Origin of the sequence: Enterobacter genomosp. S, from assembly GCF_001631805.1 — a bacterium.
GTDB lineage: Bacteria > Pseudomonadota > Gammaproteobacteria > Enterobacterales > Enterobacteriaceae > Enterobacter > Enterobacter quasihormaechei.
On the sequence record NZ_LVVA01000021.1, the window covers coordinates 110,225 to 225,567 of the forward strand.

Here is a 115,343-nt window from a genome sequence, read left to right on the forward strand (position 1 = left end):
CAGGCTTAGCTTCTCCTGAAGCTGCTGCTGCTCGCTGCTGAAGCGTTGCCCCAGATTGTTGTAGCACAATCCTACCGCCACCATCGCGTTACCCGCAATCATCCCGGAAATGGGGATCACCTGCATCGGCGTAAACTCTATCGAGCCGGAAAGCACCAGCACCGCCAGCGTTAACGCGGTCCCGGTGGTAATGGCGATAAACGACGAGATGAATGCTTTATCGATGTATTTACTGCGCTTTTGTGCATTCCACGCCGCGTTGAAGCAGATAAACAGCACCATCAGCAGCGTCAGTACCGCATGGTTGACGTTAAAGATGTATTTCAGCACGTAGCCGACGATGATGAGCTGGATCACCGCACGGGCGATACTCCACAGAATATCTTTCTCCAGCCCCAGCTTTTCCCGGTAGCTGACCACAATCGCCACCAGCACCAGTACCATCGACAGCGCCAGCGATTCGTTCGTTATATTATGTTCACCCACGGTTAGCCTCCTGCATTTTCCCGCCATGCGGCCTGAGCGTGATGACATCATCCGCATGGCTAATTTCGTTTGAATCGTGCGTCACCCACAGCACGGCAATATCCTGTTCACGGGCGTAGCGATGAATAATCTCATTCACGTTGCGCTTGTTGGCGTCATCCAGCGCGCTGGTGATCTCGTCCAGCAGCAGCACCTTCGGCAGGAATTGCAGGTTACGGATCAGCGATACGCGCTGCTTTTCCCCGCCTGACAGGTCGGCAATCGATTTGGTCAGCGTCTCCGGCGAAAGCCCAAACCGGGCCAAATCGTCGGCAAACGTTTCAGGTTCAGGCGTTTGGTTGCGGATTTGCCACGGGAACACCAGATTGTCGTACACCGTATCGCCAAACAGGGACGGCGTCTGTACGCAGTAGGACACCTGCTGGCGGTAGCGTTCCGGTGAAAGCGTGGCGGTATCCTTCCCTTCAAACAGGATCGTTCCCTCCGTTGGGCTCAGTAACGAGGCCACGATTTTCAGAAGCGTGCTTTTACCGCAGCCGGAGGGGCCGGTTATGAGCTTAAATTCGCCCGGTGAAAGGCAAAAATCGACGTGCTGAAGGATCGTGTTGTCACCCACGCGAAAGCCAACATCCCTGATATCCAGAAGATTTTTTTTATTATTCATTCCGATTCCATTTAACGCTTTTAAAAGAACAGCCTGTAGCATAATCCTTTCAGGTTCACAGTGCGAATAGCCTTAAGCTATGGCTAGTGTTAAACTTTTTGCTTGCTCATTGTCACCTCTATCACTACAGGTAGTAAGCCGCATGACACATATTTTTTATGAGTTTTCCTCCCTGAAGCCAGGCGTGCCTGATGTCGAAACATTAATGGAAGTCATCAATTCGTCGGAACTCACGCGTTTTGTTATGGGTGCGGAGGTTGTCGATTTTGTTAAGAAGGCACTCATCGTTAACACCACGATTGGCAGCTTTAAGAACTGCTATTTTGCTTTCGATGACGGGGCTTACTTTCTCGAATTTGACAGCAAGGGTAAATCCAGACGCTTTACCGAGGTGCCGGACTGGTTCGTTTCGCCTGCGGAATTTGCCCGCTCGCAATGGCTGATCAACCATGACCTGGCCGATGTGAAGGCGACGGCGTTTATTGACGTGCTGATGTCCTACCCGCTAAAAGAACGCCGGGCGCACTGCAATCTGCTGTTTGGTCTGGATCTGCATAAGGTCAATGTGGTTCCGGCGCCCGCCGCGCCTGTGGGAAAAATGGGCAATAAGAACGGAAAAACCACCAAGCCTCGCGTCACGGATCTCGGCTCTTTTGAGCTTTTTACCGCCTTCTTTGCGCGCATGAAAACCGCCGTCAACGCTAATGCATTCCCAACGCTACAGGTGCTGACCGGCCAGGAGAATCTTGCCAAAGCGCCGCACAGCCTAAAGCAAGGGATCAGAACCTGGTTTAAAGCGATCACCGGCGATCTGCCGCCGAACAACAAACGTGTCGGAGCGGGCAATGCAGTGCTGTTCTGCGCCCCGATCCGCGAACAGATCCAGCAGATAGAGGCTATTGGCCTGGAAAAATACTATCAGGGCTTATCGAAAGCCATCGCTGACGCCGGGGATGGGTTTATCACCGACTTCAGCTACACCTGGTCAGAAGACTAAGCGTCTGCGCCCTGCTCTCCTGGCGGGGCATTTTAATTTTACCAGTCCGGTTCCCACCTCTTTACAGGGGCGAAATCCCGCCCGTTAACCGATATACTAACGTTCAACAATTACGCAATTTTTCCCGCTACGGCATGCAAAACAGGAGGTTTTTATGCTCATCGTTGTCCCTGTCCTTATTTTCGTTGCGCTGGTTATTGTGGGCGCAGGCATCAAAATTGTCCCGCAGGGTTACCAGTGGACCGTCGAACGCTTCGGTCGCTACACCAATACCCTTCAGCCTGGTTTAAGCCTGATCGTCCCTTTCATGGACAGAATTGGGCGCAAGATCAACATGATGGAGCAGGTCCTGGATATCCCTTCCCAGGAAGTCATCTCGAAGGATAACGCCAACGTCACCATTGATGCGGTGTGCTTTATCCAGGTGATAGACGCGCCGAAAGCGGCCTATGAGGTGAGTAACCTGGAGCTGGCGATCGTCAACCTGACGATGACCAACATCCGTACCGTGCTGGGCTCGATGGAGCTGGACGAGATGCTCTCCCAGCGTGACAGCATCAATACCCGCCTGCTGCACATTGTAGATGAAGCTACCAATCCGTGGGGGATCAAGGTGACCCGCATTGAGATCCGCGACGTGCGCCCGCCGGCAGAGCTGATCGCTTCCATGAACGCGCAGATGAAGGCCGAGCGAACCAAGCGTGCCTACATCCTTGAAGCCGAAGGGGTGCGCCAGGCCGAGATCCTGAAAGCGGAAGGGGAAAAACAGTCGCAGATCCTGAAAGCCGAGGGCGACCGTCAGTCTGCCTTCCTCCAGGCGGAAGCGCGTGAACGTTCGGCAGAGGCGGAAGCCCGCGCGACGCAAATGGTATCCGAGGCGATTGCCGCCGGGGATATCCAGGCCGTGAACTACTTCGTCGCGCAAAAATATACCGATGCGCTGAAGGAGATCGGCTCTGCGAACAACAGCAAAGTGGTGATGATGCCGCTGGATGCCAGCAGCCTGATGGGATCTATCGCCGGGATTGCCGAATTGATCAAAGACGGCGGAAACGAGCGTAAAAAATGATTGAACTCATCGTTGCACATCCACATGCGTTCTGGCTAAGCCTCGGCGGCCTGCTGCTGGCCGCCGAGATGCTGGGCGGCAACGGTTATCTGCTGTGGAGCGGCATTGCCGCGGTGATTACCGGGCTGGTCGTCTGGCTACTGCCTGTCGGCTGGGAGTGGCAGGGCGCGCTGTTTGCCGTACTGACGCTGGTGGCCGCCTGGCTGTGGTGGCGCTGGCTGAACAAACGCGTTCAGGAGCAGAAGCCAGTCGACGCGCATCTCAACCAGCGAGGGCAGCAGATCGTGGGTAGACGTTTCACGCTTGATAACGCGCTGATCAACGGACGCGGCCATATGCGCGTGGGGGACAGTTCGTGGCCGGTCGTGGCCGATGATGACCTCAGCGCCGGAACGCGGGTTGAGGTCATTGCGGTGGAAGGTATTACCCTGCGGGTTAAAGCCTGTTAGGCGTGGGTTTTGCGGTGGCAGCAGCCGGAAAGATTGTCGATAATCGGGCAGTCGGCGCTGTCATCTCCCGGGCAGGATTCCGCCAGCTGTAACAGCTGCTCACGCATTGCCTGTAATTCGATAATATGGTGTTCGATCTCCGCCACTTTTTCCAGCGTACGTTTTTTCACGTCGGCACTGTGGCGCTTCGGATCGTTAAACAGGTTTACCAGCTCCCCGCACTCTTCCAGGTTGAATCCAACCTGTCTGGCCTGGCGCAGTAACGTCAGCTCATCAAGATGCAGTTGCGTATAGCTGCGGTAGCCGTTCTCACTGCGCAACGGTGGCGTCACCAGCCCTTTCTCTTCATAAAAGCGAATCGCTTTGCTGGTTAAGCCGGTTTTTTTCGCAACATCGCTGATATTCACATTTCCCCCTTGACCTTCCCCTTGATGGAAGGTTTAACCTTCATAACAGTTAGCGAAAAGCAGAGTGAAGGTCAACAATTGACCAGAACATTATACGGGAGTTTTGTTATGTCTCACACTATTGACCTGACGCTTGACGGCCTCTCCTGCGGCCACTGCGTCAAACGCGTTAAAGAAAGTCTGGAGCAGCGCCCTGACGTGGAAAGCGCTGAGGTGACTATCGATCATGCCGCCGTGACCGGCAGCGCCAGCGCCGACGCGCTGATTGATACCATTAAACAGGCCGGTTACGGGGCGGAGTTAAGCCACCCAAAGGCTAAACCGCTGGCAGAGTCATCATCCCCGTCGGAAGCACTGACAGCGGCCACTCCTGAGCTTCCGGTAGCGGATGACATTGATGACAGCCAACAGCTGCTGATCAACGGCATGAGCTGCGCCAGCTGCGTTTCACGGGTACAGAATGCCTTGCAGGCGGTCCCGGGCGTAGAGCAGGCACGGGTAAACCTGGCGGAGCGTACTGCGCTGGTGATGGGCAGCGCCTCCGCCGCAGATTTAGTACAGGCCGTTGAGAAAGCGGGCTACGGGGCGGAGGCCATCGAAGATGATGCCGAGCGCCGCGAGCGCCAGCAGGAAACGGCTATCGCCACCATGAAGCGCTTCCGCTGGCAGGCGATCGTCGCCCTGCTGGTTGGTATTCCGGTGATGGTGTGGGGCATGATGGGTGACAATATGATGGTCACCGCCGATAACCGCACCCTGTGGCTGGTGATTGGTGTCATTACCCTTGCGGTCATGGTGTTTGCAGGCGGACATTTCTACACCAGCGCCTGGAAGAGCCTGAAAAACCGCACGGCGACGATGGACACGCTGGTCGCGCTCGGGACGGGAGCCGCGTGGCTCTATTCAATGAGCGTTAACGTCTGGCCGCAGTGGTTCCCCATGGAAGCTCGCCACCTCTACTATGAAGCGAGCGCGATGATTATTGGTCTGATTAACTTAGGCCACATGCTCGAAGCCCGCGCTCGCCAGCGCTCGTCGAAAGCGCTGGAAAGATTACTCGATTTAACCCCGCCGACGGCCCGCGTGGTGACGGACGACGGGGAGAAAAGCGTTCCGCTCTCGGAGGTGCAGCCGGGTATGACGCTGCGCCTGACCACCGGCGACCGCGTGCCCGTCGACGGTGAAATTACTCAGGGCGACGCCTGGCTTGATGAAGCCATGCTGACCGGTGAGCCGATCCCCCAGCAGAAATCCCAGGGCGATGCGGTGCATGCGGGTACGGTGGTGCAGGACGGAAGCGTGCTGTTCCGCGCCAGCGCCGTTGGCAGCCATACCACCCTGTCGCGCATCATCCGCATGGTCCGCCAGGCCCAGAGCAGCAAGCCGGAAATCGGCCAGCTTGCCGATAAAATTTCCGCTATTTTTGTCCCCGTGGTGGTCGGCATTGCCCTGTTCAGCGCGGCAATCTGGTATTTCTTCGGCCCGGCACCGCAGATTGTCTACACCCTGGTGATTGCCACCACGGTGCTGATCATCGCCTGCCCTTGTGCGCTTGGCCTGGCCACGCCGATGTCGATTATCTCCGGCGTCGGTCGCGCCGCCGAGTTTGGCGTGCTGGTCCGTGACGCCGACGCGCTACAGCGGGCAAGCACGCTGGACACCCTTGTCTTCGATAAAACCGGTACGCTCACCGAGGGCAAACCCCAGGTGGTGGCTGTCAAAACCGCGGGCTGTACGGAAGCGGATGCCGTGCGCCTTGCCGCAGCGCTGGAACAAGGTTCCAGCCACCCGCTGGCGCGCGCCATCCTTGAGAAAGCCGGCGATGCCCGCCTGCCGCAGGTAAGCAACTTCCGCACCCTGCGCGGTTTAGGGGTCAGCGGGGAAGCCGAAGGGCATACGCTGCTGCTGGGTAACCAGGCACTGTTGAATGAAAACGGCGTTGATACGTCCGCGCTGGAAGCTGAGCTTAACGCGCAGGCTTCTCAGGGGGCGACACCGGTTCTGCTGGCAATGGATGGACAGGCGGCGGCGCTGCTGGCCGTGCGCGATCCGTTACGCCAGGACAGCGTGGAGGCCCTACAGCGCCTGCACCGCGCGGGCTACCGCCTGGTGATGTTAACCGGTGATAATCCGACGACCGCTAACGCCATCGCCAGAGAAGCCGGGATTGATGAGGTGATAGCCGGCGTACTGCCGGATGGCAAAGCGGACGCCATCCAGAAACTGCAACGTGAAGGACGTCAGGTGGCGATGGTCGGCGACGGTATCAACGACGCCCCGGCGCTGGCGCAGGCTGACGTAGGCATTGCGATGGGCGGCGGGAGCGATGTTGCCATTGAGACTGCGGCGATCACCCTGATGCGGCACAGCCTGATGGGCGTGGCGGACGCGCTGGCGATTTCGAAAGCCACGTTGCGCAACATGAAGCAGAACCTGCTGGGGGCATTCATCTACAACTCACTCGGCATTCCGGTTGCCGCCGGGATTTTATGGCCGCTGACCGGCACTCTGCTGAACCCGGTGGTCGCGGGTGCGGCGATGGCGCTCTCGTCCATTACCGTGGTGAGCAACGCCAACCGCCTGCTGCGGTTTAAACCGAAGGATTGAACCTTGTTCTCGTACGCGCTAGCATGACCCTTTCCGATCATGGAGCGCGTATGAGTCTGTTTAGCCGTATAAAAGCATCGTTTCGCGCCCTCTTTCCCCGCCGTTATGCCTGGCCCGGCATGGATATTTCGCTTCCGGGCGGACGGCATCTGCACCTGGTGGGAAGCATCCATATGGGCACACAGGATATGTCACCCCTGCCCGCCGGCCTGATTAAACTGCTGAAGCGCGCCGACGCGCTGATCGTCGAGGCCGACATCTCCGGCCACGAGTCGCCGTTTGCCGGGCTGGAAAGCGACCTCCCGCTGGCGGAACGTCTGGACGATGCTCAGCTCGCGGAGCTGACGCGCATTGCCAACGAGACGGGCGTATCGCTATCCATGATTGATACCCTGCCGCTGTGGCAAATCGCGATGGTGTTACAGGCCACGCAGGCGCAGCGCCTGGGCCTGCGCGGCGATTACGGCATTGATTATCAGCTGCTGAATATGGCACGGGCGCGCACTATGCCCGTCATCGAACTGGAAGGGACGGACAGCCAGATAGCGCTCCTGCGTCAGCTTCCGGACGACGGACGTATGCTGCTGGAAGATACCCTGACCCACTGGCACACCAATGCGCGGCTTCTGCAAACCATGATTGGCTGGTGGCTGGACGCGCCGCCGGCAGACGGCAAGCTGGCGTTACCGTCGACGTTCAGTGAATCGTTGTATGATGTGCTGATGAACGCGCGTAACAAGGCGTGGCGGGAGACGCTGTATGCCCTGCCTGCTGGTCGTTATGTCGTCGCGGTTGGCGCGTTGCATTTGTACGGCGAAGGGAATTTGCCGTCGCTGCTGAAGTAAAAAAATGGCCAATATCGCTATTGGCCCGTCAAAGAGGAATTTCATCGTTTTTATTATACCGAAGTGACCTTCGGTTGAGCCGATTGTCGCTCAAAGTGACCATCACTGCCAATACTATTGCGCAAGATGGTGCTATTTTTCGACAAACGTCAGGCGTATGCTGCTGGTATGAATCGTCTGTCGTAAGAAGGATAGCCATGACTCCCGCCGTTAAATTACTCGAAAAAAACAAAATTTCTTTCCGGATCCACACCTACGATCACGATCCGAACGAAACCAACTTTGGTGATGAAGTGGTGCGCAAGCTGGGGCTGAACGCGGACCAGGTCTACAAAACGCTGCTGGTCGCGGTGAATGGCGATATGAAGCACCTCGCCGTGGCGGTGACGCCCGTCGCCGGTCAGCTCGATTTGAAAAAAGTGGCCAAAGCGCTGGGGGCGAAAAAGGTCGATATGGCCGACCCGATGGTTGCGCAACGCACGACCGGGTATCTTGTCGGCGGCATCAGCCCGCTCGGCCAGAAAAAGCGTCTGCCGACGCTGATTGACGCGCCTTCGCAGGAATTTGAGACGATCTACATTTCTGGCGGCAAGCGCGGGCTGGATATTGAACTGGCCGCAGGCGATCTGGCGAAAATGCTGGACGCGACGTTTGCGGATATTGCGCGCCGGGATTGAATAAAAAGCCGGGTAAGGCGTAGCCGCCACCCGGCAACAAAACCACTACTGCCAGCTCACCTCACCTTTCGGCTCATACGCATTCACGTCAATCGGTGAATTTTGCTGAATAAACTGCTTCAGCACCTCCGCATCAATAAAGCCGGTATTCACATAGCCCGGTTTGTTATCAATGTGCGGATAGCCGTCGCCGCCGGTGGCATTGAAGCTTAACGTTGCCAGGCGGTAGGTTTTCGCCGGATCAACAGGTGCGCCTTTGATCTTGAGATCGTTGAGCTTGCCGTCCTTCGCCACGAAGCTGACGTTAGCAAACTGCGGATACGCCCCCGAGTCCGGCTTCATCTGCGCCACGGCCGTCAGGTAGTCAATCACCTCTTTCCCGCTCATGTCCGCATACACCACCACGTTGCCAAACGGCTGTACCTTCAGCACGTCTTTATAGGTGATGTTTCCGCCTTCGATGGAATCACGAATACCGCCGCCGCTCATCACGCCAAAATCCGCATTCGTGCGCGCCATCTGCGCGGCCAGCACCAGACGCCCCATGTTGGTCTGTACGAAGCGGACTTTGCTGCGGTCCCCTTCCAGACGACCGTTAAGCGTGCCAATCTTCACGTCCAGCTGCGCTTTCCCTTTGCTCTGGAACGGCGTCAGCAGAGAGAGCATCTGTTGGTTTTCAGCAATCTCTGGCGTGTAGAGTACGCGCTCACTTTTGCCGTCCGGGTAGGTGACTTTCTTCTTCAGGTTGACCGGGATGAGCTGATAGTGCACCAGCTTCATCTCGCCGTTACGGAATTCAAAATCCGCGCGGCCAACGTATTTCCCCCACTCGTGGGCCTGCACGATCCAGATCCCGTTCTGACGGTCCGGCGCGCACGGCGTGCCCGGCACATAATCCACCTGCTTTTTGTTCTCCGACGCCATGCAGACCGGATCCTGCGAATGGCCGCCCACAATCATCGCCAGCGAGCCCGCTGGAAGGCTGCGCGCCATCTCCACGTCGCCCGGCGCGTTGGAGCCGTGCTTGCCGTTATCGTAATGCCCCATGTGGGTGGTCGCGATAATCACATCCGGCTTTTCATTTTGCTGCAACTCCTGGATCACCAGCTTCGCTTCGTCCGCCGGTTTACGGAACTCAATGTCGGTAAAATATTCAGGGTTGCCAATTTTGGCCGTATCGTCAGTGGTTAAGCCAATGACCGCAATCTTCAGATCCTGACGCTTAAACAGCGCCCACGGTTTAAACAGGCGCTCGCCGGTGCTTTTCTGATAAATATTGGCGGAAAGGAACGGGAATTTGGACCACTTCTCCTGCTGGCGCAGCACACTCAGCGGATTATCAAACTCGTGGTTTCCGACCGCCATCGCGTCGTAGCCGATTAAATTCATAGCGCGGAAATCAGGCTCGGCATCCTGTAAATCCGATTCCGGTACGCCGGTATTAATGTCCCCGCCCGACAGCAGCAGCACGCTGCCGCCCTGGGCCGCGACCTCTTTGCGAATGCCGTCCACCAGCGTTTTTTGCGCCGCCAGGCCATATTCACCGTATTCGCTGCGCCAGAAATGGCCGTGATGATCGTTAGTATGGAGAATGGTAATTTTATAGGTTTTATCTTTTTCATACGCCTGCGCGGGCAGGCTTGTCAGCCCCCATGCGGCGATGAGCGCCAGCGCGACGCCACGCTTTATTAACTTCATCTTCTCTCTCCCTGACCCATAGACAAACGCAAAAATTACAGTGACTCACAAGAATAGACAAATAAGTTTTCAGAATTGCGACTTTCTTCAAATGTCACGGACGAGTATGTTAGTCGGATAATAATTACTCCCTGCATCTCTAATAACAAATTGACGTGGTATTTATGGCAATCAGTGAATCAACCCAGCCTGTTCAGGGCGCTCCGGCGTCGCCGCCGAAATCGCGCACTTCCTTTAAAGTATTAGGCGCAATCAGTCTTTCTCACCTGCTCAACGACATGATCCAGTCGCTGATTCTGGCGATCTATCCGCTGTTGCAATCCGAGTTCTCATTAACCTTCGTGCAGATCGGGATGATTACCCTGACCTTCCAGCTGGCCTCTTCACTGCTACAGCCAGTGGTGGGCTACTGGACGGACAAATACCCGATGCCATGGTCGCTGCCCATTGGTATGTGCTTCACCCTGAGCGGGCTGGTGCTGCTGGCCATGGCGGGCAGCTTTGAGGCGGTACTGGTTGCCGCGGCGCTGGTGGGTACCGGATCATCGGTATTCCATCCTGAATCGTCCCGCGTGGCACGTATGGCCTCCGGCGGACGTCACGGGCTGGCGCAGTCTTTGTTCCAGGTGGGGGGCAACTTTGGTAGCTCCCTCGGTCCTCTGCTGGCGGCGGTAATCATTGCGCCCTATGGTAAAGGCAACGTGGCGTGGTTTGTGCTGGCCGCGCTGCTGGCGATTGTCGTGCTGGCGCAAATCAGCCGCTGGTATGCCGCGCAGCATCGCGTGAATAAGGGTAAGCCTGTGGCGAAGGTTATCAACCCGCTTCCGCGCAACAAGGTGATCCTGGCCGTCAGCGTGCTGCTGGTGCTGATTTTCTCGAAATATTTCTATATGGCGAGCATCAGCAGCTATTACACCTTCTATCTGATGCAAAAATTCGGATTATCGGTACAAAATGCCCAGTTTCACCTCTTCGCCTTCCTGTTTGCGGTGGCGGCAGGCACGGTGATTGGCGGGCCTGTTGGCGATAAAATTGGGCGTAAATATGTGATTTGGGGCTCTATCCTCGGCGTCGCACCGTTTACCCTTCTTTTACCGTACGCAAGTCTGGAGTGGACCGGGATTTTGACGGTGATTATTGGTTTTATTCTCGCATCGGCATTCTCAGCCATCCTGGTCTATGCGCAGGAGCTGCTGCCGGGACGTATCGGTATGGTTTCCGGCCTCTTTTTCGGTTTTGCCTTTGGCATGGGTGGCCTTGGCGCAGCCGTGTTAGGGATGGTTGCAGACCACACCAGCATCTTCCTGGTTTATAAAATCTGCGCTTTCCTGCCACTTCTGGGGATGTTGACCATATTCCTGCCTGACAACCGCCATAAAGCATAATTTCACGGCTGCCAAAGTTAAACTTTGGCAGCCGGATAACCTGATGCCATAAGGCTTTCCTCTGACTCCTCACCGCAAACTTAGTAAAACCTGCCCTTTTTCACGCTTATTGCCTTTTTATTCCTGTTTCAACAATTATTCATAAACATAAGGGTAAAAATTGTCATAAACTATTAATCGGCTTTTTGGTATTTGCACCAAAAATGGATCACCCATCGCGAAAGGAGACGGAATGCACCACGCCACACCGCTTATCACCACCATTGTTGGTGGACTTGTGCTCGCTTTTATCCTCGGCATGATTGCCAACAAACTGCGTATTTCGCCCCTGGTAGGCTATTTGTTAGCGGGCGTGCTGGCAGGACCGTTTACGCCTGGTTTTGTCGCAGATACCAAACTTGCACCGGAGCTGGCGGAACTGGGCGTTATCCTGCTGATGTTTGGCGTCGGTCTGCATTTTTCGCTGAAGGACCTGATGGCGGTAAAGTCTATCGCCATACCGGGAGCGATCGCCCAGATAGGGGTGGCGACGCTGCTGGGCATGGCGCTTTCGGCGGTGCTGGGCTGGTCAATCATGACCGGCATCGTATTTGGGCTGTGTCTTTCAACCGCCAGTACCGTGGTGCTGCTGCGCGCGCTTGAAGAGAGGCAGCTGATAGACAGCCAGCGCGGGCAAATCGCGATCGGCTGGCTGATTGTAGAAGATCTGGTGATGGTGTTGACGCTGGTGCTACTGCCCGCCGTCGCCGGGATGATGGAAAAAGAGAATATCGGCTTCGCCTCGCTGGCGCTGGATATGGGCATTACCATCGGTAAGGTGGTAGCGTTTATCGCCATCATGATGCTGGTGGGCCGCCGTCTGGTGCCGTGGATCATGTCCCGCAGCGCCGCTACCGGCTCGCGTGAACTGTTTACGCTTTCGGTCCTTGCGCTGGCGCTGGGCATTGCCTTTGGCGCCGTCGAGCTGTTCGACGTCTCCTTTGCGTTGGGCGCGTTCTTCGCCGGGATGGTGCTGAATGAGTCCGAGCTGAGCCACCGTGCCGCGCACGATACCCTGCCGCTGCGCGATGCGTTCGCGGTGCTGTTCTTTGTCTCCGTCGGGATGCTTTTCGACCCGATGGTCCTGATTCATCAGCCGCTGGCCGTGCTGGGCACGCTGGCAATCATCCTCTTCGGTAAGTCGCTGGCGGCCTTCTTCCTGGTTCGGATGTTCGGTCACTCGCCGCGCACGGCGCTGACCATCGCCGCCAGCCTGGCGCAGATTGGTGAGTTTGCCTTTATTCTGGCCGGTCTGGGCATGGCCCTGAACCTGCTGCCGCAGGCGGGGCAAAATCTGGTTCTGGCGGGGGCGATCCTCTCCATCATGCTGAATCCGGTATTGTTTGCCCTGCTGGAAAAATACCTAGAGAAGACCGAAACCCTCGAAGAGCAGACGCTGGAAGAGGCGACGGAAGATGAGAAGCAGATCCCGGTAGATATCTGCAACCACGCGCTGCTGGTCGGCTTTGGCCGCGTCGGCAGCCTGCTCGGTGAGAAGCTGATGGCGCAGGGCATTCCGCTGGTGGTGATTGAGACGTCACGCACGCGCGTGGATGAGCTTCGCGAGCGCGGCATTCGTGCGGTGCTGGGCAACGCGGCTAATGAAGAGATTATGGAGCTTGCGCATCTGGACTGCGCCCGCTGGCTGCTGCTGACGATCCCGAACGGGTATGAGGCCGGTGAGATCGTGGCGTCCGCGCGCGAGAAGTGCCCGGGTATTGAGATCATTGCCCGAGCGCATTATGACGACGAGGTGGACTACATCACCGAGCGCGGCGCGAATCAGGTGGTGATGGGCGAGCGTGAGATTGCAAACACCATGCTGACGCTGCTGACGAAGCCGCCGGTTGAAGAGGCGGTGACGGGGTAGGTTTGGTGCGGCCTGATGCCCTCACCCTGGCCCTCTCCCACAGGGAGAGGGAACAAACACTAAAAACGGCAACCCCAGATTGCCGTTTTGCTTTTACCTGTCCCAATACGCCTCTTCGAGGCTGTCTTCCCGTTCCGGCAGACCGCGCGTTAAGCGCGGCGAATGCTGGTTCAGCACCTGATAGCTTACGCGGTTCGCGTACTTACACACCTGAGCCAGCGAGGAGTAGGTCAACCAGGTGAACCTGTGTTTGCTAGAGTTCGGCACGTTGGTTTTGTGATAGGCGTTAGCGGTGATGTCGTGCAGCAGCGCGGCCAGCGCACCGTCGCCCGCGCCGTTGGTGTTCATGATCTTCTCGGGACCGCCCATATACGGTGCGATGTGGGAGAAGATACGCAGCGGGTTTACGCAGTCCTTATGACGCATGGCGCGGCTGAATTCGTACTGGTTAAATTCGGCAATCGCCCCCGGCAGCAGCGGGTGCTGGGTTTTGCGTTTGCTCTCTTCTTCCGTGAACCCCGCCATATACAGCCCAACCGGACCGGCGGTGCAGAGCACCAGATCCACCCAGTCCAGCGCTTTATCGGACGCCAGCAGCGGATCGCTCTCACCGGTCAGCGCTTCGGCCTCTTCTTCGTTCATCGCCAGAATGGATACGTGCTCCTTCAGGAAGGCCTGCCACCACTCCGGGTTATCGGCAATCACGAATTTGGTGCCCAGCGTCAGGACCACCGGCACGTTGTATTTCTTCGCGTACTCAATTGCCTTCATGGTCGCTTCAGGCATCGGCTCGCCCGGCTTGCAGCGCACCAGGTAGGAGGTCAGCACCAGCGCAGACGCGCCCGCGATCACCTCTTCCGGGATACTTTCGGCGCGCAGCTTGTTCATATGGCCTGGGCTGATGGCGAAGGTCCGTTCGCCGGAATCGCTAATCAGCGTAAAACAGCGGCCAATCGGCCCGTCAACGCCCTGCAAATAGTTCAGATCGGTGCGGCTGGAGGTATTGCACAGGTAGCGGTAGGCATAGCCACCGATTTCGATATTGCTGCACATCACGCCAAGCAGGACCGAGCGGTCATCTGCCAGCACGGAGTAGTTGTGCATGGTGTTACCGATGGTGCCGCCGGCAAACTGGTGGGTGATGAGATTGTCGCGTTTCAGCTCCTGATACAGCGCTTCAGCAACGTCATCCTCAATCACCAGCGAGTGCCCGGCGCTCAGACCATAACGTGCGACAAACGCGTCATCCACTTTGGCTTCAATGTCCACCAGCGTCTGATCGATACCCACTACCCAGGCTGCGCTGGTTTCGCTTTCCGGCTGGATTTGCTGTAGCAGCGGATCGCGGGCATCGACGGGGAAATAGTGTTTGGACTTACGTTTACCGGGAAATTTCATGGTCTGAACTGTGCAAAGAATACGGGCCGGGAATGGTAGCACAAACCCGGCCCGTAACGCGATCAGCGGCGAGTGGTGACCAGCGACACCATCATGTCGATGTGTTCAGGGGAGTCGTTAAGCGCCGGAATGTATTCGTATTTCGTTCCGCCCGCCTCCATGAAGAACTCTTTGTTCTGGACGGCAATCTCTTCCAGCGTTTCCAGACAGTCCGCCGAGAAGCCCGGCGACATCACCTGAATATGCTTCACGCCCTTCTCGCCCAGCATTTTAAGCGTTTCATCGGTATACGGCGTGAGCCACGGCTCGCGGCCAAAGCGCGACTGGAAGGTCATCATCACCTTCTCCGGCGGCAGGCCGAGCGCGGAGACCAGCTCGCGGGTCGTATCGCGGCAGCGCTGGGGATAATCATCCCCTTCGTTGGCGAAACGCTGCGGAATACCGTGATAGGAGAGCAGCAGCAGATCCGGCTCGCCATGTTTTTCAAACGATGCGCGCACGCTGCTGGCGAGCGCCTGAATATACAGCTCGTTATCGGCGTAGTCGCGGATAAAGGTAATACCGGGAATACGGCGGCGGGTCGCCAGAATGCGCGCCAGTTCGTCCCAGACGGCAGCCACCGTGGAGCACGAATACTGCGGATAAAGGGCGAGCACCACGATGTGCTCAACGCCCTGCGCCAGCAGAGAATCGACGGCGCTGGCCAGCGAAGGTTTACCGTAGCTCATGCCGAGCGCAACGGGCATGTCCGGCAGACGGGCGGCCAGCGCTTTTTCCTGACGACGGCTGTAAACCATCAGCGGCGAGCCCTCTTCCATCCACACGGACTGATAGAGCTTTGCCACACGCGGAGAACGAATCGGCAGAATAACGCCACGCAGCAGTGGCCACCACAGCAGTCTTGGGGTATCCACGACGCGCGTGTCGCTTAAAAATTGTCGCAGGTAGCGTTTTACCGCCGCTGGAGTAGGTGCTTCTGGGGTGCCCAGATTGGCAAGCAGGATGCCGGTTTTCGCCTGACTCATTCACGCCTCTTAACCATTTGATAGGTTGTCAATTGTAGCGGAAATGCGTTTAAACGAAACCCATTGCTGTAATAGGTAAGATGAGAATTTTTCTCACCCGGAGTTCCGGGTGAGAAAGGTGCGGTTAGCCGAGGATTTTTTCCAGCTCTGCACGTACGTCAGCCACGGCTTTGGTGCCGTCAACTTTTGCGTATTTGGTGTTACCCGCCTGCGCTTCTTTGGTGTAGTAGCCAATCAGCGGCGCGGTCATCTGATGGTATTCCACCAGACGCTTACGCACGGTCTCTTCCTGATCGTCTTTACGGGTGGTCAGCTCTTCGCCGGTCACGTCGTCTTTGCCTTCAACCTTAGGCGGGTTGAATTTGATGTGGTAAACGCGGCCAGAGGCAGCGTGTACGCGACGGCCAACGATACGGTCAACGATCAGCTCGTCCGGCACGTCGAACTCCAGCACGTAGTCCACGTTGATGCCCGCTTCTTTCATGGCGTCAGCCTGAGGAATGGTGCGTGGGAAGCCGTCCAGCAGGAAACCGTTGCGGCAGTCTTCCTGAGCAATACGCTCTTTAACCAGCGCGATAACCAGCTCGTCGGTCACCAGCTTGCCTGCATCCATGATGTCTTTAGCTTGTTTGCCCAGCTCGGAGCCAGATTTAACAGCGGCACGCAGCATGTCACCGGTAGAGATTTGCGGAATACCGTATTTCTCCATGATGAACTGAGCCTGAGTTCCCTTACCCGCGCCCGGAGCGCCAAGCAGAATAATACGCATTGCGAAAATCCCCTCAAATGTCGATTCAATTTTTCAAAAGCGCTAAACAATACCACCAGAACGGGTATCGCTCAAGGAAGGCGGGGAGGCTGAAACGGTTAATGAGGGGAGATAATTTGGGAGAGTGCGGTCTGGTGCCCTCACCCCGGCCCTCTCCCACGGGGAGAGGGAGAAGACCAGGGGAGACGTGGTCAGTTACGCCAGCAGCAGCGCATTCACACGTTTAATGAACAGGTTAGGATCTTCCAGGGTGCCGCGCTCGGCCAGCAGGGACTGATCCAGCAGCAGCTCAACCCACTCGGCGAAGCGGGCTTCGTCCTGAGTATCCGCCGCGCGTTTCACCAGCGGGTGATCCGGATTAAGCTCAAAGATATATTTCACTTCCGGCACGGCCTGGCCCGCCGCAGCGAACAGTTTCGCCATCTGGGTGCTCATTTCGTCCGCATCGGTGGTGACAATCGCCGGAGTATCGGTCAGACGGTGCGTGAAGCGCACCTCTTTCACGCGGTCGCCCAGCAGGGTTTTCACGCGCTCAACGAACGGCTCCAGCGCCTTCTCGGCTTCTTTCGCGCTTTCGTCCACTTCATCCGCCAGCTTGTCGATGGACTCGTCAGCTTTGGCAACGGACTGGAACGCCTTACCATCGAACTCGGTCAGGTAGTTCATCATCCACTCGTCGATGCGGTCAGACAGCAGCAGCACTTCAATGCCTTTCTTACGCAGCAGCTCCAGGTGCGGGCTGCTCTTCGCTGCCGCATAGCTGTCGGCGGTGATGTAGTAGATCTTCTCCTGCCCTTCCTTCATGCGGGAGACGTACTCTTCCAGCGACACGGCCTGTGCGGAAGAGTCGGTGTGCGTAGAGGCGAAGCGCAGCAGCTTAGCGATAGCTTCCACGTTCGCGGTGTCTTCCGCCGGACCTTCTTTCAGCACCAGGCCGAACTGTTTCCAGAAGGTCTGGTATTTTTCCGCGTCGTCTTTCGCCAGTTTTTCCAGCATCTGCAACGCACGTTTGGTCAGGGCGTTACGCAGATTACGGGTGACGGTGCTGTCCTGGAGGATTTCACGGGAGACGTTCAGCGGCAGATCGTTGGAGTCTATCAGGCCACGAACAAAGCGCAGATAGTTCGGCATGAACTGCTCGGCGTCGTCCATGATGAAGACGCGCTGCACATACAGCTTCAGGCCGTGCTTGTGATCGCGGTTCCACATGTCCCACGGTGCCTGCGCCGGAATGTACAGCAGGCTGGTGTACTCCTGCTTCCCTTCAACGCGGTTGTGGCTCCAGGTCAGCGGGTCGGTAAAGTCGTGAGCGATGTGCTTATAAAACTCGTTGTACTCGTCGTCTTTGATTTCAGCCTTGTTACGCGTCCACAGCGCCTGCGCCTTGTTGATTTTCTCCCAGGAAACCACGGTTTCACCGTCTTTCTCTTCCTGTTTTTCAATCTCTACCGGCAGCGCGATGTGGTCGGAATATTTGCTGATGATGGAGCGTACGCGCCAGTCGTTCAGGAAATCATCTTCGCCTTCGCGCAGGTGGAGGGTGATTTCGGTGCCGCGATCCGCTTTGGTGATGTCATCAACGGTGTATTCGCCTTCCCCTTTGGATTCCCACAGCACGCCGTTCTCGGCGCTGTCGCCCGCCGCGCGGGTGCGCACGGTGACTTTGTCCGCCACGATGAACGCCGAGTAGAAGCCCACGCCGAACTGACCGATCAGCTGGCTGTCTTTCGCCTGGTCAGAGCCCATGGACTCCAGGAACGCTTTGGTGCCGGATTTAGCGATGGTGCCGAGATGGTCGATCACCTCGTCGCGGTTCATCCCGATGCCGTTATCGGCAATCGTCAGGGTGCGGTTCTCTTTATTGAAAGAGACGCGCACGCGCAGCTCGCCGTCGCCTTCATACAGATCCGGGTTGGACAGCGCGCGGAAGCGCAGCTTGTCCGCCGCATCGGAGGCGTTGGAAATCAGCTCACGCAGGAAAATTTCTTTGTTGGAATACAGGGAATGGATCATCAGGTGCAGAAGCTGTTTCACTTCTGACTGGAAACCACGGGTTTCTTGTCCTTTCATCTAAGTCGACCTCAACAATGCCATTTAATGGGGTTGTAAAACGTTGAGTGAGAGATGGGGATAAGGGGGGAATTTTTCAAGCGGAGGCCGCGCGCGCAGCCTCCGTTTGGTCAGAAAATAATCTTGTGACGACCGGCCAGAGAGTGCGACAGCGTGGTGCCGTCGACCATCTCCAGCTCGCCGCCGACCGGCACGCCGTGGGCGATGCGGCTGGCGTCAACGCCGTACTGCGCGCACAGCTCGGCGATATAGTTGGCCGTGGCTTCCCCTTCCACCGTGGGGTTGGTGGCGAGGATCACCTCTTTGATCGTCTCGGACTCAAGACGCTGTTCAAGGCGATCGAGACCGATATCGTCCGGGCCAATGCCGTCCAGCGGGGAGAGGTGCCCCATCAGCACGAAATAGCGGCCGGAGAACTGCCCGGTTTGTTCGATGGCGTAGATGTCCGCCGGACTCTCCACCACGCAAATCTGGCCGTTTTCCTGGCGACGCGGGTTCGTGCAGATGTTACACACGTCCTGCTCGGTAAAGGTCCGGCAATCCGCACAGTGACCAATTTCTGACATGGCGCGGGTCAAAGCCTGCGCCAGGCGCATCCCGCCGCTGCGGTCGCGCTGCAATAGCGTAAACGCCATGCGCTGCGCCGACTTCGGGCCAACGCCCGGCAGGCAGCGCAGTGCTTCCATTAACTGCGTGAGCAGCGGACTGGTTTGCATCAGAACGGCATCTTAAAGCCCGGCGGCAGCTGCATACCGCTGGAAACAGAGGCCATTTTCTCTTTCTGGGTTTCGTCGATACGGCGAGCGGCATCGTTAAACGCGGCTGCAACCAGATCTTCCAGCATCTCTTTGTCGTCTTCGAGCAGGCTCGGGTCGATTTCAACGCGACGGCAGTTATGCGCACCGTTGATGGTCACCTTGACCAGACCGGCACCGGATTCACCCGTGACTTCCAGCTGAGCGATCTCTTCCTGCATCTTCTGCATTTTTTCCTGCATCTGCTGAGCCTGCTTCATCAGGCCACCCAGACCGCCTTTTCCACCAAACATAGGCTTCTCTCTTCTTTCACGTTAAGGATTACAACCGTAAGTCAGACTCACGATCAAAGGGGGCGAATACTCTCTTCATCCAGATCGGCGTCGAAGAACCGGCGCAGGGTCTGGATGTTGTTATCCGCAATAATTGCCTCGCGCGCCTGCGCGAGCTTCTCTTCATAAATCGCCTGTCGCCACTCGAGCGGCGTTTTCACCGCCGGATTATCATCTTCAATGATAGTCAATTCAACCGGCATGCCCTGTAAAGCGGTGAGCGCCTCGGCCAGCGCCTTTTGCGCGCCGGGGGAGTTGAGGTGCCGCTGGCCGGGACGCAGGTGCAGACGCACCTGATTGCCTTCCTGCTCTTTCCAGGCGTTCAGCGCGACCTGCTCCACCAGCTTCGGCAGTTGCAGTTTGCTGACCTCAGCGGCCCAGGCGTCGCGCGCGATGGACTCTTCGGCGAGCTTGGCGGAAAGCTCCGGCGTTTTTTCATGCTCCAGCGCCTTTTTCAGCGCTTTCGGCGTGGCGACCACTTCCTTGACCGTCTCAACAACGGTGGTCGCCTTCCAGCGGTAAGCCTCTTCTTTAGCCGGGGCTTTCTGCTCGAGCGCGGACGGTGCCGGGCGCGACTGTACGCGCTCCGTTACCGAGGCCAGTCGTTCAAGCGCGGCGTTGTTCACCGGCCGCGCTCTTCCTGGCGCTGCCGGTTCACTCTTTTTTGGTTTGGTTGCTCCCTGCGCACGCTGCAACTGGCTTCGTGCGGCAAGCACCGAACTGGTCGCATCCGACAGCGGTACATTCTGCTGTGGTGGCGGCGATGCCGGCTGCGGTGGCACCTGCTGCGGTGACATTACCGCGGTCGGCGCAACCGGCGCAAAGGACTGTCGGGGCGTTTCCGGCTCCGGCAAGGGCATACGCGGATGGAAGGCCAGCGCGCGCAGCAGCGTCATCTCAACGCCCATCCGGCGATCCGGCGCAAACGGCAGCTCTTTGCGACCAATCAGCAGGGTTTGATAATAAAGCTGCACGTCAGCCGGCGGCACGGTGCGCGCAAGTTCACGCATCCGCTGCTCAATGGTCGCCATGTCCGCGCCAATGGCCGACGGGGACAGTTGCAGCATCGCCACGCGGTGCAGCAGGCTGAGCATCTCGACCAGCAGCGCTTCCCACTCAATGCCACGGGCGGCGGCGTCGTTGACAAGCGTCATCACCCGCTCACCGTTGGCGGCGATCATCGCTTCGATAAGCGACAGCGCCTGATCGTCATCCAGCGTGCCGAGCATGGTGCTGACCGCGTCGGTGGAGAGCTTACCGTCACCGCTGGCAATCGCCTGGTCGGTCAGGCTTAGCGCATCGCGCAGGCTGCCGTCCGCCGCACGGGCCAGCAGTTGCAGCGCACGCGGTTCATGAACAATGTTCTCTTCATCGAGAATATGCTCAAGCTGAGCGCGGATCTGCTCAACGTCCAGCGCCTTCAGATGGAATTGCAGGCAGCGCGACAGGATCGTGACCGGCAGCTTTTGCGGATCGGTGGTCGCCAGCAGGAATTTAACGTGCGCAGGCGGCTCTTCCAGCGTTTTCAGCAGGGCGTTGAAGCTGTGGCGCGACAGCATGTGCACTTCATCGATCAGATAGACCTTGAAGCGGCCGCGCGCCGGGGCGTACTGCACGTTGTCGAGCAGATCGCGGGTGTCTTCCACCTTGGTGCGCGAGGCGGCGTCGATCTCGATCAGATCGACAAAACGCCCCTGCTCGATCTCGCGGCAGTTGTCACACACGCCGCACGGGGTGGCGGTGATCCCGGTTTCGCAGTTCAGACCTTTTGCCAGCAGACGGGCAATAGAGGTTTTACCGACGCCGCGGGTGCCGGAAAAAAGATAGGCGTGATGGATGCGACCTAGCGACAAGCCGTTCGCCAGGGCCGTCAGCACATGTTCCTGACCGACAACGTCAGCAAAGGTTTGTGGTCGCCATTTACGGGCTAACACCTGATAACTCATGGGCAGGCTCTGCAACGCTGGAAGGTGAATTAATGGAGGGGAATGCTATCACAACCTCACCCATTGAGCGAGGTTGTGAGATACGGGATTAATGACCCGGGAAAGGCACCAGGCTGTAGCTGGTAATACCCTGTTTTTCCAGGCGCTGCTCGCCGCCGAGATCGAACAGATTGATGATGAATGCCGCGTCGGTCACTTCACCACCCAGACGACGGATCAGCTTGACGGTCGCTTCAATGGTGCCGCCGGTAGCCAGCAGATCGTCCACCACCAGCACTTTGTCGCCAGGCTTGATGGCATCCACGTGAATTTCCAGCTGATCGGTGCCGTATTCCAGCTCATAGCTCTCGGCGATCGTTTCACGCGGCAGTTTGCGCGGCTTACGCACCGGCACAAAACCCACGCCCATCGCCAGCGCAACCGGTGCGCCAAACAGGAAGCCACGGGCTTCGGTACCTACTACTTTGGTGATCCCGGCGTTTTTATAACGCTCGACCAGCAGTTCAATGCTGAGCGCGTACGCTTTCGGGTCTTCCAGCAAGCTGGTGACATCACGGAAAAGAATGCCAGGCTTTGGATAGTCCTGGATACTTTTGATGCTATTTTTCAGATATTCAAGCTGCTGTGCAGTTGCGGTCATCGGTTTGTGCCTAAATGAAACAGTGTTACTCACGGCGCGCGACGAGTCGGTCAAAGTAACAGTTGTTTAACCTTTGACCAGGCGCACCTGTGCTCGAAAACGGTCGAATTTACTGGCTGCGCGCCATAATTGCAACCGCCATGATGAGGCTTCAGTGCTTTTGTTGCTTTTCATCAACCACGGGGATCCGCCACATGAAGATCAGCAGGCAGGCCAGGATCGCCAGCAGCAGAATACGCACCCACATCATTTTCACCAGCCATAACGAAACGGCGAAGGTGATCAGGATAAAGGCAATGGCGCGCGGCTTGGCCCCAGGCGGCATGGCCCGGTGTTTTTGCCAGTAGCGCAGGTAGCCGCCAAACCACGAGCGGTACAGGAGCCAGTGGTGAAAACGCGGCGACGAGCGGGCGAAGCACCAGGCGGCCAACAGGATGAACGGCGTGGTCGGCAGCAAGGGCAAAACTACACCTAGCGTACCCAGCACTACCGCGAGCCAGCCAATGATGATTAAAATAGTACGCTGCATAATGCGAATCGTTATCAAACTGAACGGCTACTTTACCACTGGAGAGCGCATTGAAAACAGCACTGCTTCTTGAGAAGCTGCAAAATCAGCTGATCGCTCTGCGGGTGCAGGCCACGCCGCTGATGGGACACGCCACGCTGAAACCGCGCTTTGACCGGCAGCTTTTCCGCACCCGCAGCACTCTCATTCAGGATTACCTTGCTGAGATGCAGACCAACCTCGATGAGCTTCGCCACGCGGTTGAGCATGAACAGCAGGAACAGGTGGCGTGGCTTGCAGCGCATCTTACCGAGCAGATCACCGCCCTGCACCGCGAACTCGCCGCCTGGCCGCTACGGGCGTGGGACAGCGCCTCGCCTGGGCTGGGAAAATGGCAGCGCAAGCGGCTGGAGACCCAGGAGTTTGAGCGGCGTCTGTTTGAGATGAAGCGCGAGCGCGAAGCCCGCCTGAACAACAGCGAAACGCTGGAAGAGCAGCAGCTCTTAATGCGTGAAATCAGCGCGCTGGAAGGCCGTATCGTCCGCTGCCGTCAGGCGCTGGACGACATTGAGCGCGTCATTGAACGCCTGACCCGTTAACAGGAGCCACACTGATGTCACTGGAAAATGCCCCCGACGAGGTCAAGCTGGCCGTCGATTTAATTATGCTGCTGGAGAATCATGAGATCCCGGCGGAGACGGTGCTGAAGGCGCTGGAGATTGTGCGGCGAGATTTTGAGGGAAAGGTGAAGGCCGGTTGCCCTCACCCTGGCCCTCTCCCTTGAGGGAGAGGGAAAATAGTTTAGGCGGGAGTCGGATCGTCACCCTTAATCTCGCGCTTCACTTCCGTATGTTCGTCACCTTTCTCGTTGCGCAGGTGCACCTCAAGCTGGTTGAAGGCGATATTGATGTTGTTTTCACGGCACAGGCGGTCGATGGTGCGGTTCAGCTCGTCGACGGTGTAGCTGCGATCGCGCAGTTCACGCACGTATAACCGCAGCTCATGATCCAGCGTGCTCGGCCCAAACGTGGTGAAAAATACGTCAGGGGCAGGATCGTGCATCACTTTCGGGTGCGAGTTAGCCGCTTTCAGCAACACCTCTTTGACCTTATCCAGATCTGAGCCGTAGGCCACCCCGAGGCGGATCACTACGCGGGTGGTGGTGTCGGAGAGCGACCAGTTGATCAGTCGCTCGGTCACGAAGGCTTTGTTCGGGATGATCACCTCTTTACGATCGAAGTCAGTGATGGTGGTCGCACGGATACGGATCTTGCTGACGGTCCCGGAGAAGGTGCCGATGGTGACGGTATCGCCGATACGCACCGGACGTTCGAACAGGATAATCAGGCCGGAGACAAAGTTACCGAAGATCTCCTGCAAGCCGAAGCCCAGACCCACCGACAGCGCCGCCGCCAGCCACTGAAGCTTATCCCACGAGACGCCCAGCGAGCCGAATACCGTCATCGCCCCGACAATAATAATGACGTAGTTCAGGATGGTGGTAATGGCATACGACGCCCCCTGACGGAGGTTCAGCCTTGAGAGCACCAGCACTTCCAGCAGGCCAGGCAGGTTGCGAATCAACGCCCAGGCAACCACTGACGACACCAGCGCAAAGAGCAGGCTGCCCATGGTGACGCTTTTCATTACCGCAGCGCCCGCTTCGGTGCCGTTGTATTGCCAGAGGGTGATACTGTCGAGGTAGGCGAAGACAGTAATGAGATCAGACCAGATGGCCCAGAACATCACCGCAAACAGGGCGATCATCACCAGCATGGTAATACGCATCGTTTGCTGGTTGACCTGCTCCAGGGCAATGGTCGGCTCTTCCTGCGGCTCAGCCCCTTCAGCCCCCTCTTTAACCTGATGCTGTCGACGGGCAACAGCACGACGATAAGCGATGCGGCGCGCCGCCACGCTCAAACCACGCAGCACGGTCTGGAACAGCAGGTTCCACACAATCACCAGGTAGACCGTTTCAATCCAGCGGCCTGACAGACGAAGCGTGGTATAGAAGTAACCCGTCGCCGTCAGGACCATCAGCGCCAGCGGAATGAACGCCAGCACCGTTACGGTAACCAGACGAAGATTGTGGGACTCTTTATCACGCCAGCTATCGCGGCACATCGGCCACATCAGGACGGCAATCAGCAGCAGGTTCAACATAATCACCAGCTGTCCGAGCACGTCATCCATCAGATGCAGCGGAGAAAGCTCGGCCACAACGGACCAGAAGTGCAGTGGCAGCAGCGCGAGGCTGATGCGCACAATCTGGCGACGCCAGTGGCTGGTAAGTTTCTCCGGCATGTTGAAGTGGCGGACGGCGACGCCATCTTTTTCGAGCACTTTCCAGCACAGGCCAAACACCAGCCAGAACAGCGCCAGCTTTTTACTGAACGCCCACAGAAGGTCGCTGATATTGAGCTGCATGGTCAGCAGGATCAGGCCGACGGCGAGGATCAGCAGGCAAACCGGCAGCGCGCGGATCAAATCGATCAGGATCGCTTTCGGCGTGTGCAGCTGGCTGTCGTTACGCAGTTGCCCCACTTCCGAGGCCAGCTTCGCCTGGTACTGTTTCAGCCATTTCAAACGCCAGCGGATCACGCCGGCGACGAGCAGCAAAGGCAGGCCCGCCAGGAAGGCAATCATCACCGCAGGCCAGGCTTTCTCCCAGTTCACGGTAATTTTCATGCTTTTAATCTGGGATTTCAGCGTTTCAGGGAAAGATTTAAACCAGTCCCAGTCCATGGGTTTGTTGCTGTTCACCCAGAAAATCTGCTGGGTCAGGATCTCCTGTAGGCTTTTAGATACGCTCATCAGCTGCTGCTGGTTGATTTGCAGGTTAATCGCCATCATCAGCTGGTTGCCCAGCTGCTTATTAAGCTGATCGAGCAGTTCGCGGCGCATATCCACCACCTGCAACAGCGCGTCGTGAACTTCACCGTTCACTTCACTTGAATGGCCCTCTTCCACTTTGGCAACAAACGTGTCGCTCTGGAAGAGGGCATCGCGCTGCTGGTTAACGTCAAACTGTTCAAGACGTAAATCCGCAATGCGGTTTGTCATGTCTTCCAGCTCGTCGGCGGACGGCAGCGTCTGCTGCTGCTGGTAGAGAATGCGCGACAGCAGCAGGCTGCCCTTCAGGACGGCAATCTGCTCTTTGATATTACGCTCGGCCTGCAAAGCACGATCCAGCCAGTTTTTGACTTTGATATTCTGCTGTACCAGCGCGCTGCCGCTTTCAGTTGCCTGAATCAGGCGTTCGCTCAGCTGATGGTTAATCTCCAGCTCCTGCTTCACCAGCGGATTGGCCTGGATGCGCGCCGTTTCGTCTGGCGAAACCGCTTCCTGCGCCGTTTTTTCGGTCAGCGTCAGGCGCTTGCTGTTCACCGCTTCCTGCAACAGCTGAAGCTGATGCTCGAGCCGGTTGATGTTCGCGTTCACGTAGTCACGCTGTTTTTGCAGCGCATCCTGCAACACCGTGTTGCCTTCCAGACTCTTACGCTGCTGTTCAATCTCCGCGTTCAGCAGCGTCTGCTGAATGTTCAGCAGCGTTTGCTGGCTCGGACGAAGCGCCCCTTCCCCCACGGTGATGCCATTCAGACGGTTGCGTATCTGCTGGAGCTGTTGCGATGCGGAATACATGGCGTTCTGCACGCGCTCAGGCTGGGTTTGCAGTGAAACCAGCTGGCTGTTGTAGGTCGAGAGATCGGACTGCGCCGTTTGCAGATCGTCCAGCAGCTGCGCCACGCGTGACTCAAGCTGGCGCAACGACAGGGTGGCGAGCGTTTTCCGGGTTTCATCATCGTTATCAACGTCGCTGAGCGCGTTCAGCGCCTCCGTTGCTTTACGCATGTTCTCCGGTGCCTGAGCAACCTTCTGCCGTAGCTGGGCCGTTTCGGCTTTGATACGATCGATCTTATCCAGCGTTTCCAGGGTTTCCGTCAGGTCCTGCTGAACGAGCTTTTCCTGAGCGGAGAGATCTTTCTGTTTATTCAGGGTGTCGAGTTGGGACTGAACCTCGGCACGCGTCGGAACGTCACTGCCGTTGTCTGCACGGGCCCAGGAATGCGGTACGGCTGCAAAGAAAAACAGCAGGATCAAAAAAACGGCCAGAACAGAATGTGTCGAGCGATAGGTGTGCAGCATAGTCGTGAATGTGATCTGAGAAATGACCGAAAATAGTCGGGCGTGAAGAATATCACGCTAGCCTGAAGCAGAATAGCGGGAAGGTTATCCTCTAAGACATTTCCTGGACAGGTTCAGGCAGTCAGCGGCGGTTCCTCGCTGCGGAGAGTCGGACAAAGCTGGCACATCTCAAGGAAGATCGCGACGTAACTGCGCGCCTCTGCTTTCAAATCAAACGACTGCGGGGCAAAAAGCCAGTTTTCCATCAGGCCGGAAATATAGCTGCGCATCAGGATCGCCGCCCGGCGCGTTAACAGCGTGGCGGGAAGCATGTCGGCCTGCATACATTCTTTAAGAACCTGCTCGATGCGATCGTAGCTTTCCAGACACAGGTCGCGCTGTGCCTGCTGAACCACCGCCATTTCGCCAACGAATTCACATTTATGAAAAATGATTTCCATCATCAGACGTCGGCGTTCTTCCACAACGGTCGCTTCAAGGATATATACTAATATTTCTCTTAACACTGAGAGTGGATCGTGAGGGAATTTTGCCCGATACTCAGTCTCAAGATCGCTAATGCTGGACTCTGAAAGCTCCCAGATTTCACCAAACAGATCTGACTTGTCTTTAAAATGCCAGTAAATCGCTCCCCGCGTGACGCCCGCGGCCTGAGCAATCTGCGCCAGCGAGGTTGCCGAAACACCCTGCTGTGAGAACAAACGCATTGCCACATCCAGAATGTGTTGTCGGGTTTCCAGCGCTTGTTGTTTGGTTTTTCGTGCCATACGTTGATGAATTTACAGGAGTCAGATTTACATACATTTATGAATGTATGTACCATAGCATGACGATAATATAAACGCAGCAATGGGTTTTTAGACTCAGGACCCTTGATCAATTTGAAATCGGACACTCGAGGTTTACATATGAACAAAAACAGAGGGTTAACGCCTCTGGCGGTCGTTCTGATGCTCTCAGGCAGCTTAGCGCTTACAGGATGTGACGACAAAGAGGCTCAACAAGGAGCTCAGCAGGTGCCAGAAGTTGGCGTGGTGACGCTCAAATCCGAACCTCTCCAGATGACAACAGAACTACCGGGCCGCACCAGCGCCTACCGCATTGCGGAAGTGCGTCCGCAGGTGAGCGGTATCATCCTGAAACGTAACTTCACCGAAGGCGGTGATGTCAAAGCAGGTGAGTCTCTGTATCAGATTGATCCAGCAACCTACCAGGCGTCTTATGAGAGCGCTAAAGGCGATTTGGCGAAAGCAGAAGCGGCAGCCAAAATTTCGCAGCTGACGTTGAATCGTTACAAGAAACTGCTCGGCACGCAGTACATCAGCCAACAGGATTATGATTCTGCCCTGGCCGATGCGCAGCAAGCCAACGCGGCCGTTGTGGCGGCGAAAGCGGCGGTAGAAACCGCGCGTATCAACCTGGCCTACACCAAAGTGACCTCCCCTATCAGCGGTCGCATTGGTAAATCTGCCGTCACCGAAGGTGCGCTGGTGCAGAACGGTCAGACCAACGCGCTGGCCACCGTGCAGCAGCTTGACCCGATCTACGTTGACGTTACCCAGTCCAGCAACGATTTCCTGCGTCTCAAACAGGAGCTGGCCAGCGGTCAACTGAAACAGGAAAACGGTAAAGCCAAGGTTGAACTGGTTACCAACGACGGTATCGAGTTCTCGCAGACCGGAACACTGGAATTTTCTGATGTGACCGTCGATCAGACCACCGGCTCAATCACCATCCGGGCCATTTTCCCGAATCCGGATAAAACGCTGCTGCCGGGTATGTTCGTGCGCGCGCGTCTGGAAGAAGGGACGAACCCAACCGCCATTCTGGTTCCTCAGCAGGGTGTGACCCGTACGCCACGCGGCGATGCGAGCGCGCTGGTTGTGGGTGCCGATAACAAAGTCGAAACGCGCAATATCACCGCCACGCAGGCGATTGGCGACAAGTGGCTGGTAACGAAAGGTCTGAAAGATGGCGATCGCGTGATTGTAACCGGTTTGCAAAAAGTTCGTCCTGGCGCGCAGGTCAAAGCTCAGGAAGTGAAATCTGACGACAAACAACAAGCGTCCGCCGCTGGCCAGTCAGAACAAACCAAGTCTTAACTTAAACAGGAGCCGTTAAGACATGCCTAATTTCTTTATCGATCGCCCCATATTTGCGTGGGTGATCGCCATTATCATCATGCTGGCCGGGGGACTTGCGATCCTGAAGCTGCCTGTTGCGCAATATCCAACGATTGCGCCACCGGCAGTAACGATCTCCGCAACCTACCCGGGCGCTGATGCGAAAACGGTGCAGGATACCGTTACGCAGGTTATCGAACAGAACATGAACGGTATCGATAACCTGATGTACATGTCCTCAAACAGTGACTCAACCGGTACGGTTCAGATCACCCTGACCTTTGAATCCGGTACGGATGCGGACATTGCACAGGTTCAGGTGCAGAACAAATTGCAGCTGGCGATGCCCCTGCTCCCGCAGGAAGTGCAACAGCAGGGCGTGAGCGTCGAGAAATCGTCCAGTAGCTTCCTGATGGTTGTCGGCGTGATCAACACCAACGGCACCATGACGCAGGAGGATATTTCCGACTACGTGGGCGCCAACATGAAGGATGCCATCAGCCGTACGTCCGGTGTGGGTGACGTTCAGCTGTTCGGTTCCCAGTACGCGATGCGTATCTGGATGGATCCGAATAAGCTGAACAACTTCCAGCTGACGCCGGTTGACGTGATCAACGCCATCAAAGCGCAGAACGCCCAGGTTGCCGCCGGTCAGTTAGGCGGTACGCCACCGGTGAAAGGCCAGCAGCTTAACGCGTCTATCATCGCGCAAACGCGTCTGACCTCTGCGGATGAGTTCAGCAAAATTCTGCTGAAGGTGAATCAGGACGGCTCGCAGGTTCGCCTGCGTGACGTGGCGAAAGTGGAGCTGGGCGGCGAGAACTACGACGTTATCGCGAAGTTCAACGGCAAGCCGGCATCTGGTCTGGGTATCAAACTGGCGACCGGCGCGAACGCCCTGGACACCGCGACGGCTATCCGTGCAGAGCTGAAGAAGATGGAACCGTTCTTCCCGTCAGGTCTGAAAATCGTTTATCCGTATGACACGACGCCGTTCGTAAAAATTTCGATTCACGAAGTGGTAAAAACCCTGGTTGAGGCGATCATCCTCGTCTTCCTGGTCATGTACCTGTTTCTGCAAAACTTCCGCGCGACGCTGATCCCAACCATCGCCGTACCGGTTGTATTGCTCGGGACCTTCGCGGTTCTGGCGATATTTGGCTACTCGATAAACACCCTGACGATGTTCGGGATGGTGCTCGCCATCGGCCTGCTGGTGGATGACGCCATCGTGGTGGTCGAAAACGTCGAGCGTGTGATGGCGGAAGAAGGCCTGCCGCCGAAGGAAGCAACCCGTAAATCGATGGGTCAGATTCAGGGCGCGCTGGTCGGTATCGCGATGGTACTGTCTGCGGTATTTATCCCGATGGCCTTCTTCGGTGGCTCAACGGGTGCGATTTACCGTCAGTTCTCCATTACCATCGTGTCGGCTATGGCACTGTCGGTGCTGGTTGCGCTGATCCTGACGCCAGCCCTGTGTGCGACGATGCTGAAGCCGATTCAGAAAGGCGGTCACGGCGAGCACAAAGGGTTCTTCGGCTGGTTTAACCGCATGTTTGATAAGAGCACGCACCACTACACCGACAGCGTGGGAAACATCCTGCGCAGCACCGGTCGTTACCTGCTGCTCTACATCATCATCGTGGTGGGTATGGCCTTCCTGTTCGTTCGTCTGCCAAGCTCGTTCCTGCCAGATGAAGACCAGGGCGTGTTCCTGAGTATGGCTCAGCTTCCGGCCGGTGCGACGCAAGAGCGTACGCAGAAAGTGCTGGATGAGATGACCGACTATTTCCTGACCAAAGAGAAAGACAACGTCGAATCCGTATTTGCGGTTAACGGCTTTGGCTTCGCGGGTCGTGGTCAGAACACCGGTATTGCCTTCGTTTCTCTGAAAGACTGGTCTGAACGTCCGGGCGACGAGAACAAAGTTGAAGCGATTACCGGCCGTGCAATGGCTACCTTCTCGCAGATTAAAGACGCGATGGTCTTCGCCTTTAACCTGCCAGCGATCGTGGAACTGGGTACGGCGACCGGCTTCGACTTCCAGCTGATTGATCAGGGCGGTCTGGGACACGAAAAACTGACTCAGGCGCGTAACCAGCTGTTTGGCGAGGTGGCAAAACACCCTGACCTGCTGGTGGGCGTGCGTCCTAACGGTCTGGAAGATACGCCGCAGTACAAGATCGATATCGACCAGGAAAAAGCGCAGGCGCTGGGTGTGTCCATCAGCGACATCAACACCACGCTGGGTGCAGCCTGGGGCGGTAGCTACGTCAACGACTTCATCGACCGCGGTCGCGTGAAGAAAGTGTACGTCATGTCCGAAGCGCAGTACCGCATGCTGCCGAACGATATCAACAACTGGTACGTTCGCGGTAGCGATGGCCAGATGGTGCCGTTCTCATCCTTCTCAACCTCGCACTGGGAATACGGTTCGCCGCGTCTGGAGCGTTATAACGGTCTGCCGTCGATGGAAATCCTCGGTCAGGCAGCGCCAGGTCGAAGCACCGGTGAAGCCATGAACCTGATGGAAGAGCTGGCCAGCAAACTGCCTGCGGGTATTGGCTACGACTGGACCGGTATGTCCTATCAGGAACGTCTGTCCGGTAACCAGGCCCCTGCCCTGTACGCCATTTCACTGATTGTGGTGTTCCTGTGTCTGGCGGCACTGTACGAGAGCTGGTCGATTCCGTTCTCCGTTATGCTGGTGGTTCCGCTGGGGGTTATCGGTGCGCTGCTTGCCGCAACGTTCCGTGGGCTGACCAACGACGTATACTTCCAGGTGGGCCTGCTGACAACCATTGGCTTGTCGGCGAAGAACGCGATACTTATCGTCGAATTCGCCAAAGATCTGATGGAGAAAGAAGGTAAAGGCCTGATTGAAGCTACGCTGGAAGCGGTTCGTATGCGTCTGCGTCCAATCCTGATGACGTCCCTGGCGTTTATCCTGGGCGTTATGCCGCTGGTTATCAGTTCAGGTGCAGGCTCCGGCGCGCAGAACGCGGTAGGTACAGGCGTTATGGGCGGTATGGTCACCGCGACGGTGCTTGCGATCTTCTTCGTGCCGGTGTTCTTTGTGGTGGTTCGTCGCCGCTTCAGCCGTAAGAATGAAGATGTTGAGCACAATCATTCGGTAGAACATCACTGATACCGGTTTCACATGATAAAAAGGCCGCATTTGCGGCCTTTTTCATTTTCAGAAAAGATCATAAAATAGACCTATTGACGTTCTATTTATTTTCTTCTTTTTTATAAGGCCTGGCATAATAGGCCGAAAACCTACACGACGAACTCAGCATTCTTTTATTATCATTTCGCGGCGTAAATTATTCGGACTATTCCTAACTTAAAGAAAATATCTGAGATATCTGGTTCCGGACTTCACATCAAACTTTGCGCTAACTCAATGAATTTTAAGGAACCGATTAAAAAACTGCGTTTTTTACTGATTAAAGCGTTCCCTGCCAAAGGAACATTTGCGTAAAGGCTCGCACAGTAACGTTTTAATTGTAATTTTTCGTAATAGCGCGATGAAATCTTGATCAGAGTGGCTTATAGTTAGAGTTATCAGGAACACAGCTCCCGTGTAGCTAAGCAAGTTGTACCCATCCCGACATGATGTTCGGTGAGTAAAAAATCACTCAGAAGGGGATGCGCTATGGACGAGTACTCGCCAAAAAGGCATGATATCGCGCAGTTGAAATTTCTCTGCGAATCCTTGTACCATGACTGCCTCGCCAATCTTGAAGAAAGTAACCATGGCTGGGTGAACGATCCAACGTCTGCTATCAATTTACAGCTAAACGAGCTGATTGAGCATATCGCTACCTTCGCACTTAATTATAAAATTAAGTACAATGAAGATAATAAGTTGATAGAGCAAATTGATGAATACCTGGACGACACCTTTATGTTGTTCAGCAGCTACGGCATTAACGCACAGGATTTGCAGAAATGGCGTAAATCAGGAAACCGTCTATTTCGCTGCTTCACGAATGTCAGCAGAGCTAATCCGGTTAGTCTTTCCTGTTAAAATTATTACAATTACTAAGGTGAATTTATGTCTGATAAACCATTAACTAAAGTCGATTATTTGATGCGCCTGCGACGCTGCCAGTCAATTGACACACTCGAGCGGGTTATTGAGAAAAATAAATACGAGCTGTCCGATAATGAACTGGCGGTATTTTATTCAGCTGCCGACCATCGTCTTGCTGAACTGACCATGAATAAACTGTATGACAAGATCCCCACTTCGGTATGGAAATTTGTTCGTTAATCGTTGCAGAGAGACTGTAAAGGCACTACGCCCGTTATTAAGCTGAATTTACCTTCGAACTACGCTTCAAGTGCAAACGCCAGGTTCCCGTGTAAAACGTATCTATGCTCAAGAATGTTGTGACTACCGTCACAGCCATTTTTAGGGAACGTTCCCTTTCTGGCTAATCCTCTTTACGCTACGTAAAACGATTCCAGTGAGGTTCCCATGAGTGAAGAAAAACAGAAGATGATTGCAGGTGAATATTACCGCCCTGGCGACGACACGTTAAGGGCTGATCGTTTACGCGCGCGTCATCTTATTCACCGGTATAACCATACCGCCCCCGATGAGAAAGCCGAACGACGCGCCTTGTTAGCTGATCTGCTGGGTCAAAGCGAAGGCGCCTATATAGAGCCGAGCTTCCGCTGCGACTACGGCTATAACATCTACCTGGGCAACAATTTTTACGCAAACTTCGACTGCGTTATGCTGGACGTCTGCCCTATCCGTATTGGCGATAACTGTATGCTCGCGCCGGGCGTGCACATCTATACGGCCACGCATCCTCTGGACGCGACCGCGCGTAACAGCGGGCTTGAGTACGGCAAACCGGTCACCATAGGCCATAACGTCTGGATTGGCGGACGGGCGGTCATCAACCCCGGCGTGACCATTGGCGATAATGCGGTTATCGCGTCCGGTGCGGTTGTGACCAAAGACGTGCCGGCCAATGCGGTCGTGGGCGGAAATCCCGCGAAAATCATAAAAATGCTCTAAGGCCCCCTGAGTAACTGTTATGCTTTTTCCCGGCATAACTGTTACTTTCCACGCCTGACCCCCTCTCATAAAATAGGCAGATCACCTGTATTTTCAATATGTATAAAGGCAAAAAATGACAGAGATACAGCGCCTGCTTACCGCCACCATCGACGATCTCAATGCCCGCGAAAAGCGCGACAATCGCCCGCGCTTTAGCATCAGCTTTATCCGTAAACACCCCGGACTGTTCGTTGCGATGTACGCCGCCTGGCTGGCGACGCTTATCGTCATGCTGCGGTCCGAAACGCTGGTCGATTCCGTCTGGCTGCTGGTTGTGCTGTTCGTGGTGTTTAACGCGTTCTTCTTTTTCGACGTTAACCCGCGCTACCGGTATGAAGATATCGACGTGCTAGATTTCCGCGTGTGCTACAACGGCGAGTGGTACAACACGCGCTACGTGCCGCCCGAGCTTATTGACAGCATCATGCGCTCACCTTCAGTCGAGGTCGGGCTTAAAGAGAAGCTGCAAAAAATGGTGGCGAGGAAGGGAGAGCTTTCGTTTTATGACGTTTTCACGCTCTCTCGCCCTGCTAACGGCTAGCAGGGCTGTTGCCGGAGAAGAGGCGCTAAGCATCCGCTTAGCGCCTTTTTTTACGTCCCTGTACGGCCTTAAAGCGCGGATTGGATTTGCAAATAACGTACAGACGCCCTTTGCGCCTGACGATCTGGCAATCCGGATGCCGTTGCTTTGCGCTACGCAGTGAGTTAAGTACCTGCATGGTTAGCCTCGCTTCGCATCAAGAAAGCCGCCAAAACGCTTGCGGAAGCGCGCCGCGCTGCCGTCCGTGGAGAAGGTCTTCTGCTTCCCGGTATAAAACGGATGCGATTTTGATGAGACATCAAGGGTGACGTAAGGATACGTTTCGCCGTCGAGCTCGATTTCCCGGTCCGTCTTAATCGTTGAGCCAACGCGGAAGTATTCATTAGCCGTGGTGTCGTGGAACACAACGGTGCGATAGGCTGGATGGATATTCGGTTTCATATCTGACTCTCATGTATTGTTATAACATAACAAAATACTAGCTGAGCCTTGCTGCAAAAACAACCCCCAGGACGATTCAGCGCACTTTTGTCTTTTATCCAAAGGTGGATTCAGATACCTGCCTGCGACTTTCGCATGCTATAACTATATCATTTAGCACTAAAATCTTTCTCCTCTGGCGCGCAAACTCACTGCCCTTCATGGGTAAATGGGAAGGAAAAACGGCATGCGAACCCGACATCTGGTGAGCCTGGTCACGGGCGTACTGATCATTTCTGTGCTGGTCCCCGTTTGCCTCAGTATTTGGCTGGCGCATCGTCAGGCAGAGGAAAAGTTTGTGGAGGCGCTGGACGGCTATGCCTCGCGCGTCCTGATCCGTACCGACAGAGTCGTCGTGCAGGCTAAACAGGCGCTCACGCACCTACAGTCGTTCAACGCCCCGCCCTGCACTCCCATGCATTTACGTGAAATGCGCCGGGTCGCGTTCTCCTGGCGCTACGTTCAGGAAGTAATGTATATCGATAACCTGAAGCCGCTCTGCTCTTCCCTGGAACAATCGAGTAATACGGAGGCTCTGCCGCCTCCGGTGCGCATCACCGGGGACGGTTACAGCACGTGGCTCACCTCGCAAAACGACCTCGGCATTCACCGCTATATGGTGGTGATCGGAAAAGGGCATTATCTGGTGATGGTCGATCCGGCATCGCTTGTGGATGTCGTTCCGTTCGGCGAAATCTCGATGGATGCCGCCCTGGTGGGCAACACGACACAACGCATATTTGCCAGAAGTCATGTCCTCGATCCGCATATCCTCTCGATTGTTAAGGATCGGCAGGAGATGACAAGCATTCAGTACAACGGCTCGATGTACATTCTGAAGCCCGTGCCCGAGCTGGGGTTTACCGTCATTGCCTGGGCCTCACTGAAGCCGCTGGCGGAAGCCTGGCATCAGCAGCTGCTCATCTGGCTGCCGGCTGGCGTGCTGATTAGCCTGGCGGCGGCCCTGATTGTTCTGCGGATCCTCCGCCGGCTACAGTCTCCGCGTAACCGCCTGATGGACGCGATAAACAACCGGGAGATCCAGGTTCATTATCAGCCCATCGTGGCGCTGTGCAGCGGCAAACTGGCAGGAGCCGAAGCGCTGATGCGCTGGCCGCAGCCGGATGGCAGCAACCTGTCGCCAGACATATTTGTCCCTCTGGCTGAGCAAACGGGGCTGATTTCCCAGTTAACGCTGCTGGCGATCGAAAAGATCTTCGACGAGCTGGGCGACTGGCTGCATCATCATCCGGAGCTGCACATTTCTGTTAACCTGGCCCCAGCCGATTTAACGTCAGTGGAGCTGCCGCGCCTGCTGAGCCAGCTGCTGAACAAATGGAAAGTCCACCCGCAGCAGATTGCGCTGGAGTTAACCGAGCGCGGCTTCGCCGATCCCGCCGTCAGCGCCCCGGCCATCGCGGCGTTTCGCCGTGCCGGACACGCCGTCTACATTGACGATTTTGGTACAGGCTACTCCAGCCTGAGCTATCTCCAGGATCTCGATGTCGATACCCTGAAGATCGATAAATCTTTCGTGCACGCGCTGGAGTATAAAAACGTCACCCCGCACATTATCGAAATGGCAAAATCGCTCGAGCTGGCGATGGTGGCAGAAGGCATCGAAACGGAAGGACAGATTGCCTGGCTGCATCGCCACGGCGTGCAGTACGGACAGGGCTGGTACTACAGCAAGGCGCTGCCTGAAGCGGAATTCATTCTCTGGGCCGAGCGTAATCTCAACAGCGGCTCCGCCTGAGCGGAGCCGGTGCTTTTATTCAGCCGTTCTGCTGCCAGCATAAGGTGTAGCGCAGCTGCCGGTTTTGCAGAAGGAAGCCCGGTGCCACGCTCGGGCTCCAGGAATCATCTCCCCCCACGCCCATGTGGAAGGCGTCCAGGTTCAGCCAGCAGCCCGGCTCTTCCCGAAGCAGATGCTGATGCGTTGTCTCATGCAGTTGCTGCTGGCTGTAGCGGCTCACGGAAAAATGGAACCGCCCCTGCAATCGATGCGCGCCAAACGCCAGCTCGCGGGTGTCGCAGCGCAGGCCGTTCTCCGTCGGGAAGATATACGGCGTGTGCATGGCTTCGAGCGGCAGCGTCCAGCGCCCCTGCTGCGCCGCCAGCTTTCTGTCCGGATAATTTTCCAGCGGCCCCAGCCCTAGCCAGCGCACGGTTTCCGGGATATCCACCAGCATAACGCTCAGGCCCACGCGAGCAGGCTCGGGAATATCAGACGCTACCGTCACCTGCACATCACCGTGCAGCGCGCCGCAATCGTCAATCCGCCAGATCTTACGGCTGACAAACAGCGCTTTCCCCCGGAATTCCCAGACGTGCTGCGTGGTCACCACCACCTCACGGGCGTGCTGTTCTGCTTCACACTGGAGAAGGCGCGGCGACATCTCATACATCCCCGCCGCCTTCCAGCGCTCCACCCACGCGTTCGGATCGATGCGGGTCGCCTCGCTGACGCCGATATCATTGTCCAGCGGCGCGCGGGTAAAGTTATCCGATAGCGGAGAACGGAGCGTTTCAGCCCCCGCGTTCCACCACTGGGTCAGGTTTCCGGTAAGGCGGCTAAACTGCCAGCGCTGCTGCTGATGGACAATCTCCAGCGCCTCGCCGCACGCGGTTAGCTGCGGGGCCGTACCTTCCACATTCGCAGGCGCAACGTACAGCGGAGCCGGGAGCGGCCACTGATCCCAGGCACAACGGTGACCGGACGGCGACCACGGCGTCTCCTGTGGCTGAACAATTTCCACATTGAGCCAGACCTCGCCCGGCTCAGCGGCAAGTTCAGGCAGCGGGATCTCGATGCGTTGCGCCTCCTGGGGCGCGACAGATAGCGTCATGCCGCCACAAGCCAATACCGCACCGTCACGCGCCACCGACCATTGCAGACGCTCGTTGTCGGTATGACGGAACAGATAATCGCTCTGTACCTCGACGACCAGCGGAGAGGTGCTCACCAGAGTAAAGGTAAAGAACTGCTGGGCACGCTGCGCCTCGAAAAGGGCGGGATGCGGGGTGCGATCGGGGAACACCAGCCCGTTGAGGCAGAACTGACGATCGTTGGGCTTATCGCCAAAATCGCCGCCGTAGGCCCAGAATGCCGCGCCATTTTCCTCTTTTTTGGTTAATGCCTGATCGACCCAGTCCCAGACAAAGCCCCCCTGCAACCGGGGATGGCTGCGGAATGCCTGCCAGTAGCTGGCAAAACCGCCAAAGCTGTTGCCCATTGCGTGGGCATACTCGCACAGGATCAGCGGACGGGTTTCGTCCGGCATGCCGATCCACTTTTTAATCGACCACTTTGGCACCGCCGGGAATGGCTGATCCTGATCGACGCGGGCATACATCGGGCAAATAATATCGGTTGCCGCCGTACTGGCGCCGCCGCCTTCGTACTGCACCGGACGCGTGGGATCGGTGGTTTTCAGCCAGCGGTACAGCGCATCGTGGTTCGCTCCATGACCAGATTCGTTCCCCAAAGACCAGATGATGACTGACGGATGATTCCGGTCCCGCTGCACCATACGCGTTACGCGCTCGCTCATGGCGGGGAGCCAGCGCGGATCGTCCGCCAGGCGGCTCATCGGCACCATGCCATGAGTCTCGATATTCGCCTCATCAACCACGTACAGGCCATAGCGATCGCAAAGCGTGTACCACAGAGGATGGTTCGGATAATGCGAGCAGCGCACGGCGTTGAAGTTATGCTGCTTCATCAGTTCAATGTCGCGGCGCATGGTCGCCTCATCCATCACCTGCCCCTTCTCAGGATGATGTTCGTGACGGTTCACGCCGCGGATCAACAGCGGCTTGCCGTTGAGCTTCAGTAGACCATTGCTGATTTCGACGCGCCTGAAGCCGACATCGCAGGCTTCGGTCTCCAGCACACTGCCCTGCGCATCACGAAGCGACATCGTCAGACGATAGAGTTCTGGTGTTTCGGCGCTCCACAGCGCGGGATCGTTCACGGGCATCGCAACCGTGAGCCGCTCGGCCCAGCTGCCCCGTTCATCGACGATGGCCGTTCCTGGCTGCTGCGTGGTTTGCGCGCAGGCTTCGCCGTTACGCCACAGGGTAAACGCCACCTCGCATTCGGCGTAGCGTGGGCCTTCCAGCGCCACGTCAACCCGGAGTATCGCCCGATCGCATTCGGCATTCAGATCGGTCACGACCTGATAATCAGCAATCCGCGTTTCCGGCTTATGCAGCAGCGAAACGTCACGGAAAATGCCGCTCATCCGCCACATATCCTGATCTTCCAGGTAGCTTCCGTCGCACCAGCGTAACACCATCACCGCCAGGCGGTTCTGCCCCGGTTGCAGCACCGCGCTAAGGTCAAACTCCGCGGGCAGACGACTGTCCTGCGAATAGCCCATCCACTGGCCGTTACACCACAGATGAAAAGCTGAATTGACCCCGTCGAAAATAATGCGGGTCTGGCCGCTGCGCGGCCAGGCGTCATCCACTTCAAATGTAAGCGAGTAACAGCCGGTAGGGTTTTCAGCCGGAACATACGGCGGGTTGACATTTATCGGATAGGTGACGTTGGTATAAATGGGGGTATCAAATCCCTCCATCTGCCAGTTCGACGGCACGGGCATCTCAACGGCGTCAGCAAGATCGTTCGTTACCCAGGCCTCGGGAACCTGCTCTGGCGCGGCGAAAAAGCTGAATTGCCAGACGCCGTTAAGCGAGCGCTTGCTCAGCGAAGGCTTATCCTCCCGGGCGAGAATTTCATCGCGCCAGCTATGAAAAGGCGCGTGTGCGGTCAGACGGTTCCATTGCGTCACGCCGGGGTTTTCCCAGTCACGACGAGCCAGAAGTGCGCTGAGGGTCAGCGGTAATGTAGAAGACATATCAACCTCTTTGCGAAGCGCTCACAATTTTAGTCAACATGCCCTGGTAAACGGTGGCGGTAAAGGCTTTGATCGCCACCAGGCGAGCCCGATCACAAAAGCGCTAGCTGCGCGCCAGTTTCTCCGCCAGCAGCGCCAGCGTTCTTAGCTGCTGCGCCAGATCTTCACGATCGGCCTGCTGCGTCGCGTGCGGCGCGGTGGAGTGACGAACGATCAGCGTAACGGGAAGCTGTTTTTGCCAGCGTTCGTCGTGAGGAGTAGGCGCCAGGAGCCACTCCACGCTGCGTTCACCGGCCTCGCGGAACGCCTGCCGAATGGTGGTCAGCGGAGGTGAAAACCATGCGCTGTCTGCCGTATCATCAAATCCGACTACCGAGATCTGACCCGGTACCGTAATCCCTTTTTCCGCACAGGCGCGTATAACGCCGAGCGCCATCTGATCGTTCGCGACGAGGATCGCGTCGGGCAGCGCCGGGCCCGATAAAAGCTGATGCCCTTTCTCGTAGCCGGAGGCCGCGCTCCAGTCGCCCTGCGCCACTGCAAACGCTTCGACGTCGGACTGAGCGAGCGCGGTTTTCCATCCCACCAGACGCGCCCGGGCAGAGACGGAACTTTCCGGACCGGCGAGCAGGGCAATTCGCCGGTGCCCCAGCGAAAGCAGATGCTCCGCCCCCAGGCCTGCGCCCTGTTCGGCATTGAACACGAGGCTGTTCACCCTGGCTGAGGGGGAAACGTCGAGAAAAAGAACCGGGATCGGCGAAGCCATTTCCTGAAGCATTTCTGCCTGTGCATCTTCCAGCGGAACGTTCACCAGTAGCGCCTCCACGCGCTGCGCCAGTAGCTCCTGCAAAGCAGCCTGACACTGCGCGGGCTGTTCCACCATAGAGATGAGCACGCTTGCCCCCTGCTCCACTGCCCGGGATTTTACGGCTGAGACGATTTGCGACGGCGCATGCAGCGCCAGATCGGTCGTTATCAACCCGAGCGTGCGGGTTCGTTTCCCGGCCAACTGCTGCGCGCCACGGTTAGGCACATAGTTTAGCGCCGCCATGGCCTGGCGGACCTTTTCCCGCGTGCGGGCAGAAACGTGTTCCGCGTCGTTAATCACCCGGGAAACGGTCTGGTAAGAAACGCCCGCCTCGCGGGCAACGTCATAAAGAGTGATCGCTTTCATACATTCTGGCGTCGCAAAAAGTGTAGCCACTATTCTGACACAGTTACGCCATTATAGCCTGTGAGCGCTTCGCAAAATTAAACAATCCGCTCCGGCTGCGGCGCTTTCTGAACGCGCGGCCTGAGGCGAAACCACGGTAAACAGAGCTGGATCAGCGGGCCGATGGTTAATGCATACAGCACGGTTCCAACGCCAAACGCTCCCCCGAGGAGGTAGCCGATGATTAATACGCTCATCTCGATCGCGGTACGCACACTGCGAATCGACCAGCCCAGCCGGGCGTGTATACCGGTCATCAGGCCGTCGCGCGGGCCAGCACCAAAACCCGCCCCGATATACATCCCGGTGGCAAGGGCGTTAACCACAATACCCGAAAGCAGCAGGATAATGCGCACGGGCAGCGAGGTGAGTTCCGGGATCAGCACCATTGACGCATCAGCCGCCAGGCCGATACAAATCACGTTACTGACCGTACCCAGCCCCGGAAGCTGACGCAGCGGGATCCACAGCAGCAGCACCGCTGCTCCGGTTAAAATAATTACCGTGCCGATGCTCATCCCGGTCTGGATGGCGACGCCAAGGTGAAAGACATTCCAGGGGTCAACCCCCAGATCCGAACGAATAAACATCGCGGTTGAAAGTCCGTACAGGCCTAAACCGACATAAAGTTGTACCAGACGACGTACCATTTTCTCTTCTCCGAAGAACCCGGTTCCATCTTCGGTGAAAATGGCTCTATGATTAATGTCCAGTTTTCAAATAGTGGACTGCTCATGTCATCACGTCGTTTTGGTAGCCAGTCTCTGGTTCGCCTGTTAGGGCACTGGCAGCAAGCCTCTTCCCGCACCCCGCTGTGGCGCCAGCTGGCTGACGCGCTACGCCTGTTGATTCTGGATGGCAGGCTGGCGCTAAACACTCGCCTGCCCGGTGAGCGGGAGCTGGCCGCCGCACTGGACGTCAGCCGCACCACTATCAGCAGTGCGCTGGCACACCTGCGGGAAGAGGGGTATCTGGAGAGCCGTCAGGGCAGCGGTTCGCGCGCGATCCTGCCCGACAGCCGCGCGGTGCCCACCCTTTCCACTGCCAGCGCGGCGCTTGATCTCTCTACCGCCGCGCTCAACGCGGGGCCCGAGATCCACCAGGCCTACGCCCACGCGCTGACGGCCCTCACGCCGAACCTGGCGCTAACCGGGTACGATCAGCTCGGGCTCCCGGCGCTGCGTGAAGCCATTGCCGCCCGCTACACCGCACGGGGTTTGCCGACCCGGGCAGACGAAGTGATGGTGGTGAACGGCGCCGTCAGCGGCTTCGCCCTGATCTTAAGAATGATGACCGGCCCCGGAGATCGCGTGGTGGTGGATCATCCTACCTACCCGCTGGCGATCGCCGCCATTCAGGGGGCGCTCTGCCGGCCCGTGGGCGTCTCGCTGCCTGAAACGGGCTGGGATACCGACGGTTTTGCCGCAACGCTTGCCCAGACCGCCCCGCGTCTGGCCTATCTGATGCCGGATTTTCATAATCCGACGGGGCGCTGTATGGATGCCGCAACGCGCCAGACCATTACCCACATTGCCGCGCAAACCCGCACCACGCTGATCGTGGATGAAACCATGGTCGATCTCTGGTTCGATGCTCCCCCGCCGCCGCCCCTGGCCGCCTTTAACCCGGAGGCCGCCGTCATAACGCTGGGTTCCGCAGGCAAAAGCTTCTGGGGTGGGCTGCGTCTCGGCTGGATCCGCGCCTCGTCCCGCACTATCGCCACGCTCGCGCAGACGCGTGACACGCTGGATCTGGGCTCACCGGTACTGGAACAGCTGGCCACGCTGTGGCTTATCGAAAACAGTGAAACCTTTTTGCCCGCTCGCCGGAAAATGCTGGCAGAACGGCGCGACCGCTGCGGCCAGATGCTGCGGGAGCATTTTCCCGAATGGCGGTTCCAGGAAGCGGAGGGAGGGCTTTCATACTGGATAGAGTTACCCGGCATGCTGGCGACGCAGCTGGCGGCACGCGCCGAGACGACGGGCATCATAATGGGCACCGGCACGCGCTTTGGGCTTTCAGGTGCGTTTGACCGCTACCTGCGCATGCCCTTCTCCCTCAAACCGTCAGAACTCGAAGAGGCATTATTGCGGATTAAACCACTGTGGCTTGCTTTAAACAGAAGTACATTGCCAGTAAAACGGAGCCTGGTGTAAATTTTTCGCCATAAACAATAAAAACTGCTGACTGTAACGCATGCAGTCAGCAGTTTTCATGAAGAACAACTTAATGTTGAGGAGGAATCGGGAAGCCTTTCAGTGAAATAATGAAATTATCCCCTTCCTTCTTTATTTTTGCACCGGTATCACACCAGTCAGATGCAATTCGAAAGAACTCGTCACTTCCTACATTCCAGCCAAGACGAACATGTTTCACGTAGCCGGAACGTAACAGATTACAGGCCTCGTTGTAGTCGCTGGCCGTCGATAGTTGTTGTTTCATTTTCTCTTCTTCAGAAGTTTACGTAGTGCTTTGATTTCTTTAGGAGTAAATGGAGTTACGCTCTCTTCTTCCGTATGCTGATTATCAATATCCTCTTCCGATACTCCCGCCTCTTCTACCGCTTCAAATGCCAGCAGCAGCAGTTTCTCTGTGGTCACGCTTAAATTCTCATTATTATCTTCCGCATAGTGGCGAAGTCTTTCTTTAAGCGCTTCATCAATTTTAACGTTTAAAACCGCAGTAACCATGATTGTCACATCCTTTCGGAACACGTGTTTAATTTAATACACGAAGATAAGTTTGTTATCCAGATATATATTTTTTGCTTATGACAACAAAAAGACGCCCAATAATAAAATGACAGTCTATTATTACAGGTTTATGACAATATTATTTCAGGTTGATGAAGGATATATTGCAAGACAGAATAACGGGCCTGGTAAAGCAGTCGTTGAACAGTTAGGGGACAGTTGGCGACAAGCCGTGGTACAGGACAGGCTAGCGGTCAGCAAAGCAATCACCGACAGACCAAAGACTTCCAGATCGCTTCTCTGTTTGTAGTAACATTGCCGGCATGTAAAGCATTCTGACTCTTGAAAGACTTCCGGACGACACAGGAGCCGTATGCAATTTGAACTTTTTTGTTACCCAGTGGAAATATGATGCGCTTGTTGGAATTGGCCGATCAGCATAGAAAAGAAGCGAATAAGCTATTAAATCCAAAGACAAAATCTGCATTTGGTCAGTTTATGACACCAGCTCCGATTTGTCTGTTCATGGCAAGCCTGTTTGACAACATAAAAGGTGACATAACGCTACTTGACCCAGGCTGTGGAGTGGGGTCGCTCTCCGCGGCTTTCATAGAACGGGCGTTGATGGATGAAGTCGAAAAGATTGAGCTTGACGCCATCGACATCGAAGATGTGATGCTGACGTATCTTAGAAAGACGCTGAGAGCCTGTGAAGAGGATGCAGATGGGAAATTATCCCATAAAATCAGAAAGGTAGATTACATACTCGAGACAAGTCTTGCGACCAAAAGTATATCGACCCGTGAAGAGCCGGGGGTTTATAGCCATGTGATTATGAATCCACCCTATAAAAAAATTCTCTCTTCGAGCACACACCGGGCCTCTTTGCGCAAGGCTGGCATAGAAACGGTCAACTTATACTCTGGATTTGTTGCGTTAGCGTTGAAACAGCTGAAGAAGGGAGGAGAGTTAGTGGCAATTATTCCACGATCTTTCTGTAATGGTCCGTACTACCAGCCTTTCCGTGAGCAATTACTGTCGGAAACGTCCATTAAGCACATCCACATTTTCGACTCCCGTAATGCGGCATTTTCTGAAGATGACGTGCTTCAGGAAAATATCATCATTCACTGTGTAAAAGGTGTTCCGCAGGAGCAGGTTATCATTACATCCAGCCCAACGTCTGATTTTCATCTGGATGAAGAATCCGGGCAAATCACTGCCACCGATATGACGCAACGCAAGGTGTCGATAGACAAAATAGTTAACCCAGCGGACAAGCAAAAGTTCATTCATATCGCCGCCAGCCCCAGAGAACAGGACATAATCGAGAGATTATCCCCTTTTACAACAACTCTGGACGAGCTTGATGTTCAGGTTAGTACAGGACCGGTAGTTGACTTTCGTCTTAGGGAAGATCTCAGAGAAAGCATGGATTCTGAATCAGTGCCGCTTCTTTTTCCTCAGCATTTGAATGGAAAAGTTAATTGGCCCCTTGATGGCAAAAAACCTAATGCAATCAGGATTTCCGAATCATCACGCCCCTGGCTATGGAAAAACCATGGTAATTTCCTGATTGTAAAAAGATTTAGCAGCAAAGAAGAAAAACGTCGCATTGTAGCAACCTTATATGACTCCTCTTTACCGGGCGAGCTGATCGGTTTCGACAATAAGACCAATGTTTTCCATGTGCAGAAGACGGGTATGGATGCGGATCTTGCCCGCGGGCTTTATATCTATCTGAACTGCACTTTGCTGGACAAGTATTACCGTCAGTTTGGCGGGCATACTCAGGTAAATGCCTCTGATTTAAGAGCAATTCATTATCCATCACGGGAAGTTCTGCGAAAGATGGGTGGTGAGTTCGGTGATGAAGTGCTCAGTCAGAATCAGATAGACGAAATCATTAACAGGGAGTTGAACCTCATGACCAAAGGAAAAATAGCTGACCCACTGAAAGCGCAGGAAAAGATCGAGCAGGCGCTTGATGTGTTACGTCAACTGGGAATGCCTCGTGCGCAAATAAACGAACGTTCAGCTTTAACTTTGCTTGCATTACTCGATCTTCATCCCGAAGGCGATTGGGAGAAAATTGAACGCCCGATGATGGGTGTGACACCGATCATGGATTGGTGTAGAGACGTTTACGGCAAAGAGTATGCCCCCAACACGCGCGAAACCTTCCGGCGACAAACGCTGCATCAGTTTTGTGATGGCGGAATAGCAATATACAACCCGGATAAGCCCGATCGCCCTGTCAACTCCCCTAAGGCTTGCTATCAGATAGCGCCTGAACTGCATACAGTGTTACTAAACTATGGTTCAGCCAAATGGGAAAAAGCGCTTGAGGAACACAGGGGCAACGTACCGACCCTGGTTGAGCAGTATGCTATGGCGCGAAAAATGGAAATGGTGCCATTAAAACTGAATGACGGTACAGAATTAGAATTAAGCCCCGGCGCACATAGCCAGCTCATCAAGGATATCATCGTTGAGTTTGGTCCTCGTTTCGCTCCTGAAGCAGAAGTTATTTACATCGGAGATACGGGTGCGAAGGAAGATCATTTTAGAAAAGAGCGGCTTGCAGAGCTGGGGGTAGTCGTTGATCGAAAAGGTAAACTGCCCGATGTTGTTCTTTATTGGCAAAAACGCAACTGGTTACTGTTAATTGAATCGGTCACGTCCCATGGGCCCGTCGATGGAAAGCGTCACGGTGAGTTAGCAAAATTATTTGCGAATGCTGAACCTGGGCTGGTATACGTCACAGCCTTCCCAGACCGGAAGGTGATGGCGAAATATCTGATGGAATTATCCTGGGAAACAGAGGTTTGGGTAGCTGACGCGCCAACGCATATGATCCACCTGAACGGCGACCGATTCCTTGGCCCCCATGCTTAAGGCAAAAGCGTCATCTATGATGAGTGGAGCCGGATATAATCGGCTCTGCATCAGAGCGATTGTTGGCAAAGAAATGCGCTATTAAGCCATAGCGTTAGCACAAATGGGTGGGGGCCCTGCCAGCTACATCCCGGCACCCACGTCGTCTGCCCTGGCTGCTTCCTTCCGGACCTGACCTGGTGAACAGAGTAGCGTTGCGGGAGAACCAACAGAGCCCCCATTGAGAGCGTTGATAACCAACGCGCTGGCGCATTATCCCTGTGGAACACCTCAATTGCAAGCCACTGGCAACCGGATGCTGGATTATTGCGCAAACTGACCCGGCAATCTGCTTTATCTTCGTTTACCATACCCCTTCGTTGATTTTCCGCAGGAGAAATAATGGACGAACATGACACTTTCCCACAACGAGTGTGGCAAATTGTGGCCTCAATTCCGGAAGGTTATGTCACTACCTACGGTGAAGTTGCCCGACTCGCAGGTTCTCCACGCGCGGCGCGTCAGGTTGGCGGCGTGCTTAGAAGGCTACCGGAGGGAAGCACGTTACCGTGGCATCGGGTCGTCAACCGCCATGGCGCGATCTCTCTCACCGGGCCAGACTTGCAGCGCCAGCGTCAGGCATTACTCTCAGAAGGGGTTCAGGTGTCCGGGTCAGGACAGATTGACATGCAGAAGTATCGCTGGGACTACTGACGCCCTCTTCAGGAGGCCTGAAGAGGGCGAAAGAAAATTACAGCTGAGTCGGCGTCGGCGCGGTTGGCAGAGCCGGCTGGTTGGTCTGTGGCGCAACGGGTACAGCCGTTTGCTGGACAGGAACCAGGGTCAGGTCGATTTTGGTGCCGCCTTTATTAACCGCTTCCTGCACGGTATCGGTGATAAAGACCAGCTTATCGTTGATCGTTACCGCCGCGCTCAGGAGGATACGGGCGTTAGGCTGCACGTCAGACGGGTTATACGGCAGCACGAAGCTGAACGGCGCCTGTTTACCTTCTGTACGAACCGCACGCTGGGCCAGCACTTTAGACGGTGCATCCGCCAGAGAGGCATCGGACAGCGTAACCGTGAGTACCGCATCCGGCGGCAGCGCAACTTTCTGCTTGATCCAGATAGTACCGGATACGTTAGGCTGTCGAATGGCTTGCTGTGAAAGGGTGTTAATCCCGTTTGGGGTGGCCGTTGGCACCGGGACATCGGCACTCTTATCCGCACAGGCAGACAGCGCCACCGCCATTGCAACACCGCTTAACATAGGCACGAGTTTCATTGAAGTCTCCTTATCATCAATGCACCGGCGGGATCGATCCCATCCGATGTCGTTTTATTCACATATCGTAAACAAGTGTGGCACAAATCACGGATTAATGCCTAATTTTGGCCTGGTATTAAGATAATTCTACCCATCGGACCACTCTCTTTTCTGCGTTATACTCTGCGTATCTTTCGCCACGGCGTTTATTGAGGACCATTATGAGTCAGGCACTGAACAATCTGCTGACATTGCTGAACCTGGAAAAAATAGAAGAAGGGCTGTTTCGCGGACAGAGCGAAGATTTAGGCTTACGCCAGGTTTTTGGCGGCCAGGTCGTGGGGCAAGCGCTGTATGCCGCAAAGGAGACCGTCCCGGCAGACCGTCTGGTGCACTCGTTCCACAGCTACTTTTTACGCCCTGGCGACAGCGCTAAACCGATTGTGTACGACGTGGAAGTTCTGCGTGACGGCCAAAGCTTCAGCGCCCGCCGCGTGGCGGCCATCCAGCACGGTAAACCCATCTTCTACATGACCGCCTCGTTCCAGGCGCCAGAGCCGGGGTATGAGCATCAAAAAACGATGCCCCCTGCACCGTCGCCGGACGATCTGAAATCGGAAACCGACATCGCTCGCGCACTCGCGCATCTGTTGCCGCCGCAGGTAAAAGAGAAGTTTCTGTGCGATAAGCCACTGGAGATCCGCCCGGTAGAATTTCATAACCCCATGAAGGGTCACGCTTCCGAGCCCACACGTCAGGTGTGGATCCGCGCCAACGGCAGCGTTCCGGCAGATTTGCGCGTGCATCAGTATCTGCTGGGGTATGCGTCGGATTTCAACTTCCTGCCGGTTGCGCTACAACCGCACGGCGTGGGATTCCTGGAAAAAGGGATGCAGGTTGCCACGATTGACCATTCTATGTGGTTCCACCGTCCGTTCGATATGAACCAATGGCTCCTTTACAGCGTGGAGAGTACCTCTGCGTCCAGCGCGCGCGGCTTTGTACGCGGGGAGTTTTATACCCAGGATGGCGTGCTGGTGGCATCGACGGTCCAGGAAGGGGTCATGCGTAACAGAGGATGATGTAAAAAGCCCGGTGGCGCTACGCATACCGGGCCTGTGGATCCTGTCTTTGCAGGCCGGGTAGACGAAGCCGCCACCCGGCAAAGCACGCAAATCATGCGTTATAAGCATTCTCGCCGTGGCTGTTGACGTCCAGACCTTCGCGCTCCTGCTCTTCCGGCACGCGCAGCCCGACGGTCATATCGGCCAGCTTGTAGCCGATAAAGGCCACCACGCCCGACCAGACAACGGTAATGGCAATGCTTTCCAGCTGGACCAGCACCTGGTGCATCATGGTCACGCCTTCCGCATAACCCACGCCGCCGAGAGACTGCGCCGCGAAGATACCCGTCATCACGCAGCCGATGATGCCGCACACGCCGTGCACGCCGAACACATCGCACGGATCGTCAACGCGCAGAACACGTTTCAATGCGGTAACGCCCCACAGCCCCGCCAGACCGGCGACGATGCCGATCAGCAGCGCGCCGCCGACGCCCACGTAACCGCACGCTGGCGTGATGCCCACCAGGCCGGCAATCGCCCCGGAACAGGCACCCAGCAGCGATGGCTTGCCGCGAACGGCCCACTCGCCAAATACCCACGAGAGGATAGCGCCGGCGGTTGCCACTACGGTATTCACGAAGGCCAGCGCGGCGATTTCGTTAGCGGCGCTGGCTGAACCGGCGTTGAAGCCGAACCAGCCAAAGTAGAGGATGGCTGTGCCGGTAAAGACCATCGGCAGGTTGTGCGGTTTGAACGCTTCTTTCCCGAAGCCCACGCGTTTGCCAATCAGGTATGCGCCGACCAGGCCTGCTACCGCGGCGTTGATGTGTACAACGGTACCGCCCGCAAAGTCCAGCGCGCCATGGGAAGCCAGCAGGCCGCCGCCCCAGACCATATGCGCAATCGGGATATAAGAGAGCGTCAGCCAGACCACCACAAAAATCAGTACCGCAGAGAAGCGGATACGCTCGGCCAGCGCGCCCACAATCAGGCCCACGGTGATGCAGGCGAACGAGCCCTGGAACGCGACGTGAATATACTGATAGAAGCTGCCCATCACCGCGGTCAGCTCGATATTTTTCAGCATCGCCCAGTTAACGTTGCCGAAGAAGGCGTTACCTTCGCCGAAGGCCAGCGAGTAACCGTAAACCACCCACAGCACGCACACCAGCGCGAACGTGACGGCAACCTGCGTCAGCATGGAGAGCACGTTCTTGCCGCGGATCAGGCCGCCGTAAAACAGCGCGATGCCCGGGATCGTCATGAACAGCACCAGCGCGGTGCAAATCATCATAAACGCATTATCGGCTTTGTCTGCCACGGCAGGTGCAGCCATTGCCAGGCCCGGCAGCAGCGCCAGCGACCCCAGAGCTGTTTTCATTGTTGTTCTCTTCATTTTCTCGATCCCTATCACTGTGTGCCAGGAGTTACTTACAACGCCGCTTCGTCAGATTCGCCGGTACGGATGCGAATGACGCGCTGTAGTTCAGCAACGAAAATTTTGCCGTCGCCAATTTTGCCGGTGTACGCCGCTTTGCTGACCACATCAATCACCTCATCAAGCTGATCGTCGGCAATCGCCACGTCAATCTTCACTTTTGGCAGGAAGTTAACGCTGTATTCCGCCCCGCGATAAAGCTCGGCATGACCTTTCTGACGCCCAAAGCCTTTGACTTCGGTGACGGTCAGCCCCTGAATACCCATGGAAGACAGCGCTTCACGCACGTCTTCGAGTTTGAATGGTTTGATTACCACCGTAACCAGCTTCATAAATCCCCTCCAGTCAGAATTCGGTAATGGCCGCAGCTAACACGAAAAGGACATTGCAAAGGGTGTGCCAGAAGTGAAATGTGAGAAGGAAAGCGGCGCGGCGCGCATGCTCAGAGAACGGGTGAAAAAAAACGCACCATGACGGTGCAGGGTGCGTTTCCGTTTTGCACCAACAGGTATATCTGTTAGCACATCGCCTTGGAATGGTGCATCAGGCGCTAAGTGACTCATCCACGCGTACGCTGGCGGCCAGCTCGTCGCCTGCCAGCTGCAACTGATACATCTGCCAGTAGCGCCCTTTTGCCTCAAGCAACTCCCTGTGCGTTCCCCGTTCAACGGCCTGGCCACGGTGCAGCACCAGAATGGTATCGGCATCGACGATGGTTGAGAGGCGGTGGGCGATCACCACAAGCGTGGTGCGATCCCGCACGGCAGCCAGCGCCTGCTGGATCGCCTGTTCGGTACCGGAATCGATGCTGGCGGTCGCTTCATCCAGAATCAGCACCTGCGGCGTCTCAATCAGCACGCGCGCCAGCGCCAGCAGTTGCTTTTGCCCGACGGAGAGGTTGTTGCCCTGCTCGCCCAGGCGGGTATAGATCCCCTCGCTTAACCCGCGCGCCAGATCCGCCAGCTGTACAGTCTCCAGCACCTCCCAGACCTGCTCAGGTGTGAACGGTCGCCCCAGCGTCACGTTGGCATAAAAGGTATCGGCCAGCACCACCGGATCCTGCTGCACCATCGAGACGCCCTTGCGCAACGCGTTGTGGCTAAGCGTGGCAAGAGGCCGTCCGTCCAGACGGATCTCCCCCTGCGTCAACGGATAGTAGCCCATCAGCAAACTGGCGAGCGTGCTTTTGCCGCTGCCGGTATGCCCAACCAGGGCGACAAAACCGCGCGACGGCACATCCAGGTTGATATCCTGCAAGACAAGCTGGTCGTCGCGATAGGCAAACGAAACATGGTCGAACGCGATAGATCCGCTTTCCAGCGGGCGATCGTCATCGCCATAGGTCTGACGCGGCCTGTCCATCAGCTCGAACACACGCTCGCCCGCGACCACCGCCTGTTGCAGCATCGACTGCTGCGTGGTGAGTTCAATCAGCGGTTCGTTGAGGCGTCCGAGGTAGCTGATAAACGCGTACAGTACCCCCACCTCAATGGTTCCACGCGTCGTCAGGCCAAACAGCATTAACAGCCCGCACAGCACCAGCGCAGAGAAGAGGCTCAGCAGCGGACGTAACAGGAAACCGTCCAGACGTAGCGTCTGCATTCGCGCCATATAGTGCGAGCGGCTGGCTTCCCCCATTCGCTCGCCAAAACGCGCCTGCTGGCGAAACTGCTGGATAACGCTCATGCCGTTGATCACTTCGTTGAAGCCATCATTGATATCTGCAAGGTAAGCGCGCACGCGACGAACAATCGGCGTGCTGTAGCGCTGGTAAATCACCATCACAATCAGCACTGCCGGGAAAATGGCGATCGCCACCAGCGCCATTCGCCAGTCCAGGCTGAACATCGCCACCAGCATCGCGCCGATCAGCGCGGCGCTGCGCAGAACCGTTGCGACAACGGTGACGTACAGGTCGCGGATCACTTCGGTGTCGTTAGTGACGCGCGAAATGACCTGCCCGACCGGCTGGGTATCAAATTCGCTCAGCGGCTGGCGCAGCGCGGCATCCATCACATCCGTGCGTAGCTGCTGAACCACGCCCACGGCGGCCCGGTTAAACAGCAGCGACTGGGCATAGTGTAGCCCCGCCGCCGTCAGCTGTAGCCCGACATACGCCACGCCCAGCCCCGCCACCAGCCCCAGCGGCAAATAGCGCTTCGCCACCATGTTATCGATGAAATAGCTGATTAGCAGCGGGCCGGTCACCTCCGCAATCGCGGCGATCCACAACAACAGCACGGCGATGGAAAGCGGTTTACGCCACGGTGAACCATAGGCGAGCAGCCGTTTTAACGTCGGCCACATCTGTCCAAACTTACGCATCGGCCACCTCCTCATCCAGCGCGGCTTCAAGCTGTTGATAGCGGTACATATCCCGATACCAGCCGGTCTGCCCGGCGAGCTGTTCATGCTGACCACGCTGGGCAATATGTCCGTGCTGAAGCACCAGAATTTCACTGGCTTCGGTAAGCGCCGACAGACGGTGCGCGCTGATGATGACCGTGCGCCCTTCTCCCCACTGGCGAAGGTTATGCAGAATTTGATGCTCGGTACGCCCGTCAACCGCTGACAGCGCATCATCCAGAATCAGGATCTCAGCGTTCAGCAGCAGCGCGCGGGCGATAGAGATACGCTGCTTTTGTCCACCGGAGAGCATCACGCCCCGCTCCCCCACTTCCGTGTCGTAGCCCTGCGGCAGGCGCAAAATATCCTCGTGGACGCTGGCCAGGCGCGCTACGTGCTCGATCTCGTCCTGCGTCGCCGTCGGGCACCCGAGCGCAATATTGTTGGCAATGGTGTCTGAAAACAAAAACGGCGTCTGGCTAACGACCGCCAGGCGGCTGCGCCAGTCATCAAGCAGCAGGCGCGGCAGGGGGACATCGTGGAAACAGATATCGCCTTCGCTCACGTCAAAATGGCGCTGAATGAGCGACAGGAGGGTACTTTTTCCGGACCCCGTCGGGCCGCAGATGCCCAGCATCTGACCAGGCCGCAGCATGAAGCTGACGTTTTCAAGCACCGGGTGTTCCGTTTGCGGATAGATAAAGGCGCGAACGTCAGCCTTCAGGATACCCGGACCTTCCGGTACCGGCTCGCTGCCATCGTTCACCACCGGCACTTCCGCCAGCATGGCGCGGATACGGCTGTAGGCGGCGCTCCCGCGCTCAACGATATTAAACATCCAGGCCAGCGCCAGCATCGGCCAGATCATCAGCCCGAGGTACATCGCAAAACTGGTTAGCTGACCGAGGGTCATCGTGCCTTGCACCACCATCCAGCTGCCGCCACCAACCGCCAGCAGGTTCGCCATGCCAATCGCAATATAAATTGTCGGATCGAAACGGGCGTCAATCCGCGCCACGCGCATGTTTTTCGCGCCGGTGTCGGCGGCGTCTGCGGCAAACAGCGCGGACTGCCTGTCTTCCAGACCAAACGCTTTGATCATGCGGATACTGGTCATGCTCTCCTGGGTGCGATCGTTCAGCGACGAGAACGCCGCCTGCGCCAGCTTGAAGCGTTCATGGAGCTGCTCGCCGTAGCGGTTAATCGCCAGCGCCATTAGCGGCATCGGCAGCAGCGCCAGCAGAGTGAGCTCCCAGCTAATTTGCGTAGACATCACAATCAGTACCGCACAGCCCATCACCAGGGAATCCACCAGCGTTAATACCCCTTCGCCGGCGGCAAACACCACGCGATCCACGTCGTTAGTGGCGCGGGCGATGAGATCCCCGGTACGGTGACGCAGATAAAACTCAGGGTGCTGGCGGCTCAGCTGGCGGTAAAAATCTTCGCGCAGCTCCACGGCAAGCTGATAGGACGCACCGAACAGCAGCACGCGCCAGACATAGCGCAGCAGGTAAACCACCACGGCCGTCAGCACCAGCGTGCCGACCCACATCATCACCCGTGCGGCGGTGTAATGTTGTTCGGTAACGCCATCCACGACGTATCCCACCACTTTGGGCGGGAGCAGTTGCAGGATGGCAATGATGATAAGCAGGGCCACCGCGCCGAGGTAGCGTTGCCACTCCCGACGAAAGTACCAGCTTAATTGGGCAAATAATCGCACGCGGTATTTTCCTGAAGGTATTTTATGATGTTATTCAATGGGTAATGCTGTGGTGTATTTAATCTGTTCCATGGCAAAACTGGAGGTGACATCGGACAAGCCCGGTACGCTGTTGACAAGCCGCTTGTAAAAATCATCGTAGCGCTTCATGTCCGCCACCTGAACGCGCATCAGATAGTCGTATTCCCCCGCCATGCGCCAGAAGCCGAGCACCTCGGGCATATCGGAAACCTGCGTGACGAAGCGGCTGTACCATTCACTGCTGTGATGCTGCGTTTTTATCAGGACGAAGGCGGTCAGTCCAAGCCCCAGTTTTTCGGGATCCAGCAGCGCCACGCGTCCCAACAGAATGCCATCATCTTCCAGCTTCTTGAGGCGCTTCCAGCACGGTGTGGTGGTCAGGTTAACGGCATCTGCCAGCGCCTGCAAAGAGAGGGTGCAGTCGCTTTGCAGCAAAGAAAGCAGCTTACGGTCAATTTTATCTAGCATACCCACCTCGCAGAGAAAATTATTCTCCATACATTCTATTTTAAAGGCCAGATAGCAACAATTTTTTCTGTGCTTTTCGCTATGCTGGGCACAAAATGACAAACGGATAACTACGATGAATAGCGCCTGGGTTAAACATGCCATCAGCGAAATAAATGCCGACTATCAGCGCTCGGCAGACACCCACTTAATCCGCCTGCCTCTTCCGGGATTTTCCGGTATTCAGCTCTATCTGAAGGATGAAAGTACCCACCCTACCGGCAGCCTGAAGCATCGTCTTGCGCGTTCACTCTTTTTATATGGTTTGTGTAACGGCTGGATTAAAGAAGGCACCACGATTATTGAATCCTCATCCGGCTCTACTGCCGTCTCCGAGGCCTACTTTGCCCGCTTGCTGGGCCTGCCGTTTATCGCCGTGATGCCTTCCTGCACGGCGAAACGCAAAGTCGAACAGATCGAATTTTACGGCGGACGCTGCCACTTTGTGGAAAGCGCCTGCGAAATCTACGCGGCCTCCGAAATGCTGGCCCGCGAACTGAATGGCCACTATATGGACCAGTTCACCTTCGCCGAGCGCGCCACCGACTGGCGCGGCAATAACAATATCGCGGACAGTATTTTCCGCCAGATGACACACGAGCCGCATCCTGTCCCCTCTTACATTGTCATGAGTGCGGGCACGGGCGGAACCTCCGCCACCATCGGACGTTATATCCGCTGTCAGGGTTATGATACGCAGCTGATGGTGGTCGATCCGCAGAACTCGGTGTTCCTTGATTACTGGCAATCCCGCGATGCCGGCCTGCGTAGCCCCGTGGGTAGCAAAATCGAAGGGATTGGCCGCCCGCGCGTGGAACCGTCGTTCATTCCGGACGTTGTGGATGAGATGCTTCGCGTGCCGGACGCTGCCAGCGTCGCGACGGCGCACTGGCTGGAGACACAGCTTGGCCGTAAGGTCGGGGCCTCAACCGGCACCAATATGTGGGGCGCGCTACAGCTGGCGGCGAGGATGCGTGAAGAAGGCCGTACTGGCTCTGTCGTCACGCTGCTGTGCGACAGCGGTGAGCGCTACCTGGAGACCTATTACAACGCGCAATGGGTACAGGCCAATATCGGCGATGTTGAACCGTGGAAAGCGCAGATTTCTCAGCTGGTGAAATAAAAAAAAGCCAGACTTAAGCCTGGCTTGCTGGAAGGATCTCGCTATTCGGGGGAATATGGGAGGTTATTTTTGTCCAGCCAATGTGTCAAAAAATGGGACACCGCTTCGTTACGACAGTGTCCGATAACCGGTAAATGAGGGAGCGCGGCGATAAGTTGCGGCATCGCGTTCCCCATGATCAGCCCACGGCCAACGCTGCCCAGCATCTCGTGGTCGTTCATGGCATCGCCAAAGGCCATGCAGTCCTGCATCGTCAGCCCCAGATGGTCGCTCAGCACCGCCAGCGCAGAACCTTTGTTACAGCCCACCGGCAACACTTCAAGACAGTCCACCGCTGAGAAGGTCAAATGTGCCCGGTCGCCCAGCGCCTCGTTAAGCTGAATGCGCAGGCGGCAGAGGTCGTCGTGATCGCCGCAGAAGCAGATCTTGGTCACCTTGTGCGCCGGAATACGGCGCAAATCGATAAGCTGATACTTAAAGCCGCTGTAGACGTGCGCGTGCAGTAAGTCCGGGATCTCACGCCCGGTAAACCAGCCTTCATCGTTAAAAACGTGCACGCTGGCCTGGGTATCCCAGGCGCTGTGCAGGACAATATCGGCCACTTCCGGGTTCAGATCCTGACGGTGCAGCACCTCGCCGTCGACGGAGTGAATGCGCGTCCCGTTGCCGGTGATCAGGAACGCATCGAGGGAAAATGTTCCCAGCAGATGGCGCATCTCCAGGACATGACGACCGGTGGCAAACGTCAGGGTGACTTCACGCTCGTGCAGGCGCTTAAGGGCGTTGAGGGTTTTCTCCCCTAAACGGTGATCCGGCATTAATAGCGTGCCGTCCATATCAAATGCAGCGAGCCGAGCCATGATTACTCCCGAAATGTGATGCGGTTAACTTGTGCATCAGTATTACGTGAGATATACGGAAGTAATAGTGAATAGATGATAATTATTGTTCCGGGTTTTCCATGCGCCAGCTTAACCGTCTTAACCAGTATCAACGTCTGTGGCAACCCTCCGCCGGCGCGCCGCAGCAGGTGACCATCAGTGAACTTGCCAGCCGCTGCTTTTGCAGCGAGCGCCACATTCGCACCCTGCTGCGTCAGGCGCAGGAGGCGGGCTGGCTAAGCTGGCACGCCCGGTCAGGACGAGGAAAGCGTGGGGAATTACTCTTTCACGTCACCCCGGATTCGTTGCGTAATACGATGATGGAAGAGGCGCTGAAAAGCGGGCAACAGCATAACGCCCTGGAGCTGGCCCAGCTCGCGCCTGAAGATTTGCGATCGCTGCTGCATCCGTTTCTGGGCGGGCAGTGGCAGAACGATACGCCGACGCTGCGTATCCCCTACTATCGCTCGCTGGAGCCGCTTCAGCCGGGGTTTTTACCTGGCCGGGCGGAGCAGCATCTGGCAGGACAGGTGTTCTCTGGCTTGACGCGGTTTAACGGTAACAGCAGCGAACCTACGGGCGATCTGGCGCATCACTGGGACGTTTCTGCTGACGGCCTGCGCTGGCATTTCTATATTCGCTCCACCCTGCACTGGCATAACGGCGATAAAATAGAGACGTCGCAGCTCCAGCAAAGCCTGACGGCGCTGTTATCGCAACCCGGCATGGGCACGCTTTTCCGGAGCGTTCTTCGTATCGAAACCACGCATCCACAGTGCCTGACGTTTATTCTGCATCAACCTGACTACTGGCTGGCGCACAGACTGGCAACCTACTGTAGCCGTCTGGCGCATCCCCGTCTTCCGGGGGTTGGCTGTGGTCCCTTCCGTCTGAGCGTTTTTGAGCCCGAGCTGGTGCGTCTGGAAAGCCACGAGCAGTATCACCTCAGCCATCCATTGCTTAAGGCTATAGAGTACTGGATCACACCGCAGCTTTTTGACTACAGCCTTGGCACCAGCTGCCGCCACCCGGTGCAAATAGCCATTGGTCAGGCCGACGAGCTGGCCAGTCTGCGGCTGGTGAGTAACAGCACCAGCCTGGGCTTCTGCTACCTCACGCTGAAGCAGAGCGCGCGCCTGAGCGAGCTTCAGGCAAAGCGTCTGATTAATATCATTCATCTCTCAACGCTTTTGCACACGCTTCCGCTGAACGAAGGGCTTATCACGCCTACCGAGGAACTGCTTCCCGGCTGGGCGATCCCCCAATGGCCTGATTTAACCGACGTTGCGCTGCCAGAGGCACTGACGCTGGTCTACCACCTGCCAGTCGAGCTTCACACCATGGCCAGCCAGTTAAAGGCATACCTTGCGCGGCAGGGTTGCGAACTGACCGTCATCTTTCACGACGCCAAGACGTGGGACGGTTGCCAGCCGCTTGCTGAGGCAGACATGATGATGGGAGACAGACTGATTGGCGAAGCGCCGGCGTATACGCTTGAGCAGTGGCTCCGCTGCGATGCACTCTGGCCGCATCTGCTGAGCGCACCGGCATACGCCCATTTACAGGCCACGCTGGATGCGGTGCAGATGCAGGCCGACGATCGTGATCGACACGCAGGGCTTCAGGCAATATTCAGCCGGTTAATGGAAACCGCCGTCCTGACGCCGCTCTTTAACTATCAGTATCAAATCAGCGCGCCTCCGGGCGTCAACGGGATACGCCTTAACACCCGCGGCTGGTTTGACTTCACCGAAGCCTGGCTTCCTCCCCCAAACGCGTGAAGAAGCTGGTCGCCGCTGTAGCCAGGCGTTAACATGACGCTTTTACCGTAACTGTCGAGATGATCTATGAAACGTGCCGTCGTCGTGTTCAGCGGAGGACAAGATTCCACAACCTGCCTGATTCAGGCGCTTCACCAGTATGATGAAGTTCACTGCGTCACTTTTGATTATGGACAGCGTCATCGCGCTGAAATTGATGTCGCTCGTGAACTGGCCCTGAAACTGGGCGCCCGCGCGCATAAAGTGCTGGACGTGACGCTGTTAAATGAACTGGCCGTCAGCAGCCTCACCCGTGACAGTATTCCGGTCCCTGATTACGAGCCGGATGCCAGCGGCATTCCGAATACCTTCGTGCCGGGCCGCAACATTCTGTTCCTGACCCTGACGGCAATCTATGCCTACCAGGTAAAAGCCGAAGCGGTAATTACCGGCGTGTGTGAGACCGATTTCTCCGGTTACCCGGACTGCCGGGATGAGTTCGTGAAAGCACTCAATCACGCCGTGGATCTGGGAATGGCAAAAGAGACCCGCTTCGAAACGCCGCTGATGTGGCTGGATAAAGCCGAGACCTGGGCGCTGGCCGACTACTGGGGCAAGCTGGATGTGGTTCGCAACGAGACCCTGACCTGCTACAACGGCATTAAAGGAGACGGCTGCGGCCAGTGTGCCGCCTGTAATCTGCGCGCAAACGGGCTGCATCATTATCTTGCTGATAAAGCGGGCGTGATGGCCGCAATGCAGAAAAAGACCGGGCTGAAATAGTTCTACCTGACCGTGCTGTCGAACAGTTTTACGCCGGCAGCACGGGTAATTTTCATCAGAGTAGACAGCGTTGGGTTGCCATTTTCGGACAGGGTTCGATATAGCTGCTGACGTGAGAGTCCCGCTTTGGCTGAAATTTCTCCGATACCGCCGCGCGCTTCGATGACACGTCTGAGAGCAATCAAATAAGCCGGGATCCCCTGGTCTTCGTAAATTTCATCCAGTGCAATTTGCAGATACAGCTGTGCGTAAGAAGGATTTTCGCGCAGCATCTTAACTACGGCTTCATCATGGCTGACGGTACTCGAGAATTTTCGCTCGCTTTTGCTCATTGGGTTTATCCTTTTGATGATCCTTCCAGTAGTCTATTGCCAGCTTTACATCCGCTTTCTGGCTCTTTTTGTCACCGCCGATCAGCAACAATAAGATTTCCCGATGTTGTACTGCAAAATAGACTCGATAACCGGGACCACAATCAATCTTCAGTTCCCAGACGCCCTCTCTGAGATAACGGTAATCACCGAAGTTCCCCTTCTCCGCGCGGTCGATTCGCAGAAGGATCCGAAACGCCAACTCCGGATCCTTTCGCCTCATTTTTGTTACTCAATCCTCAAACGGTATCTTCCCATCGCGGGTTCGGTAGCGTTCAACAACGTAGTCCCTGTTCATTATTTTATCCCTGAAAAACTTTTTTGTCTTTTATAAAAGACAAAAATTTACGCGATCATCAGCTCCAGCTTTTCGCGCAATTCCCCTTCCAGCGGCAACGCTTTCTGGGTTTTGAGGTCAATGCAGACAAAGGTGATTAGTGCGTCTGCCACCACCTGCCCTTCAGGCTCCAGTGTGACGACCTGGCTCAGCACGCCGCTTTTGCCATTCAGCTGCTGTACCTGGCTGGTCACGGTAAGCACATCCCCCAGCACGGCCGGACGACGGTAGTTAATGTTGATGTTGGCGACCACAAACGCGATGTTGTGTGCAGTCAGCCACTGGAAACTTTCGCTGTTCTCCAGACCGTCCCAGCGCGCCTCTTCAAGAAACTCCAGATAGCGGGCGTTATTGACGTGCTGGTAAACATCGAGGTGATAACCACGGACTTTGATTTGTGTTTGCATAGCGCAATAGCCTTTCGTTGTTATAGGATCAGAGGTCATAACTGGTATGACCTCTTTATCCTGGCAAATTTTTGCCGCAGTGCAAGTGATTACACGATTACAACGTCAGGTGTGCGAGATTGCGCTCAACCAGCGAGCTGCCCATCCCCGGAACCTGCTTGAGATCGTCAATGGTTTTAAAGGGACCATACTCTTCGCGATAGCTGACGATGGCCTGCGCTTTTTTGAGCCCTACGCCATTCATCACCCGGGCCAGATCTTCCGCAGAGGCAGTATTGATACTGACTCGCGTACCCTCGTCCTCGGCCGCTTTGGTGCTGGCCGTCGCGTTGGCTTTAACATGACCTTGCGACGTCGCATCGGCCTGGTTTTGTACAGCCTGCGCTTTAGCGGCGGGGGTTGCAGCCAGCGCTCCCGCACTCATCCCGGAAGTGGCAATCGCCAGGGTAATTAACAGTGCTTTGATTCCAGATTTCATGCTGCTTTCTCCTTGTTTGTTGACAGCCAGGCCACGATAGCCGCACGGGGAAACAGGCACAAACAGCAGATTGCAGAAATGGAAAAGGCCGCGAAAGCGGCCTTTAGTTTTTGCAGAGCGTTACGAAAATCTGCGAGCAGGTACGAAATTATTGCTCCTGGGTAACCACATCACCCAGCTTGATTTTGGCTTCTTTACGCAGGTTACTCATCATCGCTTCGAAAGCGATCTGAGCATTGTTCTGGGTAATACCCTGAACCATAGCCTTCTTCTGCGCGTCCGGCAGCGTGCCGGCTTTCACTTCATCCAGCGCCAGAAGAACCACATTGCCCTGCATATCGGTTGTGGTACCAAAGACAGGTTTGTCCTTCGCCGGCAGGCTCAGACCAAACGCCGCCTGGCTGACAGGATCCTGACCGGTGCGGCTCAGCGTTTTAGCTTCGCCAAAGCTCAGACCAGCCGCCTTCATCGCATCACTCTTACCGGCTTTCAGATCGGCCAGAATTTTCTCTGCATCCAGTTTTGCCTGCTGTGCCGCTTTATTATGTTTCACCAGCGCCACCACCTGATCTTTCACTTCCGCCAGCGGTTTCACCGCCTCGGCTTTGTGATCGCTGACGCGCAGAACAAACGCACGGTCACCGTCGACGGTAATGATGTCCGAGTTGCTGCCCGGCGTACCGTTCTCACCTACCAGCCCCCCATTGAAGATGGCGTCTGAAACCGGTTTGAAGTTCAGTTCTTCCGGCAGGTTTTCGTGGCTGAACCAGCCCGTCTCAACCGCTTTTACGCCGGCAGCCTGCTCCGCGCCCGCCAGTGATTCGTTGTCGTTGCTTGCGGCATCGCTCACTTTCTGTTGCAGCGCATAGAAGGCGTCAAGCGCTTTCTCCTGCTTCACTTTCGCAGCGATGTCATCACGCACCTCAGCCAGCGGCTTGGTTTTTGCCGCAGTGATATCGTCAAGGCGCGCCACCAGGAAACCAACGGATGATTTAATCACGCCAGAAAGCTGGCCTTTCTCTTTCAGGCCGGCATTTTTCAGCTCGTCCGGGGTGGTTGCATCTTCCAGCCAGCCCATATCGCCGCCGTTTTTGGCAGAAATAATGTCGGTGGATTTTGCTTTCGCCACGGTCGCGAAATCTGCGCCTTTGTTCAGCTCGTCCAGCACGGCTTTAGCTTCTGCTTCCGTTTTGGTCTGGATCACGCTGTAGCGGTTACGCTGCGGCTGAGTGAACTGATCCTGGTGCTGATCGTAATAAGACTGGATCTCTGCGTCAGTCGCGTTTTCCTGCATCGCCGCCGCGTCCAGCTTTATATAGCTTACGCGGAACTGTTCAGGAGAGATGAAGTTGTTCTTGTTTTGCTCGTAGTAAGCATTAACTTCAGCGTCGCTGACCTGCTGTTTCGCCGCCAGCGCGTTGACGTCAATCGTCGCTTCGCGCACCACGCGTTGCTGCGCCACCAGCGCCGCCAGCTCTTCCGTTTCGCCTTTCAGCATGAAATCGGTGCCCACCACAGCGTTGATCAGCTGTTGCGTGGTGAGCTGGTTACGCAGCGCCTGCGCGTACTGGTCAGCCGTCATACCCATCTGGTTAACAATGCTGTTGTAGCGCGCGTTGTCAAACTTCCCGTTAGACTGGAAAGCCTGCGTCGAAAAGATGGCTTTTTTAACCTGCTCATCGCTGATGCCCAGACCCAGGCTTTTCGCGTACTGGTCCAGCAGCGCTTCATCGATAAGGCGGTTCAGCGTCTGCTGCCGCAGGTTTTTCATATAGCCTTCATTGGCTGCGAGTTCAGAGTATTGGTCGCCCAGTTGCTGCTGCATGCGGTTACGTTCACCAGCAAAAGCGTTCTCGAACTGCCCACGGCTGATTTCCTGGCCGTTCACTTTTGCGGCGTAGTTCGCGCCACCGCCGATGAGGTAACTGCTCACACCGGTCAATATGAACGACACGATAATGATACCGAAAATAATCTTGAGCACGAGACTGTTAGCAGCCGTGCGTAAGCTGTCCATCATGGTGTAACAACACTCCGCTGTAGGTGACTGGTTACCTGACGCTGACGGAAAATCCTGACCGTCGCGCGTAAAGGCGTATTGTGACAAGAAAACAGGGCAATTGTCAGCCCACAACTCGCATAAACTCGCACAAATCAGGCCTGGACAAACAAAAAAGGCACATCAAACGATGCGCCCTTGTACTTTTCAGCTTCCCTGAAGCGGGAAAGCAATCAGTTTACTGCGTCTTTCAGCGCTTTACCTGCACGGAAACCCGGCACTTTAGCGGCAGCAATGGTGATCTCTTTACCGGTCTGAGGGTTGCGGCCAGTACGGGCAGCGCGCTCTTTAACCGCAAAAGTACCGAAGCCTACCAGTGCGACGTCGTCCCCAGCTTGCAGAGATTCAGTAACAGAAGCAATTAAAGCATCTAAAGCACGTCCAGCTGCAGCTTTAGAAATATCAGCACCCGCAGCAATTTTGTCAATCAGTTGAGATTTATTCACTGTTCTCTTCCTCTCTTTATAATTTATATCGCACCTGAATCCTTCACAGCGCGACCGCGCAGCAGTTATATCAGTCCTGCTATGACCTTACAACACCCGTTGTTGATGGCTTACCCAATCAGCAATCTAAATTAGCTATACAAAAAAAGGCTGGCAAGTACGAAATGACTTACCAGCCTTGTTTTTATTGGCGCTCTTTGCGCGAGGTCACTATTTTGCGGTTACAACCTGCATTCCGGACGGTTCATTTTGCAGTGCGAGAGTCAGAACTTCCTCAATGCGTTTCACCGGATGGATCTGCAAATCAGCAATAACGTTGTCCGGAATCTCTTCCAGATCGCGTTTATTCTCGTAAGGGATCAGTACGGTTTTGATCCCACCGCGGTGTGCCGCCAGCAGCTTTTCTTTTAACCCGCCGATTGGCAGAACCTGGCCACGCAGGGTGATTTCACCGGTCATGGCCACATCGGCACGAACCGGGTTACCCGTCAGGCAGGAAACCAGCGCCGTACACATGGCAATACCCGCGCTTGGACCATCTTTCGGCGTCGCCCCTTCCGGAACGTGAACGTGGATGTCGCGTTTTTCGTAGAAATCAGCGTTGATGCCCAATTTCTCCGCGCGTGCGCGTACCACGGTCAGCGCCGCCTGGATGGACTCCTGCATCACTTCACCGAGCGAACCGGTGTAGGTCAGCTTGCCTTTGCCCGGCACGCAGGCGGTTTCGATGGTCAGCAGATCGCCGCCCACTTCCGTCCATGCCAGACCGGTCACCTGACCCACGCGGTTTTCGTTGTCCGCGCGGCCATAGTCGAAGCGCTGGACGCCGAGATAAGCATGCAGATTGTCGCCGTTAATCACGATGTGTTTCAGGCTCTTATCCAGCAGCAGCTGTTTCACCGCCTTACGGCACAGCTTGGAGATCTCACGCTCAAGGCTACGCACGCCCGCTTCACGGGTGTAGTAACGAATGATGCCTACAATGGCGCTGTCCTCAACGGTCAGCTCGTTAGCTTTCAGCGCGTTACGCTCGATCTGCTTCGGCAGCAAGTGCCGCTTAGCAATGTTCAGCTTCTCGTCTTCGGTATAGCCGGACAGACGGATCACTTCCATACGGTCCAGCAGCGGTGCCGGAATGTTCATGGAGTTGGAGGTCGCCACGAACATCACATCGCTCAGGTCGTAGTCGACTTCCAGATAGTGATCGCTGAACGCGACGTTCTGCTCTGGATCAAGCACTTCCAGCAGCGCCGACGCCGGATCGCCACGCATGTCCGAAGACATTTTGTCGATCTCATCGAGCAGGAACAGCGGGTTTTTGACGCCCACTTTCGCCATCTTCTGGATCAGCTTGCCCGGCATCGAACCAATATAGGTACGACGGTGGCCGCGGATTTCCGCTTCATCACGCACGCCGCCCAGCGCCATACGGATGTACTTACGTCCTGTCGCTTTGGCGATGGACTGTCCCAGAGAGGTTTTACCCACCCCTGGCGGTCCTACCAGGCACAGGATTGGGCCTTTGATTTTGTTCACACGGCTCTGTACCGCGAGGTACTCAAGAATGCGATCTTTCACGCGTTCCAGGCCGTAGTGGTCAGTATCCAGGATCTCCTGGGCCTGACGCAGGTCTTTTTTGACCTTGCTGCGGGCATTCCACGGAACCTGCACCATCCACTCAATGTAGCCGCGTACAACGGTCGCTTCTGCCGACATCGGAGACATCATTTTCAGCTTCTGCAACTCGGCTTCGGCTTTCTCTTTCGCCTCTTTCGGCATTTTCGCCGCGTCGATCTTACGCTTCAGCGCTTCGTTTTCGTCCGGCGCGTCGTCCATCTCGCCGAGCTCTTTCTGAATGGCTTTCATTTGCTCGTTCAGATAGTACTCACGCTGCGATTTTTCCATCTGCTTTTTGACGCGGTTGCGAATGCGCTTCTCAACCTGGAGCAGATCGATTTCAGACTCCATCATCGCCATCAGGTATTCCAGACGTTCGTTAACGTCGGACATTTCCAGCACGGACTGTTTGTCAGCCAGTTTCAGCGGCATGTGTGCAGCGATGGTATCCGCCAGACGTGCAGGATCGTCGATGCTGTTCAGCGACGTCAGCACTTCAGGTGGGATTTTCTTGTTCAGCTTGATATAGCCTTCAAACTGGCTGATCGCGGTGCGTACCAGCACTTCCTGCTCGCGCTCATCCAGTTCCGGTGAATCAAGGTACTCCGCCTTCGCAGAGAAGTGCTCGCCATCATCTGACAGAGTGGTAATACGCGCACGCTGTAAGCCTTCCACCAGCACCTTCACGGTGCCGTCCGGCAGCTTCAGCATTTGCAAAATAGAGGCCACGGTCCCGACGGTGAAAAGATCGTTTACACCCGGCTCATCCGTTGATGCTTCCTTCTGCGCCACCAGCATGATTTTTTTATCATGATCCATGGCGGCTTCGAGGCAACGGATAGATTTTTCCCGCCCTACAAATAAGGGTATGACCATGTGCGGATAAACCACCACATCGCGCAACGGCAATACGGGGATTTCAATGCGTTCAGAACGCTCAGGATTCATAGAGCTCTCTCTTAGTTTAGTGTCCGCCAGGTAAGCTGGTCATGTCACTGTGCTTCACACAACCATTAACATGTAATCCAGTATATGGGGATGTTTCCCATACATTCAACGCCATGAATACGGAAAAAGTAAAGGGGAGATAATATCCCCCCTTTTTGATTAACTGATTGTATGAGTTGGTGAATTATTCGCCAGATGCCTGCTGCGCTTCCGGTTTGCCGTAAATCAGCAACGGCTTGGTCTGGCCACCAATGACGGACTCGTCGATAACCACTTTTTCGACGTCTTCCATAGAAGGCAGATCGTACATCGTGTCGAGCAACGCTGCTTCTACGATAGAACGCAGACCACGCGCGCCAGTTTTACGCGCCATCGCTTTTTTGGCAATCGCGTCCAGCGCTTCGTCACGGAATTCCAGCTCAACGCCTTCCAGATTGAACAGCGCCTGATACTGCTTGGTCAGCGCGTTTTTCGGCTCTTTCAGGATCTGAATCAGCGCGTCTTCGCTCAGTTCATTCAGGGTCGCCACCACTGGCAGACGGCCGATAAACTCTGGGATCAAACCGAATTTGATCAGGTCTTCCGGCTCCACCTGCGCCAGCAGCTGACCTTCGTTTGGTTTTTCAGACGTGGCTTTCACCGTTGCGCCAAAACCAATGCCGGAGCCGGTTTCAACACGGTGAGAAATCACTTTATCCAGGCCTGCAAACGCACCACCGCAGATAAACAGGATCTTGGAGGTATCAACCTGCAAGAACTCCTGCTGCGGATGCTTACGCCCACCCTGTGGTGGAACAGCCGCAACCGTACCTTCAATCAGCTTCAGGAGCGCCTGCTGCACGCCTTCGCCCGATACGTCACGGGTGATGGACGGGTTGTCTGACTTACGAGAGATTTTGTCGATCTCATCAATATAGACGATCCCGCGCTGGGCTTTCTGCACGTCGTAATCGCACTTCTGTAGCAGCTTCTGGATGATATTTTCAACGTCTTCACCCACATAACCGGCTTCGGTCAGGGTGGTGGCATCCGCCATGGTGAACGGAACATCCAGCAGGCGCGCCAGGGTTTCCGCCAGCAGCGTTTTACCGGAGCCGGTCGGCCCGATCAGCAGAATGTTACTCTTACCCAGTTCCACGCCATTGCTGGTATCGCCGTTACGCAGACGTTTGTAGTGGTTGTATACCGCCACCGCCAGCACTTTTTTCGCCTGTTCCTGACCAATGACATAGTCGTCGAGGTGGTGGCGAATTTCGTGTGGCGTTGGCAACGCGCTGCGCTCACGGTGCGGCGCGACTTCTTTAATCTCTTCGCGAATGATGTCGTTACATAAATCGACGCATTCGTCGCAGATATACACGGACGGCCCGGCAATCAGTTTACGCACTTCATGCTGGCTTTTGCCGCAAAAAGAGCAGTACAGCAGTTTGCCCGAACCATCTTTGCGTTTATCTGTCATGAGTCCAAACCTCTTTTTAAGTTCTATGTGCCGCACATGACGACGCAAATGCCATTCTCAGACGCAAGCTGCTTACTGGCAACGTGCCGCCCTACCTTAGTATAGCGGCACACTCGCGTCGCGGGCATCAATTACGATGGGTCAAAATGGAGTCGACTAAGCCGTACTCAACTGCCTCTGGTGCAGAGAGGAAGCGATCGCGCTCGGTATCGCGCTCGATCTGCTCAAGAGGTTGACCTGTATGCTGCGCCATAAGTTCATTCATGCGCGATTTTACTTTCAGAATTTCTCGGGCGTGGATTTCGATATCCGTCGCCTGACCCTGGTAACCACCCAGCGGCTGGTGAATCATCACGCGGGAATTTGGCAGGCAGAAACGCTTACCTTTCGCCCCTGCGGTTAACAGGAAGGCACCCATGGACGCCGCCTGCCCCATACAGATGGTGCTGACGTCCGGCTTGATGAATTGCATGGTGTCATAAATAGACATGCCCGCCGTAATCACACCGCCTGGCGAGTTGATGTACAGGTAAATGTCTTTTTCCGGGTTTTCCGCTTCCAGGAACAGCATCTGCGCCACGATCAGGTTAGCCATATGGTCTTCCACCTGGCCGGTCAGAAAGATAACGCGTTCCTTGAGCAGACGGGAATAGATATCGAAAGAACGCTCACCGCGTGAGGTCTGTTCAATAACCATTGGCACCAGCGCCATATGGGGTGCAAAGTTATCTCGTTCGCCACTGTATGACATTTCCGTCTCCTGGTTCAAAATTGAAAACACCTGCTGTACTGATTGTAACCTTATGGACGGATTATCAGCCAGTCTCAATCATCGTGATTACATACTAATGGGGGTCGCCACGCCCTATTTCAAGCATAACAACGTTTTGTTGTAACGCTAACACTGAAAGGGCGTTTTAGCACCCTTCCAGGACTCAAGCTGCGATAAAAAAAACCCGTCGCCGGAGGGCAACGGGTTTTTTGTTCAAACTTTAAACCGTTGGGGCGAAATTACGCCTGCTGGTTCATCAGTTCAGTGAAAGAGGTCTCTTTTTCGGTCACTTTAGCTTTCGCCAGTACCGCTTCAACAGCCTGCTCTTCCAGTGCGACGTTGCGCATGTTGTCCATCAGCTCTTTGTTCTTACCGTAGAACTCGATCACTTCTGATGGATCTTCGTATGCAGAAGCCATCTCTTCGATCAGGCCTTTCACACGCTCTTCGTCAGCTTTCAGCTCGTGGGTACGAATCACTTCACCCAGCAGCAGGCCAACTACAACGCGGCGTTTCGCTTGCTCTTCAAACAGCTCGCGCGGCAGTTCCATCGCTTGCTGCTGGTTGCCCCCGAAACGCTGTGCAGCCTGACGGCGCAGAACGTCGATTTCGCTGTCGATCAGGGCAGCAGGAACGTCGATCTCGTTCGCTTTTACCAGACCTTCAATCGCCTGAGATTTCACACGGTTACGTACAGCGCCGTTCAGCTCACGCTCCATGTTTTTACGCACTTCGGTACGCAGGCCAGCAACAGAACCATCTTCCACGCCGAAACGCTTGATGAACTCTTCAGTCAGTTCTGGCAGTTCGCGCTCTTCCACTTTCTTCAGGTTGATGACGAACTTCGCTGCTTTACCTTTCAGGTTTTCAGCGTGGTACTCTTCAGGGAAGGTCACGTCGATGGTGAACTCTTCGCCCGCTTTGTGGCCTTTGATACCGTCTTCGAAGCCTGGGATCATACGACCCTGGCCCATCGCCAGTACGAAATCAGACGCTTTACCGCCTTCGAACTCTTCGCCGTCTACAGAACCGGTGAAGTCGATGGTTACGCGGTCTTCAGCGTCAACAGCGCCTTCTTTTTCTTTCCAGTTCGCCTGCTGCTTACGCAGGGTGTCCAGCATGCCGTCAACGTCTTCATCGGTCACGGAAACGATCGGTTTTTCAACTTCGATAGATTCCAGACCTTTCAGCTCAACTTCCGGGTACACTTCGAACTCTATGGAGTAGGTGAAGTCTTCGCCCTGCTTGTATTCGCCTGGAACGTAGTTCGGCGCGCCGGCTGGATTGATTTTTTCTTTGATGATCGCGTCGATAAAGTTACGGCTCATCAGTTCACCCAGCACATCCTGACGCACGGAAGCGCCATAACGCTGAGCAACAACATTCATTGGTACTTTGCCCTTGCGGAAGCCGTCAATACGTACTTTTTTTGCTACGTTGACCAGCTCGCTTTTCACAGCAGTTTCGATGCTGTCAGCAGCGATAGTAATCGTTACACGGCGGCCAAGGCCTTGAGTGGTTTCAACTGAAACTTGCATCTTGTTACCTCAAAAAAATCACAGTGCTCGGTCAACTCTGAATCTGTCTGTTATACCGGGATGCTCTCTTATGTGCAGATTCACATTCCCTGTCGCCAGAATCATCCCGAAGACATTCATTAAGACGCGGCATTATAGCGGCATCACTTAGGTGAGTCGAGAACGGTTGGCGTATGTAGCTGCGGCTTTTTTCACACTTTAAGGCTATTTTTAGCCTCAAAAACGCACCATCCGCTCAAAACTCAGACAAAACAAAACGGCCCGAAGGCCGTTTTGACGAAATCTGTATGCAACATACTGGAAAAACTCCGGCGGTTGCAAATCCGATTTATCAGGCGATGGTGCCTGCACCGCGACAAGGCGGAGAAGCGAATACCGTATCCTGTAGCCCTTCCCACTCCTTAATGGTGTAAGTGTGCAGCGCCAGGGCATGTACGGTTGTGGAGAGTTCTTCCGTCAAGGTGCTGTAGATCAGGCGGTGTCGGTTCAGGAAACGTTCTCCCGTGAAGCGATCGCTGACCAGAACCACTTTGAAGTGGCTTTCAGAACCTGCCGGCACGTTATGACGATAGCTTTCGTCGACAACTTCGAGAAACACAGGGTTGAACGCTGCCCTTAATTTTTCTTCTATCTGTTCACGTATCATCATGAAATCACTCCTCCGACAACGCTAAGATGTCACCCATCCCTTTAAATATTAGCCGCTTTTACCGTTTCCATTACACATTGACAACAAATATTTAGCTTTCGTCTGATTTTCTCAGTCAAACGAATGAAGTTCACTATGAAGTTCATACGTTGTGTCACTCACAGGCAGAGAAAAGCGGAAAGCTGGTCAGTTTTCGGACAAGGCGATGAATTTACATGCGTTGACCACTTCCACTGGCCGTTGGCGATGTTATGATGGCGGCAATTTTTCTCTATTTGCTTACGATTCGTTGAGAACCCAAAAATGTTAAAAAAAATCTTCTTTCCGTTGGTAGCACTCTTTATGCTCGCCGGCTGCGCGACCCCGCCGACGACGATCGACGTTTCACCAAAAATTACCCTGCCTCAGCAGGACCCAAGCCTGATGGGCGTCACGGTCAGCATTAATGGTGCCGATCAGCGTCAGGATCAGGCGCTGGCGAAAGTGACCCGCGACAACCAGCAGGTCACCCTGACCGCCTCCCGCGACCTGCGCTTCCTGTTGCAGGAAGTGCTGGAGAAACAGATGACCTCCCGTGGCTACATGATTGGCCCGAGCGGCGCGGTTGATCTGCAAATCATCGTGAACAACCTGTACGCTGATGTTTCTCAGGGCAACGTTCGCTACAACATCGCGACGAAAGCCGATATCGCCATCATCGCTACCGCGAAGAACGGCAACAAAATGAATAAAAACTACCGTGCAAGCTATTCTGTTGAAGGCGCATTCCAGGCGTCCAACAAAAATATCGCTGACGCGGTTAACAGCGTGCTGACTGATACCATTGCCGACATGGCACAGGACACCAGCATTCACGACTTCATCAAGCAGAACGCCCGTTAATCCTGCTGACTGACCCGGTGCTTCACCGGGTCAGCTCATAAGAATATGTCCAGTCACTACTTACGCATTTTCCAGCAACCCAAATCAGCTATTCTGCTGATCCTTGGTTTCGCCTCCGGTTTACCGCTTGCGCTCACCTCCGGCACGTTACAGGCGTGGATGACGGTCGAGAACATCGATCTCAAAACCATTGGCTTCTTCTCGCTTGTCGGTCAGGCCTACGTCTTCAAGTTCCTGTGGTCGCCGGTGATGGACCGCTATACCCCGCCATTCCTCGGTCGCCGTCGCGGCTGGCTCGTAATGACGCAGGTTTTCCTGCTGATCGCGATCGCCGCAATGGGTTTCCTTGAGCCGTCAACGCAGCTGCGCTGGATGGCCGCGCTTGCGGTGGTCATCGCCTTCTGCTCCGCGTCCCAGGACATTGTTTTTGACGCCTGGAAAACGGACGTCTTGCCCGCAGAAGAGCGTGGTGCCGGTGCGGCCATCAGCGTGCTGGGCTACCGCCTGGGTATGCTGGTTTCCGGCGGCCTGGCACTCTGGCTTGCAGACCGCTATCTCGGCTGGCAGGGAATGTACTGGCTGATGGCCGCTCTGCTGATCCCCTGCATTATCGCCACGCTATTTGCGCCTGAACCGAGCGATGTTATTCCGGTTCCCCGCTCGCTGGAGCAGGCCGTCGTGGCACCGCTCCGCGATTTCTTTGGTCGCAATAATGCCTGGTTGATCTTGCTGTTGATTGTCCTTTATAAGCTCGGCGATGCTTTCGCCATGAGCCTGACCACCACCTTTCTGATCCGCGGCGTCGGGTTTGATGCGGGCGAGGTCGGCGTGGTGAACAAAACCCTGGGGCTGTTTGCCACCATCGTCGGCGCGCTGTATGGCGGCGTATTGATGCAGCGCCTGACGCTGTTTCGGGCTCTGCTGATCTTCGGCATCCTTCAGGGCGCATCGAATGCCGGTTACTGGCTGCTGTCGGTAACCGACAAGAATATGATCAGCATGGCGACGGCCGTATTCTTTGAAAACCTGTGCGGCGGTATGGGCACCGCGGCCTTTGTTGCCCTGCTGATGACGCTATGCAATAAGTCATTTTCCGCCACCCAGTTTGCGCTGCTCTCTGCCCTTTCCGCAGTCGGGCGCGTCTACGTTGGCCCTGTCGCAGGCTGGTTTGTTGAAGCCCACGGCTGGCCGACGTTTTATCTCTTCTCGGTGGTCGCGGCCGTGCCGGGGATTTTACTGCTGCTGATTTGTCGTCAGACGCTGGAATATACCCAGCGGACGGAACATTTCATGCCGCGCACGGAATATCAGGCCGCCTATCGATTTGCGCTGCGTCTGATGATGGTGGGCTGCCTTGCGCTGGTACTGTGGCTGGTGGTGCTCATTATTAATGCAACGACAGGACTATCGCTGCCTTTTGAGGCGCTGCTGCTGGATATCGGCGCGCTACTGGCCCTTGCGGGCATCCTGACGGGCGGCACGCTGGATTTCATGTCGCTACGTAAAACACGGATGACCTGAAGAAAAAAGCGAAAGGTTATTTCCCGTTGTAATAACGAACCGAAATTATAACGGTGAAATAACCACCCTCGGTAAAAAAAATATTTGTTGTTTTGTGCGGGATAGCATTCGGAAATTATTGGAGCTTATTTCGCTACGCTATTTTCCATTAAACGATTCAGCTTTTGAAAGATTGAATTTTCGTTTTTTAGTTGTCTTTTTATTGATAATTAATTGTTAATTATTTGTGTATTTTCAACAATGGTTATACCAATTGCCCCTTTTAAGGTATGCTGGGGCACCCTTTCGTTATAACGCCCACACCGTGCGGCTTCCCTCCTGAAATGCGACATAATTTGCAACACTTGTGACATGTGCGGCAGAACCCGGTAACACCTTCCTGACACAGGGCTAATGATGTTTACAGTAATGTAACCTTCCCGTAAAATGCCCCCACACTTTAAACGCCACCAGACTCCCGTGGAATTGAGGTCGTTAAATGAGACTCAGGAAATACAATAAAAGTTTGGGATGGTTGTCATTATTCGCAGGCACTGTATTACTCAGTGGCTGTGATTCTGCACTACTAGACCCCAAAGGACAGATTGGACTGGAACAACGTTCATTGATACTGACGGCTTTTGGCCTGATGTTGATTGTGGTTATTCCTGCCATCTTGATGGCTGTTGGTTTCGCCTGGAAGTATCGTGCGAGCAATAAAGATGCGAAGTATAGCCCTAACTGGTCACACTCCAATAAAGTGGAAGCTGTGGTCTGGACGGTACCTATTCTGATCATCCTGTTCCTTGCCGTGCTGACCTGGAAAACCACTCACGCACTTGAGCCAAGCAAGCCGCTGGTTCACGATGAAAAACCCATTACCATTGAAGTGGTCTCCATGGACTGGAAATGGTTCTTCATCTATCCAGAGCAGGGCATTGCTACCGTGAATGAAATCGCCTTCCCGGCGAACACTCCGGTTCAGTTCAAAGTGACCTCCAACTCCGTAATGAACTCCTTCTTCATCCCACGTCTGGGCAGCCAGATTTACGCGATGGCCGGTATGCAGACTAACCTGCACCTGATCGCGAATGAAGCAGGCACCTACGACGGTATCTCCGCCAGCTATAGTGGCCCGGGCTTCTCGGGTATGAAGTTCAAAGCTATCGCTACGCCAGACCGCGCGACTTTCGACCAGTGGGTTGCAAAAGCGAAGCAGTCTACCAACACCATGTCTGACATGGCGGCGTTCGAAAAAGTGGCTGCACCTAGCGAATATAACAAGGTGGAGTACTTCTCTAACGTGAAACCGAATCTGTTCAAAGATGTTATTGGCAAATTTATGGATCACGGCATGAGCATGGACATGACCCAGCCTGAAGGCGAGCACAACACGCACCAGGGTATGGAAGGCATGGACATGAGCCACGCGGAAACCGCTCACTAAGGGGCCGAGGAAGAAAATGTTCGGAAAATTGACACTGGATGCAGTGCCCTACCATGAACCGATTATCATGGTTACGGTGGCTGCAATTATCATTGGTGGCGCGGCCTTAGTTGGCCTGATCACTTACTTCGGTAAGTGGAGCTACCTGTGGAATGAGTGGCTGACTTCGGTTGACCACAAAAAACTCGGTATCATGTACTGCATCGTCGGTATCGTCATGTTAATTCGTGGCTTTGCGGATGCAATCATGATGCGTAGCCAGCAGGCGCTTGCGTCTGCGGGTGAAGCAGGCTTCCTGCCACCGCACCACTACGATCAGATCTTTACCGCCCACGGCGTTATCATGATCTTCTTCGTGGCGATGCCGCTGGTTATCGGTCTGATGAACGTTGTCGTTCCGCTGCAAATTGGCGCGCGCGACGTTGCGTTCCCGTTCCTGAACAACCTGAGCTTCTGGTTCACCGTTGTCGGCGTTATCCTGGTTAACCTGTCACTGGGCGTGGGCGAGTTTGCTCAAACCGGCTGGCTGGCTTATCCGCCGCTTTCGGGAATTGAGTACAGTCCGGGCGTCGGCGTTGACTACTGGATTTGGGCGCTTCAGCTCTCCGGTGTCGGTACCACCCTGACCGGTATTAACTTCTTCGTGACCATCCTGAAGATGCGTGCACCAGGTATGACGATGTTCAAGATGCCAGTATTTACCTGGGCATCTCTGTGCGCCAACGTACTGATTATCGCGTCGTTCCCAATTCTGACCGTCACCATCGCGCTGCTGACCCTGGATCGCTATCTGGGCACCCATTTCTTCACGAATGATATGGGTGGCAACATGATGATGTACATCAACCTGATTTGGGCCTGGGGTCACCCGGAAGTGTACATTCTGGTTCTGCCTGTGTTCGGTGTGTTCTCCGAAATCGCGGCAACCTTCTCGCGTAAACGTCTGTTTGGTTACACCTCGCTGGTGTGGGCAACCGTATGTATTACCGTTCTGTCGTTCATCGTCTGGCTGCACCACTTCTTCACCATGGGTGCGGGCGCGAACGTAAACGCCTTCTTCGGTATTACCACCATGATTATCGCGATCCCAACCGGGGTTAAGATCTTCAACTGGCTGTTCACTATGTACCAGGGCCGTATCCAGTTCCATTCAGCCATGCTGTGGACTATCGGCTTCATCGTGACCTTCTCCGTAGGCGGGATGACCGGCGTACTGCTGGCGGTACCGGGCGCTGACTTTGTTCTGCACAACAGCCTGTTCCTGATTGCGCACTTCCATAACGTTATCATCGGCGGCGTCGTCTTCGGCTGCTTCGCAGGTGTGACCTACTGGTGGCCTAAAGCGTTTGGCTTCACGCTGAACGAAACCTGGGGTAAACGCGCGTTCTGGTTCTGGATCATCGGCTTCTTCGTGGCATTTATGCCGCTGTACGTGCTGGGCTTCATGGGTATGACCCGTCGCCTGAGCCAGCAGATTGACCCGCAGTTCCACCCAATGCTGATGGTTGCAGCGGGCGGTGCGGTTCTGATTGCCTGCGGTATCGCATCTCAGCTGATTCAGTTCTACGTTTCTATTCGCGACCGCGACCAGAACCGTGACCTGACCGGTGACCCGTGGGGCGGCCGTACGCTGGAGTGGGCAACCTCTTCTCCACCGCCTTTCTATAACTTCGCCGTTGTGCCGCAGATCCATGAACGCGACGCATTCTGGGAAATGAAAGAAAAAGGTGAAGCGTACAAGCAGCCTGAGCATTACGAAGAGATCCACATGCCGAAAAACAGCGCTGCGGGCATTGTGATTGCCGCTTTCGCGACGGTATTTGGTTTCGCAATGATCTGGCACATCTGGTGGATGGCGATTGTTGGCTTCGCTGGCATCGTAATCAGCTGGATTGTGAAGAGCTTTGACGAGGACGTGGACTACTACGTACCAGTCCGTGAAGTTGAAAAGCTGGAAAATCAGCATTTTGACGAGATTTCTAAAGCGGGGCTGAAAAATGGCAACTGATACTCTGGCGCACTCAACTGCCCACGCGCATGAGCATGCGCACCATGATGCAGGACCGAATAAAGTTTTCGGTTTCTGGATCTACCTGATGAGCGACTGCATCCTGTTCTGCTGTCTGTTCGCAACCTATGCCGTTCTGGTGAACGGCACAGCGGGCGGCCCGACCGGTAAGGACATCTTTGAGCTGCCGTTCGTTCTGGTTGAAACCGCACTGCTGTTATTCAGCTCCATCACCTACGGCATGGCGGCTATCGCCATGTACAAGAACAACAAGAGCCAGGTTGTCTCCTGGCTGGCGTTGACCTGGCTGTTTGGTGCTGGCTTTATCGGGATGGAAATCTATGAATTCCATCACCTGATTGCGGAAGGTTTCGGTCCGGATCGCAGCGGCTTCCTGTCGGCGTTCTTCGCGCTGGTCGGCACCCACGGTCTGCACGTGACCTCGGGCCTGATCTGGATGGCGGTTCTGATGTTCCAGATCTCCCGTCGCGGCCTGACCAGTACTAACCGTACCCGTATTATGTGCCTGAGCCTGTTCTGGCACTTCCTTGACGTGGTATGGATCTGTGTGTTCTCTGTTGTCTATCTGATGGGGGCGATGTAATGAGTCATTCTAACGATCATGGCGCTTCCCACGGCAGCGTAAAAACCTACATGACAGGTTTCATCCTGTCGATCATCCTGACGGTGATCCCGTTCTGGATGGTGATGAACGGTTCTGCATCCAAGCCGGTGATCCTGGGAGCAATCCTGGTGACCGCAGTGATTCAGATTCTGGTGCATCTGGTTTGCTTCCTGCACATGAACACCAAGTCCGATGAAGGCTGGAACATGACGGCCTTTATCTTTACCGTGATTATCATCGCTATCCTGGTAGTCGGTTCCATCTGGATTATGTGGAACCTTAACTACAACATGATGGTTCACTAAGAGCGGCGAGTATGTTTAAGCAATACCTGCAAGTCACGAAACCAGGCATCATCTTTGGCAACCTGATCTCCGTAATCGGAGGGTTCCTGCTGGCCTCTAAAGGCAGCATTGATTACACCCTCTTTATTTACACGCTGGTCGGTGTGTCACTGGTGGTTGCGTCCGGTTGTGTATTTAACAACTACATCGACATGGATATCGACAAGAAGATGGAAAGGACCAAAAATCGGGTGCTGGTTAAAGGCCTGATTGCCCCTTCCGTCTCGCTGGTGTACGCCACCTTGCTGGGTATTGCTGGCTTTATGCTGCTGTGGTTTGGTGCTAACCCACTGGCCTGCTGGCTGGGGGTGATGGGGTTCGTGGTGTATGTGGGCGTCTACAGCCTGTATATGAAACGTCACTCCGTCTACGGCACGCTGATTGGTTCTCTCTCCGGCGCTGCGCCGCCGGTGATTGGTTACTGCGCCGTCACGAACGAGTTCGACAGCGGTGCGCTCATCCTGCTGGCTATCTTTAGCCTGTGGCAGATGCCGCACTCCTACGCCATCGCGATTTTCCGCTTCAAGGATTATCAGGCGGCGAACATTCCGGTTCTGCCGGTCGTGAAAGGTATCTCGGTTGCCAAGAACCACATCACGCTGTATATCATCGCCTTTGCCGTGGCAACGCTGATGCTCTCTCTGGGCGGTTACGCCGGATATAAATATCTGGTGGTAGCGGCCGCGGTGAGCGTCTGGTGGCTCGGCATGGCCCTGCGCGGCTACAAGGTGGAAGACGACAAAGTCTGGGCACGCAAGCTGTTTGTGTTCTCGATTGTCGCCATCACCTCCCTGTCCGTGATGATGTCCGTAGACTTCATGGTGCCGGACTCGCAAAACCTGCTGACTTACGTCTGGTAAGTTTATGTGATGATGAAAAGGGTGCTTCGGCACCCTTTTTTATTCACCAAATCCATTAATCACGCATGTAATATTTGTTAAATAAGCCTTTATTTACCCCGCCCCTTCCCCGCACTACACTATGGCCTGCTTTTGAACTGAGGTGGTAATGAACGATTATAAAATGACGCCAGGCGAGCTGCGTGCGACCTGGGGTTTAGGGACTGTTTTCTCGCTGCGGATGCTTGGCATGTTTATGGTCCTGCCCGTTCTGACCACGTATGGCATGGCGTTACAGGGTGCCAGCGAAGCGCTGATTGGTCTGGCGATTGGTATCTACGGCCTGGCGCAGGCAATATTCCAGATCCCCTTTGGCCTGCTCTCTGACCGTGTGGGTCGCAAACCGCTGATTGTCGGCGGTCTGCTGGTATTTATCCTGGGCAGCGTCATCGCCGCCCTCTCCCACTCCATCTGGGGCATTATACTTGGCCGCGCCCTGCAAGGGTCCGGTGCCATTGCTGCTGCCGTGATGGCGCTGCTGTCAGATTTAACCCGCGAGCAAAACCGTACCAAAGCCATGGCGTTTATTGGCGTCAGCTTCGGCGTCACTTTTGCCATTGCCATGGTGCTTGGGCCGATTATCACGCATGCGCTCGGCCTGCACGCCCTGTTCTGGATGATTGCGGTGCTGGCGACCATTGGGATCGCACTCACGCTGTGGGTCGTGCCAGACAGTAAAAATCATGTCCTCAACCGTGAATCCGGGATGGTTAAAGGCTGCTTTAGCAAAGTCATCGCCGAGCCGCGTCTGCTTAAGCTTAACTTCGGCATTATGTGCCTGCATATTCTGCTGATGTCCACCTTCGTCGCCCTGCCCGGCCAGCTTGCCGCAGCAGGTTTCCCGGCGGCAGAGCACTGGAAAATTTATCTGGTCACGATGCTGATTTCGTTTGTCTCTGTCGTGCCGTTCATCATCTACGCCGAAGTGAAGCGCAAAATGAAACGCGTCTTCGTGGGCTGCGTGGCGTTACTGCTGATTGCCGAGATTGTGCTGTGGGGCGCCGGCCCTCACTTCTGGGAGCTGATCGCAGGCGTGCAGCTGTTCTTCCTGGCGTTTAATCTGATGGAAGCCCTGCTGCCCTCGCTTATCAGCAAAGAGTCTCCGGCAGGATACAAAGGCACCGCGATGGGCATTTACTCTACCAGCCAGTTCCTCGGGGTGGCGATCGGCGGCTCGCTTGGAGGCTGGGTAGACGGTCTTTTTGATTCCCAGACCGTTTTCCTCGCCGGTGCGCTGCTGGCGATGCTCTGGCTGTTTGTGTCCAGCACCATGAAAGAGCCGCGCTATGTGAGTAGCCTGCGGGTAGAAATTCCTGATGAGGTGACAATAGGTGATGCATTAAAACAGCGGCTGGAAGCGACAGAAGGCGTGAGCGAAGTGCTGATTGTCCCGGAAGAGCGCAGTGCGTATGTCAAAATTGACAGCAAAGTGACGAACCGCTTTGAGGTGGAGCAGGCGCTGAAGGCCTGAAAAAATGCCCGGTTTAGCCGGGCATTATTGTCTTAATCGCGGAAGTTTTTAAACTGGAACGGTTGCCCCAAATCGCCGCCGCGCACCAGCGCCATGACGGACTGGAGATCGTCGCGAGATTTTCCGGTTACGCGAATTTCTTCACCCTGAATCTGCGCCTGCACCTTCAGCTTGCTGTCTTTAATCAGCTTCACGATTTTCTTCTGCACGGCGCTTTCAATGCCCTGCTTCAGCTTCGCTTCCACAAACCAGGTTTTGCCGCTGTGAACGAAATCTTCCGGCACATCCAGTGAGGTCCCTTCGATGCCGCGCTTGAGCAGCTTGGCGCGCAGGATATCCAGCAGCTGATTGACCTGGAAATCAGACTCGCTCAGGACTTTGATCGTCTTGTTCGCGTCGTTCAGTTCAATCGTTGCCTCAACGCCACGAAAATCGAAACGTGACTCAACCTCACGGACAGCATTATCTACGCCGTTACGCGCTTCCTGCAAATCAACTTCAGAAACAATATCGAAAGATGGCATCTTTTCTTCTCCCTTCATTTTTGTTGCGTTGCATAATACCCGCAACGAGGCATAACGAGAAGCTTAGCTGATGCCGCTATACTTAGCGTCACAGCACCTGGCACCGTTGCAGGTGAGGAGGAACAATGAAAGTAACAGTGCTTGGATGCGGAGCCCTTGGCCAACTCTGGCTTACAGCGCTATGCAAACAGGGACACGAGGTACAGGGCTGGCTGCGCATTCCTCAGCCCTATTGCAGTGTGAACGTGATGGGTACCGACGGTTCAATTTTTAACGAGTCTTTGACGGCAAACGATCCGGAATTTCTCGCCACCAGCGATCTGCTGCTGGTCACGCTGAAGGCCTGGCAGGTCTCCGATGCGGTGAAAAGCCTGGCCGCCCAGTTACCTGAAAGCACGCCAATCCTGCTGATCCACAACGGCATGGGTACCATTGAAGAGCTAAAAGCTGTCCGGCAACCGCTACTAATAGGAACAACCACCCACGCGGCACGTCGCGACGGTAGCGTCATTATCCACGTTGCCAGCGGTATCACCCATATCGGTCCTGCGCGTGAGCAGCCCGGCGATTACAGCTATCTTGCCGATACGTTGCAATGCACGCTGCCTGACGTCGCCTGGCACAATAACATTCGTGCGGAACTGTGGCGCAAGCTGGCGGTCAACTGCGCGATCAACCCCCTGACCGCCCTGCTGGACTGCCCTAACGGTGAACTGCGTCAGCATTCGGATCAGGTGGCGCTAATTTGCCGGGAAGTTGCCGCCGTGATTGAGCGCGAAGGCTACCACACCTCAGAAACCGATTTACGTTATTATGTCGACCAGGTCATTGAGAGTACGGCAGAAAATATCTCTTCAATGTTGCAGGATGTCCGGGCGATGCGGCATACCGAAATTGATTACATTACCGGTTATCTGTTAAAACGCGCCCGGGCACACGGCATTACCGTTGCCGAAAACAGCCGTCTGTTTGAGTCAGTAAAACGAAAGGAGAGTGAGTATGAGCGCATCGGCACTGGTATGCCTCGCCCCTGGTAGCGAAGAGACAGAAGCGGTCACCACCATTGATTTAATGGTGCGCGGCGGTATCAAGGTCACCACCGCCAGCGTCGCCAGCGACGGCGATCTGACGATCGTCTGTTCCCGTGGGGTGAAGATCCTGGCGGATGCACCGCTTGTACAGGTGGCGGACGGCGATTACGACATTATTGTCCTGCCGGGTGGCTTAAAAGGCGCGGAGTGTTTCCGCGACAGCCCGCTGCTGGTTGAAACCGTTCGTCAGTTTCATCTTTCCGGGCGTATCGTCGCGGCAATCTGTGCTGCCGCAGGCACGGTGCTGGTTCCACACGACATCTTCCCCATCGGCAATATGACCGGCTTCCCCGGCCTTAAGGACACCATTCCGGAAGAGCAGTGGGTGGATAAGCGTGTAGTCTGGGATCCGCGCGTTAACCTGCTCACCAGCCAGGGGCCGGGCACCGCCATTGATTTTGGCTTAAAGATTATTGACCTGCTGGTCGGGCGCGAGAAAGCGTACGAAGTGGCGTCATCGCTGGTGATGGCGGCGGGGATTTATAATTACTACGAGTAAAAAAAGCCGGGTGGCGGCTACGCCTTACCCGGCCTACAAGTGCACGGTACAGTAGGCCCGATAAGCGAAGCACCACCGGGCAATAGGCTACGGGCGATACACCTTCACGTTCGCGAAGCCCTGCTCGCGCAGGTACAGCGCCTGTAAACGGCTCATCACCCCGCGCTCACACCACAGCAGATACGTTTTGCTCTGGTCGAGATCGCCAAATTTGGTGCTCAGCTTGTAGAACGGCAGAGAAACCACGTCCACGCCCTCCACCTGCAACGGCTTGTCATCCTGCTCGTCAATCGAGCGGATATCCAGAATGGCATCGTTAGCGCCGAAGCCGCTGACGGTTTCCACCTCAACCACGTCCTGCTCGGTCTGCTGGGCAATCTCGCGAATATCAATGTTGGATGCTTCCGCCACCACTTTTTCCAGGATGCTGAAATCGAAGTTCTCTTCTTCCGCTTCGATCTTCGCCTTCACCGCCTTGATGGTTGGGCTTTTTGAGATCACGCCGCAATATTCCGGCATGGTACGGGCAAAATCTTCAGTACCGATCTTGCGCGCCAGATCGATGATGTGCTCTTTATCGTGAGAGATCAGCGGACGCAGGATCAGCGTATCTGATACGTTGTCGATAAGACGCAGGTTGGTCAGCGTCTGGCTGGAGACCTGGCCCAGCGCTTCGCCGGTGACCAGCGCCTGCACGCCGTAGCGCTCGGCCACTTTGGATGCCGCGCGTACCATCATACGTTTGAGGATCACGCCCATCTGGCCGTCATCCACTTTTTCAAGGATTTCGCCCACTACTGGCTCAAAGTTGATCGCCACAAAACGCACGCGGTGGGAACTGCCGAAGCGGTTCCACAGGTAATGCGCCACCTGACGGACGCCAATTTCATGCGCCGCGCCGCCCAGGTTGAAGAAGCAGTAATGCACGCGGCAGCCGCGACGCATCAGCATGTAGCTGGAGACGCCGGAGTCGAAGCCGCCAGAGATCAGCGACAGCACATCTTCCTGCGTGCCGATCGGGAAACCACCAATACCTTCATAACGGCCCTTAACAAGCAGCAGACGATCGTTCTCAATCTCAAGGTTAACGGTGACGTCCGGGTTAGTCAGGCGAACGCGCGCCGTCTCAACGTGCTGGTTCAGACCGCCGCCAACGTAGCGCTCGACTTCAATCGAGCTGAACTCGTGTTTACCGCGACGCTTCACGCGTACGCAGAAGGTTTTGCCTTCGATCTGGTCGCGGTACTGTACCAGCGCCTTTTCGAAGATATCGTGCATATCGCTGAACGGAACGTCTTCCACTTCCAGAATATGATGGATACCAGGAATACGGGTCAGCGCATCGCGAATATCAAGACGTTTGCTTTCGTCTTTCGCGCGGACTTCGACGTGGTCCCAGTGACGCACCACGGCGAGCGTTTCGTCGTAGTTTTTTAAAACGTTACGAATGTTCCCGGTGAGAATTTTAATAAAGCGCAAACGCACAGATTGGCTTTTGATGGTGATTTCAGGGAACAATTTAATGATAAACTTCATGGCGGCAATGTTTCTTAGGCAAGCTTATAAAGGCTTGTAGTGGAAAATGATACAGCAGCCCACACCCGTGGCTGCATCCAGGCGCGCAAGTATACCACCATCGCGCCACTCGCGTTATTTGATAATTGCCCCGAGTCCGTTACCATGTTGGGGCGAAGAATATAAGAGTTAATTCACTATGCCGAAGAAGAACGACGCACCGGCCAGTTTTGAAACTGCGCTGAGTGAGCTTGAGCAGATTGTTACCCGCCTCGAGAGCGGCGATTTACCGCTGGAAGACGCCCTCAACGAATTTGAGCGCGGTGTGCAGCTTGCGCGCCAGGGGCAGGTAAAGCTCCAGCAGGCCGAGCAGCGTGTGCAGATCCTGCTTTCCGACAGCGAAGACGCTAAAACCACGCCATTCACACCGGACGCCGAGTAAATGGATTTTTCCAACGCGCTTCAGGCGCGCGTCGTTCGCGCCAACGACGCCCTGCGCCGTTTTATTGCGCCGCAGCCTTTTCAGAACACTCCACTGGTTGAAGCCATGCACTATGGCGCACTCTTAGGAGGTAAACGCCTGCGTCCGTTTCTCGTGTATGCCACGGGCAACATGTTTGGCATCAACGATAACACGCTGGACGCCCCGGCAGCCGCCGTGGAGTGCATTCACGCCTATTCGCTGATCCACGACGATTTGCCAGCGATGGACGATGACGATCTGCGCCGCGGTCAGCCAACCTGCCACATTAAGTTCGGCGAAGCGAATGCCATTCTGGCGGGTGATGCTCTGCAAACCCTGGCGTTTTCAATCCTGAGCGATGCGCCGATGGTTGAGGTAAGCGATCGCGATCGTCTGGCGATGGTGTCCGAGCTGGCGATGGCCAGCGGCGTCGCCGGCATGTGCGGCGGCCAGGCGCTGGATTTAGAAGCTGAAGGTCGTCAGGTGACGCTGGAACAACTGGAGCGCATCCACCGTCACAAAACGGGCGCACTGATTCGGGCAGCCGTTCGCCTGGGCGCGCTGAGCGCGGGTGAACGCGGGCGCAAAGCCCTGCCGATTCTGGACAGATACGCAGAAAGTATCGGTCTGGCATTCCAGGTTCAGGATGACATTCTGGATGTGGTGGGCGATACTGCGACATTGGGAAAACGTCAGGGTGCGGATCAGCAGCTTGGCAAAAGTACCTACCCCGCCCTGCTGGGCCTTGAGCATGCCCAACGTAAAGCCCGGGATCTGATAGACGATGCCCGCCGGTCGCTGAATGAGCTGGCCGCGCAATCGCTGGATACCTCGGCACTGGAAGCGCTAGCGGACTACATAATCCAGCGTGATAAATAAACTATATATCTCGATGAGCCTTTGATGAGTTTTGATATTGCCAAATACCCGACACTGGCGTTAGTTGACTCCACTCAGGAGTTACGTCTGTTGCCGAAAGAGAGTCTGCCGAAGCTGTGTGACGAGCTGCGTCGCTACCTGCTCGACAGCGTTAGCCGCTCCAGCGGCCACTTCGCCTCCGGGCTTGGCACGGTTGAGCTGACCGTGGCGTTGCATTACGTCTATAACACGCCGTTTGATCAGCTGATCTGGGATGTGGGCCACCAGGCCTATCCGCACAAAATTCTGACCGGACGTCGCGATCAAATTGGCACCATTCGCCAGAAGGGTGGCCTGCATCCGTTCCCGTGGCGCGGCGAGAGCGAGTTTGACGTGTTAAGCGTCGGCCACTCCTCCACCTCCATTTCCGCGGGCATCGGGATTGCCGTTGCCGCCGAAAAAGAGAATAAGCAGCGCCGTACCGTCTGCGTCATTGGCGACGGGGCGATCACCGCCGGGATGGCTTTTGAAGCCATGAACCACGCGGGCGATATCAAGCCGGACATGCTGGTTATCCTCAACGATAACGAAATGTCGATCTCCGAAAACGTCGGCGCGCTGAATAACCATCTGGCGCAGCTGCTTTCCGGCAAGCTTTACTCCTCCCTGCGGGAAGGCGGGAAAAAAGTTTTCTCCGGCGTGCCGCCGATTAAAGAGCTGCTCAAGCGTACCGAAGAACACATCAAAGGCATGGTTGTGCCGGGCACGCTGTTCGAAGAGCTGGGCTTTAACTATATCGGCCCGGTGGACGGGCACGATGTGCTGGGTCTGGTGACGACGCTTAAAAACATGCGCGACCTGAAAGGCCCGCAGTTCCTGCACATCATGACCAAAAAAGGGCGTGGCTACGAACCGGCGGAAAAAGATCCGATCACCTTCCACGCGGTGCCTAAATTTGACCATACCAGCGGCTGCCTGCCGAAAAGCAGCGGCGGAATGCCGAGCTACTCAAAAATCTTTGGCGACTGGCTGTGCGAAACGGCGGCAAAAGATAACAAGCTGATGGCGGTCACGCCTGCCATGCGTGAAGGCTCCGGTATGGTCGAGTTCTCCAAAAAATACCCGGACCAGTATTTCGACGTCGCCATCGCCGAGCAGCACGCGGTTACCTTCGCGGCAGGGCTGGCGATTGGCGGCTACAAGCCGGTGGTGGCGATTTACTCCACCTTCCTGCAACGCGCCTACGATCAGGTGATCCATGACGTTGCCATCCAGAAGCTGCCGGTGCTGTTTGCTATCGACCGCGCGGGCATCGTGGGGGCCGACGGCCAGACGCACCAGGGGGCGTTTGATCTCTCCTTCCTGCGCTGCATCCCTGACATGGTCATCATGACGCCAAGCGACGAAAACGAGTGTCGTCAGATGCTGTATACCGGCTACCACTATCAGGACGGCCCCTGCGCGGTACGTTATCCGCGCGGCAATGCCCTTGGCGTTGAACTTCAGCCGCTGGAAAAGCTGGACATTGGTAAAGGTCTGGTGAAACGTCGCGGCGAAAAAGTGGCGATCCTGAACTTTGGTACGCTGATGCCGGAAGCAGCAAAAGTCGCTGAAACCCTGAACGCGACGCTGGTGGATATGCGCTTTGTGAAGCCGCTCGATGAATCTCTGATTCTGAGCATGGCGGAAAGCCATGACGTGCTGGTCACGCTGGAAGAGAACGCCATCATGGGCGGTGCGGGCAGCGGCGTTAACGAGGTACTGATGGCGAACCGTAAATTGGTTCCGGTGCTGAACCTCGGCCTGCCGGACCACTTTATCCCGCAAGGCACTCAGGACGAGGCGCGTGCCGACATCGGCCTGGACGCCGCCGGTATCGAAGCCAGAATCCGCAGCTGGCTGGCCTGATCCCTCCCCTTTTCTGCTCCTGCTATGCTTAAACGTATTGTTTAAACAGCAGGAGCGGAACCATGCAATACACGACATTAGGAAAAACGGACCTCAGGGTGTCCCGGCTTTGCCTGGGCTGCATGACCTTTGGCGAGCCTGACCGGGGAAATCACGCCTGGACGCTGCCGGAAGAGAGCAGCCGCCCTATCATCAAGCGCGCCATAGACGGCGGCATCAACTTCTTCGATACCGCCAACAGCTACTCTGACGGCAGCAGCGAAGAGATTGTGGGCCGCGCCCTGCGTGATTTTGCCCGTCGGGATGAGATTGTGGTCGCCACCAAGGTATACTACCCGTCAGGCGATCTGACTGAAGGCCTTTCTCGCGCGCAGATCCTCCGTTCCATCGATGACAGCCTCAGACGCCTGAACATGGATTACGTCGACCTGCTGCAAATTCACCGCTGGGATTACAACACGCCAATTGAAGAAACCCTTGAAGCGCTCAACGATGTCGTGAAAGCGGGTAAAGCGCGCTATATCGGTGCGTCGTCAATGCACGCGTCGCAGTTTGCTCAAGCGCTCGATCTCCAGGCGCAGCACGGCTGGGCACGCTTTGTCACCATGCAGGATCACTACAACCTGATTTACCGGGAAGAAGAACGCGAGATGCTGCCGCTCTGCGACCAGGAAGGCGTGGCGGTGATCCCGTGGAGCCCGCTGGCGCGCGGACGCTTAACCCGTCCGTGGGGAGAAACCACGGCGCGGCTGGTATCGGATGAAGTGGGTAAAAATCTTTATTCCGGTACCGAAGCCAGCGATGCGCTGATTGCCGAACGTTTAGCCGGGATCGCCGACGATATCGGCGCAACGCGCGCGCAGGTGGCGCTGGCGTGGCTGCTGGGCAAGCGGGGTGTCGCCGCACCGATTATTGGTACATCGCGGGAAGAACAGCTGGACGAGTTGTTAAGCGCGGTGGATTTATCGCTGACGCCGGAGCAGGTTGCCGAGCTGGAGACGCCGTATCAGCAGCATCCGGTGGTTGGGTTTAAGTAAACACTTGCCGGGTAGCGCTGCGCTTACCCGGCCTACAAATAGAGTGAGATCGTAGGCCGGGTAAGGCGAAGCCGCCACCCGGCAAAACACTCACCCAAAATGATCGTACCCTTTCCAGTCAAGCGTAACCGGGGCGCCATCACGGACAAACAGTAGCCCTTCGCTCTCCGGCATCACCTGCCCAATGCAGGTAAATTTCGCTCCCAGATGCGCTAACGCCACGTCCAGCGTCCCGCGATTAAGTTCGGGCACGGTAAAGCACAGCTCATAATCTTCCCCACCGGATAACGCCCAGCGCAGCGCCTGTTCAGGCTCGGCATGACGACGCAACTGCTCTGACAGCGGGAACAGATCCAGATCGATACGTGCGCCCACGCCGCTGGCTTTCAGGATATGACCAAGATCGGAGATCAGCCCATCAGACAGGTCGATAGCCGAACTGGCCCGCTCGCGCAGCGCCTGACCGTGCAGAATACGCGGCGTTGGCCGCAGGTGACGCTTCACCAGGTACGCCGCATCGTCCGCATCTTCAACCGCTAAACGGTTCTGAAGGATCGCCAGACCTGCCGCGCTGTCTCCCGGCGTACCGGTCACGTAGATCCAGTCTCCCGGTTTCGCGCCCGAGCGCTTGAGCGCGCGCCCGGCAGGCACATAGCCGTGAATGGCCAGGGTCATCGACAGCGGCCCGGCAGTCGTATCGCCGCCAATCAGCTGCATATCGTAATAGTTCAGCTCTTCAAACAGCGCATCGCTGAACGCTTCAAGCCAGGCTTCATCCACCTCCGGCAGCGTCAGGGCCAGCGTCAGCCAGGCCGGGTCGGCGCCCATTGCCGCCAGATCGCTGACGTTGACCGCCAGCGCCTTATACGCCAGGTCAGCAGGATCAATATCGGGCAGAAAGTGACGCCCACATACTAAGGTGTCGGTGCTGATTGCCAGCGTCTGTTTTTCGGGAACATTGAGAAGTGCACAGTCATCGCCAATGCCGGTTTCAACATCAAGACGAGAGGTTCTGACACGGTCGAAATAACGGGCAATCAGGGAGAATTCGCCGCATGCCATACGTTATGCCTCAGCAAATAAAAGAAAAAACCGGAGCCGCACTGCCGTTTCGACAATGCAGGACTCCGGTTTGCGGATCACTTTTTGTGGGGACGGATCGCAGGTGCGGCTTTATCAAGTACGCCGTTTACAAACTTGTGGCTGTCTTCAGCACCGAAGGTTTTCGCCAGTTCGATCGCTTCGTTGATGGCCACTTTGTACGGCACATCGTCACGTTTAGACAGCTCAAACAGCGCGATACGCAACACTGCTTTTTCCACCTGGCCCAGCTCTTCGAGCAGACGGGACAGGTATGGCTTCATCAGGCCATCGAGATACGCGCTATTAGTCGCCACTCCCGACAGCAGTTCACGGAAGTACAGAACGTCAACGTCTTTCACGTCCTGTTCTGACAGGAACTGGTATTCAACATCAGCGATGTCGTTCTGGGACAACTGCCAGGAGTAAAGTGCCTGGACGGCACATTCACGGGCGCGGCGACGAGCAGCAGGTTTCACGGAATTCCCCTTACAAAAAAATCAGGCCTTAATGGCTTTCAATACATTGATCATTTCAAGCGCGGTCAGTGCAGCTTCTGCACCTTTGTTACCGGCTTTGGTGCCAGCACGTTCGATGGCTTGTTCAATACTTTCGGTGGTCAGCACGCCGAACGCGACAGGAATTTCAGCATCCTGCGCAACGTGCGCCAGACCGTTGCTTGCACCGCCCGCAACGTATTCGAAGTGCGCAGTGCCGCCACGAATAACGGTACCCAGTGCAATCACCGCGTCGTATTTACCGGTTTTCGCCAGCGCGCCGGCTGCCAGTGGCAGTTCATAAGCACCTGGTACCCAAACGACGGTAATATTGTCATCTTTAACCTGGCCGATACGTTTCAGGGCGTCAACCGCACCTTCCAGCAGGCTATCGTTGATGAAGTTGTTGAAACGCGCAATGGTGATGGCGACGCGAGCGTCCGGGGTAGCTACAGCAGCTTCAATAATGTTCATACTCTTCCTTTACGGGTTCATTTGGCCCCGCAGGGGGGCGGATTTTATCATAATACTTTGCGTACTGCTTCCCTATTTCGGGAGCAATTACGCTGTCGTTAAATGGAGGCAGACATCCGGACCCACCGGACGAATCTCGCTGAATGAAAGTTGCGGCGCATCGGCCAGTTTTTCAAGGCCGGGCAGCACAAACAGGCCGCGGGCATCGTTTCCTAATAGTTTAGGCGCAACGTAGACGAGAAGCTCATCCACCAGCCCCGCCTGGAGCAGCGCGCCCGCGAGCGTCGGACCAGCTTCGACCCAGATGCTGTTCACCTGCTGTTTGCCGAGCAACATCATCAGCACCACGAGATCCAGATGTCCGTTATGCTCCGGCACCATAATGCTGCGCACGCCTTCCGGCCACTCGCGCGCATCTTCCTGGGTGCGCGCAATCCAGGTTTCACCCGGCTGCTGCACGATGCGGTGCTCCGGCATCACGCGGTTCTGGCTATCAATAATAATGCGCAGCGGCTGGCGCAGGTTCTCCTGCGGATAAAGCGCCTGGGTCTCCGCATTCAGCTCATCCCAGCGCACGGTCATCGCCGGATCGTCAGCCAGCACCGTTTCACTGCTGGTGAGAATAGCATGACTTTGTGCGCGCAGACGTTGCACATCGCGCCTTGCCTGCGGCGAGGTGATCCACTGGCTCTCGCCGTTGGCCATTGCCGTGCGGCCATCCAGCGAGGCACCCAGCTTAAGCTGGATATACGGAAAACCGGTGCGCATGCGCTTCAGGAAGCCTTTGTTGATGGCTTCAGCATCTTGCATCATCAGGCCGTGGCTGACGTCGATCCCTTCCTGTTGCAGACGATACAGGCCGCGGCCTGCCACCTGCGGGTTAGGATCCTGCATAGCGGCGACCACGCGGGAGACCCCTGCCGCAATCAGCGCTTCACAGCACGGCGGCGTGCGCCCGTGGTGGCTGCATGGCTCCAGCGTCACGTAGGCCGTCGCGCCTCGCGCGTTCTCCCCCGCCATACGCAGGGCATGCACTTCAGCATGCGGCTCGCCTGCGCGGTAGTGAAAACCTTCCCCCACAATCTCGCCATCTTTAACAATGACGCACCCGACGTTGGGGTTAGGGTGAGTGGTAAACCGACCGCGCTGCGCCAGCTTCATGGCTCGCGCCATGTACATCTCGTCGTGCATGGGCTTAATCCTGTAAGCGGGCGATTTCTTCGCCAAACTCTTTGATGTCTTCAAAGCTGCGGTAAACGGAGGCGAAGCGGATATAAGCAACTTTATCGAGCTTTTTCAGCTGTTCCATCACCAGATTACCAATCATTTTGCTCGGCACTTCGCGCTCGCCTAACCCACGCAGATAGGATTTGATGTGGTTTAACGCCATTTCGACGTCATCGGAGCTGACGGGCCGTTTTTCCAGCGCCTTGAGCATCCCGCTGCGCAGTTTTTCTTCATTGAACGGTTCGCGCACATCGTTACTTTTTACCACGCGCGGCATGACCAGCTCTGCCACCTCGAAGGTGGTAAAACGCTCGTTGCACACCAGACACTGCCGGCGACGGCGCACGGAAGACCCTTCGCCTACAAGACGTGAGTCGATGACTTTGGTATCCACGGCGGAGCAAAATGGGCAATGCATACGATGTCCCTGTTATCTGGTTAACTGATTTCTATTTTACCCTGAACTGGCCCGACAACAAAGGAAGAGCTTTTTGAGACAAAGGATCTATGCCTGGCGGCACTATCCTGTCTACCATTGCAGCACTCTGTGATTTCAAGGAATTAAACGCAATGACAAGACGTTACCTGAAAATCGTGCTGGTGGGGAGCCTGTTCACGCTCAGCGCCTGCGCACAGCAAAGTGAAGTCCGCGAGATGAAACAAAGCGTGAATACGCTCAACGTGGCGATGAACAAACTTAACCAGGAAACCGTGAAGATCACCCAGCAGAACGCGCTGAATGCCAAATCCAGCAATGGCGTTTATCTGTTGCCAGAGGCTAATACGCCTGCACGACTCAACAGCCAGATTGGCATGCTAAAAATGTCTCTGGTGAATGTTGCAGCCAATGCGGATGGTACGCGCGCAACATTGCGTATCCAGGGTGAGTCCAACGATCCGCTTCCGGCCTTTACCGGCACCGTGGAGTGGGGAGAGATTCAGGGCACTACCGAGAACTATCAGGAAGTGAACGTAAAGAACCAGCTTTTCACCGCCCCCGCCAGCACGCTGGCGCCAAGCGACGTAGACATCCCGGTTCAGCTGAGCGGCCTGACGCCGGAACAGTTAGGCTTTATCCGCATTCACGACATTCAACCCGCCGCGCAATAACCTCCCCTTTTAGCGGAGTGAAATGTCACTCCGCTAACATTTACATTTCGTATGGATTGGCAACATAAATGATTGTCGCTACAATCCCGCCCGTCTAAAGTACGCAAACGTGAACGCAATCGATTACGTATGTGAGAGATATGTGAAACAACACATATTTTTGTGAGCAAGGATTCCTATAATAGGCTCCGCAGAAACACGAAATATTTAGAAACGCAATTCGCGCATTTTTCACTCCCGGAAGGGAATTTCAATCAGTGGCATGATTATGAAAAAAACATTACTCGCAGCCGGTGCAGTTCTGGCACTCTCCTCCTCTTTCACGGCTAACGCTGCGGAGAATACCAAGCCAGAATATGTTTCTGACTGGTGGCATCAGAGCGTTAACGTTGTGGGCAGTTACCACACCCGTTTCGGACCGCAGATCCGTAACGATACCTACCTTGAGTACGAAGCGTTCGCAAAAAAAGACTGGTTTGATTTCTATGGCTACATGGATGCACCGGTCTTCTTCGGTGGTAACACCGACGCGAAAGGTATCTGGAACCATGGTTCCCCTCTGTTCATGGAGATCGAGCCGCGCTTCTCCATCGACAAGCTGACCGGCACCAGCCTGGCGTTTGGTCCGTTCAAAGAGTGGTATTTCGCAAACAACTACATCTACGACATGGGCCGCAACAAGTCTGGTCGTCAGAGCACATGGTATATGGGTCTGGGCACCGACATTGAGACTGGCCTGCCAATGAGCCTGTCCATGAACGTGTATGCAAAATACCAGTGGCAGAACTACGGTGCCGCGAACGAAAACGAATGGGACGGCTACCGTTTCAAAGTGAAATACTTTGTGCCAATCACCCAGCTGTGGGGCGGTAACCTGAGCTACATCGGCTTCACCAACTTTGACTGGGGTTCAGACCTGGGCGACAACGACTTCCGCGATCTGAACGGCAAGAAGGCGCGCACCAATGACTCCATCGCCTCCAGCCACATCCTGGCGCTGAACTACGATCACTGGCACTACTCTGTTGTTGCGCGTTACTGGCACAACGGTGGTCAGTGGAACGACGACGCGAGCCTGAACTTCGGCAACGGCGACTTCAGCGTGCGTTCTACCGGTTGGGGTGGTTATCTGGTGGTGGGTTACAACTTCTAATCCTGCGTTGAGTGCCGGGTGGCGGCACGCCTTACCCGGCCTAAAAAAATGATGCTCTCCTGATACAAAAAGCCAGCTATCCAGCTGGCTTTTTTTACGGCTTAATCTCGCAAAAAAAATCCCGGCCAACAGGCCGGGATTTCGATACCGCGTAAGACGATCGCTTACGGCAGAATAGACGGCTGATCCGCCCCTTCTTTCTCGACTTTCTGCTGGATCAGATGCTCGCGCTTCATACCCAGCTTCAGCGCCAGCGCGGACGCCACGTAGATAGACGAGGCCGTACCGATAGACACACCAATCAGCATGGTCAGCGAGAAGCCTTCCAGCACCGGACCACCGAACAGGAACAGCATCAGGATCACCATCAGGGTTGTACCGGAGGTGATCAACGTACGGTGCAGCGTCTGGGTCAACGACACGTTAAAGATTTCGTACGGCGTACCGCGACGGATCTTACGGAAGTTTTCACGAATACGGTCAGAGACCACGATACTGTCGTTCAGTGAGTAACCGATAACGGACATCAGGGATGCCACAATTGTCAGGTCAATCTCAATATGGAACAGAGACAGTATGCCCATGGTGATCACCACGTCGTGCGCCAGGGCGATAACCACGCCTGCCGCCAGTCGCCACTCAAAGCGGAAACCGACGTAAATCAGGATCGAGATCAGCGCCACCAGCAGCGCCATCGCACCGGTTTGCGCCAGGTCTGCACCGACGCTCGGGCCGACGAACTCAATACGCTTAACCGTCGCGTCCTGGCTGGTCGTTTCGTTAATAACCTGGACGACCTTGCTGCCCAGCTCCTGGCTGCCGTTGGCATCGTGTACCGGAGGCATACGCACCATGATGTCGCGGCTGCTGCCGAAGTTCTGGAGCAGCGGCTCTTCAAAGCCCGCCTTTTGCAGAGACTCACGCATCTGGTCCATATCGACCGGTTTTTCCAGGGTAATTTCGATCACCGTACCACCGGTGAAGTCCAGACCCCAGTTAAAGCCTTTTACGCCCATAATGACGATGGACAAAATCAGCAGAAAACCTGAAATGCCGAAGGCCCAGTAGTCCCAGCGCATAAAGTCCCAGACTTTACGGCCGTGGTTCAATTGTTCAACAGTATATTCCTGTGCCACAACGCACTCCTCAGATAGACAGCTTTTTGACGCGCTTGCCGCCGTACAGCAGGTTCACGATGGCACGGGTGCCGACAATAGCGGTAAACATCGACGTTGCGACACCGATACCGGTAGTAATCGCAAAGCCTTTGATCGCGCCAGTACCCACTGCATACAGGATAAGAACCTTTATCAGTGTTGTTACGTTCGCATCGAAGATGGAGCTGAACGCCCCTTTATAGCCTTCTTCAATCGCCTGCTGTACAGAACGACCGTTGCTCAGCTCTTCTTTGATACGTTCGTTTATCAGTACGTTGGCGTCGACCGCCACCGCAAGGGTCAGGACGATACCCGCGATACCCGGCATGGTTAGCGTCGCCCCCGGTAGCAGGGACATGATGCCGATGATCAGCACCAGGTTGGCAATCAGCGCAGACGTCGCAATCAGGCCGAACTTCTTGTAGAAGAAGATCATGAAGATGATGGACACCGCCAGGCCGGCCAGACACGCTTCCAGACCCTGCTTGATGTTCTGCATACCCAGGGTTGGACCGATGGTACGTTCTTCAACAATCTGAATTGGCGCAATCAGCGCACCAGCACGCAGCAGCAGAGAGAGCTGACGCGCTTCGTTCGGGTTGCTGATACCGGTAATACGGAAGCTGTTACCCAGACGAGACTGGATGTTGGCGATGTTGATCACCTCTTCCTCTTTCACCAGCACCGCACGGCCATTGGCGTCTTTCTTGCCGCTGTCTTTGTACTCCACGAACAGGGTCGCCATCGGCTTGCCGATGTTGTCCTTGGTGAAGTTAGACATGATGTTGCCACCTGCGCTATCAAGCGAGATATTCACCTGCGGCTGGTTGTACTCATCCTGGCTTGAAGTGGAGTCGGTGATATGGTCACCGGTCAGGATCACGCGTTTGTACAGCACAACCGGCTGGCCTTCGCGGGTCTGTTTCACTTCGGAATCGCCCGGAACACGGCCTGAGGCCGCAGCAGCCTGATCGACGTTGGAATTCACCAGACGGAACTCCAGGGTTGCTGTCGCACCCAGAATCTCTTTCGCACGTGCGGTATCCTGGATACCCGGCAGCTCAACCACGATACGGTCAGCACCCTGACGCTGTACCAGTGGCTCAGCCACGCCCAGCTGGTTTACACGGTTACGCAGAATGTTGATGTTCTGCTGAACGGCGTATTCACGGGCTTCACTCAGACGCGCGTCGGTCATGACCGCACGCAGCTGGTTGCTGCCCTGAGAGGTGATCACCAGATCGCGGTGACGCTGAGACAGATAAGTCACAGCCTGATCGCGTGCCGCGCTGTCGCGGAACGTGATGCTCATACCGTAATTATCTTCTTTGCGTACGGTGGTGTACGGAATGCCCTTATCGCGCAGATCGCTGCGCAGGCTGTCGATATTCTGTTCCTGTAGCTTGCCGAGCGCGGTATCCATATCCACTTCCATCAGGAAGTGAACACCACCACGCAGGTCAAGACCCAGTTTCATTGGCTCTGCGTTCAGCGCAGCCAGCCAGCGCGGGGTTGCAGGAGCAAGGTTAAGCGCCACGACGTATTTATCACCCAGCACGCCCATCAGCGCTTCACGTGCGCGAAGCTGCGTGTCGGTGGTGTCGAAGCGAGCAAGAATTGCGCCCTCTTCCAGTGCCACAGACTTAGCGGTAATTTTTTCTTCTTGTAACGTTTTCTGGACCTGGATCAGCGTTTGCTCACTGGCGGCGACACCGCGCGCGCCAGTGATTTGAACGGCCGGATCCTCACCATACAGGTTGGGAAGCGCGTACAGCAGGCCGACGATAATCACGACGACCAGCATGATGTACTTCCACAAAGGATAACGGTTTAACACGGCAGTTCCCTTTGGGAAAAGTTGGGATTACAGCGCCTTCATGGTGCCTTTCGGCAGAACGGCAGCTACGAAGTCACGTTTGATAACCACTTCAGTGGTGTCGTTGAGGGCGATAGCAATGTAGCCGTTTTCCGCTACTTTGGTTACGCGACCTACCAGGCCACCATTGGTCAGGACTTCATCGCCTTTCGCGATGGAGTTCATCAGGTTTTTGTGCTCTTTAGTACGCTTCTGCTGTGGACGCAGGATCATAAAGTAGAAGATCAGACCGAACACAACCAGCATCAGAATCAGAGACATCGGGCTGCCCTGCGCTGGTGCGCCCGTTGCTGCTACCGCATCAGAAATAAAAAAGCTCATTCAAATTCCCTCATTATTAAAATTAATCAACGTTCAACGGTGGAACATCCCGCCCCTGACGTTGGTAGAAATCGGTCACGAAGCTCTCTAATTTACCCTCTTCGATAGCCTTACGTAAACCAGCCATTAAGCGCTGATAATAACGAAGATTATGAATGGTATTGAGACGCGCGCCCAAAATCTCGTTGCAACGATCGAGATGATGCAGATACGCGCGAGAATAATTGCGACAGGTATAGCAATCGCACTCGGAATCGAGCGGGCTGGTGTCACTCTTATGCTTCGCGTTACGGATTTTCACCACGCCATCGGTAACAAACAGATGACCGTTACGTGCGTTTCGGGTAGGCATCACGCAGTCGAACATATCAATGCCGCGACGTACGCCTTCCACCAGATCTTCTGGTTTACCCACCCCCATCAGGTATCGTGGTTTATCCGCCGGGATTTGCGGGCAGACATGCTCCAGAATGCGGTGCATATCTTCCTTCGGCTCACCCACAGCCAAACCGCCGACAGCGTAGCCATCAAAGCCTATCTCTACCAGACCTTTAACGGAGATATCGCGTAAATCTTCGTAAACGCTGCCCTGAATAATGCCGAACAGCGCATTTTTGTTTTGCAGGGAATCAAAACGGTCACGGCTACGCTTCGCCCAGCGCAGGGACATCTCCATGGAGCGTTTCGCATAGTCCCAGTCTGCCGGGTATGGCGTACATTCATCGAAGATCATCACAATATCGGAGCCGAGATCGTACTGAATCTCCATCGATTTTTCCGGATCGAGGAAGATCGGATCGCCGTTGATCGGGTTACGGAAGTGTACGCCCTGCTCGGTGATCTTACGGATATCGCCCAGGCTGAAGACCTGGAAACCGCCGGAGTCAGTCAGTATCGGGCCTTTCCACTGCATGAAATCGTGCAGATCGCCGTGGAGCTTCATGATCTCCTGGCCCGGACGCAGCCACAGGTGGAAGGTGTTGCCGAGGATAATCTGTGCGCCCGTGGCCTCAACTTCTTCCGGCGTCATCCCTTTTACGGTGCCGTAGGTGCCAACAGGCATAAACGCGGGGGTTTCCACCACGCCGCGATCAAACACCAGGCGACCGCGACGCGCGCGACCGTCGGTGGTATCAAGTTCAAATTTCATTTTTTCTCCGACGTCAGAAAAACAGTCCAACGTTGTCATACGGTGCCGCGGACTTATTCCCCGACACGCTCATTCAAAGCCTGCGGATTGTACGTGATAAACATCGCGTCACCGTAGCTAAAAAAGCGATATTTTTGTTCTACCGCAGACTTGTAGGCATTCATCGTATGCTGATACCCCGCAAACGCGGACACCAGCATAATCAATGTAGATTCAGGCAGATGGAAGTTGGTCACCAGCGCATCAATGACTTTGTACTGATAGCCCGGGTAGATAAAGATCTGCGTATCGCCAAAGAACGGCTCAATCAACTCGCTTTTCGCAGCCTGCGCGGCGCTCTCAAGAGAACGCACGGAGGTCGTTCCGACAGCCACGACGCGGCTGCCGCGCGCTTTCGCCGCCAGCACCGCATCCACAACCTCCTGCGGCACTTCGGCGTACTCCGAGTGCATGATGTGGTCTTCAATGCTGTCCACGCGCACCGGCTGGAACGTACCCGCGCCGACGTGCAGCGTGACAAACGCCATCTCAATACCTTTGGCGCGCAGCTTTTCCAGCAGCGGTTCATCAAAGTGCAGGCCCGCGGTCGGCGCCGCGACCGCGCCAGGCTTCTGGCTGTAGACGGTCTGATACAGCTCGCGGTCGGCCTCTTCGTCCGGGCGCTCAATATACGGCGGCAGCGGCATGTGGCCGATGGTGTTGAGAATATCAAGCACCGTGCGCTCGTCGTCGAACGCCACTTCAAACAGCGCGTCGTGACGCGCGGTCATAGTCGCTTTAATGCTCTCGTCATCGCCCAGCAGCAGCTCAGCGCCCGGCTTCGGCGCTTTGGAGGCGCGAATATGTGCCAGAATACGTTTATCATCGAGCATACGTTCGACCAGCACTTCAATTTTACCGCCGCTGGCCTTACGGCCAAACAGGCGCGCCGGGATCACGCGGGTATTGTTAAAGACCAGCAGATCGCCAGGGTTGAGCTTGTCGAGCAGATCGGTGAAAGTACCGTGCGTCAGCGCGCCCGTTGGCCCGTCCAGTGACAGCAAGCGACAGCTGCTACGCTCAGGCATGGGGTAGTGAGCAATCAGGGATTCAGGTAGTTCAAAGGAGAAATCGGCGACGCGCATGACGTATACTCGTGACTTAAAAACAGGCGGCATAGTCTAGTGCTCGCGCCCTTTTGCTGCAACAACTAGCCGCCACCGGACAAATAAAACGCATGAATTTTCTCGCTCACCTGCATCTGGCCCACCTCGCGAACAGCTCCCTCTCCGGCAATTTGCTGGCCGATTTCGTGCGCGGCAACCCCGCGGAAGACTACTCCCCCGAGGTTGTCGACGGGATTTTTATGCACCGCCGCATCGACGTGCTGACCGATAACCTGCCGGAAGTAACGGAAGCCAAAGCCTGGTTCCGCCCCGAAACGCGACGCGTGGCGCCAATCACGCTCGACGTCATGTGGGATCATTTCCTGTCGCGCCACTGGTCACAGCTGTCGACTGACATGACGCTGCCAGAGTTTGTGCGCTACGCCCACGCGCAGGTCTCAATCATTTTGCCGGACTCCCCGCCGCGCTTTGTCAATCTGAATAACTATCTGTGGTCTGAACGCTGGCTGGAGCGATACCGCGAGATGGATTTTATTCAGAGCGTCCTGAACGGCATGGCGAGCCGCCGCCCGCGTCTGGACGCGCTGCGCGACTCATGGCATGACCTGGATGAACATTACGATGCGCTGGAAACCCGCTTCTGGCAGTTCTACCCGCGTATGATGATGCAGGCAAAAAATAAAGAACTGTGATGCCGGTTTGATTGATAGGTAAAAACTGGTGGAACGATTGTTACCACCTCTTTGTCTTATTCCCGCGCAGTCTCTATACTGGCCCGCGTTGCGTTCCAAATAACCTTAGTATCTACAGGAGAATCATATGGTTCTGGTAACTCGTCCGGCCCCGGATTTTACAGCTGCCGCAGTTCTGGGTAACGGTGAAATCGTTGAGAACTTCAACTTCAAACAGCACACCAACGGTAAAGCAACCGTTCTGTTCTTCTGGCCAATGGACTTCACTTTCGTTTGCCCGTCTGAGCTGATCGCGTTCGACAAACGTTACGAAGAATTCCAGAAGCGTGGCGTGGAAGTGGTTGGCGTCTCCTTCGACTCTGAATTTGTACACAACGCATGGCGTAACACCCCTGTCGAAAACGGCGGCATCGGTGCGGTGAAATACGCGATGGTTGCGGACATCAAACGCGAAATCCAGCAGGCTTACGGTATCGAACATCCGGACGCTGGCGTTGCACTGCGTGGTTCTTTCCTGATCGACGCAAACGGCATCGTTCGTCATCAGGTTGTGAACGATCTGCCGCTGGGTCGTAACATCGACGAAATGCTGCGCATGGTTGACGCGCTCCAGTTCCACGAAGAGCACGGTGAAGTGTGCCCGGCTCAGTGGGAAAAAGGTAAAGAAGGTATGGCTGCTTCCCCAGACGGCGTAGCAAAATACCTGTCTGAGAACGTATCCAGCCTGTAATCGGCACGGTTTACGAAGAAGGCCCGCTTATGCGGGCCTTTTTTTATGCCTTACGCTGCGTCTCTCGCCAGATGCGCCAGGCCATTCCCGCCAGCAGCATTACCCCTGCGATCAGTACGCCCCAGACCATCAGCGTTTTCATCCGGCTTTCCTGCTCTGCCGCAGACGTCGCGGTTAAACGCGCCTCGCCACCCAGCGGGACAGCCTCCAGCGTATCGGCCATCGGCAGGGCTGCCAGATCGTAGGTCTTACGCAGCCCGGACGGGATCAGCATATCCATGTCCACGCTTGCCGGTTTAGCGGCCCCGTTCCCCCACGCGAGCAGGTACGGCCCTCTTCCCTGCGCGTTGAACACCAGATCGTAGCGCACGCGTTGCCCGGTCACGCCCGGCAGGTTCTGCGGCAGGCGCGCGTTCAGGGCGTTGATTTTCACCGCCTCGACCAGCCCGCCCGGGAGCGAAACCGGTTCAGACGTTTTACCGCCAAGCTGGTAGATCACCTCTTTTTTCAGCGTATGCCACCGATCTTTGTCCGAACTCCGCCAGGCTATTTCTACCGGGAGAACGCCGTCGCCATTCAGCATGAAGCCAATCGCACTGAGGGGTTGCGGATGCGTCCAGCGCCACACGGCTTCGCTTTCGGATACACGCTCTCCCTCTCCCGCCAGGCTAATGTGTTCAGATCCCGCCTGTGCAGGGGCGTTAATGGCGTTGACGCCGGTTAACGTCAGGGCAGAATGCCCCGTGTTCAGCACCAGAAGCAGATAACGATTCGCCTCAGGGGATAACACCATATCGGTATCGATGCGGTCGAGCTTAAGGCGATCCTGCCCGCTCATCACGTCCAGCAGCGGCATCTCTTCGCGCAGGGCTGACCAGTTTTTCAGATCCTCACCGTAATAGACCGATGAGGTCCCCTGCCACGAGCCCTGCGGCGCGTCCCAAATCAGCTGAAGCTGAGAGAGCGGAACCTCAGCCGCGTTTTCCGGCAGAGTCAGCAGATAGTGCTGTCCGGCCGCCGCCGCTTTCTGCCCTTCCAGCACAATTTCCACGCCGTTTCTGGCCCGCAGCATAATTTTCTCGCCGCTGCCCTCTTCCCTGTCCGGCGAGGCGTTAAGCGCAAAGAGGCGCAGAGGCGTTGTGGTCGGCGCTGGCTGCGGACGCGTTGTGGTAACCAGGCTGAACGGTACCGCCTCCCCCGCCTGATTAAACACGCGGACGTCGCGCAGATCGGGCGATGTGCTCTGCTGGTAGACGGACAACGGCAGCATGACCCGATACCACGGCGACGCTGTTGAGGTATCAAGGGACAGGCCGAAGGCATAATCCCGGGGAGATTCCGCCGGTGCGCTCTCGCTTATCGCCGGACCGGACTGGGCCAGCAGTGCCGCACAAACAACCGCTTTCATCCATTTCATTTTTCTTCTCCTGCTTTAGGCGGTAGCGGCGAGAAATAGCCCACAATCAGGACCAGGATCGCCACGCCAATAAACGCGACGGCGCGCGCCAGACCGCCTCCGCCCGCGCTGTCGACCAGCATCAGCTTGAGCATGACCACGCCCAGCAGCGTCGCACCGCCAAGCCACTGCTGGCGGGAGGCCCGACGGGTGGCGCGGATCATCACCACCAGCGCGCAGAACATCCAGAACAGGGCAAAGGTGGTCTGAATAAGCCGCGAATGCCACAGCGATTCCATGTTCCAGGCCACCTCGCCGTACCATGCCAGCGCGCGCAGCAGCGCGCCGTTGAGCCACCAGAAGCCAAGCGCCATCAGCGCAACGGCGGGCCACGGTCGGGACTGCGCAAGCGATGCCGGATAGTAGCGATCCACGGCCCGATAGAAGACCACCAGCCCCAGCAGGGCGAACGCCGCCCCTTCCTCAAGCGGGTTCACCAGCGGCAGCCAGGTCTGACGATAGACCACGCCGTCCTGGAAATTGGTGACCACCAGCAATGCCATGAGCACCACAACCACCGGTATCATGCTAAGACAGGCATAGAGTGCAGGCCAGACTCGAAACGGCCACGCGCGATGCCGCACGGCCGCGGAGAGCGTCATAATTACCCCACCGCCAACAGCCATGGCGATGCCGCTTCCCCAGGCCGCCATCCCCCACGGCAAGGAGCGGGCAAACCAGTAAAGCTCAGCGCCAAGCGCCAGCAAAATCATCCACAACAGCGACAGGTGCAGCCCCATCGACAGGCGCGGAAGATGTTTTTCTTCGTCGTGCCGCAGCAGCATCAGGGCGGCAGGAAGCGCAATACACCAGGCAAGATTTGCCCAGCCGGCCGCCAGGATCTGCTGGTGCGAGACCTGATACAGTACCATCAGCAGCATCATCGGCCACAGCAGCCATTTACTGGCATCCAGCTCCCGCCATGCCAGACGCGCGGCAATTCGCCGCCAGCCCCAGGCCGACACCGCCGTCAGCGTCAGCACGCCCGCCAGAACCGCTAGCTCCGGCTTAAGGATCAGCTGCGACGCGCCCACCAGCGCCACCAGCCAGAACAGCAGCCCACCGGCCAGCAGCGCCCAGCTGCCCGGCAGAGCGATTTTCCGCCACAGCCAGGCCGCAGCCAGCCAGCAGAGGCTAAGCACCGCGAAGATCAGCAGCAGGCTCAGCGACGTGACGCCGTTCATCTGCGCCCACATGGCGCTGCCGAGCGCCAGGATCAGCAGCGCCGTCCCGCTATAACTCATGCGCCGCTGCTGCTGTTGTACGCCCAGCCACAGGATGCCCAGCCCTTCCAGCGCCCAGGCCATCGCCGTCCAGCGTGCCGACAGCGCCAGCGGGATGGCAAGCGTGGCAAACCCGCCGCCAATCGCCAGCGCCGCCATAACCAGCGGTCGTCCGATGGAGGGGTAACGCCGCAGCGCGAGAAACGCCAGCGAGAGGTAAAACGCACCGTAGCCCAGCGCGCTGAGCGCCGGGCCGTACGTCCAGTGCGACGTCATGCCATACTGCATCCCAAAACCCACCAGCGGCGGGGCAAACAGCAGTACGCCGTCAATAATCTGCTTGCCTTTTTCCTGCGCCCGCAGCGACAGCGCCACGCTAAGCACGCCGAAAATCAGCGTATTGGCGATCAGGAACAGTTGGCAGATGACATAGTCTTCAGGCTGGTAGTCGCTCAGCCCCCACAAGCCGCCAACGCCGAACGTAAAGAGCAGCCCGAGCAGATTGAGCTCGCGCCAGTGCTGCCAGATGCTGATGACGAGAATGCCGATGGACAGCAGAAGATAGAAGGAGAACAGCGCCACAAAGCTTCCCCCGCCCGTCGACAGAAGCAGCGGGGCGAGATATCCGCCGAGGCTCGCCAGCATGGCAAGGCTCAGGGCCCTTTGCAGAACGGCCAGCCCAACGCTCGCCGCGCAAATCACCACCAGCAGCGCAAACGCCAGGGTCATCGGCAGCATCTGCCACAGCCGGAATGCGCCAAAGACGGTCAGGTAGAGTACGCCGGTCGCCCCGCCCTGGAGAATAAGGGCATAGATACGCTGCCTGTGCCGCAGCCGCCAGCCAATGACCAGCAGAACCATGGCAAACAGCGCCGTGGCGGCAAGGCGCAGCTCAAGCGGGAACAGTGAATGTTCAACGGTATAGCGCAGCAGGAAAGAGAGACCCAGGAAGAGCAGCACAATCCCCAGCTTCGCCAGCGGATTGCCCTGCATGAACCAGCGCGTCAGCGAGGAGAGAATGCCGCCAAAGGCGGAAGGCCGTTTTGCCGCCCGTACAGGTGCAGGTTTTGCTTCGGTGACGGGCGGTTCGGGACGCTAGGGATCGACAGGTGCGGTAACGGCCTCTGCCGCAGGTTCCTCCACCGGCGTGACGGCCTGCACCGGCGCCGGCACTTTTCCAGCCACACCACGCTGCTCAAGCGCCTCAATGCGCTGGCGAAGCCGGGCGATCTCCTGCTTCGCCGCCGTGCTTCGGTTAAAGCCGATAACCGCCAGCACGGGTGCCACTACCAGCGCAAAAACCAGGAACAAACAGCCAAGGATGTAAAGCTCGTCCATGTTTCCACCTTCACCGTAAACGATCCGTTAAGATTGACACAAATAGTTGCATTTGCGCCATCTTAAAAGGTGAAAACCCTTCTGCCTGCGGTTAACTGCCGAACCAGACCGCCGCAGAAATAGCGGGAAGCGTGAGCACGCTCTCCAGGAACGTCGCTTTGCCCTCTTTACTCTTCCACGTTTTACCGGCCAGCAGCGGGGAATTGTCCAGCACGACTTCGCACGCCTCGCCCCGGTTGATTGCGACCAGCACGCGCTGCTGGTTATAGACGCGAACAAACACCACCACGTTATCGTGGGCGTACACCACCTGACAGCCCCCGTAGCGCAGAGCCTGGCTCTGCTTGCGCAGCGTCGCCATGCGCTGGTACAGGCTGAACAGGTCCTGATCCTGCTTTTCAGGCTCCCACGGGAAGGTTTTACGGCAGAACGGATCGTTGTTGCCGTCCAGCCCGACTTCATCGCCATAGTAGATGCAGGGTACGCCCGGCCAGGTGAAGAGCCAGGTCACCGCCAGCGGAAGGCGCGCCACATCTTTACCCAGCAGCGACTTAAAGCGCGCGGTATCGTGGCTGTCGAGCTGGTTGAACATCCGCAGCTGCTGCTGATGCGACAGGCTGGCGCGATAGTTATCCATCCACGCCATGCAGGTTTCGGCGTCAATATGCTGCGGATCGTAAGAGATATCGGTGTTAGCGAGGAACCCCCACAGCGGGAAGGTGAAGCCGCGATAGTTCATCGCCGCGTCTTCCGCATCTGCCTGCAACCACTGGCGCGCGTCGCCAAAATGCTCCCCGAAAACGAATGCCTCCGGGCGGGCCATTTTTGCCGAGCGGGTAATGGCGGCGACATGCTGTAGATTATTTCGCGCCGCACCCGCTTCCCCCAGCATATGCACCACGTCCAGCCGCCAGCCGTCCATATTCCACGGCGCCTTGAGCCAGTGGCGCACGATGCTGTCTTCCCCGCCGTAGATCTCATTCACCAGCGAGGGCGACTGGAAATCGAGCTTCGGCAGGCTCGGGTAGCCCAGCCAGTCCAGAGCGCGCCCCTCCTCGTCAAAACTGTACCAGTCACGCTGCGGGGAGTCCGGATTATGGCATGCGCCCCCCATCGACTGATTGTGACGATCAAACCAGCCGTGAGAATCCCCGCTGTGGTTGAACACACCATCGAGGATCAGACGCATACCTTCTTTTTGCGTGTTGTGACGCAGCCGCAGCAGCGCCTCGTCACCGCCAAACTGCTCGTCAACGTGGCGATAATCCTGAGTATCGTATTTGTGCACGCTTGGCGCTTTAAACACCGGGTTCAGGTAGAGCGCCGTCACGCCGAGCATTTTCAGGTACGGCAGTTTTTCACTGATACCGTCGAGATCGCCGCCATAAAAGGTTGATCCCCCCGCCTGGGCGGTCAGCGGCTCATCCCATTTTTTCAGGATGATGTCGTGACCGGCCGCATGATGGTAGTAGACCTTGTCCTGATCGGCGGTGCGCTTTTCAGAACGCGCAAAACGGTCCGGGAAAATCTGGTAAAAGACCTGATCATTAACCCACTGCGGGCCGCTATCAGGGCAGTCCACCGCAAACTGCTCCAGGCGCGCGGGCGGAAAACGGCTAAATCCCTGCGGGGTAAACCACAGCTGACGGTCATTCCACAGCAGCTTAAAGCCGTAACGGCGTCGCGGCTGACCGCTGCGCAAATCGATATTTGCCCGCCACGCCGTGATGCCCGGCTGCGGCTGGCTGCGCACTTTGTGCATTTTCAGCGACGTTTCTTCATTATCCACTTCGGCGCGCAGCGTCACGCGTTCAGGCTGATTTTCCCCCGCCAGCCAGAGCGTAATCACAAGGTTGTCTTTGTTTTGCTTAACAAATGGGGCAACCGGAAGGTGCCAGGCGTTTAACATCACGAATCCCCTTTGATGAAATTGACGTCACCTTGCCACAGGGTTGTTAAGGTTAGCTCACCATGACGGAATTTATTGGGGGAGGAGGACGGGGGATGAGACTTTTTGCCGGGGCAAAAAGGCGTGTAGGCCGGGTAAGCGCAGCGCCACCCGGCATTTTTATCTTACTCTGCTTCCGCCAGCTGGCGGTCGCGGCGGCATTTAAACATCCAGCCCACCAGCAGCAGGACGATCCACGCGAAGCCCACGTACAGGGAGATACGTGTATCCGGGTGATAACCAATCAGGCCAATGATGAAGACAAGGAAGATGAGGCCGACGATGGTCGTTGGCACGCCCCCCGGCACTTTGAACTTGAGCGCTTTGGCCTCTTCTGGCGACAGGCGGCGACGGAACGCAATCTGCGACAGCAGGATCATGATCCACACCCACACGGTGGCGAAGGTCGCCAGCGACGCGATCACCAGGAAGACGTTCTCCGGCATGATGTAGTTCAGGTAGACCGAGAACAGCAGCGCCACGGTCATCACCAGCACCGTTACCCACGGAGTGCCGCGACGCGACGTTTTGGCAAACACCTTCGGCGCGCTGCCCTGTTCTGCCATGCCGTGCAGCATGCGGCCCACGCCGAACACGTCACTGTTGATGGCCGACAGCGAGGCGGTCAGCACCACAAAGTTGAGAATGCTGGCCGCAAACGCAATGCCCATATGCTGGAAGGTCAGAACAAACGGGCTGCCGTTGGTGCCCACCTGGTTCCACGGGTAAATGGACATAATCACAAACAGCGTGCCCACATAGAACACCAGGATGCGCATCGGCACCGAGTTAATGGCGCGCGGAATGGACTTCTCAGGGTCTTTCGCTTCCCCGGCGGTGATGCCGATAATCTCGATACCGCCATAGGCGAACATGACCATCTGAAGCGACATGACCATCCCAAGCCAGCCGTTGCTGAAGAAGCCACCGTTGCTCCAGAGGTTATGAATTCCGGTTGGCTGACCGCCGTTACCGATACCCCAGATAATGATGCCGAAACCGGCGAGGATCATGATGATAATGGTCGCAACCTTGAAGAAGGAGAACCAGAACTCCAGCTCGCCAAACACCTTCACGCTCATCAGGTTAACGGCGCAGATGATCAGCACCACGCTCAGCACCCAGATCCAGTGCGGCACGGCGGGGAACCAGACCCCCATATAGATGCCAAACGCCGTTACGTCAGCAATCGCGACAATCAGGATTTCGAAGCAGTAGGTCCAGCCGGTGATAAAACCGGCCAGCGGGCCCAGGTTTTCCTGCGCGTAGCGTGAAAACGAGCTGGCAGACGGGTTGTGAACCGACATCTCACCCAGCGCGCGCATGATGATATAAGCCGCGGCACCGCCGATGATGTAGGCCAGCAGAACGCTTGGACCGGCCATTTTGATGGCATCTGCCGAGCCATAAAAAAGACCGGTGCCGATAGCCGAGCCCAGCGCCATAAAGCGGATGTGGCGGGTGCTCAATCCACGTTTAAGTTTGTTAGTGCTTTCCATTAAAATCTTGCCATTCAACACGAAAAAAACAAAAAACCACGGGGCCTTAAGCCCCGTGGTTAAACAATTTGTTGCCGTTGATTAATGGGCGTTGGAGGTTACCTGACGCCCGGCAGCACGGTCCCAAACAATCGCCAGAACCAGCGCAACAACGGAAGGCATCAGCCAGGCCAGGCCCTGCTCGGACAGCGGCAGACGCTGTGTCCAGGCTGGCAGGATTTCTGCAAATGCTGATGCTTTGATCCCGTCAAGGATACCAAAAATCAGGCTGATAAACATGGTTGGCGCAATAATTCGCGTAGAGTTATGCCACCACGGACGCGTGAAGCTCAGCACGACCAGCACGATACATGGCGGATAGATCGCCGTCAGCACCGGAATGGACACCTGAATCAGGTGGCTCAGACCGAGGTTCGACACCGCCATGGAGAAGATGCCGAGGATAAACACCAGCGTGCGGTAAGAGAGCGGCAGATACTGGGCGAAGAACTCTGCACAGGCGCAGGTCAGGCCCACCGCCGTCACCAGACACGCCAGGAAAATCAGCGCGGCCAGCAGCATGCTGCCTGCCCCACCAAAGGTGTGCTGCACGTAAGCATGCAGGATCGCCGCGCCGTTTGCGCTCTGATCGACCAGCGTTGCGCTATCTGAACCCAGACGGAACAGCGCCAGATACAGCAGCGTCAGGCCGACACCGGCCATCAGGCCAGCCCAGATGGTGTAGCGGGTCAGCAGACGCGCTTCGGTCACACCGCGAGAACGCGCGGCGTTAACGATAACAATACCAAACACCATCGCGCCGAGCGTATCCATCGTCAGATAGCCATTCACGAAACCGTTTGAGAACGCGGCGTTCTCATACGCGTCCATCGCGGAGCTGATAGGACCCGCAGGCCAGACGATAGCCGCAACCGCCAGCACAATCAGCGCCACAATTTTCAGCGGTGCCAGGAAGTTACCTACGGTATCCAGCAGTTTGCCCGGATAGAGAGAAACCAGAATCACGATGGCGAAGTAAATCAGGCTGTAAATAAACAGCGGCATCGCGCCGTCACCGGTCAACGGAGCGATACCCACTTCAAAGGAGACGGTCGCCGTACGCGGGGTTGCGAACAGCGGGCCAACGGCCAGATAGCAGACGGTTGCCAGCAGAACGCCGGCCACTTTGCCAATCGGGGTGCTGAGGCTGTCCACACCGCCGCCCACTTTCGCCAGCGCGATGACGGTCAGTACCGGTAGACCCACGGCAGTCAGCAGAAAGCCAAACGCAGCCGTCCAGACGTGTTCACCCGCCTGTAAGCCAACCATTGGCGGGAAAATGATGTTGCCTGCGCCAACGAACAGCGCAAATGTCATAAAGCCCAGCGCGATAATGTCACGCGATTTCAAGTGATGGGTCATAAAACCTTACTGCCTGTGGATGTGGTGTTGAAAACGTTGAGATTTTCGCCATCCCTGCCGGGACAATGCAGCGGAAAATTTGCTCAATTTCAGCGGGATATGCTCCCGTCCTGGCGTGGAGAAGAATAGTTTTTCGATTTACCACGCATATACAGTCGGTCTGACAGTATATGGGGGGCAATTTAAACGCTTATAACGTTTAAAGGCAAGGAGGGATCGTAAAACCAGAACAATATGCCAGCATGAAAATGCAGACCAAAATAATATGCCATGTATAAGAAAAACTCATGGCTAATCATGCGAACAAAAAAGCAGCAGCCGTATAATATTCAGCCGCGTTTCGCTTGACTGCAAAGCAAACGGGCCAGCAAGTGCTGACCCGTGGAAAGGTAAACTGACACGCCTGCCATCAGGCGCTTTTTTTGGCAATTAATCGTTCCGGGAGCACGAAGCTAAAGCGCGTGCCCTTGCCCAGGGTACTTTCGATATCAAGACGGCTGTCGTGGTGGCTCACCGCATGCTTCACGATTGCCAGCCCCAGCCCGCTCCCCCCGGTCTGCCGCGAGCGCGCTTTATCCACCCGGTAGAACCGTTCGGTAAGACGCGGAAGGTGTTCTGGCCCAATCCCCGGGCCGTTGTCCTCGACGCTAAATTCAGCGCCCGCCGGGGTATGCTGCCAGCGCACCGTAATATGCGTCCCTTGCGGGGTATGATTCACGGCGTTATACACCAGGTTTGAGATAGCACTGCGCAACTCATCTTCACTGCCAAGCACTTTCAGCGTGTTATCAACGTCAAAAGCCAGCGTGTGCTGATTATGGCTCAGCGTTTGGGCCTCGCGCTCCACCACCCGCAGCATCATCGGCACGTCAATGATGTCGTTTAGCGCCAGCGACGGGGCTGCCTCAATCTTTGAAAGCGTCAGCAGCTGTTTGACCAGCCCTTCCATGCGGAACGTCTGCTCCCGCATGGTATGCAGCGCTTTCTCACGCGGCGCCCCCTCCAGCGTTTGTTCCTGCATCATCTCCAGGTAGCCCTGAAGCACCGTCAGCGGCGTACGCAGCTCGTGACTGACGTTAGCAAAGAAGTTACGGCGCGCGCCCTCAAGCTGGTGCATCTGGGTTACGTCACGAGCCACCATCAGCCACTGCCGATCGCTGTAGGGCATCACGCGGATTTCCAGATGACGACCGTTGTTGAGCTTAAGGTTATGCGGACGGGTAAAATCGCGCTTTTTCAGATACAGCGTGAACTCGGGATAACGCAGAAGGTTAAGGATATTTTGGCCATTATCATCCGGCCAGCGCAGGCCCAGCAGCTGTTGCGCGAGGCCATTACACCAGAAGATGGTCCCTTCTTCCGTCGTCAGGATCACCGCGTCCGGCAGCGACTCCGCGCCGCTGCGAAAGCGTTTGATCAGGCTTCCCAGCTCACGACGACGCTTTTTATTACGCATCTGCATCTGGTGCAGGCCGTAGAGCAGCGGCTCCCAGCTCCCGCTTCCCGGCGGAGGTGTCATACTCCTGTCGACCCATAGCCACCAGGAGAGGCGCAGTAAATTCCAGAAATGCCAGACGAGCAGTCCCGTCACGGCCACCAGTAAAAACCACGGCAGATAGCCAAAAACAGCCCCCAGAATGAGGGCCGGAATACAGCTTAAGATCAGTTCAAAGACGAGCCTTTTCCATGACAGACGTTCCAGCACGCGTCACACTCCTGTCATTGTTCAGAAACGGGTCGAGAAACGATAACCCGTGCCGCGGACCGTCTGTACCATGCGATCGTGGCCGCTCAGTTCCAGTGCTTTACGCAGGCGGCGAATATGGACGTCAACCGTTCGGTCTTCGACATAGACGTTAGTTCCCCAGACGTTATTCAGCAACTGTTCGCGGCTGTAAACGCGTTCCGGGTGTGTCATAAAGAAGTGAAGGAGTTTAAATTCGGTGGGTCCCATATCGAGGGGATTTTCACCAGTCATGACCCGGTGTGAGGTAGGATCGAGGCTCAGCCCCTGCATCTCAATCACCTCTTCCACCGCCATCGGTGAAATACGGCGCATCACCGCTTTGATTCGAGCCACCAGCTCTTTCGGAGAGAACGGTTTGGTAATGTAATCGTCCGCACCGGTTTCCAGACCGCGCACGCGATCCTCTTCTTCACCGCGCGCCGTCAACATCACTACCGGGATATCGCGGGTCATCGCCTCGCGCTTAATATGCTTGATAAACTGCAATCCGGAACCGCCAGGTAGCATCCAGTCCAGCAGGATCAGGTCGGGCCAGGGTTCATTCAGCTGGTTCACCGCGCTGTCATAATCTTCCGCTTCAACCGGCTGGAAGCCATTTTGTTCAAGCACGAAGCACACCATTTCACGGATCGGAGCTTCATCTTCTACGACCAGAATACGTCTCGCCATACTTTGCCCTGTCTTATCGTATTTAAGTTACAAGTCTGTAATGCGGCGTCATTATGCGTCAGATTTATGACAGATTTATGAAAAACATTACCACGGTAAATGGCAAACTGTTGTTTTATTACAGCGGTTATTTTCCGCTCCCCGAACGTTTATAATCCTGCTTTCTTATTATTGCCACGGATCTCTTATGCGCATACTTCACACCTCAGACTGGCACCTGGGTCAAAATTTTTACAGCAAAAGCCGCGCTGCGGAACATGAAGCGTTCCTGAACTGGCTGCTGGAGACGGCTCAGGCTCACGAGGTGGACGCAATTATTGTGGCAGGCGACATTTTTGATACCGGATCGCCGCCAAGCTATGCGCGTGAGCTGTACAACCGTTTTGTGGTTAACCTCCAGCAAACCGGTTGTCACCTGGTGATTGTCGCCGGAAACCATGATTCCGTGGCGATGCTGAATGAATCCCGCGATATTCTGGCGTACCTCAATACCACCGTGGTGGCCAGCGCCGGACACGCGCCGCAGATCCTGAAAAAACGCGACGGCACGCCGGGCGCGGTGCTGTGCCCTATCCCGTTTTTACGCCCGCGCGATATCGTGCAAAGCCAGGCCGGCCTGTCCGGCAGCGAAAAGCAGCAGCATCTGTTGCAGGCCATCACCCGCTATTACCACCAGCAACATACGGAAGCCTGTGCCCTGCGCGGTGAACAGGCCATTCCGATCGTTGCCACCGGACACCTCACCACCGTCGGGGCCAGTAAAAGTGACGCGGTGCGCGAGATCTATATCGGTACGCTGGACGCGTTTCCGGCGCAGAACTTCCCGCCCGCTGACTACATTGCCCTCGGGCACATTCACCGGGCGCAAATCATCGGCGGCTGCGAGCACATCCGCTACAGCGGCTCGCCCATTTCGCTCAGTTTTGACGAAACGGGCAAAGCCAAATCCGTGCATCTGGTGAGCTTCAAGGACGGCAAACTCAGCGCCGTTGAGACGCTTGAGGTCCCGGTCACCCAGCCGCTGGCGGTGCTGAAAGGCGATCTGGCCGCCATTACCGCCCAGCTTGAACAGTGGCGCGGCGCAGTGCTTAACCCGCCCGTCTGGCTCGATATCGAAATCGCCACCGACGACTACCTGTACGATATGCAGCGTAAAATTCAGACGCTGACGGAAGACCTTCCCGTGGAGGTGCTGCTGGTACGCCGCAGCCGCGAGCAGCGCGAGAAAATTCTGCTGAGCGCTCAACGTGAAACGCTGAGCGAACTCCGGGTTGAAGAGGTGTTCGCGCGGCGCCTTGCGCATGAAGAGATGGACGAGGCCAGGCAAACGAGGCTTAACGAGCTGTTTGCCCAGACCCTGCATACCCTCAATGACGAGGAAGAAAACGCATGAAAATTCTGAGCCTGCGTCTGAAAAATCTGAATTCACTGAAAGGCGAGTGGAAAATTGATTTCACCGCGGAGCCGTTCGCCAGCAACGGGCTGTTTGCCATCACTGGTGCCACTGGCGCAGGTAAAACCACGCTGCTGGACGCCATCTGCCTGGCGCTCTACCACGAAACGCCGCGCCTTAATAAGGTCTCTCAGGCCCAAAACGACCTGATGACGCGCGATACCGCCGAATGTCTGGCAGAGGTGGAGTTCGAGGTCAAAGGCGTCGCCTATCGCGCTTTCTGGAGCCAGAACCGCGCCCGCAACCAGCCGGACGGAAACTTACAGGCACCGCGCGTGGAGCTTGCCCGCTGCGAAGACGGCAAAATTCTGGCCGACAAAGTCACGGATAAGCTGGAACAAACCGCCGCACTGACCGGGCTGGACTATGGGCGCTTTACCCGCTCGATGCTGCTCTCTCAGGGGCAGTTTGCCGCCTTCCTGAATGCGAAACCGAGCGATCGCGCTGAGCTGCTGGAAGAACTGACCGGCACGGAAATTTACGGCCAGATTTCCGCCATGGTCTTTGAAAAACATAAAGCGGCACGCAGCGCGCTGGAGATGTGTGAAGCGCAGGCCGCAGGCGTTGTCCTGCTGAGCGAGGAACAGCAGCACCACTTGCATCAAAGTTTGCAGGCGCTCACTGACGAAGAGAAAATACTGCTGGCCCGGCAGCAGAGTCAACAGAAAGATTTTCAGTGGCTTACGCGTAACGACGAGCTAATCCGTGAACAGCAGCGCGCAGCCGTTTCGCAGCAGCAGGCGCAACAGGCTCTGACGGACGCCGCTCCACAACTGGCGAAGCTTCAGCTGGCCCAGCCCGCCGCCCAGTTGCGTCCCCTGTGGGAGCACCAGCAGGAGCAAACCGCCCGCCTGTCGCAGACCGAAGAGCGAATTGTCGAAGTAAATACTCGCTTACTCGACAGAGCGGCACAGCGCGCGCGTATCCGCAACGGTGCGCAGCGCAACCGTGAACAGTTGCAGACAGAGCACACGGCGCTGACGAAGTGGCTGACCGAGCACGATCGTTTCCGTCAGTGGGGACAGGAAATTGCCGGCTGGCGGGCGCATTTTACGCAGCTGAGTCGCGATAAAAATCAGCTCGCAGCCCAGTCGGCGCGCATTGCTGAGCTCCGCCAGAAGCTGGCCGAGATGCCGGAAAGTACGCTGACGCTGACGGCTGAGGCCATCACGACGACAATGGAGCAACAGGCACACACGCGGGCGCTTCGCCAGCGTCTGACCGCGCTTCACGCTCGCTATCAGCCGCTGCAAAAACGGCTGCGCCAGAATGCGGAAAGCGTGAAGAAAGCACAGGCTGAGCGGGTCACGCTCAACGACACCCTGACCCTGCGCCGCCAACAGTATAAAGAGAAAAATCAGCACTTTGTCGATCTTAAGGCGCTCTGTGAGCGTGAAGCGACAATCAAAGATCTTGAGAACTATCGTGCTCAGCTGGAAGCCGGTAAGCCTTGCCCGCTCTGCGGCTCATGCGAACATCCGGCCGTGGTGCAGTATCAGGCACTCGAACTGACCGACAATCAGCGCCGCCGCGATGCCCTCGAAAAAGAGGTTGCCGCGCTGAAAGAGGAAGGGTTGCTGGTGCTCGGGCAGGTCAATGCGCTGACCCAGCAGATCCAGCGCGAGACAGAGGAAGCCCAGTCTCTCTCTCAGGAAGAGCAAGCACTTACTAAAGAGTGGCTGGAGGTCTGCACTTCCCTGAACATAGCGCTGAATATTCAGGATGATATCGCCCCCTGGATGTACGAACAGGAGCAGTACGAACGCCAGCTTTATCAGCTAAGCCAGCGTCTGACGCTGCAAAACCAGCTCAATGAACAGGAAGGACAGGCGCGCCAGCACCAGCAGCAGCTGGCGGCGACGCGTCAGGCGCTGGCTGCTTCGTTACGGTCGCTGTCGCTTAGCGAGCCCGATGAGGGTACTGAAAATGCCTGGCTCAGCGCGCGCGAAAACGAGTACGCCCGGTGGCAGGAAAAACAGGCCCAGCACGGTACGATTCAGGAGCGTATTACCGCCCTGATGCCCATTCTGGATACGCTGCCGATTTCCGATAATGCAGAAGCCGACGCGGTGATCCCTGAGAACTGGCGTGCGATCCACGACGAATGCGTGTCGCTGCAAAGCCAGCTCGCCACCCTACAGCAGCAGGAGACCCTGGAGCGTGAACGGCTTCAGCAATCGCAGGCTCAGTTCAGCGCCGCGCTGACCGCGAGCTGCTTCGCCGATCGCGAGGCATTTCTCGCCGCCCTGCTGGATGATGCCTCGATGCGCCAGCTTGAACAGCAAAAGCAGACGCTCGAGAACCAGCT

At 56.0% G+C, this 115,343-nt stretch carries 101 protein-coding genes, 1 other RNA gene, 2 pseudogenes and 1 other annotated feature (2 of these 105 running past the window's edge); of the genes and pseudogenes, 44 read left to right on the plus strand and 60 right to left on the minus strand.

Annotated features, from left to right (window positions below):
* Both fetB and fetA read right to left on the minus strand, forming a co-directional pair.
* Nucleotides 1-486, minus strand: the 5' portion of a protein-coding gene (gene fetB, locus A3466_RS17440) for an iron efflux ABC transporter permease subunit FetB (RefSeq protein WP_047051105.1). 297 nt of this gene lie to the left of the window's left edge; 486 of the gene's 783 nt are visible here — the first part of the coding sequence; it begins with the start codon at nucleotides 484-486; the stop codon falls past the left edge of the window.
* Nucleotides 479-1,150, minus strand: coding sequence for an iron efflux ABC transporter ATP-binding subunit FetA (gene fetA, locus A3466_RS17445; protein WP_063451645.1), 672 nt, complete (start codon nucleotides 1,148-1,150; stop codon nucleotides 479-481). Before fetA ends, fetB begins: the two co-directional genes overlap by 8 nt.
* Nucleotides 1,151-1,292: 142 nt before the next feature.
* Between fetA and A3466_RS17450 the strand changes: the two genes are divergently transcribed.
* From A3466_RS17450 to A3466_RS17460, 3 genes are all read left to right on the plus strand, one after another.
* Complete coding sequence (locus A3466_RS17450) at nucleotides 1,293-2,147, plus strand: hypothetical protein (protein WP_063451646.1); 855 nt, start codon at nucleotides 1,293-1,295, stop codon at nucleotides 2,145-2,147.
* Between the two features lie 154 nt (nucleotides 2,148-2,301).
* The gene (locus A3466_RS17455) at nucleotides 2,302-3,216 is read left to right on the plus strand and encodes an SPFH domain-containing protein (protein ID WP_063451647.1); all 915 of its coding nucleotides are present in this window, start codon (nucleotides 2,302-2,304) and stop codon (nucleotides 3,214-3,216) included.
* The gene (locus A3466_RS17460) at nucleotides 3,213-3,665 is read left to right on the plus strand and encodes an NfeD family protein (RefSeq protein WP_063451648.1); all 453 of its coding nucleotides are present in this window, start codon (nucleotides 3,213-3,215) and stop codon (nucleotides 3,663-3,665) included. Before A3466_RS17455 ends, A3466_RS17460 begins: the two co-directional genes overlap by 4 nt.
* Here A3466_RS17460 and cueR read toward each other — a convergent pair.
* A complete protein-coding gene (gene cueR, locus A3466_RS17465; protein WP_063451649.1) occupies nucleotides 3,662-4,072 on the minus strand; it encodes a Cu(I)-responsive transcriptional regulator in 411 nt (136 codons plus the stop codon). The two genes, A3466_RS17460 and cueR, sit on opposite strands and share 4 nt — an antisense overlap.
* 108 nt (nucleotides 4,073-4,180) lie before the next feature.
* Between cueR and copA the strand changes: the two genes are divergently transcribed.
* The 3 genes from copA (at nucleotide 4,181) to ybaK (ending at nucleotide 8,201) form a co-directional block, all read left to right on the plus strand.
* Nucleotides 4,181-6,679, plus strand: coding sequence for a copper-exporting P-type ATPase CopA (copA, locus tag A3466_RS17470; protein WP_063451650.1), 2,499 nt, complete (start codon nucleotides 4,181-4,183; stop codon nucleotides 6,677-6,679).
* Between the two features lie 50 nt (nucleotides 6,680-6,729).
* Complete coding sequence (locus A3466_RS17475) at nucleotides 6,730-7,524, plus strand: TraB/GumN family protein (RefSeq protein ID WP_063451651.1); 795 nt, start codon at nucleotides 6,730-6,732, stop codon at nucleotides 7,522-7,524.
* A gap of 197 nt (nucleotides 7,525-7,721) precedes the next feature.
* Nucleotides 7,722-8,201 carry a Cys-tRNA(Pro)/Cys-tRNA(Cys) deacylase YbaK gene (ybaK, locus tag A3466_RS17480; RefSeq protein WP_063451652.1) on the plus strand — a complete coding sequence of 160 codons (480 nt, stop codon included), beginning with the start codon at nucleotides 7,722-7,724 and terminating at the stop codon, nucleotides 8,199-8,201.
* Between the two features lie 45 nt (nucleotides 8,202-8,246).
* Here ybaK and ushA read toward each other — a convergent pair whose 3' ends face one another.
* A complete protein-coding gene (ushA, locus tag A3466_RS17485) occupies nucleotides 8,247-9,899 on the minus strand; it encodes a bifunctional UDP-sugar hydrolase/5'-nucleotidase UshA (RefSeq protein ID WP_063451653.1) in 1,653 nt (550 codons plus the stop codon).
* Between the two features lie 164 nt (nucleotides 9,900-10,063).
* Between ushA and A3466_RS17490 the strand changes: the two genes are divergently transcribed.
* Together A3466_RS17490 and ybaL are read left to right on the plus strand one after the other, a co-directional pair.
* On the plus strand, nucleotides 10,064-11,284 hold the full coding sequence (locus tag A3466_RS17490) for an MFS transporter (protein ID WP_063451654.1): 1,221 nt from the start codon (nucleotides 10,064-10,066) through the stop codon (nucleotides 11,282-11,284).
* 232 nt (nucleotides 11,285-11,516) lie between these two features.
* Complete coding sequence (gene ybaL, locus A3466_RS17495; RefSeq protein ID WP_063451655.1) at nucleotides 11,517-13,193, plus strand: YbaL family putative K(+) efflux transporter; 1,677 nt, start codon at nucleotides 11,517-11,519, stop codon at nucleotides 13,191-13,193.
* Between the two features lie 93 nt (nucleotides 13,194-13,286).
* Here ybaL and A3466_RS17500 read toward each other — a convergent pair whose 3' ends face one another.
* From A3466_RS17500 to A3466_RS17540, 9 genes are all read right to left on the minus strand, one after another.
* Nucleotides 13,287-14,591: an inosine/guanosine kinase gene (locus tag A3466_RS17500; RefSeq protein ID WP_063451656.1), complete on the minus strand. Its 1,305-nt coding sequence runs from the start codon at nucleotides 14,589-14,591 to the stop codon at nucleotides 13,287-13,289.
* Nucleotides 14,592-14,653: 62 nt separating this feature from the next.
* The gene (gene hemH / locus A3466_RS17505) at nucleotides 14,654-15,616 is read right to left on the minus strand and encodes a ferrochelatase (RefSeq protein WP_063451657.1); all 963 of its coding nucleotides are present in this window, start codon (nucleotides 15,614-15,616) and stop codon (nucleotides 14,654-14,656) included.
* A 124-nt stretch (nucleotides 15,617-15,740) separates the two neighbouring features.
* A complete protein-coding gene (gene adk, locus A3466_RS17510) occupies nucleotides 15,741-16,385 on the minus strand; it encodes an adenylate kinase (protein ID WP_006809841.1) in 645 nt (214 codons plus the stop codon).
* A gap of 195 nt (nucleotides 16,386-16,580) precedes the next feature.
* Nucleotides 16,581-18,455, minus strand: coding sequence for a molecular chaperone HtpG (gene htpG, locus A3466_RS17515; protein ID WP_063451658.1), 1,875 nt, complete (start codon nucleotides 18,453-18,455; stop codon nucleotides 16,581-16,583).
* Nucleotides 18,456-18,565: 110 nt separating this feature from the next.
* Complete coding sequence (recR, locus tag A3466_RS17520; RefSeq protein ID WP_006809843.1) at nucleotides 18,566-19,171, minus strand: recombination mediator RecR; 606 nt, start codon at nucleotides 19,169-19,171, stop codon at nucleotides 18,566-18,568.
* Entirely contained in the window at nucleotides 19,171-19,503 is a 333-nt protein-coding gene (locus A3466_RS17525; RefSeq protein ID WP_003858972.1) for a YbaB/EbfC family nucleoid-associated protein, read from the minus strand. Before A3466_RS17525 ends, recR begins: the two co-directional genes overlap by 1 nt.
* 53 nt (nucleotides 19,504-19,556) lie before the next feature.
* Nucleotides 19,557-21,488 (minus strand): DNA polymerase III subunit gamma/tau, encoded by a 1,932-nt coding sequence (gene dnaX, locus A3466_RS17530; protein ID WP_063451659.1) that lies wholly within the window; start codon nucleotides 21,486-21,488, stop codon nucleotides 19,557-19,559.
* Nucleotides 20,163-20,227: a sequence feature (DnaX frameshifting element), on the minus strand. (Overlaps the previous gene by 65 nt.)
* Before the next feature lie 88 nt (nucleotides 21,489-21,576).
* On the minus strand, nucleotides 21,577-22,128 hold the full coding sequence (gene apt, locus A3466_RS17535; protein ID WP_000127359.1) for an adenine phosphoribosyltransferase: 552 nt from the start codon (nucleotides 22,126-22,128) through the stop codon (nucleotides 21,577-21,579).
* A gap of 151 nt (nucleotides 22,129-22,279) precedes the next feature.
* A complete protein-coding gene (locus A3466_RS17540) occupies nucleotides 22,280-22,657 on the minus strand; it encodes a DUF454 family protein (RefSeq protein ID WP_063451660.1) in 378 nt (125 codons plus the stop codon).
* 50 nt (nucleotides 22,658-22,707) lie between these two features.
* On the opposite strand from A3466_RS17540, the gene priC reads away from it, so the two are divergent.
* Both priC and rsmS read left to right on the plus strand, forming a co-directional pair.
* A complete protein-coding gene (gene priC / locus A3466_RS17545) occupies nucleotides 22,708-23,235 on the plus strand; it encodes a primosomal replication protein N'' (RefSeq protein WP_063451661.1) in 528 nt (175 codons plus the stop codon).
* Nucleotides 23,236-23,249: 14 nt separating this feature from the next.
* A pseudogene (rsmS, locus tag A3466_RS17550) lies at nucleotides 23,250-23,436 on the plus strand (pleiotropic regulatory protein RsmS).
* 1 nt (nucleotide 23,437) lies between these two features.
* Here the strand turns inward: rsmS and mscK are convergent.
* Nucleotides 23,438-26,785, minus strand: coding sequence for a mechanosensitive channel MscK (mscK, locus tag A3466_RS17555; RefSeq protein WP_063451663.1), 3,348 nt, complete (start codon nucleotides 26,783-26,785; stop codon nucleotides 23,438-23,440).
* 113 nt (nucleotides 26,786-26,898) lie between these two features.
* Nucleotides 26,899-27,552 carry a multidrug efflux transporter transcriptional repressor AcrR gene (gene acrR, locus A3466_RS17560; protein ID WP_063451664.1) on the minus strand — a complete coding sequence of 218 codons (654 nt, stop codon included), beginning with the start codon at nucleotides 27,550-27,552 and terminating at the stop codon, nucleotides 26,899-26,901.
* A 141-nt stretch (nucleotides 27,553-27,693) separates the two neighbouring features.
* Here acrR and acrA point away from each other — a divergent pair, with 141 nt between their 5' ends.
* The 6 genes from acrA to A3466_RS17590 all read left to right on the plus strand — a co-directional run bounded on the left by acrA (nucleotide 27,694) and on the right by A3466_RS17590 (nucleotide 34,529).
* Nucleotides 27,694-28,887 (plus strand): multidrug efflux RND transporter periplasmic adaptor subunit AcrA, encoded by a 1,194-nt coding sequence (acrA, locus tag A3466_RS17565; protein WP_063451665.1) that lies wholly within the window; start codon nucleotides 27,694-27,696, stop codon nucleotides 28,885-28,887.
* Nucleotides 28,888-28,909: 22 nt separating this feature from the next.
* Nucleotides 28,910-32,056, plus strand: coding sequence for a multidrug efflux RND transporter permease subunit AcrB (gene acrB / locus A3466_RS17570; RefSeq protein ID WP_063451666.1), 3,147 nt, complete (start codon nucleotides 28,910-28,912; stop codon nucleotides 32,054-32,056).
* 510 nt (nucleotides 32,057-32,566) lie between these two features.
* Nucleotides 32,567-32,941, plus strand: coding sequence for an Hha toxicity modulator TomB (tomB, locus tag A3466_RS17575; protein ID WP_006809850.1), 375 nt, complete (start codon nucleotides 32,567-32,569; stop codon nucleotides 32,939-32,941).
* A gap of 27 nt (nucleotides 32,942-32,968) precedes the next feature.
* Nucleotides 32,969-33,187, plus strand: a complete 219-nt coding sequence (locus tag A3466_RS17580; RefSeq protein ID WP_010428174.1) for an HHA domain-containing protein — start codon at nucleotides 32,969-32,971, stop codon at nucleotides 33,185-33,187.
* A 207-nt stretch (nucleotides 33,188-33,394) separates the two neighbouring features.
* The gene (gene maa, locus A3466_RS17585; protein ID WP_063451667.1) at nucleotides 33,395-33,946 is read left to right on the plus strand and encodes a maltose O-acetyltransferase; all 552 of its coding nucleotides are present in this window, start codon (nucleotides 33,395-33,397) and stop codon (nucleotides 33,944-33,946) included.
* A gap of 115 nt (nucleotides 33,947-34,061) precedes the next feature.
* Nucleotides 34,062-34,529 carry a YlaC family protein gene (locus tag A3466_RS17590; RefSeq protein WP_063451668.1) on the plus strand — a complete coding sequence of 156 codons (468 nt, stop codon included), beginning with the start codon at nucleotides 34,062-34,064 and terminating at the stop codon, nucleotides 34,527-34,529.
* 37 nt (nucleotides 34,530-34,566) lie between these two features.
* Here the strand turns inward: A3466_RS17590 and ykgO are convergent, their stop codons facing one another.
* Both ykgO and A3466_RS17600 read right to left on the minus strand, forming a co-directional pair.
* Nucleotides 34,567-34,707: a type B 50S ribosomal protein L36 gene (gene ykgO / locus A3466_RS17595; RefSeq protein WP_063451669.1), complete on the minus strand. Its 141-nt coding sequence runs from the start codon at nucleotides 34,705-34,707 to the stop codon at nucleotides 34,567-34,569.
* Nucleotides 34,708-34,709: 2 nt separating this feature from the next.
* Nucleotides 34,710-34,970: a type B 50S ribosomal protein L31 gene (locus A3466_RS17600; RefSeq protein ID WP_063451670.1), complete on the minus strand. Its 261-nt coding sequence runs from the start codon at nucleotides 34,968-34,970 to the stop codon at nucleotides 34,710-34,712.
* Nucleotides 34,971-35,196: 226 nt separating this feature from the next.
* Between A3466_RS17600 and A3466_RS17605 the strand changes: the two genes are divergently transcribed.
* Nucleotides 35,197-36,765 carry an EAL domain-containing protein gene (locus A3466_RS17605; protein WP_063451671.1) on the plus strand — a complete coding sequence of 523 codons (1,569 nt, stop codon included), beginning with the start codon at nucleotides 35,197-35,199 and terminating at the stop codon, nucleotides 36,763-36,765.
* Nucleotides 36,766-36,784: 19 nt separating this feature from the next.
* On the opposite strand, the gene A3466_RS17610 is transcribed toward A3466_RS17605, so the two are convergent.
* The 3 genes from A3466_RS17610 to A3466_RS17620 all read right to left on the minus strand — a co-directional run bounded on the left by A3466_RS17610 (nucleotide 36,785) and on the right by A3466_RS17620 (nucleotide 41,737).
* A complete protein-coding gene (locus A3466_RS17610; RefSeq protein WP_063451672.1) occupies nucleotides 36,785-39,874 on the minus strand; it encodes a beta-galactosidase in 3,090 nt (1,029 codons plus the stop codon).
* Nucleotides 39,875-39,977: 103 nt separating this feature from the next.
* Nucleotides 39,978-41,048 carry a LacI family DNA-binding transcriptional regulator gene (locus A3466_RS17615; RefSeq protein WP_063451673.1) on the minus strand — a complete coding sequence of 357 codons (1,071 nt, stop codon included), beginning with the start codon at nucleotides 41,046-41,048 and terminating at the stop codon, nucleotides 39,978-39,980.
* A gap of 77 nt (nucleotides 41,049-41,125) precedes the next feature.
* Complete coding sequence (locus tag A3466_RS17620; RefSeq protein ID WP_063451674.1) at nucleotides 41,126-41,737, minus strand: YczE/YyaS/YitT family protein; 612 nt, start codon at nucleotides 41,735-41,737, stop codon at nucleotides 41,126-41,128.
* Between the two features lie 84 nt (nucleotides 41,738-41,821).
* Between A3466_RS17620 and A3466_RS17625 the strand changes: the two genes are divergently transcribed.
* On the plus strand, nucleotides 41,822-43,243 hold the full coding sequence (locus A3466_RS17625; protein WP_063451675.1) for a PLP-dependent aminotransferase family protein: 1,422 nt from the start codon (nucleotides 41,822-41,824) through the stop codon (nucleotides 43,241-43,243).
* Nucleotides 43,244-43,313: 70 nt separating this feature from the next.
* On the opposite strand, the gene A3466_RS17630 is transcribed toward A3466_RS17625, so the two are convergent.
* Both A3466_RS17630 and A3466_RS17635 read right to left on the minus strand, forming a co-directional pair.
* The gene (locus tag A3466_RS17630) at nucleotides 43,314-43,529 is read right to left on the minus strand and encodes a hypothetical protein (protein ID WP_015571263.1); all 216 of its coding nucleotides are present in this window, start codon (nucleotides 43,527-43,529) and stop codon (nucleotides 43,314-43,316) included.
* Nucleotides 43,526-43,777 carry a hypothetical protein gene (locus A3466_RS17635; RefSeq protein WP_063451676.1) on the minus strand — a complete coding sequence of 84 codons (252 nt, stop codon included), beginning with the start codon at nucleotides 43,775-43,777 and terminating at the stop codon, nucleotides 43,526-43,528. The genes A3466_RS17630 and A3466_RS17635 overlap by 4 nt, the downstream gene beginning before the upstream one ends.
* Nucleotides 43,778-44,188: 411 nt before the next feature.
* Here A3466_RS17635 and A3466_RS17640 point away from each other — a divergent pair, with 411 nt between their 5' ends.
* Nucleotides 44,189-46,678, plus strand: coding sequence for a BsuBI/PstI family type II restriction endonuclease (locus A3466_RS17640; RefSeq protein ID WP_245167775.1), 2,490 nt, complete (start codon nucleotides 44,189-44,191; stop codon nucleotides 46,676-46,678).
* Between the two features lie 114 nt (nucleotides 46,679-46,792).
* Here the strand turns inward: A3466_RS17640 and ffs are convergent.
* Nucleotides 46,793-46,889, minus strand: an RNA gene (gene ffs / locus A3466_RS17645) — signal recognition particle sRNA small type.
* 170 nt (nucleotides 46,890-47,059) lie between these two features.
* Here ffs and A3466_RS17650 point away from each other — a divergent pair.
* Nucleotides 47,060-47,371 (plus strand): MGMT family protein, encoded by a 312-nt coding sequence (locus tag A3466_RS17650; RefSeq protein ID WP_063451678.1) that lies wholly within the window; start codon nucleotides 47,060-47,062, stop codon nucleotides 47,369-47,371.
* A 37-nt stretch (nucleotides 47,372-47,408) separates the two neighbouring features.
* Here A3466_RS17650 and A3466_RS17655 read toward each other — a convergent pair whose 3' ends face one another.
* Nucleotides 47,409-47,942, minus strand: a complete 534-nt coding sequence (locus A3466_RS17655; RefSeq protein ID WP_063451679.1) for a YbaY family lipoprotein — start codon at nucleotides 47,940-47,942, stop codon at nucleotides 47,409-47,411.
* 203 nt (nucleotides 47,943-48,145) lie between these two features.
* On the opposite strand from A3466_RS17655, the gene tesB reads away from it, so the two are divergent.
* Nucleotides 48,146-49,006: an acyl-CoA thioesterase II gene (tesB, locus tag A3466_RS17660; protein WP_063451680.1), complete on the plus strand. Its 861-nt coding sequence runs from the start codon at nucleotides 48,146-48,148 to the stop codon at nucleotides 49,004-49,006.
* Nucleotides 49,007-49,100: 94 nt separating this feature from the next.
* On the opposite strand, the gene amtB is transcribed toward tesB, so the two are convergent.
* From amtB to A3466_RS17685, 5 genes are all read right to left on the minus strand, one after another.
* Nucleotides 49,101-50,387 carry an ammonium transporter AmtB gene (gene amtB / locus A3466_RS17665; RefSeq protein WP_063451681.1) on the minus strand — a complete coding sequence of 429 codons (1,287 nt, stop codon included), beginning with the start codon at nucleotides 50,385-50,387 and terminating at the stop codon, nucleotides 49,101-49,103.
* Nucleotides 50,388-50,422: 35 nt separating this feature from the next.
* Nucleotides 50,423-50,761: a P-II family nitrogen regulator gene (gene glnK / locus A3466_RS17670; protein ID WP_006809867.1), complete on the minus strand. Its 339-nt coding sequence runs from the start codon at nucleotides 50,759-50,761 to the stop codon at nucleotides 50,423-50,425.
* Nucleotides 50,762-50,972: 211 nt separating this feature from the next.
* Nucleotides 50,973-52,754, minus strand: coding sequence for a SmdB family multidrug efflux ABC transporter permease/ATP-binding protein (locus A3466_RS17675; protein ID WP_063451682.1), 1,782 nt, complete (start codon nucleotides 52,752-52,754; stop codon nucleotides 50,973-50,975).
* A complete protein-coding gene (locus tag A3466_RS17680; protein WP_063451683.1) occupies nucleotides 52,747-54,501 on the minus strand; it encodes a SmdA family multidrug ABC transporter permease/ATP-binding protein in 1,755 nt (584 codons plus the stop codon). Before A3466_RS17680 ends, A3466_RS17675 begins: the two co-directional genes overlap by 8 nt.
* Nucleotides 54,502-54,531: 30 nt before the next feature.
* The gene (locus A3466_RS17685; protein ID WP_022647254.1) at nucleotides 54,532-54,990 is read right to left on the minus strand and encodes an Lrp/AsnC family transcriptional regulator; all 459 of its coding nucleotides are present in this window, start codon (nucleotides 54,988-54,990) and stop codon (nucleotides 54,532-54,534) included.
* 115 nt (nucleotides 54,991-55,105) lie between these two features.
* Between A3466_RS17685 and A3466_RS17690 the strand changes: the two genes are divergently transcribed.
* Nucleotides 55,106-56,152 carry a PLP-dependent cysteine synthase family protein gene (locus A3466_RS17690; protein ID WP_063451684.1) on the plus strand — a complete coding sequence of 349 codons (1,047 nt, stop codon included), beginning with the start codon at nucleotides 55,106-55,108 and terminating at the stop codon, nucleotides 56,150-56,152.
* A 41-nt stretch (nucleotides 56,153-56,193) separates the two neighbouring features.
* On the opposite strand, the gene cof is transcribed toward A3466_RS17690, so the two are convergent.
* Nucleotides 56,194-57,012: an HMP-PP phosphatase gene (gene cof / locus A3466_RS17695; RefSeq protein ID WP_063451685.1), complete on the minus strand. Its 819-nt coding sequence runs from the start codon at nucleotides 57,010-57,012 to the stop codon at nucleotides 56,194-56,196.
* 101 nt (nucleotides 57,013-57,113) lie between these two features.
* On the opposite strand from cof, the gene A3466_RS17700 reads away from it, so the two are divergent.
* A complete protein-coding gene (locus A3466_RS17700) occupies nucleotides 57,114-58,814 on the plus strand; it encodes an SgrR family transcriptional regulator (protein WP_063451686.1) in 1,701 nt (566 codons plus the stop codon).
* Nucleotides 58,815-58,880: 66 nt separating this feature from the next.
* Nucleotides 58,881-59,576 carry a 7-cyano-7-deazaguanine synthase QueC gene (queC, locus tag A3466_RS17705; protein ID WP_063451687.1) on the plus strand — a complete coding sequence of 232 codons (696 nt, stop codon included), beginning with the start codon at nucleotides 58,881-58,883 and terminating at the stop codon, nucleotides 59,574-59,576.
* A 2-nt stretch (nucleotides 59,577-59,578) separates the two neighbouring features.
* Here queC and A3466_RS17710 read toward each other — a convergent pair whose 3' ends face one another.
* The 11 genes from A3466_RS17710 to bolA all read right to left on the minus strand — a co-directional run bounded on the left by A3466_RS17710 (nucleotide 59,579) and on the right by bolA (nucleotide 70,657).
* Nucleotides 59,579-59,908: a DNA-binding protein gene (locus A3466_RS17710; protein ID WP_063451688.1), complete on the minus strand. Its 330-nt coding sequence runs from the start codon at nucleotides 59,906-59,908 to the stop codon at nucleotides 59,579-59,581.
* Nucleotides 59,865-60,149: a type II toxin-antitoxin system RelE/ParE family toxin gene (locus A3466_RS17715; RefSeq protein ID WP_245167777.1), complete on the minus strand. Its 285-nt coding sequence runs from the start codon at nucleotides 60,147-60,149 to the stop codon at nucleotides 59,865-59,867. The genes A3466_RS17710 and A3466_RS17715 overlap by 44 nt, the downstream gene beginning before the upstream one ends.
* Nucleotides 60,150-60,292: 143 nt before the next feature.
* The gene (locus tag A3466_RS17720) at nucleotides 60,293-60,691 is read right to left on the minus strand and encodes a YbgC/FadM family acyl-CoA thioesterase (RefSeq protein ID WP_063451689.1); all 399 of its coding nucleotides are present in this window, start codon (nucleotides 60,689-60,691) and stop codon (nucleotides 60,293-60,295) included.
* A 97-nt stretch (nucleotides 60,692-60,788) separates the two neighbouring features.
* The gene (locus A3466_RS17725; RefSeq protein ID WP_063451690.1) at nucleotides 60,789-61,169 is read right to left on the minus strand and encodes a helix-hairpin-helix domain-containing protein; all 381 of its coding nucleotides are present in this window, start codon (nucleotides 61,167-61,169) and stop codon (nucleotides 60,789-60,791) included.
* A gap of 148 nt (nucleotides 61,170-61,317) precedes the next feature.
* A complete protein-coding gene (ppiD, locus tag A3466_RS17730; protein WP_063451691.1) occupies nucleotides 61,318-63,189 on the minus strand; it encodes a peptidylprolyl isomerase in 1,872 nt (623 codons plus the stop codon).
* A 212-nt stretch (nucleotides 63,190-63,401) separates the two neighbouring features.
* On the minus strand, nucleotides 63,402-63,674 hold the full coding sequence (gene hupB / locus A3466_RS17735) for a nucleoid-associated protein HU-beta (RefSeq protein ID WP_002444653.1): 273 nt from the start codon (nucleotides 63,672-63,674) through the stop codon (nucleotides 63,402-63,404).
* Nucleotides 63,675-63,884: 210 nt separating this feature from the next.
* Nucleotides 63,885-66,239, minus strand: a complete 2,355-nt coding sequence (gene lon / locus A3466_RS17740; RefSeq protein WP_063451692.1) for an endopeptidase La — start codon at nucleotides 66,237-66,239, stop codon at nucleotides 63,885-63,887.
* A 184-nt stretch (nucleotides 66,240-66,423) separates the two neighbouring features.
* Nucleotides 66,424-67,698: an ATP-dependent protease ATP-binding subunit ClpX gene (gene clpX, locus A3466_RS17745; protein ID WP_006809879.1), complete on the minus strand. Its 1,275-nt coding sequence runs from the start codon at nucleotides 67,696-67,698 to the stop codon at nucleotides 66,424-66,426.
* 127 nt (nucleotides 67,699-67,825) lie between these two features.
* The gene (gene clpP / locus A3466_RS17750) at nucleotides 67,826-68,449 is read right to left on the minus strand and encodes an ATP-dependent Clp endopeptidase proteolytic subunit ClpP (protein WP_063451693.1); all 624 of its coding nucleotides are present in this window, start codon (nucleotides 68,447-68,449) and stop codon (nucleotides 67,826-67,828) included.
* Nucleotides 68,450-68,709: 260 nt separating this feature from the next.
* Nucleotides 68,710-70,008, minus strand: a complete 1,299-nt coding sequence (gene tig / locus A3466_RS17755; protein ID WP_063451694.1) for a trigger factor — start codon at nucleotides 70,006-70,008, stop codon at nucleotides 68,710-68,712.
* Between the two features lie 331 nt (nucleotides 70,009-70,339).
* Nucleotides 70,340-70,657, minus strand: coding sequence for a transcriptional regulator BolA (bolA, locus tag A3466_RS17760; protein WP_003859051.1), 318 nt, complete (start codon nucleotides 70,655-70,657; stop codon nucleotides 70,340-70,342).
* Between the two features lie 303 nt (nucleotides 70,658-70,960).
* On the opposite strand from bolA, the gene A3466_RS17765 reads away from it, so the two are divergent.
* From A3466_RS17765 to A3466_RS17805, 8 genes are all read left to right on the plus strand, one after another.
* Complete coding sequence (locus A3466_RS17765) at nucleotides 70,961-71,539, plus strand: lipoprotein (RefSeq protein ID WP_006809883.1); 579 nt, start codon at nucleotides 70,961-70,963, stop codon at nucleotides 71,537-71,539.
* Between the two features lie 45 nt (nucleotides 71,540-71,584).
* Nucleotides 71,585-73,060 (plus strand): muropeptide MFS transporter AmpG, encoded by a 1,476-nt coding sequence (gene ampG, locus A3466_RS17770; protein WP_063451695.1) that lies wholly within the window; start codon nucleotides 71,585-71,587, stop codon nucleotides 73,058-73,060.
* 478 nt (nucleotides 73,061-73,538) lie between these two features.
* The gene (gene cyoA / locus A3466_RS17780; protein ID WP_003859054.1) at nucleotides 73,539-74,486 is read left to right on the plus strand and encodes a cytochrome o ubiquinol oxidase subunit II; all 948 of its coding nucleotides are present in this window, start codon (nucleotides 73,539-73,541) and stop codon (nucleotides 74,484-74,486) included.
* A gap of 16 nt (nucleotides 74,487-74,502) precedes the next feature.
* Nucleotides 74,503-76,494 (plus strand): cytochrome o ubiquinol oxidase subunit I, encoded by a 1,992-nt coding sequence (gene cyoB, locus A3466_RS17785; protein WP_063451696.1) that lies wholly within the window; start codon nucleotides 74,503-74,505, stop codon nucleotides 76,492-76,494.
* Nucleotides 76,484-77,098 carry a cytochrome o ubiquinol oxidase subunit III gene (locus A3466_RS17790; RefSeq protein WP_063451697.1) on the plus strand — a complete coding sequence of 205 codons (615 nt, stop codon included), beginning with the start codon at nucleotides 76,484-76,486 and terminating at the stop codon, nucleotides 77,096-77,098. The genes cyoB and A3466_RS17790 overlap by 11 nt, the downstream gene beginning before the upstream one ends.
* A complete protein-coding gene (locus tag A3466_RS17795) occupies nucleotides 77,098-77,424 on the plus strand; it encodes a cytochrome o ubiquinol oxidase subunit IV (protein ID WP_006809888.1) in 327 nt (108 codons plus the stop codon). The genes A3466_RS17790 and A3466_RS17795 overlap by 1 nt, the downstream gene beginning before the upstream one ends.
* A gap of 11 nt (nucleotides 77,425-77,435) precedes the next feature.
* Nucleotides 77,436-78,323 carry a heme o synthase gene (cyoE, locus tag A3466_RS17800; protein ID WP_003859062.1) on the plus strand — a complete coding sequence of 296 codons (888 nt, stop codon included), beginning with the start codon at nucleotides 77,436-77,438 and terminating at the stop codon, nucleotides 78,321-78,323.
* 148 nt (nucleotides 78,324-78,471) lie between these two features.
* Nucleotides 78,472-79,833, plus strand: coding sequence for an MFS transporter (locus tag A3466_RS17805; protein WP_063451698.1), 1,362 nt, complete (start codon nucleotides 78,472-78,474; stop codon nucleotides 79,831-79,833).
* Between the two features lie 32 nt (nucleotides 79,834-79,865).
* Here the strand turns inward: A3466_RS17805 and A3466_RS17810 are convergent, their stop codons facing one another.
* Nucleotides 79,866-80,357 carry a YajQ family cyclic di-GMP-binding protein gene (locus tag A3466_RS17810; protein ID WP_063451798.1) on the minus strand — a complete coding sequence of 164 codons (492 nt, stop codon included), beginning with the start codon at nucleotides 80,355-80,357 and terminating at the stop codon, nucleotides 79,866-79,868.
* A gap of 125 nt (nucleotides 80,358-80,482) precedes the next feature.
* Between A3466_RS17810 and panE the strand changes: the two genes are divergently transcribed.
* Nucleotides 80,483-81,394, plus strand: a complete 912-nt coding sequence (gene panE / locus A3466_RS17815; RefSeq protein ID WP_063451699.1) for a 2-dehydropantoate 2-reductase — start codon at nucleotides 80,483-80,485, stop codon at nucleotides 81,392-81,394.
* Nucleotides 81,357-81,947 (plus strand): protein deglycase YajL, encoded by a 591-nt coding sequence (gene yajL / locus A3466_RS17820; protein WP_063451700.1) that lies wholly within the window; start codon nucleotides 81,357-81,359, stop codon nucleotides 81,945-81,947. Before panE ends, yajL begins: the two co-directional genes overlap by 38 nt.
* A gap of 87 nt (nucleotides 81,948-82,034) precedes the next feature.
* Here yajL and thiI read toward each other — a convergent pair whose 3' ends face one another.
* A complete protein-coding gene (thiI, locus tag A3466_RS17825) occupies nucleotides 82,035-83,483 on the minus strand; it encodes a tRNA uracil 4-sulfurtransferase ThiI (RefSeq protein WP_063451701.1) in 1,449 nt (482 codons plus the stop codon).
* A gap of 178 nt (nucleotides 83,484-83,661) precedes the next feature.
* On the opposite strand from thiI, the gene xseB reads away from it, so the two are divergent.
* The 4 genes from xseB to A3466_RS17845 all read left to right on the plus strand — a co-directional run bounded on the left by xseB (nucleotide 83,662) and on the right by A3466_RS17845 (nucleotide 87,728).
* Nucleotides 83,662-83,904 carry an exodeoxyribonuclease VII small subunit gene (gene xseB, locus A3466_RS17830; RefSeq protein WP_003859094.1) on the plus strand — a complete coding sequence of 81 codons (243 nt, stop codon included), beginning with the start codon at nucleotides 83,662-83,664 and terminating at the stop codon, nucleotides 83,902-83,904.
* Nucleotides 83,905-84,804 carry a (2E,6E)-farnesyl diphosphate synthase gene (ispA, locus tag A3466_RS17835; protein WP_063451702.1) on the plus strand — a complete coding sequence of 300 codons (900 nt, stop codon included), beginning with the start codon at nucleotides 83,905-83,907 and terminating at the stop codon, nucleotides 84,802-84,804. It abuts the gene before it with no gap.
* A gap of 24 nt (nucleotides 84,805-84,828) precedes the next feature.
* Nucleotides 84,829-86,691, plus strand: coding sequence for a 1-deoxy-D-xylulose-5-phosphate synthase (dxs, locus tag A3466_RS17840; RefSeq protein WP_063451703.1), 1,863 nt, complete (start codon nucleotides 84,829-84,831; stop codon nucleotides 86,689-86,691).
* Nucleotides 86,692-86,753: 62 nt separating this feature from the next.
* Nucleotides 86,754-87,728 (plus strand): aldo/keto reductase, encoded by a 975-nt coding sequence (locus A3466_RS17845; RefSeq protein WP_063451704.1) that lies wholly within the window; start codon nucleotides 86,754-86,756, stop codon nucleotides 87,726-87,728.
* A gap of 90 nt (nucleotides 87,729-87,818) precedes the next feature.
* Here A3466_RS17845 and thiL read toward each other — a convergent pair whose 3' ends face one another.
* The 5 genes from thiL to nrdR all read right to left on the minus strand — a co-directional run bounded on the left by thiL (nucleotide 87,819) and on the right by nrdR (nucleotide 91,424).
* Nucleotides 87,819-88,790: a thiamine-phosphate kinase gene (gene thiL, locus A3466_RS17850; RefSeq protein WP_063451705.1), complete on the minus strand. Its 972-nt coding sequence runs from the start codon at nucleotides 88,788-88,790 to the stop codon at nucleotides 87,819-87,821.
* 77 nt (nucleotides 88,791-88,867) lie between these two features.
* Nucleotides 88,868-89,287 (minus strand): transcription antitermination factor NusB, encoded by a 420-nt coding sequence (gene nusB, locus A3466_RS17855; protein WP_006809908.1) that lies wholly within the window; start codon nucleotides 89,285-89,287, stop codon nucleotides 88,868-88,870.
* A gap of 21 nt (nucleotides 89,288-89,308) precedes the next feature.
* Nucleotides 89,309-89,779, minus strand: a complete 471-nt coding sequence (ribH, locus tag A3466_RS17860; protein ID WP_003859098.1) for a 6,7-dimethyl-8-ribityllumazine synthase — start codon at nucleotides 89,777-89,779, stop codon at nucleotides 89,309-89,311.
* Nucleotides 89,780-89,866: 87 nt separating this feature from the next.
* Nucleotides 89,867-90,970: a bifunctional diaminohydroxyphosphoribosylaminopyrimidine deaminase/5-amino-6-(5-phosphoribosylamino)uracil reductase RibD gene (ribD, locus tag A3466_RS17865; RefSeq protein ID WP_063451706.1), complete on the minus strand. Its 1,104-nt coding sequence runs from the start codon at nucleotides 90,968-90,970 to the stop codon at nucleotides 89,867-89,869.
* A gap of 4 nt (nucleotides 90,971-90,974) precedes the next feature.
* Entirely contained in the window at nucleotides 90,975-91,424 is a 450-nt protein-coding gene (nrdR, locus tag A3466_RS17870) for a transcriptional regulator NrdR (protein ID WP_003859099.1), read from the minus strand.
* A 152-nt stretch (nucleotides 91,425-91,576) separates the two neighbouring features.
* On the opposite strand from nrdR, the gene A3466_RS17875 reads away from it, so the two are divergent.
* Nucleotides 91,577-92,116: a DUF3251 domain-containing protein gene (locus A3466_RS17875; RefSeq protein WP_082830955.1), complete on the plus strand. Its 540-nt coding sequence runs from the start codon at nucleotides 91,577-91,579 to the stop codon at nucleotides 92,114-92,116.
* Between the two features lie 268 nt (nucleotides 92,117-92,384).
* Nucleotides 92,385-93,269: a nucleoside-specific channel-forming protein Tsx gene (locus A3466_RS17880; RefSeq protein ID WP_063451799.1), complete on the plus strand. Its 885-nt coding sequence runs from the start codon at nucleotides 92,385-92,387 to the stop codon at nucleotides 93,267-93,269.
* Between the two features lie 164 nt (nucleotides 93,270-93,433).
* Here the strand turns inward: A3466_RS17880 and secF are convergent, their stop codons facing one another.
* Genes secF through queA form a run of 5 tightly spaced genes read right to left on the minus strand, consistent with a single transcriptional unit; the run spans nucleotide 93,434 to nucleotide 98,897 of the window.
* On the minus strand, nucleotides 93,434-94,405 hold the full coding sequence (secF, locus tag A3466_RS17885; RefSeq protein WP_003859105.1) for a protein translocase subunit SecF: 972 nt from the start codon (nucleotides 94,403-94,405) through the stop codon (nucleotides 93,434-93,436).
* 10 nt (nucleotides 94,406-94,415) lie between these two features.
* A complete protein-coding gene (gene secD / locus A3466_RS17890) occupies nucleotides 94,416-96,263 on the minus strand; it encodes a protein translocase subunit SecD (RefSeq protein ID WP_003859106.1) in 1,848 nt (615 codons plus the stop codon).
* 27 nt (nucleotides 96,264-96,290) lie between these two features.
* Nucleotides 96,291-96,623, minus strand: a complete 333-nt coding sequence (gene yajC / locus A3466_RS17895) for a preprotein translocase subunit YajC (protein ID WP_003859109.1) — start codon at nucleotides 96,621-96,623, stop codon at nucleotides 96,291-96,293.
* A 22-nt stretch (nucleotides 96,624-96,645) separates the two neighbouring features.
* Nucleotides 96,646-97,773 (minus strand): tRNA guanosine(34) transglycosylase Tgt, encoded by a 1,128-nt coding sequence (gene tgt / locus A3466_RS17900; RefSeq protein ID WP_003859110.1) that lies wholly within the window; start codon nucleotides 97,771-97,773, stop codon nucleotides 96,646-96,648.
* Nucleotides 97,774-97,826: 53 nt separating this feature from the next.
* Entirely contained in the window at nucleotides 97,827-98,897 is a 1,071-nt protein-coding gene (queA, locus tag A3466_RS17905) for a tRNA preQ1(34) S-adenosylmethionine ribosyltransferase-isomerase QueA (protein WP_063451708.1), read from the minus strand.
* A 92-nt stretch (nucleotides 98,898-98,989) separates the two neighbouring features.
* On the opposite strand from queA, the gene acpH reads away from it, so the two are divergent.
* Both acpH and A3466_RS17915 read left to right on the plus strand, forming a co-directional pair.
* A complete protein-coding gene (acpH, locus tag A3466_RS17910) occupies nucleotides 98,990-99,571 on the plus strand; it encodes an ACP phosphodiesterase (RefSeq protein WP_063451709.1) in 582 nt (193 codons plus the stop codon).
* 127 nt (nucleotides 99,572-99,698) lie between these two features.
* The gene (locus A3466_RS17915) at nucleotides 99,699-100,301 is read left to right on the plus strand and encodes a peroxiredoxin C (protein ID WP_003859113.1); all 603 of its coding nucleotides are present in this window, start codon (nucleotides 99,699-99,701) and stop codon (nucleotides 100,299-100,301) included.
* A gap of 43 nt (nucleotides 100,302-100,344) precedes the next feature.
* Here A3466_RS17915 and A3466_RS17920 read toward each other — a convergent pair whose 3' ends face one another.
* From A3466_RS17920 to phoB, 7 genes and pseudogenes are all read right to left on the minus strand, one after another.
* Nucleotides 100,345-101,718 (minus strand): DUF3999 domain-containing protein, encoded by a 1,374-nt coding sequence (locus tag A3466_RS17920; protein ID WP_063451710.1) that lies wholly within the window; start codon nucleotides 101,716-101,718, stop codon nucleotides 100,345-100,347.
* A pseudogene (locus tag A3466_RS17925) lies at nucleotides 101,715-104,318 on the minus strand (DUF2339 domain-containing protein). Before A3466_RS17925 ends, A3466_RS17920 begins: the two are co-directional and overlap by 4 nt.
* A 91-nt stretch (nucleotides 104,319-104,409) precedes the next feature.
* A complete protein-coding gene (malZ, locus tag A3466_RS17930) occupies nucleotides 104,410-106,227 on the minus strand; it encodes a maltodextrin glucosidase (RefSeq protein ID WP_063451711.1) in 1,818 nt (605 codons plus the stop codon).
* 164 nt (nucleotides 106,228-106,391) lie between these two features.
* On the minus strand, nucleotides 106,392-107,765 hold the full coding sequence (gene proY, locus A3466_RS17935; RefSeq protein WP_063451712.1) for a proline-specific permease ProY: 1,374 nt from the start codon (nucleotides 107,763-107,765) through the stop codon (nucleotides 106,392-106,394).
* Between the two features lie 81 nt (nucleotides 107,766-107,846).
* Nucleotides 107,847-109,166, minus strand: a complete 1,320-nt coding sequence (gene brnQ / locus A3466_RS17940) for a branched-chain amino acid transporter carrier protein BrnQ (protein WP_063451713.1) — start codon at nucleotides 109,164-109,166, stop codon at nucleotides 107,847-107,849.
* Between the two features lie 409 nt (nucleotides 109,167-109,575).
* Nucleotides 109,576-110,871 carry a phosphate regulon sensor histidine kinase PhoR gene (gene phoR, locus A3466_RS17945; RefSeq protein WP_063451714.1) on the minus strand — a complete coding sequence of 432 codons (1,296 nt, stop codon included), beginning with the start codon at nucleotides 110,869-110,871 and terminating at the stop codon, nucleotides 109,576-109,578.
* A gap of 21 nt (nucleotides 110,872-110,892) precedes the next feature.
* Nucleotides 110,893-111,582: a phosphate response regulator transcription factor PhoB gene (phoB, locus tag A3466_RS17950; RefSeq protein WP_003859122.1), complete on the minus strand. Its 690-nt coding sequence runs from the start codon at nucleotides 111,580-111,582 to the stop codon at nucleotides 110,893-110,895.
* A gap of 187 nt (nucleotides 111,583-111,769) precedes the next feature.
* Here phoB and sbcD point away from each other — a divergent pair, with 187 nt between their 5' ends.
* Complete coding sequence (gene sbcD / locus A3466_RS17955) at nucleotides 111,770-112,975, plus strand: exonuclease subunit SbcD (RefSeq protein WP_063451715.1); 1,206 nt, start codon at nucleotides 111,770-111,772, stop codon at nucleotides 112,973-112,975.
* Nucleotides 112,972-115,343 carry the 5' portion of an exonuclease subunit SbcC gene (sbcC, locus tag A3466_RS17960; protein WP_063451716.1) on the plus strand. It continues 760 nt past the right edge of the window, so 2,372 of the gene's 3,132 nt are visible here — the first part of the coding sequence; the start codon lies at nucleotides 112,972-112,974; its stop codon lies off the right edge, out of view. The genes sbcD and sbcC overlap by 4 nt, the downstream gene beginning before the upstream one ends.

Coding starts and splice junctions, on each gene's coding strand:
- amtB (WP_063451681.1), bottom strand. CDS start 50,387: ATGAAGAGAACAACAATGAAAACAGCTCTGGGGTCGCTGGCGCTGCTG.
- A3466_RS17525 (WP_003858972.1), bottom strand. CDS start 19,503: ATGTTTGGTGGAAAAGGCGGTCTGGGTGGCCTGATGAAGCAGGCTCAG.
- acrA (WP_063451665.1), top strand. CDS start 27,694: ATGAACAAAAACAGAGGGTTAACGCCTCTGGCGGTCGTTCTGATGCTC.
- A3466_RS17805 (WP_063451698.1), top strand. CDS start 78,472: ATGAACGATTATAAAATGACGCCAGGCGAGCTGCGTGCGACCTGGGGT.
- A3466_RS17795 (WP_006809888.1), top strand. CDS start 77,098: ATGAGTCATTCTAACGATCATGGCGCTTCCCACGGCAGCGTAAAAACC.
- A3466_RS17880 (WP_063451799.1), top strand. CDS start 92,385: ATGAAAAAAACATTACTCGCAGCCGGTGCAGTTCTGGCACTCTCCTCC.
- hemH (WP_063451657.1), bottom strand. CDS start 15,616: ATGAGTCAGGCGAAAACCGGCATCCTGCTTGCCAATCTGGGCACCCCA.
- A3466_RS17675 (WP_063451682.1), bottom strand. CDS start 52,754: ATGCGTAAGTTTGGACAGATGTGGCCGACGTTAAAACGGCTGCTCGCC.
- cyoB (WP_063451696.1), top strand. CDS start 74,503: ATGTTCGGAAAATTGACACTGGATGCAGTGCCCTACCATGAACCGATT.
- A3466_RS17540 (WP_063451660.1), bottom strand. CDS start 22,657: ATGCAGCGTACTATTTTAATCATCATTGGCTGGCTCGCGGTAGTGCTG.
- A3466_RS17700 (WP_063451686.1), top strand. CDS start 57,114: ATGCGCCAGCTTAACCGTCTTAACCAGTATCAACGTCTGTGGCAACCC.
- thiL (WP_063451705.1), bottom strand. CDS start 88,790: ATGGCATGCGGCGAATTCTCCCTGATTGCCCGTTATTTCGACCGTGTC.
- tgt (WP_003859110.1), bottom strand. CDS start 97,773: ATGAAATTTGAACTTGATACCACCGACGGTCGCGCGCGTCGCGGTCGC.
- A3466_RS17500 (WP_063451656.1), bottom strand. CDS start 14,591: ATGAAATTTCCCGGTAAACGTAAGTCCAAACACTATTTCCCCGTCGAT.
- ybaK (WP_063451652.1), top strand. CDS start 7,722: ATGACTCCCGCCGTTAAATTACTCGAAAAAAACAAAATTTCTTTCCGG.
- A3466_RS17720 (WP_063451689.1), bottom strand. CDS start 60,691: ATGCAAACACAAATCAAAGTCCGTGGTTATCACCTCGATGTTTACCAG.
- tomB (WP_006809850.1), top strand. CDS start 32,567: ATGGACGAGTACTCGCCAAAAAGGCATGATATCGCGCAGTTGAAATTT.
- A3466_RS17810 (WP_063451798.1), bottom strand. CDS start 80,357: ATGCCATCTTTCGATATTGTTTCTGAAGTTGATTTGCAGGAAGCGCGT.
- A3466_RS17450 (WP_063451646.1), top strand. CDS start 1,293: ATGACACATATTTTTTATGAGTTTTCCTCCCTGAAGCCAGGCGTGCCT.
- ribH (WP_003859098.1), bottom strand. CDS start 89,779: ATGAACATTATTGAAGCTGCTGTAGCTACCCCGGACGCTCGCGTCGCC.
- A3466_RS17765 (WP_006809883.1), top strand. CDS start 70,961: ATGTTAAAAAAAATCTTCTTTCCGTTGGTAGCACTCTTTATGCTCGCC.
- tig (WP_063451694.1), bottom strand. CDS start 70,008: ATGCAAGTTTCAGTTGAAACCACTCAAGGCCTTGGCCGCCGTGTAACG.
- clpP (WP_063451693.1), bottom strand. CDS start 68,449: ATGTCATACAGTGGCGAACGAGATAACTTTGCACCCCATATGGCGCTG.
- clpX (WP_006809879.1), bottom strand. CDS start 67,698: ATGACAGATAAACGCAAAGATGGTTCGGGCAAACTGCTGTACTGCTCT.
- acrR (WP_063451664.1), bottom strand. CDS start 27,552: ATGGCACGAAAAACCAAACAACAAGCGCTGGAAACCCGACAACACATT.
- A3466_RS17620 (WP_063451674.1), bottom strand. CDS start 41,737: ATGGTACGTCGTCTGGTACAACTTTATGTCGGTTTAGGCCTGTACGGA.
- A3466_RS17590 (WP_063451668.1), top strand. CDS start 34,062: ATGACAGAGATACAGCGCCTGCTTACCGCCACCATCGACGATCTCAAT.
- A3466_RS17625 (WP_063451675.1), top strand. CDS start 41,822: ATGTCATCACGTCGTTTTGGTAGCCAGTCTCTGGTTCGCCTGTTAGGG.
- A3466_RS17475 (WP_063451651.1), top strand. CDS start 6,730: ATGAGTCTGTTTAGCCGTATAAAAGCATCGTTTCGCGCCCTCTTTCCC.
- yajC (WP_003859109.1), bottom strand. CDS start 96,623: ATGAGCTTTTTTATTTCTGATGCGGTAGCAGCAACGGGCGCACCAGCG.
- A3466_RS17630 (WP_015571263.1), bottom strand. CDS start 43,529: ATGAAACAACAACTATCGACGGCCAGCGACTACAACGAGGCCTGTAAT.
- panE (WP_063451699.1), top strand. CDS start 80,483: ATGAAAGTAACAGTGCTTGGATGCGGAGCCCTTGGCCAACTCTGGCTT.
- phoB (WP_003859122.1), bottom strand. CDS start 111,582: ATGGCGAGACGTATTCTGGTCGTAGAAGATGAAGCTCCGATCCGTGAA.
- bolA (WP_003859051.1), bottom strand. CDS start 70,657: ATGATGATACGTGAACAGATAGAAGAAAAATTAAGGGCAGCGTTCAAC.
- proY (WP_063451712.1), bottom strand. CDS start 107,765: ATGGAAAGCACTAACAAACTTAAACGTGGATTGAGCACCCGCCACATC.
- xseB (WP_003859094.1), top strand. CDS start 83,662: ATGCCGAAGAAGAACGACGCACCGGCCAGTTTTGAAACTGCGCTGAGT.
- A3466_RS17710 (WP_063451688.1), bottom strand. CDS start 59,908: ATGAGCAAAAGCGAGCGAAAATTCTCGAGTACCGTCAGCCATGATGAA.
- ribD (WP_063451706.1), bottom strand. CDS start 90,970: ATGCACGACGAGATGTACATGGCGCGAGCCATGAAGCTGGCGCAGCGC.
- A3466_RS17650 (WP_063451678.1), top strand. CDS start 47,060: ATGGACGAACATGACACTTTCCCACAACGAGTGTGGCAAATTGTGGCC.
- A3466_RS17610 (WP_063451672.1), bottom strand. CDS start 39,874: ATGTCTTCTACATTACCGCTGACCCTCAGCGCACTTCTGGCTCGTCGT.
- ykgO (WP_063451669.1), bottom strand. CDS start 34,707: ATGCAGGTACTTAACTCACTGCGTAGCGCAAAGCAACGGCATCCGGAT.
- cof (WP_063451685.1), bottom strand. CDS start 57,012: ATGGCTCGGCTCGCTGCATTTGATATGGACGGCACGCTATTAATGCCG.
- copA (WP_063451650.1), top strand. CDS start 4,181: ATGTCTCACACTATTGACCTGACGCTTGACGGCCTCTCCTGCGGCCAC.
- A3466_RS17790 (WP_063451697.1), top strand. CDS start 76,484: ATGGCAACTGATACTCTGGCGCACTCAACTGCCCACGCGCATGAGCAT.
- nrdR (WP_003859099.1), bottom strand. CDS start 91,424: ATGCATTGCCCATTTTGCTCCGCCGTGGATACCAAAGTCATCGACTCA.
- A3466_RS17455 (WP_063451647.1), top strand. CDS start 2,302: ATGCTCATCGTTGTCCCTGTCCTTATTTTCGTTGCGCTGGTTATTGTG.
- mscK (WP_063451663.1), bottom strand. CDS start 26,785: ATGCTGCACACCTATCGCTCGACACATTCTGTTCTGGCCGTTTTTTTG.
- ybaL (WP_063451655.1), top strand. CDS start 11,517: ATGCACCACGCCACACCGCTTATCACCACCATTGTTGGTGGACTTGTG.
- htpG (WP_063451658.1), bottom strand. CDS start 18,455: ATGAAAGGACAAGAAACCCGTGGTTTCCAGTCAGAAGTGAAACAGCTT.
- adk (WP_006809841.1), bottom strand. CDS start 16,385: ATGCGTATTATTCTGCTTGGCGCTCCGGGCGCGGGTAAGGGAACTCAG.
- A3466_RS17920 (WP_063451710.1), bottom strand. CDS start 101,718: ATGAAATGGATGAAAGCGGTTGTTTGTGCGGCACTGCTGGCCCAGTCC.
- acpH (WP_063451709.1), top strand. CDS start 98,990: ATGAATTTTCTCGCTCACCTGCATCTGGCCCACCTCGCGAACAGCTCC.
- ispA (WP_063451702.1), top strand. CDS start 83,905: ATGGATTTTTCCAACGCGCTTCAGGCGCGCGTCGTTCGCGCCAACGAC.
- A3466_RS17875 (WP_082830955.1), top strand. CDS start 91,577: ATGACAAGACGTTACCTGAAAATCGTGCTGGTGGGGAGCCTGTTCACG.
- ampG (WP_063451695.1), top strand. CDS start 71,585: ATGTCCAGTCACTACTTACGCATTTTCCAGCAACCCAAATCAGCTATT.
- A3466_RS17600 (WP_063451670.1), bottom strand. CDS start 34,970: ATGAAACCGAATATCCATCCAGCCTATCGCACCGTTGTGTTCCACGAC.
- queA (WP_063451708.1), bottom strand. CDS start 98,897: ATGCGCGTCGCCGATTTCTCCTTTGAACTACCTGAATCCCTGATTGCT.
- cyoE (WP_003859062.1), top strand. CDS start 77,436: ATGTTTAAGCAATACCTGCAAGTCACGAAACCAGGCATCATCTTTGGC.
- fetA (WP_063451645.1), bottom strand. CDS start 1,150: ATGAATAATAAAAAAAATCTTCTGGATATCAGGGATGTTGGCTTTCGC.
- dnaX (WP_063451659.1), bottom strand. CDS start 21,488: ATGAGTTATCAGGTGTTAGCCCGTAAATGGCGACCACAAACCTTTGCT.
- cyoA (WP_003859054.1), top strand. CDS start 73,539: ATGAGACTCAGGAAATACAATAAAAGTTTGGGATGGTTGTCATTATTC.
- A3466_RS17605 (WP_063451671.1), top strand. CDS start 35,197: ATGCGAACCCGACATCTGGTGAGCCTGGTCACGGGCGTACTGATCATT.
- yajL (WP_063451700.1), top strand. CDS start 81,357: ATGAGCGCATCGGCACTGGTATGCCTCGCCCCTGGTAGCGAAGAGACA.
- ushA (WP_063451653.1), bottom strand. CDS start 9,899: ATGAAGTTAATAAAGCGTGGCGTCGCGCTGGCGCTCATCGCCGCATGG.
- A3466_RS17655 (WP_063451679.1), bottom strand. CDS start 47,942: ATGAAACTCGTGCCTATGTTAAGCGGTGTTGCAATGGCGGTGGCGCTG.
- A3466_RS17845 (WP_063451704.1), top strand. CDS start 86,754: ATGCAATACACGACATTAGGAAAAACGGACCTCAGGGTGTCCCGGCTT.
- glnK (WP_006809867.1), bottom strand. CDS start 50,761: ATGAAGCTGGTTACGGTGGTAATCAAACCATTCAAACTCGAAGACGTG.
- A3466_RS17685 (WP_022647254.1), bottom strand. CDS start 54,990: ATGCTAGATAAAATTGACCGTAAGCTGCTTTCTTTGCTGCAAAGCGAC.
- tesB (WP_063451680.1), top strand. CDS start 48,146: ATGAGTCAGGCACTGAACAATCTGCTGACATTGCTGAACCTGGAAAAA.
- A3466_RS17580 (WP_010428174.1), top strand. CDS start 32,969: ATGTCTGATAAACCATTAACTAAAGTCGATTATTTGATGCGCCTGCGA.
- ppiD (WP_063451691.1), bottom strand. CDS start 63,189: ATGATGGACAGCTTACGCACGGCTGCTAACAGTCTCGTGCTCAAGATT.
- A3466_RS17460 (WP_063451648.1), top strand. CDS start 3,213: ATGATTGAACTCATCGTTGCACATCCACATGCGTTCTGGCTAAGCCTC.
- recR (WP_006809843.1), bottom strand. CDS start 19,171: ATGCAAACCAGTCCGCTGCTCACGCAGTTAATGGAAGCACTGCGCTGC.
- sbcD (WP_063451715.1), top strand. CDS start 111,770: ATGCGCATACTTCACACCTCAGACTGGCACCTGGGTCAAAATTTTTAC.
- A3466_RS17635 (WP_063451676.1), bottom strand. CDS start 43,777: ATGGTTACTGCGGTTTTAAACGTTAAAATTGATGAAGCGCTTAAAGAA.
- A3466_RS17725 (WP_063451690.1), bottom strand. CDS start 61,169: ATGAAATCTGGAATCAAAGCACTGTTAATTACCCTGGCGATTGCCACT.
- A3466_RS17915 (WP_003859113.1), top strand. CDS start 99,699: ATGGTTCTGGTAACTCGTCCGGCCCCGGATTTTACAGCTGCCGCAGTT.
- apt (WP_000127359.1), bottom strand. CDS start 22,128: ATGACCGCAACTGCACAGCAGCTTGAATATCTGAAAAATAGCATCAAA.
- brnQ (WP_063451713.1), bottom strand. CDS start 109,166: ATGACCCATCACTTGAAATCGCGTGACATTATCGCGCTGGGCTTTATG.
- A3466_RS17490 (WP_063451654.1), top strand. CDS start 10,064: ATGGCAATCAGTGAATCAACCCAGCCTGTTCAGGGCGCTCCGGCGTCG.
- A3466_RS17640 (WP_245167775.1), top strand. CDS start 44,189: ATGATGCGCTTGTTGGAATTGGCCGATCAGCATAGAAAAGAAGCGAAT.
- A3466_RS17690 (WP_063451684.1), top strand. CDS start 55,106: ATGAATAGCGCCTGGGTTAAACATGCCATCAGCGAAATAAATGCCGAC.
- A3466_RS17615 (WP_063451673.1), bottom strand. CDS start 41,048: ATGAAAGCGATCACTCTTTATGACGTTGCCCGCGAGGCGGGCGTTTCT.
- thiI (WP_063451701.1), bottom strand. CDS start 83,483: ATGAAGTTTATCATTAAATTGTTCCCTGAAATCACCATCAAAAGCCAA.
- dxs (WP_063451703.1), top strand. CDS start 84,829: ATGAGTTTTGATATTGCCAAATACCCGACACTGGCGTTAGTTGACTCC.
- maa (WP_063451667.1), top strand. CDS start 33,395: ATGAGTGAAGAAAAACAGAAGATGATTGCAGGTGAATATTACCGCCCT.
- queC (WP_063451687.1), top strand. CDS start 58,881: ATGAAACGTGCCGTCGTCGTGTTCAGCGGAGGACAAGATTCCACAACC.
- lon (WP_063451692.1), bottom strand. CDS start 66,239: ATGAATCCTGAGCGTTCTGAACGCATTGAAATCCCCGTATTGCCGTTG.
- acrB (WP_063451666.1), top strand. CDS start 28,910: ATGCCTAATTTCTTTATCGATCGCCCCATATTTGCGTGGGTGATCGCC.
- malZ (WP_063451711.1), bottom strand. CDS start 106,227: ATGTTAAACGCCTGGCACCTTCCGGTTGCCCCATTTGTTAAGCAAAAC.